Annotated in this window: 90 protein-coding genes and 5 pseudogenes (2 of these 95 running past the window's edge); 47 read left to right on the top strand and 48 right to left on the bottom strand. The window is 72.4% G+C overall.

Features of this window, described 5'->3' with window-relative positions:
• From ACZ4Z3_RS32990 to ACZ4Z3_RS32980, 3 genes are all read right to left on the bottom strand, one after another.
• Positions 1–2,795, bottom strand: the 5' portion of a protein-coding gene (locus ACZ4Z3_RS32990) for a SpoIIE family protein phosphatase (protein ID WP_468504468.1). 34 nt of this gene lie to the left of the window's left edge; 2,795 of the gene's 2,829 nt are visible here — the first part of the coding sequence; its start codon is at positions 2,793–2,795; its stop codon lies beyond the left edge, outside the window.
• Between the two features lie 81 nt (positions 2,796–2,876).
• Complete coding sequence (locus tag ACZ4Z3_RS32985; protein WP_468504467.1) at positions 2,877–3,974, bottom strand: ABC transporter substrate-binding protein; 1,098 nt, start codon at positions 3,972–3,974, stop codon at positions 2,877–2,879.
• A 253-nt stretch (positions 3,975–4,227) separates the two neighbouring features.
• Complete coding sequence (locus ACZ4Z3_RS32980) at positions 4,228–7,143, bottom strand: glycosyl hydrolase family 95 catalytic domain-containing protein (protein ID WP_468504466.1); 2,916 nt, start codon at positions 7,141–7,143, stop codon at positions 4,228–4,230.
• A gap of 168 nt (positions 7,144–7,311) precedes the next feature.
• On the opposite strand from ACZ4Z3_RS32980, the gene ACZ4Z3_RS32975 reads away from it, so the two are divergent.
• Complete coding sequence (locus ACZ4Z3_RS32975; RefSeq protein ID WP_468504465.1) at positions 7,312–7,521, top strand: hypothetical protein; 210 nt, start codon at positions 7,312–7,314, stop codon at positions 7,519–7,521.
• Positions 7,522–7,594: 73 nt separating this feature from the next.
• Here ACZ4Z3_RS32975 and ACZ4Z3_RS32970 read toward each other — a convergent pair whose 3' ends face one another.
• On the bottom strand, positions 7,595–9,082 hold the full coding sequence (locus ACZ4Z3_RS32970) for an APC family permease (protein ID WP_468504464.1): 1,488 nt from the start codon (positions 9,080–9,082) through the stop codon (positions 7,595–7,597).
• Between the two features lie 223 nt (positions 9,083–9,305).
• Between ACZ4Z3_RS32970 and ACZ4Z3_RS32965 the strand changes: the two genes are divergently transcribed.
• The 3 genes from ACZ4Z3_RS32965 to ACZ4Z3_RS32955 all read left to right on the top strand — a co-directional run bounded on the left by ACZ4Z3_RS32965 (position 9,306) and on the right by ACZ4Z3_RS32955 (position 13,195).
• Positions 9,306–9,920, top strand: coding sequence for a TetR/AcrR family transcriptional regulator C-terminal domain-containing protein (locus ACZ4Z3_RS32965; protein WP_468504463.1), 615 nt, complete (start codon positions 9,306–9,308; stop codon positions 9,918–9,920).
• Between the two features lie 89 nt (positions 9,921–10,009).
• Positions 10,010–10,573, top strand: a complete 564-nt coding sequence (locus tag ACZ4Z3_RS32960) for an MBL fold metallo-hydrolase (protein WP_468504462.1) — start codon at positions 10,010–10,012, stop codon at positions 10,571–10,573.
• Between the two features lie 144 nt (positions 10,574–10,717).
• A complete protein-coding gene (locus tag ACZ4Z3_RS32955) occupies positions 10,718–13,195 on the top strand; it encodes a SpoIIE family protein phosphatase (protein ID WP_468504461.1) in 2,478 nt (825 codons plus the stop codon).
• Positions 13,196–13,458: 263 nt separating this feature from the next.
• Here the strand turns inward: ACZ4Z3_RS32955 and ACZ4Z3_RS32950 are convergent, their stop codons facing one another.
• The 3 genes from ACZ4Z3_RS32950 to ACZ4Z3_RS32940 form a co-directional block, all read right to left on the bottom strand.
• Positions 13,459–14,496 (bottom strand): polyprenyl synthetase family protein, encoded by a 1,038-nt coding sequence (locus ACZ4Z3_RS32950; RefSeq protein WP_468504460.1) that lies wholly within the window; start codon positions 14,494–14,496, stop codon positions 13,459–13,461.
• Positions 14,493–15,719 (bottom strand): tetratricopeptide repeat protein, encoded by a 1,227-nt coding sequence (locus ACZ4Z3_RS32945; RefSeq protein WP_468504459.1) that lies wholly within the window; start codon positions 15,717–15,719, stop codon positions 14,493–14,495. The genes ACZ4Z3_RS32950 and ACZ4Z3_RS32945 overlap by 4 nt, the downstream gene beginning before the upstream one ends.
• Before the next feature lie 189 nt (positions 15,720–15,908).
• Positions 15,909–16,196, bottom strand: a complete 288-nt coding sequence (locus tag ACZ4Z3_RS32940; RefSeq protein WP_468504458.1) for a hypothetical protein — start codon at positions 16,194–16,196, stop codon at positions 15,909–15,911.
• 81 nt (positions 16,197–16,277) lie between these two features.
• On the opposite strand from ACZ4Z3_RS32940, the gene ACZ4Z3_RS32935 reads away from it, so the two are divergent.
• The 4 genes from ACZ4Z3_RS32935 (at position 16,278) to ACZ4Z3_RS32920 (ending at position 19,653) form a co-directional block, all read left to right on the top strand.
• Positions 16,278–17,555, top strand: a complete 1,278-nt coding sequence (locus tag ACZ4Z3_RS32935; protein ID WP_468504457.1) for a hypothetical protein — start codon at positions 16,278–16,280, stop codon at positions 17,553–17,555.
• Between the two features lie 260 nt (positions 17,556–17,815).
• The gene (locus ACZ4Z3_RS32930) at positions 17,816–18,223 is read left to right on the top strand and encodes a YciI family protein (RefSeq protein ID WP_468504456.1); all 408 of its coding nucleotides are present in this window, start codon (positions 17,816–17,818) and stop codon (positions 18,221–18,223) included.
• Positions 18,224–18,231: 8 nt separating this feature from the next.
• Positions 18,232–19,377, top strand: a complete 1,146-nt coding sequence (locus ACZ4Z3_RS32925; RefSeq protein WP_468504482.1) for an RNA polymerase sigma factor — start codon at positions 18,232–18,234, stop codon at positions 19,375–19,377.
• 78 nt (positions 19,378–19,455) lie between these two features.
• Complete coding sequence (locus ACZ4Z3_RS32920) at positions 19,456–19,653, top strand: hypothetical protein (protein WP_468504455.1); 198 nt, start codon at positions 19,456–19,458, stop codon at positions 19,651–19,653.
• Positions 19,654–19,712: 59 nt separating this feature from the next.
• Here ACZ4Z3_RS32920 and ACZ4Z3_RS32915 read toward each other — a convergent pair whose 3' ends face one another.
• A complete protein-coding gene (locus tag ACZ4Z3_RS32915; protein ID WP_468504454.1) occupies positions 19,713–20,723 on the bottom strand; it encodes an ATP-dependent DNA ligase in 1,011 nt (336 codons plus the stop codon).
• 83 nt (positions 20,724–20,806) lie between these two features.
• Positions 20,807–21,622, bottom strand: coding sequence for an SAM-dependent methyltransferase (locus ACZ4Z3_RS32910; protein ID WP_468504453.1), 816 nt, complete (start codon positions 21,620–21,622; stop codon positions 20,807–20,809).
• A gap of 165 nt (positions 21,623–21,787) precedes the next feature.
• On the opposite strand from ACZ4Z3_RS32910, the gene ACZ4Z3_RS32905 reads away from it, so the two are divergent.
• Positions 21,788–22,756, top strand: coding sequence for an alpha/beta hydrolase (locus ACZ4Z3_RS32905; protein ID WP_468504452.1), 969 nt, complete (start codon positions 21,788–21,790; stop codon positions 22,754–22,756).
• Positions 22,757–22,834: 78 nt separating this feature from the next.
• Here ACZ4Z3_RS32905 and chvE read toward each other — a convergent pair whose 3' ends face one another.
• The 11 genes from chvE to ACZ4Z3_RS32850 form a co-directional block, all read right to left on the bottom strand.
• Positions 22,835–23,932 carry a multiple monosaccharide ABC transporter substrate-binding protein gene (gene chvE, locus ACZ4Z3_RS32900; protein WP_468504451.1) on the bottom strand — a complete coding sequence of 366 codons (1,098 nt, stop codon included), beginning with the start codon at positions 23,930–23,932 and terminating at the stop codon, positions 22,835–22,837.
• 537 nt (positions 23,933–24,469) lie between these two features.
• Positions 24,470–25,960: an FAD-binding protein gene (locus tag ACZ4Z3_RS32895; protein WP_468504450.1), complete on the bottom strand. Its 1,491-nt coding sequence runs from the start codon at positions 25,958–25,960 to the stop codon at positions 24,470–24,472.
• A 340-nt stretch (positions 25,961–26,300) separates the two neighbouring features.
• Positions 26,301–27,626 (bottom strand): MFS transporter, encoded by a 1,326-nt coding sequence (locus ACZ4Z3_RS32890; RefSeq protein WP_468504449.1) that lies wholly within the window; start codon positions 27,624–27,626, stop codon positions 26,301–26,303.
• Positions 27,623–29,122, bottom strand: coding sequence for a GMC family oxidoreductase N-terminal domain-containing protein (locus tag ACZ4Z3_RS32885; RefSeq protein WP_468504448.1), 1,500 nt, complete (start codon positions 29,120–29,122; stop codon positions 27,623–27,625). Before ACZ4Z3_RS32885 ends, ACZ4Z3_RS32890 begins: the two co-directional genes overlap by 4 nt.
• Positions 29,119–29,499 (bottom strand): hypothetical protein, encoded by a 381-nt coding sequence (locus ACZ4Z3_RS32880; protein WP_468504447.1) that lies wholly within the window; start codon positions 29,497–29,499, stop codon positions 29,119–29,121. Before ACZ4Z3_RS32880 ends, ACZ4Z3_RS32885 begins: the two co-directional genes overlap by 4 nt.
• Positions 29,496–30,929 carry an aspartate aminotransferase family protein gene (locus tag ACZ4Z3_RS32875; RefSeq protein WP_468504446.1) on the bottom strand — a complete coding sequence of 478 codons (1,434 nt, stop codon included), beginning with the start codon at positions 30,927–30,929 and terminating at the stop codon, positions 29,496–29,498. Before ACZ4Z3_RS32875 ends, ACZ4Z3_RS32880 begins: the two co-directional genes overlap by 4 nt.
• Positions 30,922–32,421, bottom strand: a complete 1,500-nt coding sequence (locus ACZ4Z3_RS32870) for an NAD(P)/FAD-dependent oxidoreductase (protein WP_468504445.1) — start codon at positions 32,419–32,421, stop codon at positions 30,922–30,924. Before ACZ4Z3_RS32870 ends, ACZ4Z3_RS32875 begins: the two co-directional genes overlap by 8 nt.
• Positions 32,418–33,512, bottom strand: a complete 1,095-nt coding sequence (locus ACZ4Z3_RS32865; RefSeq protein WP_468504444.1) for a glycosyltransferase family 2 protein — start codon at positions 33,510–33,512, stop codon at positions 32,418–32,420. The genes ACZ4Z3_RS32870 and ACZ4Z3_RS32865 overlap by 4 nt, the downstream gene beginning before the upstream one ends.
• A complete protein-coding gene (locus ACZ4Z3_RS32860; RefSeq protein WP_468504443.1) occupies positions 33,509–34,297 on the bottom strand; it encodes a thioesterase II family protein in 789 nt (262 codons plus the stop codon). The genes ACZ4Z3_RS32865 and ACZ4Z3_RS32860 overlap by 4 nt, the downstream gene beginning before the upstream one ends.
• On the bottom strand, positions 34,294–36,510 hold the full coding sequence (locus tag ACZ4Z3_RS32855; protein WP_468504442.1) for a non-ribosomal peptide synthetase: 2,217 nt from the start codon (positions 36,508–36,510) through the stop codon (positions 34,294–34,296). The genes ACZ4Z3_RS32860 and ACZ4Z3_RS32855 overlap by 4 nt, the downstream gene beginning before the upstream one ends.
• A gap of 122 nt (positions 36,511–36,632) precedes the next feature.
• On the bottom strand, positions 36,633–37,907 hold the full coding sequence (locus ACZ4Z3_RS32850; protein WP_468504441.1) for an MFS transporter: 1,275 nt from the start codon (positions 37,905–37,907) through the stop codon (positions 36,633–36,635).
• Between the two features lie 118 nt (positions 37,908–38,025).
• On the opposite strand from ACZ4Z3_RS32850, the gene ACZ4Z3_RS32845 reads away from it, so the two are divergent.
• Positions 38,026–40,023 carry an alpha/beta hydrolase family protein gene (locus ACZ4Z3_RS32845; protein WP_468504440.1) on the top strand — a complete coding sequence of 666 codons (1,998 nt, stop codon included), beginning with the start codon at positions 38,026–38,028 and terminating at the stop codon, positions 40,021–40,023.
• 128 nt (positions 40,024–40,151) lie between these two features.
• On the opposite strand, the gene ACZ4Z3_RS32840 is transcribed toward ACZ4Z3_RS32845, so the two are convergent.
• A complete protein-coding gene (locus tag ACZ4Z3_RS32840; RefSeq protein WP_468504439.1) occupies positions 40,152–41,315 on the bottom strand; it encodes a glycosyltransferase in 1,164 nt (387 codons plus the stop codon).
• A 116-nt stretch (positions 41,316–41,431) separates the two neighbouring features.
• Here ACZ4Z3_RS32840 and ACZ4Z3_RS32835 point away from each other — a divergent pair, with 116 nt between their 5' ends.
• A complete protein-coding gene (locus ACZ4Z3_RS32835; protein WP_468504438.1) occupies positions 41,432–42,292 on the top strand; it encodes a glycosyltransferase family 2 protein in 861 nt (286 codons plus the stop codon).
• Between the two features lie 62 nt (positions 42,293–42,354).
• Here ACZ4Z3_RS32835 and ACZ4Z3_RS32830 read toward each other — a convergent pair whose 3' ends face one another.
• On the bottom strand, positions 42,355–43,671 hold the full coding sequence (locus tag ACZ4Z3_RS32830) for a sugar efflux transporter (protein WP_468504481.1): 1,317 nt from the start codon (positions 43,669–43,671) through the stop codon (positions 42,355–42,357).
• A 107-nt stretch (positions 43,672–43,778) separates the two neighbouring features.
• On the opposite strand from ACZ4Z3_RS32830, the gene ACZ4Z3_RS32825 reads away from it, so the two are divergent.
• Positions 43,779–44,774 (top strand): UDP-glucuronic acid decarboxylase family protein, encoded by a 996-nt coding sequence (locus tag ACZ4Z3_RS32825; RefSeq protein WP_468504437.1) that lies wholly within the window; start codon positions 43,779–43,781, stop codon positions 44,772–44,774.
• Positions 44,775–44,917: 143 nt separating this feature from the next.
• Here ACZ4Z3_RS32825 and ACZ4Z3_RS32820 read toward each other — a convergent pair whose 3' ends face one another.
• Positions 44,918–45,826: an aminoglycoside phosphotransferase family protein gene (locus ACZ4Z3_RS32820; protein WP_468504436.1), complete on the bottom strand. Its 909-nt coding sequence runs from the start codon at positions 45,824–45,826 to the stop codon at positions 44,918–44,920.
• Positions 45,827–45,973: 147 nt separating this feature from the next.
• Here ACZ4Z3_RS32820 and ACZ4Z3_RS32815 point away from each other — a divergent pair, with 147 nt between their 5' ends.
• The 3 genes from ACZ4Z3_RS32815 (at position 45,974) to ACZ4Z3_RS32805 (ending at position 48,975) form a co-directional block, all read left to right on the top strand.
• Entirely contained in the window at positions 45,974–46,717 is a 744-nt protein-coding gene (locus ACZ4Z3_RS32815) for a class I SAM-dependent DNA methyltransferase (protein WP_468504435.1), read from the top strand.
• Positions 46,714–47,451, top strand: a complete 738-nt coding sequence (locus ACZ4Z3_RS32810; protein WP_468504434.1) for an SDR family NAD(P)-dependent oxidoreductase — start codon at positions 46,714–46,716, stop codon at positions 47,449–47,451. Before ACZ4Z3_RS32815 ends, ACZ4Z3_RS32810 begins: the two co-directional genes overlap by 4 nt.
• Before the next feature lie 132 nt (positions 47,452–47,583).
• Positions 47,584–48,975 carry an aminotransferase family protein gene (locus ACZ4Z3_RS32805; protein ID WP_468504433.1) on the top strand — a complete coding sequence of 464 codons (1,392 nt, stop codon included), beginning with the start codon at positions 47,584–47,586 and terminating at the stop codon, positions 48,973–48,975.
• 29 nt (positions 48,976–49,004) lie between these two features.
• Here ACZ4Z3_RS32805 and ACZ4Z3_RS32800 read toward each other — a convergent pair whose 3' ends face one another.
• Complete coding sequence (locus ACZ4Z3_RS32800; protein WP_468504480.1) at positions 49,005–49,895, bottom strand: TauD/TfdA dioxygenase family protein; 891 nt, start codon at positions 49,893–49,895, stop codon at positions 49,005–49,007.
• Positions 49,896–49,969: 74 nt separating this feature from the next.
• The gene (locus ACZ4Z3_RS32795) at positions 49,970–53,110 is read right to left on the bottom strand and encodes a type I polyketide synthase (RefSeq protein ID WP_468504432.1); all 3,141 of its coding nucleotides are present in this window, start codon (positions 53,108–53,110) and stop codon (positions 49,970–49,972) included.
• A 180-nt stretch (positions 53,111–53,290) separates the two neighbouring features.
• Here ACZ4Z3_RS32795 and ACZ4Z3_RS32790 point away from each other — a divergent pair, with 180 nt between their 5' ends.
• The 6 genes from ACZ4Z3_RS32790 to ACZ4Z3_RS32765 all read left to right on the top strand — a co-directional run bounded on the left by ACZ4Z3_RS32790 (position 53,291) and on the right by ACZ4Z3_RS32765 (position 62,224).
• Complete coding sequence (locus tag ACZ4Z3_RS32790; protein WP_468504431.1) at positions 53,291–56,746, top strand: amino acid adenylation domain-containing protein; 3,456 nt, start codon at positions 53,291–53,293, stop codon at positions 56,744–56,746.
• Positions 56,743–57,963: a cytochrome P450 gene (locus ACZ4Z3_RS32785; protein ID WP_468504430.1), complete on the top strand. Its 1,221-nt coding sequence runs from the start codon at positions 56,743–56,745 to the stop codon at positions 57,961–57,963. Before ACZ4Z3_RS32790 ends, ACZ4Z3_RS32785 begins: the two co-directional genes overlap by 4 nt.
• A gap of 60 nt (positions 57,964–58,023) precedes the next feature.
• Entirely contained in the window at positions 58,024–59,304 is a 1,281-nt protein-coding gene (locus tag ACZ4Z3_RS32780) for an ATP-grasp domain-containing protein (protein ID WP_468504429.1), read from the top strand.
• Positions 59,304–59,720 carry a RidA family protein gene (locus ACZ4Z3_RS32775; RefSeq protein ID WP_468504428.1) on the top strand — a complete coding sequence of 139 codons (417 nt, stop codon included), beginning with the start codon at positions 59,304–59,306 and terminating at the stop codon, positions 59,718–59,720. The genes ACZ4Z3_RS32780 and ACZ4Z3_RS32775 overlap by 1 nt, the downstream gene beginning before the upstream one ends.
• A 99-nt stretch (positions 59,721–59,819) precedes the next feature.
• A complete protein-coding gene (locus tag ACZ4Z3_RS32770; protein ID WP_468504427.1) occupies positions 59,820–60,848 on the top strand; it encodes an alpha/beta hydrolase in 1,029 nt (342 codons plus the stop codon).
• Entirely contained in the window at positions 60,845–62,224 is a 1,380-nt protein-coding gene (locus ACZ4Z3_RS32765) for an ATP-grasp domain-containing protein (RefSeq protein WP_468504426.1), read from the top strand. The genes ACZ4Z3_RS32770 and ACZ4Z3_RS32765 overlap by 4 nt, the downstream gene beginning before the upstream one ends.
• A gap of 193 nt (positions 62,225–62,417) precedes the next feature.
• Here the strand turns inward: ACZ4Z3_RS32765 and ACZ4Z3_RS32760 are convergent, their stop codons facing one another.
• Positions 62,418–63,653, bottom strand: coding sequence for a helix-turn-helix domain-containing protein (locus ACZ4Z3_RS32760; protein ID WP_468504425.1), 1,236 nt, complete (start codon positions 63,651–63,653; stop codon positions 62,418–62,420).
• Positions 63,654–63,959: 306 nt separating this feature from the next.
• Here ACZ4Z3_RS32760 and ACZ4Z3_RS32755 point away from each other — a divergent pair, with 306 nt between their 5' ends.
• From ACZ4Z3_RS32755 to ACZ4Z3_RS32745, 3 genes are all read left to right on the top strand, one after another.
• Positions 63,960–64,172, top strand: a complete 213-nt coding sequence (locus ACZ4Z3_RS32755) for a hypothetical protein (protein ID WP_468504424.1) — start codon at positions 63,960–63,962, stop codon at positions 64,170–64,172.
• A gap of 917 nt (positions 64,173–65,089) precedes the next feature.
• Positions 65,090–65,899, top strand: a complete 810-nt coding sequence (locus ACZ4Z3_RS32750; protein ID WP_468504423.1) for a phytanoyl-CoA dioxygenase family protein — start codon at positions 65,090–65,092, stop codon at positions 65,897–65,899.
• A 31-nt stretch (positions 65,900–65,930) separates the two neighbouring features.
• Positions 65,931–67,031, top strand: coding sequence for a polysaccharide deacetylase family protein (locus ACZ4Z3_RS32745; RefSeq protein WP_468504422.1), 1,101 nt, complete (start codon positions 65,931–65,933; stop codon positions 67,029–67,031).
• A gap of 103 nt (positions 67,032–67,134) precedes the next feature.
• On the opposite strand, the gene ACZ4Z3_RS32740 is transcribed toward ACZ4Z3_RS32745, so the two are convergent.
• Entirely contained in the window at positions 67,135–68,421 is a 1,287-nt protein-coding gene (locus ACZ4Z3_RS32740) for an MFS transporter (RefSeq protein WP_468504421.1), read from the bottom strand.
• Positions 68,422–68,511: 90 nt separating this feature from the next.
• Between ACZ4Z3_RS32740 and ACZ4Z3_RS32735 the strand changes: the two genes are divergently transcribed.
• Entirely contained in the window at positions 68,512–69,705 is a 1,194-nt protein-coding gene (locus ACZ4Z3_RS32735; RefSeq protein WP_468504420.1) for a glycosyltransferase, read from the top strand.
• Between the two features lie 115 nt (positions 69,706–69,820).
• Positions 69,821–71,074 carry a D-arabinono-1,4-lactone oxidase gene (locus tag ACZ4Z3_RS32730; protein ID WP_468504419.1) on the top strand — a complete coding sequence of 418 codons (1,254 nt, stop codon included), beginning with the start codon at positions 69,821–69,823 and terminating at the stop codon, positions 71,072–71,074.
• Between the two features lie 94 nt (positions 71,075–71,168).
• Here the strand turns inward: ACZ4Z3_RS32730 and ACZ4Z3_RS32725 are convergent.
• Positions 71,169–72,159: pseudogene (locus ACZ4Z3_RS32725) on the bottom strand (aldo/keto reductase).
• 138 nt (positions 72,160–72,297) lie between these two features.
• Between ACZ4Z3_RS32725 and ACZ4Z3_RS32720 the strand changes: the two are divergent.
• The 4 genes and pseudogenes from ACZ4Z3_RS32720 to ACZ4Z3_RS32705 all read left to right on the top strand — a co-directional run bounded on the left by ACZ4Z3_RS32720 (position 72,298) and on the right by ACZ4Z3_RS32705 (position 76,523).
• On the top strand, positions 72,298–73,089 hold the full coding sequence (locus ACZ4Z3_RS32720) for an SDR family NAD(P)-dependent oxidoreductase (RefSeq protein WP_468504418.1): 792 nt from the start codon (positions 72,298–72,300) through the stop codon (positions 73,087–73,089).
• Between the two features lies 1 nt (position 73,090).
• A pseudogene (locus tag ACZ4Z3_RS32715) lies at positions 73,091–73,316 on the top strand (hypothetical protein); the annotation flags it as partial.
• 482 nt (positions 73,317–73,798) lie between these two features.
• Positions 73,799–74,350: pseudogene (gene tpg / locus ACZ4Z3_RS32710) on the top strand (telomere-protecting terminal protein Tpg).
• A gap of 124 nt (positions 74,351–74,474) precedes the next feature.
• Entirely contained in the window at positions 74,475–76,523 is a 2,049-nt protein-coding gene (locus ACZ4Z3_RS32705) for a calcium-binding protein (RefSeq protein WP_468504417.1), read from the top strand.
• Positions 76,524–76,627: 104 nt separating this feature from the next.
• On the opposite strand, the gene ACZ4Z3_RS32700 is transcribed toward ACZ4Z3_RS32705, so the two are convergent.
• The gene (locus tag ACZ4Z3_RS32700; protein ID WP_055516534.1) at positions 76,628–76,828 is read right to left on the bottom strand and encodes a type II toxin-antitoxin system VapB family antitoxin; all 201 of its coding nucleotides are present in this window, start codon (positions 76,826–76,828) and stop codon (positions 76,628–76,630) included.
• Between the two features lie 197 nt (positions 76,829–77,025).
• Between ACZ4Z3_RS32700 and ACZ4Z3_RS32695 the strand changes: the two genes are divergently transcribed.
• Positions 77,026–77,313 (top strand): hypothetical protein, encoded by a 288-nt coding sequence (locus ACZ4Z3_RS32695; RefSeq protein WP_468504416.1) that lies wholly within the window; start codon positions 77,026–77,028, stop codon positions 77,311–77,313.
• A 69-nt stretch (positions 77,314–77,382) separates the two neighbouring features.
• On the opposite strand, the gene ACZ4Z3_RS32690 is transcribed toward ACZ4Z3_RS32695, so the two are convergent.
• Positions 77,383–78,699, bottom strand: coding sequence for a ferredoxin reductase family protein (locus tag ACZ4Z3_RS32690; protein ID WP_468504415.1), 1,317 nt, complete (start codon positions 78,697–78,699; stop codon positions 77,383–77,385).
• A 304-nt stretch (positions 78,700–79,003) separates the two neighbouring features.
• Between ACZ4Z3_RS32690 and ACZ4Z3_RS32685 the strand changes: the two genes are divergently transcribed.
• Entirely contained in the window at positions 79,004–80,023 is a 1,020-nt protein-coding gene (locus ACZ4Z3_RS32685; RefSeq protein ID WP_468504414.1) for a LacI family DNA-binding transcriptional regulator, read from the top strand.
• A gap of 36 nt (positions 80,024–80,059) precedes the next feature.
• On the opposite strand, the gene ACZ4Z3_RS32680 is transcribed toward ACZ4Z3_RS32685, so the two are convergent.
• A complete protein-coding gene (locus tag ACZ4Z3_RS32680) occupies positions 80,060–80,449 on the bottom strand; it encodes a YybH family protein (protein ID WP_468504413.1) in 390 nt (129 codons plus the stop codon).
• A 63-nt stretch (positions 80,450–80,512) separates the two neighbouring features.
• Between ACZ4Z3_RS32680 and ACZ4Z3_RS32675 the strand changes: the two genes are divergently transcribed.
• Entirely contained in the window at positions 80,513–81,619 is a 1,107-nt protein-coding gene (locus ACZ4Z3_RS32675; protein ID WP_468504412.1) for a helix-turn-helix transcriptional regulator, read from the top strand.
• 27 nt (positions 81,620–81,646) lie between these two features.
• On the opposite strand, the gene ACZ4Z3_RS32670 is transcribed toward ACZ4Z3_RS32675, so the two are convergent.
• From ACZ4Z3_RS32670 to ACZ4Z3_RS32635, 8 genes are all read right to left on the bottom strand, one after another.
• Positions 81,647–82,144: a hypothetical protein gene (locus ACZ4Z3_RS32670; protein WP_468504411.1), complete on the bottom strand. Its 498-nt coding sequence runs from the start codon at positions 82,142–82,144 to the stop codon at positions 81,647–81,649.
• Entirely contained in the window at positions 82,141–82,725 is a 585-nt protein-coding gene (locus tag ACZ4Z3_RS32665; RefSeq protein ID WP_468504410.1) for a DUF5825 family protein, read from the bottom strand. Before ACZ4Z3_RS32665 ends, ACZ4Z3_RS32670 begins: the two co-directional genes overlap by 4 nt.
• Positions 82,726–82,919: 194 nt before the next feature.
• Entirely contained in the window at positions 82,920–84,881 is a 1,962-nt protein-coding gene (locus ACZ4Z3_RS32660) for a RiPP maturation radical SAM C-methyltransferase (protein WP_468504409.1), read from the bottom strand.
• Positions 84,882–84,969: 88 nt separating this feature from the next.
• Entirely contained in the window at positions 84,970–85,092 is a 123-nt protein-coding gene (locus ACZ4Z3_RS32655; RefSeq protein ID WP_257234620.1) for a hypothetical protein, read from the bottom strand.
• Between the two features lie 53 nt (positions 85,093–85,145).
• A complete protein-coding gene (locus tag ACZ4Z3_RS32650) occupies positions 85,146–86,975 on the bottom strand; it encodes a S9 family peptidase (RefSeq protein WP_468504408.1) in 1,830 nt (609 codons plus the stop codon).
• The gene (locus ACZ4Z3_RS32645; protein ID WP_468504407.1) at positions 86,972–88,375 is read right to left on the bottom strand and encodes an MFS transporter; all 1,404 of its coding nucleotides are present in this window, start codon (positions 88,373–88,375) and stop codon (positions 86,972–86,974) included. The genes ACZ4Z3_RS32650 and ACZ4Z3_RS32645 overlap by 4 nt, the downstream gene beginning before the upstream one ends.
• 893 nt (positions 88,376–89,268) lie before the next feature.
• Positions 89,269–90,477, bottom strand: coding sequence for a phospholipase D-like domain-containing protein (locus ACZ4Z3_RS32640; RefSeq protein ID WP_468504406.1), 1,209 nt, complete (start codon positions 90,475–90,477; stop codon positions 89,269–89,271).
• A gap of 212 nt (positions 90,478–90,689) precedes the next feature.
• On the bottom strand, positions 90,690–91,166 hold the full coding sequence (locus ACZ4Z3_RS32635; RefSeq protein ID WP_468504405.1) for a winged helix-turn-helix transcriptional regulator: 477 nt from the start codon (positions 91,164–91,166) through the stop codon (positions 90,690–90,692).
• A 106-nt stretch (positions 91,167–91,272) separates the two neighbouring features.
• Here ACZ4Z3_RS32635 and ACZ4Z3_RS32630 point away from each other — a divergent pair, with 106 nt between their 5' ends.
• The gene (locus tag ACZ4Z3_RS32630) at positions 91,273–91,776 is read left to right on the top strand and encodes a PaaI family thioesterase (protein WP_468504404.1); all 504 of its coding nucleotides are present in this window, start codon (positions 91,273–91,275) and stop codon (positions 91,774–91,776) included.
• Positions 91,777–91,850: 74 nt separating this feature from the next.
• Here the strand turns inward: ACZ4Z3_RS32630 and ACZ4Z3_RS32625 are convergent, their stop codons facing one another.
• Positions 91,851–92,429 (bottom strand): DUF6328 family protein, encoded by a 579-nt coding sequence (locus ACZ4Z3_RS32625; protein ID WP_468504403.1) that lies wholly within the window; start codon positions 92,427–92,429, stop codon positions 91,851–91,853.
• A gap of 220 nt (positions 92,430–92,649) precedes the next feature.
• On the opposite strand from ACZ4Z3_RS32625, the gene ACZ4Z3_RS32620 reads away from it, so the two are divergent.
• From ACZ4Z3_RS32620 to gap, 5 genes and pseudogenes are all read left to right on the top strand, one after another.
• A complete protein-coding gene (locus ACZ4Z3_RS32620; protein ID WP_468504402.1) occupies positions 92,650–92,970 on the top strand; it encodes a hypothetical protein in 321 nt (106 codons plus the stop codon).
• Between the two features lie 51 nt (positions 92,971–93,021).
• Positions 93,022–93,297 (top strand): annotated as a pseudogene (locus ACZ4Z3_RS32615) (hypothetical protein); the annotation flags it as partial.
• Entirely contained in the window at positions 93,294–95,177 is a 1,884-nt protein-coding gene (locus ACZ4Z3_RS32610) for a serine/threonine-protein kinase (protein WP_468504401.1), read from the top strand. The pseudogene ACZ4Z3_RS32615 and the gene ACZ4Z3_RS32610, both read left to right, overlap by 4 nt.
• A 105-nt stretch (positions 95,178–95,282) precedes the next feature.
• A complete protein-coding gene (locus ACZ4Z3_RS32605) occupies positions 95,283–96,239 on the top strand; it encodes a GlxA family transcriptional regulator (protein ID WP_468504400.1) in 957 nt (318 codons plus the stop codon).
• Positions 96,240–96,486: 247 nt separating this feature from the next.
• Complete coding sequence (gene gap / locus ACZ4Z3_RS32600) at positions 96,487–97,485, top strand: type I glyceraldehyde-3-phosphate dehydrogenase (RefSeq protein ID WP_468504399.1); 999 nt, start codon at positions 96,487–96,489, stop codon at positions 97,483–97,485.
• 101 nt (positions 97,486–97,586) lie between these two features.
• Here the strand turns inward: gap and ACZ4Z3_RS32595 are convergent, their stop codons facing one another.
• Positions 97,587–98,279, bottom strand: a complete 693-nt coding sequence (locus ACZ4Z3_RS32595) for a GAF and ANTAR domain-containing protein (protein WP_468504398.1) — start codon at positions 98,277–98,279, stop codon at positions 97,587–97,589.
• Positions 98,280–98,581: 302 nt separating this feature from the next.
• On the opposite strand from ACZ4Z3_RS32595, the gene ACZ4Z3_RS32590 reads away from it, so the two are divergent.
• Entirely contained in the window at positions 98,582–100,648 is a 2,067-nt protein-coding gene (locus ACZ4Z3_RS32590; RefSeq protein ID WP_468504397.1) for an alpha-L-fucosidase, read from the top strand.
• 1 nt (position 100,649) lies between these two features.
• On the opposite strand, the gene ACZ4Z3_RS32585 is transcribed toward ACZ4Z3_RS32590, so the two are convergent.
• Both ACZ4Z3_RS32585 and ACZ4Z3_RS32580 read right to left on the bottom strand, forming a co-directional pair.
• A complete protein-coding gene (locus tag ACZ4Z3_RS32585; RefSeq protein WP_468504396.1) occupies positions 100,650–101,663 on the bottom strand; it encodes an ArsR/SmtB family transcription factor in 1,014 nt (337 codons plus the stop codon).
• A 215-nt stretch (positions 101,664–101,878) separates the two neighbouring features.
• The gene (locus ACZ4Z3_RS32580) at positions 101,879–102,040 is read right to left on the bottom strand and encodes a hypothetical protein (protein WP_468504395.1); all 162 of its coding nucleotides are present in this window, start codon (positions 102,038–102,040) and stop codon (positions 101,879–101,881) included.
• 276 nt (positions 102,041–102,316) lie between these two features.
• Here ACZ4Z3_RS32580 and ACZ4Z3_RS32575 point away from each other — a divergent pair, with 276 nt between their 5' ends.
• Positions 102,317–102,697: a hypothetical protein gene (locus ACZ4Z3_RS32575; protein WP_468504394.1), complete on the top strand. Its 381-nt coding sequence runs from the start codon at positions 102,317–102,319 to the stop codon at positions 102,695–102,697.
• A gap of 79 nt (positions 102,698–102,776) precedes the next feature.
• On the opposite strand, the gene ACZ4Z3_RS32570 is transcribed toward ACZ4Z3_RS32575, so the two are convergent.
• Together ACZ4Z3_RS32570 and ACZ4Z3_RS32565 are read right to left on the bottom strand one after the other, a co-directional pair.
• Positions 102,777–104,174 (bottom strand): M1 family metallopeptidase, encoded by a 1,398-nt coding sequence (locus tag ACZ4Z3_RS32570; RefSeq protein ID WP_468504393.1) that lies wholly within the window; start codon positions 104,172–104,174, stop codon positions 102,777–102,779.
• 95 nt (positions 104,175–104,269) lie between these two features.
• The gene (locus ACZ4Z3_RS32565; RefSeq protein ID WP_468504392.1) at positions 104,270–105,379 is read right to left on the bottom strand and encodes a protein kinase family protein; all 1,110 of its coding nucleotides are present in this window, start codon (positions 105,377–105,379) and stop codon (positions 104,270–104,272) included.
• Between the two features lie 115 nt (positions 105,380–105,494).
• On the opposite strand from ACZ4Z3_RS32565, the gene ACZ4Z3_RS32560 reads away from it, so the two are divergent.
• Together ACZ4Z3_RS32560 and ACZ4Z3_RS32555 are read left to right on the top strand one after the other, a co-directional pair.
• The gene (locus tag ACZ4Z3_RS32560) at positions 105,495–106,259 is read left to right on the top strand and encodes an alpha/beta fold hydrolase (RefSeq protein ID WP_468504391.1); all 765 of its coding nucleotides are present in this window, start codon (positions 105,495–105,497) and stop codon (positions 106,257–106,259) included.
• Between the two features lie 295 nt (positions 106,260–106,554).
• Complete coding sequence (locus ACZ4Z3_RS32555) at positions 106,555–107,520, top strand: YihY/virulence factor BrkB family protein (RefSeq protein ID WP_468504479.1); 966 nt, start codon at positions 106,555–106,557, stop codon at positions 107,518–107,520.
• 105 nt (positions 107,521–107,625) lie between these two features.
• Here the strand turns inward: ACZ4Z3_RS32555 and ACZ4Z3_RS32550 are convergent, their stop codons facing one another.
• A complete protein-coding gene (locus tag ACZ4Z3_RS32550; RefSeq protein WP_468504390.1) occupies positions 107,626–108,165 on the bottom strand; it encodes a hypothetical protein in 540 nt (179 codons plus the stop codon).
• A gap of 287 nt (positions 108,166–108,452) precedes the next feature.
• Here ACZ4Z3_RS32550 and ACZ4Z3_RS32545 point away from each other — a divergent pair.
• Positions 108,453–108,671: pseudogene (locus tag ACZ4Z3_RS32545) on the top strand (helix-turn-helix domain-containing protein); the annotation flags it as partial.
• A 186-nt stretch (positions 108,672–108,857) separates the two neighbouring features.
• Here the strand turns inward: ACZ4Z3_RS32545 and ACZ4Z3_RS32540 are convergent.
• Positions 108,858–109,382 (bottom strand): DinB family protein, encoded by a 525-nt coding sequence (locus ACZ4Z3_RS32540; protein ID WP_468504389.1) that lies wholly within the window; start codon positions 109,380–109,382, stop codon positions 108,858–108,860.
• 450 nt (positions 109,383–109,832) lie between these two features.
• Between ACZ4Z3_RS32540 and ACZ4Z3_RS32535 the strand changes: the two genes are divergently transcribed.
• Positions 109,833–111,191: a glycoside hydrolase family 43 protein gene (locus ACZ4Z3_RS32535; RefSeq protein ID WP_468504388.1), complete on the top strand. Its 1,359-nt coding sequence runs from the start codon at positions 109,833–109,835 to the stop codon at positions 111,189–111,191.
• A 90-nt stretch (positions 111,192–111,281) separates the two neighbouring features.
• Here the strand turns inward: ACZ4Z3_RS32535 and ACZ4Z3_RS32530 are convergent, their stop codons facing one another.
• Positions 111,282–112,235 (bottom strand): LysR family transcriptional regulator, encoded by a 954-nt coding sequence (locus ACZ4Z3_RS32530; protein WP_099969408.1) that lies wholly within the window; start codon positions 112,233–112,235, stop codon positions 111,282–111,284.
• A gap of 169 nt (positions 112,236–112,404) precedes the next feature.
• On the opposite strand from ACZ4Z3_RS32530, the gene ACZ4Z3_RS32525 reads away from it, so the two are divergent.
• Together ACZ4Z3_RS32525 and ACZ4Z3_RS32520 are read left to right on the top strand one after the other, a co-directional pair.
• Positions 112,405–113,526, top strand: coding sequence for a PrpF domain-containing protein (locus ACZ4Z3_RS32525; RefSeq protein WP_468504387.1), 1,122 nt, complete (start codon positions 112,405–112,407; stop codon positions 113,524–113,526).
• Positions 113,527–113,627: 101 nt separating this feature from the next.
• Positions 113,628–114,725, top strand: partial view of an SLC13 family permease gene (locus ACZ4Z3_RS32520; RefSeq protein WP_468504386.1) — the 5' portion only. Its footprint extends 156 nt past the window's final position; only the first 1,098 of its 1,254 coding nucleotides appear in the window; the start codon lies at positions 113,628–113,630; the stop codon falls past the right edge of the window.

Below are 114,725 nucleotides of genomic sequence, written 5' to 3'. Positions count from 1 at the left end.
AGGGTCTCGGTCAGGTCGTCGTCGGGTTCGGGCAGGCTGCCGTGGAGCGACTGCTCCGTCCAGATCACCTTCCCCCGGGCCAGGTAGCGGGTGCCCCACCCCTGCGTGAACTGGGCCACGAGGAACAGTCCCCGCCCTCCCTCGTCGGTGTCGGCGGCCCGGCGCAGAAGCGGAGAGGTGCTGCTGCCGTCGGTGACCTCGCAGATGAGGCTGTCGCCGTCGCGCAGGACCCGCAGCCGCCTCGGGTCGCTGCCGTAGCGGATGGCGTTGGTGACCAGCTCGCTGATCACCAGTTCGGTGGAGAACGCGAACTCCTCCAGCCCCCACTCCTCCAGCCGGCGGGCGACCTGGGCCCGGATCCCGGCGACGGCGGCGGGATCCGCGGGGATGTCCCAGTCGGCGACCTGGGACGGGTCGAGCAGCCGGGACCGGGCGACGAGCAGGGCGATGTCGTCGCTCGGGCGCACCGGCAGCAGGGCGTCGAGCACCGCCCGGCAGGTCTCCTCCGGTGTCCGCCCCGGCCCCGCCAGCGCGTCGTGCAGCAGCGCGAGACCGGTGTCGATGTCCCGGCCGCGGTCCTCGATCAGCCCATCCGTGTACAGGACCAGCCGCGAGCCCTCGGGCAGGGTGTACTCGGCCTTCTCGAAGGGTTGGCCGCCTCCGAGGCCCAGCGGCGGTGAGACCGGCACCGGCATCCGCTCGACCGTGCCGTCGGGGTGCACCAGGGCCGGTTCCGGATGCCCGGACCGGGCCAGGGAGCACCGCCCGGCGACCGGGTCGTAGATGGCGTACAGGCAGGTCGCGCCCGTGATTCCCTCGCCGTCGCGGCTCTCCTCGCCGTCGACCCGGGTGACCAGCTCGTCGAGGCGTCTGATCAGTTCGTCCGCGGCCAGGTCGAGGGAGGAGAACGTGCGCACGGCGGTGCGCAGTCGGCCCATGGTGGCCGCGGCGTGCAGACCGTGGCCGACCACGTCGCCCACCACCAGCGCCACCCGCGCCCCGGGCAGGGGGATGACGTCGAACCAGTCGCCGCCGACACCGGCGCGGGCGGGCAGATAGCGGTGGGCGACCTCGACGGCGGAATGCTCGGGCAGGGAACGCGGCAGGAGGCTGCGCTGGAGGGCCACGGCCAGGGCGTGCTCGCGCGTGTAGCGGCGCGCGTTGTCGATGGCGACCGCGGCCCGGGCGGCCAGTTCCTCGGCGAAGGCCAGGTCCTCCTCGTCGAAGGCGTCCTGTTCCGCGCGCCAGAAGTTGACCGTGCCCAGCACGACACCGCGGGCCTGGAGCGGCACGGTGATCAAGGAGTGGAGTCCGGAGTCCAGGATGCGCCGGGCCCGCTCGGGATCCTGGACGCGCCAGTCGTGGGAGGCGGTCAGGTCGGCGTCGAGGACGGGACGGCCCTGTCGGGCGCTGACGGCCACCGGGTTCTCGGGGGCGAAGCGGATGAGGTCCCCCACGGGGAAGAGGGGCCAGGACGACCCCTTGGCGCTGTGCAGGGCCGTGCGGCGCAGCTCGGGACTCGGTCCGACCGGCTCCTCACCCTCCAGCACCGGATCCTGGAGGTCGACCGTGGCCACGTCGGCGAAGCCGGGGACCGCCACCTCGGCCAGCTCCTCGGTGGTGCGCACCACGTCCAGCGTGGTCCCGATCCGCACGCCCGCCTCGTACAGCATCCGCAGCCGCTCCCTGGCCACGGCCGCCCGGCCCGCCAGGGCCTGGAGTTCGGTGGTGTCCCGCAGGGTGGCCACATGGCCCCGTACGCCGCCTTCCGGGTCGACGGGCCGGATGTTGACCGCCAGCAGATGGTCGCCGGCCAGGTGGACCTCGTCGGTGACCGCCCGGCCGGAGGCCAGCAGAGCGGCGGTACCCGCCTCCAGGCCCACCGCGGTGATCTGGCGTTGCTCCGCGTCCGCGGGCAGGTCCAGCAGGCGCCGTGCCTCGTCGTTGGCGAGGATCAGCCGCCCGTCACCGTCGATGATCAGCACTCCCTCCCGCACCGCGTGCAGCACCGCGTCGTGGTGCTCGTACATCCGGGTCATCTCGGCCGGTCCCAGTCCGCGGGTCTGCCGGCGCAGCCGCCGCGACACCAGGGCGCTGCCGCCGGTGACGAGCGCGAGCGCACCGCCGACGGACCCGAGCAGGATCGGCATCTGGCGTTGGACGACGGAGTTGACGTTCTTGACCGTGACCCCGACCGAGACCAGACCGACGATCTTCCGTCCTCCCGTGTCGAAGACGGGGACCGTGGACTCCACGGCGAGCCCGAGGCTGCCCTCGATGTCCTGGGTGAAGGGCCGACCGGCAGCCGCCTCCTTGCGCAGGGCGAAGACGTGCTCCCCGATCAGACTCGGGTCGGGGTGTGTCCAGCGGTAGCCGCGCGGATCGATCGCGACGACGAAGTCGACACCGGTCAGCTCACGGGTCTCCTCCGCCCGCGGCTGCAGTACGGCGGTGGGGTCGGCGGATTTCATGGCCTCGACCGTTCCCGGGGCCCGCGCGAAGGCCTGGGCGACGCCCAGCGACACTCTGCGGGCCTCCTCCGTGCTCGACGTGCGGGCCTGGAGGACGAGCGCCACGCCCGCCGCGGCCGCGAACAGGATCACCAGCACCAGCTGCCACAGGAACACCTGACCCGCGACGCTGCGCGCGCTCAGCACGGAACGCGCACGGGGCCCGGACGGCGTGGCGGGCGACCTGCGTGACCGGTCCGGGTCCTCGGGCGGGGGCGGGGCAGCCGCCGTACGGGAACGACGACCGCCGGGCCGGTCGGTCGACCGGTCGAAGATGCTGGTCATGTCCACGGGATGTCCTTCCCGGTGCCCGGCGGGAGCCGGCGGTGCCGAGAGACGGTGCCGATCCGTCCCAGAGCCGTGTCCTCAGGACCGCACCCACTCCTGCCAGCGCTTGATCACGGCTTCCTTGTTCTCGACCCACCAGCCGATGTCCAGGTCGAAACCGGTGTAGAGGTGCTCCGGGGAGCTGGCCAGATCCGCGGCGGCCCTGGGCAGGTACTTGTACGCGGTCGGCACCACCGGGCCCATGGGGTAGAGCTCGGCGACGGCGGCCTGCACCTCGGGGCGCAGGGCGAAGTCGATGAGCCGGTGGGCGGCGTCCGGGTGCCGGGCGCCGTGGGGGATGCCGTAGCCGTTGCTCTGCCGGCGGGCGCCGCTCCACTGATAGGCGAGCGGGGCACCGCGCTCGATGAGGTGGTTCGGGCGGCCGTGCCAGACCGTGGTGGCGGCGACCCGTCGGCGTTCCAGGAGCAGCCCCGGTGTGGCGCCGTCGTCCCAGAACCGGTGGACGGCGCCCTTGATCGCGTCCAGGGCCGCGAAGGCGCGGTCGACGTCGAGGGGGTAGAGCCTGTCGGCCGCCACACCGTCGGCGAGGAGGGCGAACTCCAACTCGGGCGGGCCCCCCTCCGGGCTCTGCAGGGCCCGGCCGCCGGGAAACATCCTGGTGTCCCAGAAGTCGGCCCAGGTCTCCGGCGCGATCCCGCCGAAGGCGTCGGTGCGGTATGCCATGACGCTGGCCCAGTAGTTCTTGCCGACGCCGTGGGAGGTGAGCAGGGACTGGGCTATGCCGGCGTTCCGGGTGTGCTCCAGCCGGTCGTAGTCGAGTTCCTGGGTGGCGTCGTCCTTCTCGAAGAGGGCCAGCGCGCTCATGTCGATGTCGATGAGGTCGAAGCGGGGGCCCTCCCGGATCTGGGAGAGGAGCTCCGCGTAGGTCGGGATGTGGACCACGTCGACGCGGATGCCGGTCTCCTTGCCGAACGGCTCGTACACCGCCTTGCGGTGCGCCTCACCGTAGGCGCCGCCGATGTCGCGGACGACGACCGTCCTGCTGTTCCCGGCTCCGCGGGAGTTCCGGGCGGCGGGGGGCCCGCACGCGGTGGACGTCACGGCGGCGGCGCCCGCCGTGACGGCGCCGACGCCCCGGAGGAACGTTCTTCGGTCGACTCCGACGTCCTTCACCATGTGCCTCCTGCGAAGCCGGGTGCGGTGCCCGCGGGACGGGACTGTTGGCGGGACGCCGCCGACGTTCGCGGCTGGGAACGCGAGCCGGATCATGAGTCGGCCGGGGCGACGTGGGCCCGGTCACGTCATGGTACGGCCATCGACCTCACAGCCCTATGGCCGGGCATCGCCCGCGCGACGCCGCGGTGGCCCGGCCCTGCTCGTCACCGGGGCCGCCGCACCACCCCTCGACGCCGTGACGGCCCGCGGGGGGTCACACCGCGACGAGCCGCCACTCCTGGCCGGTGCCGGTGCCGACGGGCTGCTGGACGACGCGGGCGCCCGCCTGCGCCGAGTCGCCGTCGACGCTCACGCACCAGCCACCCCGGACGTTGACCAGCCGGTGGTGGCCGTCGCCCGCGTCGACCAGCTTCCAGTGCTGGTTGTCGCTGCCGGCGTCGCGGTACTGGATCAGCTGGGCGCCGGGGCCCGAGCCGCCGGGGCTGTCCAGCAGCCGGCCGCTGTGGCGGGCGGCCAGGCGGAAGGAGCCGTCGGCCTCGGGCAGCAGTCGCCACTGCTGGTTGACGGCACCGGACCAGCCCCACTGGATGATCCCGGCGCCGTCGGCGGTGCTCGCGCCGGGTACGTCGAGGACGTGGCCGCTGTGCCGGTTGACCAACCGGAAGAAGCCGCTGAGCAGGGAGACGGAGATCTCGGTGCGCCGGCCGGCGGCCAGCGACACCTTTCTGGCGTGGGTGCCGAGGGCGGACGGCGTGACGGTCGCCGTGGTCGACACGGAGGTCATGCCGCGCCGGCTGATCAGGGTCACCTCCTGGTCGACGGCCGAGGTCACGGACAGGGTGGCGGTCCGCGCGTCCAGGTCCCACGCGAAGCTGTGGACGCGGATGCGGCCACGGGCCCTGACCCCGCTGATCGTGCCCTTCGGCAGCTGGTCGGGAAGGGCGGGCAGGATCTCCAGCACTCCGGGGCGGTGGTACAGCAGGGCCTCGGCCAGCACACCGGGGATGGCGTTGGCCGCGTCCGCGTTGTAGATGTCCAGGTTGGGATTGTGGGACGTCATCAACGACTTGAAGATCATGTTGTTGCCGAGGATCTTCCGCAGGTTGCCGTAGACCTGTCCGCCGTCCTTCAGCCGGGCCCCGGCGAGGGCCCGGTGGAGGCTGCCGTGGGCGGAGACGTTCTGGTCGCCGCGCAGTGCGAGGGCCCGCTTCGCCGTGCGGACGAGGCCGGGCTCCTCCTCGGGGTTGATCTCGTGCAGGGGCCAGGCGCCGTACAGGTGCTGGACGTGCCGGTGGTTGTAGCGGTCGGTGTGGCCCGGCCAGGACCATTCGGCCAGCGCCCCGTCGCCGTTGACACGGTAGTGCGGGAGCTTCTTCAGCAGCGCCGTCCAGCGGGCGACGCCCTGGCCGCTGCCCTGTTCGACGCCGAGGGCGTCGGCGGCGTCGATCGCGGCCAGCAGCGCGTGCCTGCCCGCCATGATGTCGCCGGTTGCGTTCACCGAGAAGCACACGCCGGTGTTGCCGGGGGAGTTCTCCATGGAGAAGGACGGCACGAAGACCGCCTTGCCGTTCGTGTCGGTGCGGGTGAGGAAGTCCTCGTAGAAGAGGGCCAGCTCCATCAGGGCGGGCCCGAGCCGGTCCCGCAGGAACGCCTCGTCGCCGGTGACCTCGTAGTACTCCAGCAGCGGGTACAGCAGCCAGTCGGCGCCGCCCGTCCAGGTGTGGCCGGGGAAGTCGCCGCCGTCGAAGTGGAGCATGTGGCCGTACTCGCCGTCCGTGCGGGAGGGGGCGAGGAAGCCGCGGGCTCCGTACAGGTTCTTGGCGTTGGTCCGCCAGTCGTCGAGCTGTCCGAGGATCAGGTCGAAGTAGCCCTGCATGGGCTCGGTGAGGTCGAGGATGTTGCCGCCCGCGACCTGGAGGTTGACGTTGGCGTCGGTGGTGAAGTCGTCCGCCCAGGCCGCGCCCCAGGATCCTGCCCAGATCCCTGTGAGGCGGGGCGGGAGGATGCCGCTGGAGCTGAGGAAGAAGTAGCGGCCCGAGTCGTACAGACGCTCAAGGAGCGCCGTGTCGATGACGTTGCGGTCGGCGTTCTGGCGGGCGAGGAGTTCGCTGACGGAGAGCCGGCGGTCGGCGTCCGGGACGTTCAGATCGAGGCGGGAGCGGTCGTAGAGAGGGGTGTGCAGGGCCGTGTGCCGTGCGCGCAGCGCCGCGTAGTCCGTGCCGAGCGCGGCCAGCCGGGTGTGCAGCGGCTCGGAGTCCCAGCCGGTGGACGACTCGTAGCGGCCCAGCTTTGTCAGGAGCAGCACCCTGGTCGCCTTGGCTACCACGATCGTGGCACCGGTGGCGGTGACCGTGGCGCCGGTGCCCGAGGCGACGACACGGGTGACGCCCTCGTAGCCGAAGGCGCCCTGGCCCGCGGGGTAGGTGCCGCGCAGATTCAGATAGCCGGAGCCCTCGGCGACGGTGGCGCGCGTGGTGAAGCCCAGGCCGGTGGGGAGCCCGTCGAGCGCGGTGTGCACGCTCAGGGTCGTGTCGACGGTACGACCGGAGGCGGGGAGCAGCTCATGGACGATCACATTGTCGGCGCGGGAGACGAACGCCCGTCGCGTCCAGGTGCCGTACTGGTCGGTCCAGCTCGAACTCACCTCGCCGGTACGGAAGTCGGTGACCCGCCCGTAGTCGCGGACCGTCGCCGTGCCCGGCGTGGCGATGCGCAGCTCGTAGGCCGGGTGGTACGACTGCGTCCAGCGCAGGGACCAGCCTGCGGCGAAGTCCCGGTTGGCGCCCGTGTAGTCGCCCGCGAGCGCCTTGTCGCGTGCGCCTTCCAGACGGCCGGACAGCACGGGCGGCTTCACGTCACGGGTGCCGTTCGGCAGCACCAGCCGGTGATGGTTGAGGACCACCTTCTCCAGGGTGGGCGCGCCGTACAGCACGGCCCCGTGCTCGCCGTTGCCGGTGAGGAAGCCGTCGGTCCAGGCGGAGGCGGGGGTCGTGTCGTGGATGCCCCGCTCGGGAAGCGTGATCTGCGGGGGGACGGCCGCCGCCGCCCCGCCGGAGAGCGCACCGCCGGGCAGGGCGGTGGCCCCCGCCGTCAGGGCGGTGGTGGCGAGGAACGATCTGCGGTCGAAGGGGCGGCCCGACCCGGTCAGGCCATGACGATCTCTGGACATGGGATGGATTTATAGGGCCGTCCCCGGGAAGTGTCCATACCTTACACGAAGGCCCGGGCGACTCTGGCGGGGTCATGGGATGAATTGGCGAGCTTTGACGGCATGCGCGGCGCTAGAAGGACGCCGGCAGACCGTCGAGGGCGGCCCGTCGGTGGTCCGGTGTGGTGGGTGCCGAACTCGGGTCCGGCCAGCGGTTCCTGGCCGGCCGTGCGGCACGAGCAGCGCGTTGACTGGGAGTCCGGCCAGCGCCGCGAGCAGCGCGTCGGCGCTCCGCCCGTCACCGACGGCGCGGTGCCCCGAAGCTGGCCGGCCGCCCTGGCCCCGGCCGGGCCGCGGGTCGTGCACCTGGCCCGGTTCGCGACCCTCCTCGCGGGCTGACCCCCGCCGACGGTCCCGCGGCGGTGGTCCGACCTCCCGCGGCGGGGCCCGCCCCTGCCCCGGAGGGCAGGGGTCACACGGATTCGACGTCGGTGGTGGCGAGTTTCGCGTAGACCTCCGGCCGCCTGCGGCGGATCCGCGTCGCGAGGACCACCCCGCTCGCGAACACGGCCGGGGTGAGCGCCACGAGCGTCCAGTTGACGGCCGGCGACGCCCCGGTGAAGAGGTTGAGGCGGGTGCAGACCAGCCCCGTGATGACGGCCAGCAGCAGCGCGGCGGTCGCGGGCGCGGCGGCCGTCCGCAGCCGTCCCGCCCCGGCGGCGCCCGGGTTGCGGCGGAAGAAGACGACCACCGAGCAGGCCGCCAGGGTCTGCAGCGCGAGGATGCCGACCACTCCGGGGGTGTTCACCCACAGCAGGAACTCGTTGTACGGGTGCACGCCGATCGCCGCGAACACGGCGGTGACCAGGGCCGCCAGCGCGGTCTGCGCCACACCGGAGACCCACGGCGAACCGTGCCGGGGGTGGATCCGGCCCAGTCGGGCGGGGGCGGCGCCCTCCACGGACAGGGCGTAGCCGTAGCGGGTGATGGCGTTGTGGAAGGCGAGCAGGGAGGCCAGGAGGCTGCTGACGATCAGGACGCGCTGGAGGTCGGTGGCCCAGCCGCCGACGTACTGGGTCATCGCGGTGAAGAACATCTCCGCCGGGTTCCGCGCCGCCGTCGCCACGGCCTGGTCGTCGCCGAAGGCCTGGACGACGACCCAGACGACGAAGGTGTAGAAGAGGCCGAGGAAGCCGACGGCGAGGTAGGTGGCGCGGGGCACGGTGCGGTCGGCGTCGCGGGCCTCCTCGCGGTAGAGGGCGGTGGCCTCGAACCCGATGAAGGCGGCGATGGCGAGGCCGAGCGGCGCGCTCATCTGCGACGTGAAGACGTTGGAGGGGGCGAACGACGCGAGGCTCAGGCCGTCCGCGCCGCCCTGGAACAGGATCGCGCCGGCCAGCAGCACCAGGATGGCGGTCTCCGCGATCAGCAGCGCGGCGAGGACCTTGGCGCCGACGTGGATGGAACGGAAGCCGAGGAACCACACCACGGCGATCGCCGCGAAGGCGTGGACGGGCCAGGGCAGGTCGACGCCCAGGAGGTCGTTCGCGGTGCCGGCGGCGAAGAAGCCGAACGCCCCGTACGTGCCGATCTGCAGCGCGTTGTACGAGAACACCGCGAGGAGCGCCGCTCCCAGCCCGGCGGGACGGCCGAGGCCCCGGGCGACGTACGAGTAGAAGGCGCCCGCGTTGCGGATGTGGGGCGTCATCGCGGTGAAGCCGACCGCGAACAGGCACAGCACGACACCCACCGTCAGATAGGCGACCGGGGCGCCGATGCCGCCGAACATGATGGCGAGCGGGGCGATGCCCGCCATGACGGTGAGCGGGGCGGCGGCCGCCACGACGAAGAAGACGATGTCGCTGACGCCGAGCGTGGCCCGCTGCAGGTGCCCGGTCGGGTCCGCCCCGGAACCCGCCGGGGGTGGTGGGGGAGCGGTGGAGGTGTGGGGCTCGGTCATGGAGGTCTCCGCGTGCTGCGTGAGGTCGACGGCGTCGGTCGCTGTCCTGGCGGCCGGAGATCGGAGCGCCCGACGGAACTGAAACCGATTCGGTTTCGGTAATGTAGGGGGCACCCGGAGGCTCGGGAAGGGTTTTACTGAAAGTCATTCGGTAAAGTTCCGATGCCGGGTGTGAGGCGGCCGTTCCGCCCGCACCGGCGGGGAGACGCACGAAGGAGCCCATGTGCCCAGGCCGCGCACGCCTCTGCTGGACCGCCGACGTATCGGGGCCGCGGCGCTGAGACTCGCCGACGACCAGGGGACCCTCACCATCCCCGCCCTGGCCAGGGAGCTCGGCGTGGCTCCCTCGGCGCTCTACCACCACGTGTCCGGCCGGGACGAGATCATCTCGCTCATGCGGGAGGAACTGGCCCTGGAGACCAGCCCCGACGCCTGGGACCCGGCCCAGCCCTGGGAGCAGGCCCTGGAGGACTGGGCCCGCTCCTACCGTGCGGCCTTCGCCGGGCACGCCGGGGCGGTGCCGCTGATCGCCACCGCCCCGCTGGGCGAGCCCTTCCTGTACGCGATGTACGAGAAGGTCGCGGAACTCCTGCTGACCGCCGGCTTCGGCGCGCACCAGGTCATGCCCCTGATCAACGCGATGGAGAGCTTCGTCCTCGGCTCGGCCCTCGACCTGGTGGCCCCGCCGGTGCAGGTCGCCGACGTACCGCGGGAGACCGCCCCGCACCTCGCCGCCGCACTCGACGACGTCCCCCACGACCACCGCCGCGCCGAACTCGCCTTCGACCTCGGTCTCCGCGCCCTCCTCACCGGTTTCCGGGCGCTCCTGCCCACGTGACCCGGAGGCACGGACCCGTACAGCACGACCTGTCCAGCCCTCTTTTCTCACCTTCCACCCCTTCCTCTGCCTCACCGTAGGAGTGCGTCGTGACCGCCTCGTTCCACGTCCTGACCACCGGCTACGCGGACGACCGCGTCGCGGGAACCGTCACCCTGCTCGTCGACGGCGCGACCGTCGCGATCGTCGACCCCGGCATGGTCGCCGACCGCCGGCTCATCCTGGACCCGCTCACGGAGCACGGACTCGCCCCCGAGGACGTCACCGACGTGGTCTTCAGCCACCACCACCCGGACCACACGCTGAACGCCGCCCTGTTCCCCGCGGCCCGCTTCCACGACCACATGGCCATCTACCAGGACGACATCTGGGAGGACCGGGACGCCGACGGCTACCAACTCTCACCGTCGATCACCCTGATGACCACGCCCGGCCACACCGCCGAGGACGTCAGCACCCTGGTGACCGCGGAGGAGGGCCTGGTGGTCCTCACCCATCTGTGGTGGACCGCCGAGGGACCGGCCGACGACCCCTTCGCCCCCGACCGCGACCAGCTGCGCGCGGCCAGGGAGAAGGTCCTCGCCCTCGGCCCGGCCCTCATAGTCCCCGGCCACGGCGCGCCCTTCGTGCCGTCGGAGACGACGCCCCTCTGAGGGGGCTCGGGCGGAGGGCGACCGCAGCCGGCCGGGCCCTCGGTTGAGCGGGGCTCGCCGCGGCGGGATGCTGGAGGCAGCGCCCTCGGTGGGTGCGCAGCGCCGTGCTGGAAAACGGCAGGAACGACGTCGGGGTGTACGCCCATGGACAACGAGCCCGACACGACCGCAGGAGCAGAGGGGACAACCGCGCCCGACGACTTCGCGGTCGTCCTCGACGCCCGCGGAGTCGTCCTGGTGTGGAGTGCCGGGGCCGGGCGGCTGCTCGGGTACGAGCCCGAGGACGTGGTGGGCCGACCGGCCGGCCATCTGCGTGCCGCGAGGCTGCCCATCGCGCTGCGACGTCACCTGGCCGCCGGTGAGCCCTGGGTGAGTGACCTGGCCCTGCGGAGACGGGACGGCGACCGGGTCACCGTGCGGCTCAGGGGCACGCCCCTGCTGGACGCGCGCGGCGGGATCCACTGGGTGGTCGGTCCGGCGGCGGTGACCTACTCCGCCGGGCCGACGGACACGGGCCCCGCCGAACTGTGGGACCTCACGCTCGCGCAGCTTCCCCTGCCCGTCGCCATCTACGACAGCGAGGCCCGGTTCGTCACCTGCAACCAGGTCATGAGCCAGGCCATGGGACTGAACCCGGACGAGATGCGGGGGCAGACGCTGTGGGAGATCTACCCCACCCCACCCCTGGACGAGATCGACCGGCTCCAGCACCAGGTCGTACGCACCGGCGAGATGATCTTCCGCGAGGAGCAGCCCTTCCGCGCCTCCGGTGAGGTCCGCGACCACGCGTGGTCACTGTTCCTGTCCCCGCTGAAGGACAGGGCGGGCGCCGTGCTCGGACTGTCGGCCCTGGTCATCGACATCACCGAGCAGTACTGGGCCCGCCGGCGCCTGGCCGTGCTGAACGACGCCAGCGTGCGCATCGGCAGCACCCTCGACGTGACCCGGACCGCCGAGGAACTGGCCGAGGTGGCGGTGACGGGGTTCGCCGACTTCGCCACCGTCGATCTCCTGGAGTCGGTCGTCCAGGGCCACGAGCCACAGCCCGTGCCCCCGGACACGCCGGTCGTCTGCCGCCGCACCGCACAGCGGTCGGTGCTCCGTGGCTGCCCGGAATCCGTGGTCGCGACCGGCGACACCGACATCCACCCGCCGGGCTCCCCACCGGCCCAGGCACTGATCACCGGCCGCGGCAGCCACCACAGCGCGGGCGACCCGCTGCTGCGTGCGTGGACGGCGGCCGTGCCGGGCCGCGAGGAGAACATACGGCGATTCAAGATCCACTCGGTGTTGATGGTGCCGCTCCGGGCCCGGGGCGTCACCCTGGGAGTGATGCAGCTGATGCGCCACCGCACCGAGGACGCCTTCGGCCAGGACGATCTGGTGCTCGCCGAGGAGATCGCCGCCAGAGCGGCCGTGAGCATCGACAACGCCCGCCGCTACACCCGTGAGCGCCGGACCGCGCTCGCCCTCCAGCGGAGTCTGCTGCCGGAGCGGCTGCCCTCGGTGGAGGCCGTGGACCTCGCCTACCGCTATCTGCCGGCCGGCCCGGGGGACGAGATCGGCGGGGACTGGTTCGACGTGATCTCCCTGTCCGGGGGACGGGTGGCGCTGGTGGTGGGCGACGTGGTGGGCCACGGTGTGCACGCCTCGGCCACGATGGGGCGGCTGCGCTCCGCGGTACGGACCCTCGCCGACGCCGACTTCACACCCGACGAACTGCTCACCCGGCTGGACGACCTGGTTATCCGCCTCGACCGGGAGGAGGGCCCGGACGCGCGGAGCGTGGCGGAGGGCGCCTCGGGCGAGGTCGGGGCCACCTGCCTCTACGCCGTCTACGACCCCGTCGCCGGGGTGTGCGACCTGGCGCGGGCCGGGCACCCGCCCCCTGTTCTGCTGCGCCCCGACGGCACGGTGGACATCCTGGACCTGCCCCCCGGGCCACCGCTCGGGCTGGGCGGACTGCCCTTCGAGGCCGCCCGCGTCGACATGAGCGAGGGCAGCATGCTCGCCCTGTACACCGACGGCCTCGTCGAGGCTCCCGGTCGCGATGTCGACGTCGGACTCGACCTGCTCACCGAGGCGCTGCGCTGCCCCGCCGGCGACCTGGAGGGAACCTGCGACGAGGTGCTGCGCAAGGTGCAGCCCGACCCCCCGGCCGACGACATCGTCCTGCTCCTGGCCCGGACCGCCACGCTCGGCGCCGACCGGGTCCGCACCTGGGAGCTGCCCATGGACCCCGCGGCCGTCGCGGGGGCACGCCGGGAGACCGGCGAGCAACTCGACGCCTGGGGACTGGCCGAGCTCGACTTCTCCACCGAACTGATCGTCAGCGAGCTGGTCACCAACGCGATGCGCTACGGCAACGCCCCCATCCGGCTGCGGCTCATCCGCGCCGACGCCCTCGTCTGCGAGGTCTCCGACGGCGGCAGCGCCGCCCCGCACCTGCGCCGTGCCCGCGTCTTCGACGAGGGCGGACGCGGACTGCTGCTCGTCGCCCAGATCGCCGAGCGCTGGGGCAGCCGCCAGACGTCCGCCGGCAAGACGATCTGGGCCGAGCAGCCCCTCCCGGACGAGAGCCCCGACAGCCCACCCGCCGCGGGAGCCCAGGGCGCCCCGTGAGACGGGGCCGCCGCCCGGCGGCTCGCAGCGCCAGGATTTGCCAGTTCTGTGGGGACCCGCCGGTAGAGGGCCGTTGGTTGCGCCCGTCGCCCTGGGCCAAGCCGCCCGGACCCCGCACGACCTTGCCGCCGCACGTTCGGCCGGCGTTCAGCCGGCGGGGACCACGCGCTCCTGGGGGTGGATGGCGCACGGCTTTTCCGAGCCGGACGGGAGGGCCTCAGGTGTCCTGGCGACCGGTGGGAGCGGCCCCGGGCGACCCCTGGCTAGAGGTCGCGGCCCACGAGGAACGCGGACAGGGCCCGCAGTTCGTCCGCGGCCATGCCCTCGAGCGAGACGTCGGCCAGCGCGGTCTCGGCCGCCGCGATGTGGGCGCGTGCCTCGTCCAGCGCCGCCGCCCGGCCGCCCGCGGCATCGACGAGTACGGCCGCCTCGCGGGGGTCCCCTCCCGAGGTCAGCAGAGCGGCCAGACGTCGCGCCTCGGGAGACGGGGAGTCGAGCGCGGCCAGCACCGGGAAGGTCTTCTTGCGCTCCCGGAGATCGTTGTGCACGGGTTTGCCGGTGACCTCGGGGTCGCCCCAGATGCCCAGGACGTCGTCGACGATCTGGAAGGCGAGCCCGAGACGGCGGCCGGCCAGATCGAGCGCGGCGACCGCGGACGGCGAACCGCCGCCGAGCAGCGCGCCGAGCGCGGCCGCGCAGCCCAGCAGCGCGCCCGTCTTGTGCTCGGCCATCGCCAGATACTGCGCCGACCGCACCCTTTCCGGCCCCGTCCAGGGCCGTTCGGCGAACAGCAGGTCGTCCGCCTGGCCGCGCACCAGGTCGCCCAGCGCCGCCGAGAGCATCCGCAACGCGGACGGACCCGCCTCGGTCGCGGCGAGCGTCTCGACGGCCAGCGCGAACAGGGCGTCACCCGCGAGGACCGCGGGCCCGGTGCCGTACGCCTTCCAGACCGTGGGGCGTCCTCGCCGCGCCTGGTCGCCGTCCATGATGTCGTCGTGGAGCAGCGAGAAGACGTGCGTCAGTTCCACCGCGACCGCCGCGGGGACACCGGCCCGGCCGGGGGCGCCCACGGCCTCGGCCCCGAGCACGGCCAGTGCCTGCCGCACCCCTTTGCCTCCGGACGCGGCGGTGGGGGCGCCGCCCACCTCGCACCAGCCGAAGGAGTACCCGGCCATCTCTCCCACCCAGGGATGCGTCCGCCCGATCGCCTCCCGCAGCGCGGGCCGCACCGTCTCACGGCAACGTCGCAGGACGAGGGGGACGTCGACCGGCGCCCGCAGCGCCGAGGAGACCGGCGTCACCGCCCGGCCTCCACCCGGACACCACGCGCGCCCCGGCCCCGGCCGACAGGATCAGCCGCGACCGAACCGCCGGCTGCCCGCAGCGCCGGGCCGCCAGTGCGCGCCCGGCCGTCGGCTTCCGCCCGGACCCCGAAGCGGTTCCCCTCCTGCGCCCCGCCGTCGGAGTCTCCCTGCTGCCGTACACCGGAACCCCTCTGCGGCCGTACCCCGAGTTCGGTGTGGGCCCGTTCCACCATCTCTCTGGCGTGCCGCAGCCCGATCCGTTCCAACTCCCTCGCGAGGTCGGCGAGCTCGGCGGCCGTCTCGGTGTGGTCGCGGCCCAGCCGGGCGAGGGACTTGGCCAGTCCCAGCCGGGACAGCGCCTCCCCGCGCGGCTCGCTCATCTCGCGGAACTCCGCCAGCGCCCGCTCGTACGTGTCGCGCGCCTCGGCGTAACGCCCCGCCCGGTAGAGGACGTTGCCCCGCATCTTGTGGTTGTAGGCCAGCGCGCTGGAGAGCCGCATCGCCCGGCAGGTGGTCTCCGCCTCCGACAGCAGCGAGAGCGCCCGCTCGACGTCGCCGTCCCGCGCCGAGACGATGTCGGCCAGCCCGCGCAGCGCCCACGCGTGGCCGCGCCGGTCGTCGGCGCCCCCGGCTATCTGCGCCGCCTCCTCGAACAGCGCGTACGCGGTGTCGTACTCACCGCGCTGGCGGTGGATCTGCGCGATGCCCTCCAGCGCCCACACCGTGTGCCGGGCCTCGCCGCGCCGCCGGGCCTCGGCCAGCAACTGCTCGTGCAGCCGGGCGACGGCCTCGTAGTCGCCCTGGATCCGGCCCGTCTCGGCCAGCCCCGCGAGGGAGTAGCCGCGTACGACGATGTCCCCGCCCCGTTCGCCCATCTCGGCCGCGAGCCCGAGCAGCCGCCGGGCCAGCGGGAACGAGCCCCGCTGACGGGCCAGAGTGCCGCCGCTCCACAGCGCCCAGGCCATCGCCCCCTGGTCTCCCACCGCTCTGGCCGCCCGGTAACTCGCCTTCCACGCGCGATCGGCCTCCCCGATCTGCCCCAGCCGCCGGTGCGCCTCGGCCACCGCGAGCCCGGAGCGCGCCGCCTCGCCGTGCTCCCCGGCACGCTCGGCCTCTAACAACTGCCGTGTGCCGGCGGCCAGTACCTCGGTGAGGGAGGAATTCACGGAGAGGGTGGTGAGGGCGCCCTGGTATTCCGGGGCGAACGCCTTGCCGTACATGGTTGCCTTTCGTTCCGAATGCACGCGATGCAGGCCGTCTCTGCGTATACACACCATCTCTACATCTCGTGTATACATGGCGTGTATAGAGCGGCTGAAACAAGCCCTGGCCCGAGGGCCAGGGCCTCATCTGCTGCTGATCAAGACGTCAGGTACGTCAAGGAGGTTGCCCGTGAGGCGCAGATCACCTCACAAGGCGGCCGCTGCCTCGGCGTCGGCCTGGTCGGCGGCCGCGGCCTTGGCGATGCCGAGGAAGCGTCGGATCGTCTCGACCGGCATGTCGAGCCCCTCCGAGGCGGACTGCTCCGTGCCGAACATCTGCACCGCCTCGGCGACGGCCAGGGCCAGCTCGACCTCCGCCTTGCGTACCTTGGCCTCGGCCTTGTCGACGGTGTCGACCACCGCCAGCTGGCGGCGCTGCTTCTCCTGAAGCCTCTGCTTGCGGGAAGGGGTCTTCTCGGGGTGCTGCACAGTCATGACCAAGATCATAATCGGTCGCGCCCACGCCCACCGCCTCCCCAACTCGGTTGGCCCGCACGGGAGAACTATGGTTTCCCGGTGACTGTTGTCGAGACGGTGGCTCGCGTACGAGTCGGCAGTGGCTCCTCCGTGGTGAGGCTGTTCTGCCATCCGCGACTTCCCCTGATCGCCGGACTGGACGCGGAGCGTCCGGCGGTCCGCGTCTGGGACCGCGGGGCGGGGCGGCTGCGAGAACTCGGTTGTTTCGGCGCCGAGTCGCGTGAGTACGGCGATGCCGCGGAATGGGAGAAGAGGCAACGGATCCCCGCGGTGGACTGGCATCCGCATCGGCCGCTGCTCGTGGTGGCGGGGGAGACCGGGGTGAGGCGGTGGACCCCCGACGGTGTCCGCGCCCTGGAAAACGCGCCGTCCGGCGCCCGTTACCGCCACATCGTGTTCAGCCCGGACGGCGGCGCGCTGTGGGCAACGCCGTCGTGGGACGGGAAGGAGAGCGCCTGGGACAGCTCGGACATCATCGAACTCACCTCGGGATCCGTGAGCACCGGGCCCCGGTGGGACACGGGGGTCGCCGAGCATCCGGCAGGCGGACTCGTGGTCACCCTCCACAGCGACCAAGGCGCGACGTTCGGACTCTTCGCGCGCGTCGACGACACGTCGTCGCCCTCGACGATGCGCGTACTGCGGCGGGCGCTCGTGCTGGACGTCGACGGCTACGAGACGCCGGTCTTCAGCGCGGACGGACGGCACCTCGCGATCAGGGGCAACGCGTACGGCAACTCGCTGGAGGTGTTCCAGTTCCCCTCGCTCCGCAGCGTTCTGGCGACCCCACTCGGCGATCCCACCCCGGGCTACCCGTATCCGCGGGAGTGGCTCGACCAGATGCGCGCCTGGTCGCGGCACAACCTCGCCTTCGCCGCCGCACCCGGCACGCTCTGGGTCGGCACGCCCACGGGGACACTCGTGGAACTGGACGTCGAGACCGGGCACACGGTCGAGCACGACGTGGCGACCGGCTCCCGGGTGACCGCCCTGAGCGCCACCGCGACAGGGGAACTCGTCGTCGCGACGGACGACGGTGACGTCCTGCTCCTTTCCCTGGGCGCCGGTGCCGCTGCCGCCACCGCGTGCAGTCGTGGCGCGGACGGCGAGCCGTCGGGAGCCGCGGTCGCCGAGTTCCTCGACTCCACCTCAGAGGTCCCCGACGACGGAGACCTGGAGGACCACCTCGTCCGCACCGACGGTCGCCGCATCTGGGACGCGGACGATGTGGCGAACGCGACGAGGGCGGACGAGACGCATCCGACCTGGCTCCAACTGCAGGCGGCCTTCAACGCCCTGCGCGAGCAGGACACATGATCGAAGACATCGTCCACTGACCCACCGGCCGAGCCCACCACCCCGCCGCCTGCCCGGCACCAGGCGGCGGGGCGGTGGCGACCTCCACGTCGGCCGCACCACCACTCCTCGCCCAGGCGACCCCTTTCTCCGAGGTGAGCACAGAGGACCGGCAGGCCGCCGAAAAAAATCTCTCCAGGCATGTCGAGAACCCGTGACCGGCTCCGTCCCCGTGGTGAAGGCGACCACAATGGGTCGCACGAGCATCGAGGAGAGAGACGATGGCCAAGTACCTGTTGCTCAAGCACTACCGCGGTGCCCCGGCAGCGGTGAACGACGTCCCGATGGACCGGTGGACGCCCGAGGAGATCTCGGCGCACATGCAGTACATGCACGACTTCGCCGCCCGGCTGGAGAAGACCGGAGAGTTCGTCGACGGTCAGGCGCTCGCTCCCGAGGGCACCTGGGTCCGGTACGACGGCGAGGGGCGCCCGCCGGTCACCGACGGCCCGTTCGCCGAGACCAAGGACCTCATCGCCGGCTGGATGGTGATCGACGTCGACAGCCACGAGCGGGCCGTGGAACTCGCCGGGGAACTGTCGGCCGCCCCCGGAGCGGGTGGGAAGCCGATCCACGAGTGGCTGGAGCTCCGCCCGTTCCTGACCGCGCCGCCCACCATCACGGAGTGACCACCCCGATGGACGAGGCCCTGCTCCGCGACCTCACACCCGGAGTCCTCGCCGTCCTCGTCCGCCGCGGAGCCGACTTCGCGGCGGCCGAGGACGCCGTCCAGGACGCGCTGGTCGAAGCGCTGCGCGTCTGGCCGACCGACCCTCCACGCGACTCCAAGGGCTGGCTGGTCACGGTCGCCTGGCGCAAGTTCCTCGACGCGACGCGCGCCGACACCGCCCGCCGCCGGCGTGAGGACCTCGCCGACGACGAGCCGGCCCCCGGGCCGGCGCCCGCCGCCGACGACACGCTCCAGCTCTACTTCCTGTGCGCCCACCCCTCGCTCACCCCGTCGTCGGCGGTCGCGCTCACCCTGCGCGCCGTCGGCGGGCTGACCACCCGGCAGATCGCCCGCGCCTACCTGGTTCCCGAGGCGACCATGGCCCAGCGCATCAGCCGGGCCAAGCGGACCGTCTCCGGGGTGCGGTTCGACCAGCCGGGCGACGTCGCCACCGTGCTGCGCGTCCTCTACCTGGTCTTCAACGAGGGCTACTCGGGCGACGTCGACCTGGCGGCCGAGGCCATCCGGCTCACCCGGCAGCTCGCCGCCCGCATCGACCACCCCGAGGTGGCGGGACTGCTCGCGCTCATGCTGCTCCACCACGCCCGGCGCGCCGCCCGCACCGCACCCGACGGCAGCCTGGTGCCGCTCGCCGCACAGGACCGGAGCCGGTGGGACACGAAGCTGATCGCCGAGGGCGTCGAGATCCTCCAGGCGGCACTCGCCCGGGACCGGCTCGGCGAGTTCCAGGCGCAGGCCGCCGTCGCCGCGCTGCACGCCGACGCGCCCACCGCCGAGGAGACGGACTGGGTGCAGATCGTCGAGTGGTACGACGAACTCGTACGGCTGACCGACAGCCCCGTCGTCCGGCTCAACCGCGCCGTCGCCGTGGGCGAGGCCGACGGGCCACGCGCCGGGCTGGCGGCCCTCGCGACCCTGGACGACTCCCTGCCCCGCCACACCGCGGTGGCCGCGCACCTCCACGAACGCGACGGCGACCTGACGACGGCGGCGCGCCTGTACGCCGAGGCGGCCCGCAAGGCACCCAACACCGCCGAACGCGACCACCTGACCCGCCAGGCGGCCCGGCTCAACACGCAGGCGCGTCGCTGACGACGGCTGGGGGGGCCGAGGGGGGCCGACGGGGCTGCTCGACCTGCCCCGACGAGGCGCCGGACATACATTCGAGTCATGGAGGAGATGCCGCGACGCATCGACCCCTCCACGGACCGGGCGACCGCCGCGCTCCTGCTCGGATGTCCACCGGAACAGGTCGGGTCCTGCCCGCGCTGCCAGGGGCTCACCCAGCGCTACGGCCCTAGGGCACGAGTGCTGTGCGCGGCCTGCCGAGCGGCGGACCCCGCGGCCGCCGGAAAGCAGGGCGGCTGACCGATACGCGCCGCCCTGTCAACGCGTCCCGTCGACGCGTCCCCCGTCACAGTTCACCTTCAGCCCGACCCCGACCCCTCGTCGAACTCCGTCACCTCGTCGGGTGTCATGTCCTCCCGGAGGCGGGCGAAGCGGGCCGGGTGGCGCCAGGCTCCGTGGACCTGGGCGGTGTCCACGTCCATCTCGGCCACCAGGTCCGGCTCGACGAGGACGACCTCCAGGGGTGTGCGCGAGCCCCAGGACGTCGTGAAGTGGGTCCCCTCCCAGGGGTGGCCCGGCCGGGCCGGGGACAGCCGGGCGGCGATGTCCCGGACCGCGTCGGGGTGCAGCAGGGTGCTGCGGGCGACCAGCCGGAGGACGCCCTCGCGGTCGTAGCGGCCGAGCAGGAGGGACTGCGGCATGCGCAGGGTGCCCGTGACGGCGCCGACGACGCCCTCCGCGGTGTCCCGGCGCCGGATCTTGTACCAGCCGCGCGTCCCCGGCAGATATCGCTGCTGCCGGCCCTTGACCACGAGCCCTTCCACGCCGGGCACCCGCGTCCAGGAGGCCAGCCACTCCCGCGCCGTGGCCAGGTCGTGCGTCTCCGGGCAGAGGGTCCATGGCGCCGTGAGTCCGTGACCGGTGAACAGGTCCTCCAGCGTCGCGCGCCGCTCGGCGTACGGCCGGCGCAGGAGTTCCACGCCGTCGGCCTGGAGCACGTCGAAGGCGATGAAGTGGGCGGGCAGCGCCTCGGCCAGCCGGGCGGCCGTGCGTCCGCCGGCCGAGGCCCGGCGTTGCAGCGACGCGAAGGACAGCTCCTCGCCCGCCCAGACCACCACCTCCCCGTCGAGGACCCAGCCGTCCGGCAGCGCCTCCGCGGCGGCGGCCAGGTCGGGGAAGCGGGCCTGGATCATGCTGCCCCGCCGGGACTGGATCAGCACGGGTCCGGACGCCGGCCAGGGCGTGAAGACCAGCGTCCGGTATCCGTCGAACTTGGGCTGCACGACGAGCCCGCCGGGCAGCGCCGCGGGCGGTGGCATCCGTTCCCGGGCCTTCGCCAGCATCGGCTCCACCGGCGGTCGCAGCACCATACGTCAGGTCTACGACCAGCCCGCCCGGCCCGCGACCCGAACGTGCCCCCACGCCCGTCGCGTCAGCACATCGCGCCTCGGCGTCAGGGCTTGCGGGCCAGCCCTCCGTGCTCGCCGATGACCTCGGGAGCCGCGTCGTCCGGCCCCGGACGCCACTGCGGGACCGACACCACGCCGGGGTCGATGAGCTCCAGGCCGTCGAAGTAGGCGGTGATCTGCTCGGGGGTCCGCAGGTTGTACGGCACTGCGCCGCTGTTGTTGTAGGCCTCCTGGGCCTGCTCGAAGACGGGGTCGATGCCGAGGGAGCCGTCGTTGACGGAGAGGTAGCTGCCCGACGGCAGGGCCGCCATCAGCCGGGTGACGATGGAACGGGCCTGGTCGTGGTCGGCGACATGACCCAGGATGTTGCTGAGGATGAGGGCGGTGGGCCGGCCGAAGTCCAGCGTCTCGGCGGCGGCCGCGAGGATGCGGTCCGGCTCCAGCACATTGGCGTCGACGTACGCGGTCGCCCCCTCCGGCGTGGAGTAGAGCAGCGCGCGGGCGTGCGCCAGGACCAGCGGGTCGTTGTCCACGTACACGATCCGCGACTCCGGCGCGATCCGCTGGGCGACCTCGTGGGTGTTGTTCGCGGTCGGCAGCCCCGTACCGACGTCGAGGAACTGACGGATCCCCGCCTCCGTCACCAGATACGTGATGTTGCGTCGCAGGAACGCCCGGCTGCTGCGCGCGATGGTGACGATGCCGGGGAACACCTTGGTGTAGGCGTCGCCCGCCTCCTCGTCGACCGGGTAGTTGTCCTTGCCGCCCAGCCAGTAGTTCCAGATACGGGCCGAGTGCGGCACCGACGTGTCGATCCTCTGGTGCGCCGCCGGTCCGGGCGTGCTCGCGTGTTCGGTCATGAGTGGCGTCCGTCTTTCCACCGAAGCATTTGACGTTTCAACAGACAACCTACGCCCCGACACCCCCGCGCCGCACACCAGTTGACGAACCAGGTGGGGAAACAGTTCCCGGCGGACGCACATCCGCGGCGGTCGGCCCGTCGGTCGCTGTGCTTCGATGGGGCGATGGGCGATCAGAACGGCGAGGGCGAGGAGGCGCGTTACCGTGCCTTGGACGCGAGGGTGACACGGCTGTACGGCGAGGGCCGGCTGGACGAGGCGCTGACGGCGGTGACGGACGCGGCTCCTGGACTGCCCCGGCGGCGCGCGGACCTCGCACATCTGACCGCCTGTCTGCTGGCGCTCACCGAGCGCCCCGAGGACGCGCTCGCCGAGCTGCGCGCCGCGCTCGACGACGGCGCCTGGTGGAGTCCGGCGATCCTCGTCGAGGACGACGACCTGGCCGCCGTACGGCACCTGCCGGGCTTCGACGCCCTGCTGAAGGAGTCCACCGCCCGGCACGCCGACGCGAACGCCGTTCCGTTCCCGCCCCTCGTACGGCGGCCGGAGCGCTCCACGCGCGGGGTGCTGGTCGCCCTCCACGGGGCCGACCAGGACGCGGCGCTCGCCGCGCGCCAGTGGGCGGCGGCGGTGGACGCCGGGTTCGTGCTCGTCGCCGTCGACTCCTCGCAGCGGTCGACCCCGCTCTACCGCAGCTGGCCGGACGCCGGTGTCGCCGTACGGGACGTCACCGCCGCCCTCGCCGAGGTGGACGAGGCCCGCTGTTCGCTGCCGCTGCTGGCGGCGGGCTTCTCGGCGGGCGCCCGCGCGGCCGTGCTGTGGGCCCTCTCGGACGTGCCCCCCCGCCCCCGTGGATTCCTCGCGGTGAGCCCGGCGCTCACCCCGGCCCACCTCGACGGGGAACGGCTCACGAGGGCCGCGCGGGGGGCCCTGAGCGGCCGGATACTGGTGGGGGAGCGCGACGACGACATCGCCCCCGAGGTCTTCGACGCCCACGCGCTGCTCACCGGCGTGGGCGCCGACGTGATCCTGGAGTCCGTCCCCGGCCTCGGCCACGACTTCCCCGAGGACTTCCCCCAGCGCCTCCCCGCCCTTCTGGAGGAGCTGCTCTCACCCCGCCCGGCGCGGCCCTGAGGCAGGACCGCGCCGGGCGCGTACGGGCGTGTTGCACGGGCGCGAGTGGGCCTCGCCTGGCCCGCGGCCCTCGTGCCGCTACTTGAGTTCCGCCGCCGTGTAGTAGCCGCCGGCCACCAGCACGTCCTTGTAATTGCTCTTGTCGACGCTCGTCGGCTGGAGCAGATACGCGGGCACGGGCTTGGCACCGTTGTTGTAGGCCCGCCTGCTGTTCAGGTTCGGCGTCTTGCCGTTGAGGACGTCGTCGACCATGTCGGCGGCCATCTCGGCGAGCAGCCGGAGGTCCTTGTAGACGGTCTGCGACTGCTCGCCCGCGATGATCGACTTCACCGAGGCCAGTTCGGCGTCCTGACCGGTGATGACGGGCAGGGGCTTGGCGGCGGATCCGTAGCCGTGCGCCTTGAGCGAGTTCAGGACACCGATGGAGATGCCGTCGTACGGCGACAGGACCGCGTCGACCGTGGCGCTGCGGTACGCCTTGGTGAGCACGCTGTTCATGCGCTTCTGCGCGGTCGGCCCGTCCCAGCGCAGCGTGGTGATCTGGTCCATGTCGGTCTCGCCGGACCGGACGACCAACTGCTTGGTGTCGAGGTACGGCTTCAGCAGGTGCATCGCGCCTTCGTAGAAGTACCGGGTGTTGTTGTCGTCCGGTGAACCGGCGAACAGCTCGATGTTGAACGGCCCCTTGCCGTCCTCCAGTCCGAGCTCGTCGATGATGTAGCGGGCCTGGAGCCGGCCGACCTGCTCGTTGTCGAAGGACACGTAGTAGTCGACGTTCTTCGTGTCGAGGATCAGCCGGTCGTAGGAGATCACCGGGATCTCCGCGTCGGCGGCCTTCTTGAGCACGCTGTCCATCGACTTGTTGTCGATCGCCGCGATGATCAGCGCGTCGACACCCTGCTCGATCAGCTTCTCGATCTGGGCGACCTGCCGCTTCGGGTCGTCGTCGCCGTAGACCAGTGTGGTCTTGTACCCCTTGCCTGCGAGGTCGTCCACGACGCTCTTGCCGTCGGTGAGCCAGCGTTCGGAGGCCCGGGTCGGCATCGCGACGCCGATGGTGCCGCCCTCGGAACCGTCCGCCGAAGCTCCCCCGTCGTCCTGGCCGCACGCGGACAGGGTCAGGGCGAGCGAGACGGCTCCGGCGATCGTGGAGAGGGCGGCTCTTCGGGTGTGCATGTGATCGTTCCTTGTTCTTCTCGTCGTTGAGAGCAGGACGGCTTGTCAGCTGTCGATGCGGCACTGCCTGGGGAGGGCAGAGCGAGACCGAGCCGGCCGCGCGGTGGGGGACAGGCTTCGGCAAGCGTGATCGAGGCGCGGGCCACCCGGCATCCGGGGTCCGCCGGCTCCCGTGCTCCCTGTGCCGATGCGCACCGGTACGTACGTCGGGCTGCGCCACGGCGTTCCGGCCACGTGGGGCTGATTCCGTTGATGCGCAGGGCACTTGCCTTTCAAACCGTTCGATATGTCGTCACACGATCGAATGTTTGCGTGACCATAGGGAGACGGTGCGCATGATGTCAACGGGGTGAACAGGAACGGTTACGCAAAGGTGAAGGGCGAGGGACTCCGGTGACGGGATGTGACTGGAGTTCCCTGGTGGGGCAAGGTGGCGCCAGAGGAGCGGACACGGGGCTCCGACGAGGGGATCCCCGTGTCCTGAAGTCGCTCATCGCGGGGCGGTCCGTACCGCGACCACGCGCCGCGACCTGAAGGTCAGAAGATGCCCGGGCCGGGGGTGAGGATGCCCTTGGGGTCGTAGCGGTTCTTCCACGCCACGAGTGGCGGCCACATCGAGCCGTAGTGGGCCTGCCAGTCGGCCTGGGTGAACGGGCACGCGCCGTGCGGGTAGCGGGTGCCGCCGACGGCCGCCGCCCGCTGGTAGAGCCGGTAGTTGCGGTCCGTCATGCGCGACGCGAAGTCGGGGTCGGGGCCGGATCCGGCCGAGTCGGTCAGCACGCTGACCAGCCACACCCAGGGGCCGCCCGAGTCACCGGGCAGCCGCAGCAGCGGTCGTCCGTAGGTCGAGCGCAGCATCGGGAAGATCAGGCCGAACCCCGTCGGGCCCAGGTCCTCCGGCGTCAGCGACGGAAACACCGAGGAGACGAAGTCCTCGACGGCGTCGTCCGGCAGAAACAGATCCAGCCACGGCTTGACCTTCGCGTCCCAGCCCAGGTTCGCCGCGAACGAGTCGTACATGCGGGTGACCAGGAGGATGTAGTCGAGGAAGCCGTAGTCCTCGAAGGCGGCGCCCGCCGCGGCGGGGCTGAGGCCGCGCAGCAGGTGCGACGCGTCGGGCACGTCACCGGCGTCGTGGAAGACGGTGGCCCACAGCGTCAGCGGCTGCGCCGTGCCCGGCTGCGGAATGCTGCCGAGGGAGTCGAACTCCCCGCGGTTCGCCAGGATCCTGACGTCCCGGAAGAACGCGGCGACGTCCGTGTACCCGATCCGGTACGTACGGGCCGACTGCTTGGCGGGCACCAGGTCCACGGTCGCCCGCGTGATCACACCGCACTGGCCGAGTCCCCCGAGCGCCGCCTCGAACAGGTCGGTGTTCTGGGTGCCGGAGCACTGCAGCAGCCGCCCGTCGCCCGTGACCACCTCGAGCTTGCGGGCGTGGTCTACCTGGGCACCCGCCCGGTACGACGACATCATCCCGATGCCGCCCATCGAGAGGGTCCCGGCCACGGTGGTCCCGAGGTAGCTGGTGATCGACGCCGGTCTGAGGCCCCGTCGGAACGCCGCCTCGACGAGGTCCTTCCACAGCACACCCGCGTCGACGTCGGCGCTGTCGGTGCCGATCGAGTGGATCGTGTGCAGCGACTCCATCTCGATGACCAGCCCGCCGCTGACGAGCGTCTGGCCGTACATCGCGTGGTGCGCGCCGGCCGGCGCGGTCTTGATGCCGTGGGCCGAGCAGTAGGCGAGCATCTTCCGGATGTCCTTCACCGAGCCCGGTCTGAGTACCGCGCAGGGTGTTCTCGTGAAGATGTTGCCCTGGTCGCGGGAGTTCGCCGCGAGGTCGTCCGGAGCGAACGTGAGAGTGCCGTCGAGGGGCGGGACCGCGGCGAACGAGGCACTGTCGGCGGCCTCGGCCACCCACTGGCGTCCGACCACGTCGAAACCGGCCACGAGGGCTACGGTCCCGGCCCCCAGCCGGGACAGGAACCGTCGTCTGTCGAGCTGACCTTGTTCTGTACGTGACATACCAGCCTCCCTGGTGTTGGCGCGCGGATCCTCGGCACACCCCGGTGGGTGCCGTAGCGCAATCTGCGGGTGACTTCAGCCGTTCACGGGTGGCAGTGGTGCGGTCCGGACCTCGGCGCGGCGAGGTGACGGAGTCTCCCGACCCGTGCCCTGGTCGGGTCGGCGCTTCTCACTCATGGCGGTCTTCCCCCTGAACTGTCCCCGGGCACATCATGGCCAAAGACAGCCTGTCGCGCGAGAGTTGAATCGTGGTCAGAGACCGTTTTGCGGTCATTGGCGCACTGATTCGTGAAGAGATCGCGGGGGGATGCGGGGAGCGGGTGTCGATGTCGTTGCGATGTCACCTCCCGCCGGGTGAGGCCGCCCCGTCCTGCCCCCTCGGTCGCGTGGTCCTGTCGATCCACATCGACGACGCCAGGCACAGCAGCGCGATCACGCACAGCACGAGGGGCACGGAGCGGGCTCCCGCCCACTGGATCATCGCGCCGAGGGCGGGGCCCGCGGCGACGCCGCCGAGCATGGAGGCGGCGATCACATGGGCACTGGCGCTGCGTGCCATGGGGACGGTGCGGGTGAGCCAGGGCAGGCCGGTGGGGAAGACGGGGGCGATGAACAGGCCCACGCCCGCGTACATGTACGGGGCCAGGGCGGGCACCGTCGCCGCCGCCAGACAGACCGCCATGCCCGCGCAACTGATGTTGATGATGACGTGTTCCGGCCAGCGCAGCGTGAGGGGGACCACCAGGAACCGGCCGACCGTCATCATCAGCCAGAAGACGGAGGTGGCCGACGCGGCGAAGGCCGAGCCGTAGCCGACCGACTCCAGATGCGTGGGTTCCCAGCCACCCACCCCGGCCTCGACGCCCACGTGCAGGACGTACAGGACGACGAAGGCCAGCAGCAGGAACCAGACACGGGCCCGTGCCGGGGCGGCAGGCCGTGCGTCCGCCGTTCCGCCCGCCGCCCCGTCCGGCGCCACGACCGGCGCCGGGCTCCTGTCCCGTACGCCGCGCAGCAACAGCAGCAGCGCCGCCGACACCAGCCCGCAGCCCGCGAACACGACCGGGTAGCGGTCCGCGCCCAGCAGACCGATCAGGGCGGGGCCCGCCACCGCGCCGATCCCGAAGAACGCGTTGAGGACGTTGAGCATGGCGGTGCTGCGGGAGCCGAAGCCCACGGCGAACAGCTGGTTGAGTCCGTAGTCGATGCCGCCGAAACCGAGGCCCGCGAGGAACGCGGCGGCCAGCGCCAGGGGCCAGGCGGGGGCGAGGGCGAACCCGAGGGATCCCGCCGCCATCAGCGCGTACGAGACACCCAGGAGGAGACGGTTGCCGACCCGGTCGTGGACCCGGTTGAAGGCGAGCACGCCGCCCACCCCGCCGATGAAGTGGGCGGTCAGCCCGACCCCGGCCGCGGCCGGCGACAGCCCGAACTCCTCGCGCAGCGCGGGGATCGCGGGCCCGTAGAACGACTGCAGCGCGCCGATCAGGGCGAACCCCACACAGGACGCCACCAGGGCGGGCACACTGAACAGCCGCACCTGCCCGGCACCCGCTCCGGCCCGACCTCCACCCTTGTCGGCCTCCACCTCCCCGCAGCCCCCGCTTCCGGTCGCCGGACCCTCGCGCGGGGGCTCGACCGCGCCCGTCGTCCGCTGCTCCGTCATGTGCCCGTCTTCCCTTCCTGCTCGTTGAAGCGGGCGACGATCTCGTGGGCGAACGCCATGATCGTTCCCTGGGGGCTGATGCCGGTGACGCCCGGCAGGACACTCGCGTCGCAGACCCGCAGCCCGTCGAACCCGTACGGCCGGCCGTACGCGTCGCACACCCCGCCCCGGTCGGCGCCGCCCATCCGCGCCGAGGCCATGCCGTGCACCGACACCAACTCCCAGTCGCCCGGCGCCACCCGTCGGCAGAACTCCTCGACCTCGGACATCCCGGTGAGGGACGGCGCCGAGGACACCGGCGGCGTCACCTCCACGGCGCCCGCCGCGAACAGCAGCCGAGCACCGAGTCGGAACGCCTCGCGCAGCGCGCTGTGGTCGACGGCCGTCATGCCGTGCCGCAGCAGCACCCCACCGCCCGGCAGGGCCCGCACGCTCGCGGTGCCGTGCAGCCGCACCTGGGTGGTGTAGACGCCCAGACGGTCGAAGTCGGCGAGGAAACGCTCGACGTCGCCGGGGGAGCGGCCCGCCAGCGCGGCGGCGAGCGCCCCGCGCGACACGTTCGACGGCATCATCAGCACGCCCCGGTCGCCGAACTCCTTCAGCTGCGCGGTGAAGATGGTGCCGCGCTCCGCCGCCACCTCCTCACGGAAGCGCGCCACCGTACGCAGATTGACGTGCAGCGCCAACTCCCGCCCCGCCATCCGGCGTTGCACCCGGCTGCGCTGGAGCAGCGCGGGCGAGCCGAGCGGGCCCGCCGCGAGGAACACCGCCCGCGTCCGGTACACGGTGCGGGTGCCGTCCGGGCCGGCCGCGAGCACCCCGGTGACCGTGCGCCCGTCGTGCAGGACCTGTAGCACCCGGGTGTCCGGGCGGATCCGGGCGCCCAGGGACTCGGCCCGCGGCAGGTAGGTCACCGCCATGCTCTGCTTGGCACCGGACGTGCAGCCGGTGGTGCAACGGTTGCGGTGCGCGCAGCCCCGCACCGCGCGGTGGGCGTGCTGCCACCGCCAGCCGAGGAGGTCGGCCCCCGCCGTCAGCAGACGGGAGTCACGGTTGTCCTCCTCGCCGCCGTGCCCCTGCACGACGGTGCCGAGACGGCTGTGGACCGTCTTGAGGTGCGGGGCGAGGTCGGCCGCCCGGTAGCCGTCGAGGCCCGCGACCGCCGCCCAGCGGGCGAGCAGTTCGGGCGGCGGCTCCCACAGCAGGCCCCCGTTGACCAGGGTCGTCCCGCCGACGGCACGCCCCTCGCCGTACGCGATGGTCGGCGACCCGAAGACCGGGGTCAGCCCGCCGTTGCGGTACAGGGTGCGCATGTTCTCGGCGGGGCTAGCCCCCGCGAGCCGCGCGGTGTCGGCACGCGGCCCCTCCTCCAGGACCGTCACCTCCCGCCCCGCCGCCGCGAGTTCGAGCGCGGCCACGCTGCCGCCCGCGCCGGACCCGATCACGATCACGTCCGCGTCGACGGTGCGGTGCCGCCTGCCCGGAATCGCCCTCATGGCCGTCCCCCTTCTCCGGCTTCCCCCGTACGGCCGTCGAGGGCGCCCAGCAGTGCCAGCGCGGTGCTCGACCTGACCACCTCGGAGAAGCCGGGCAGCGCGGACAGGGCGCGCATGCCCCGGCGGCCCTCCTCGCCCGTCGCGCCGCGCAGCGACCGCCCGCCGGACGCGAGCCGGTACGCCAGCGGCAGCAGCCGCAGGGCCGCCGCGTACCCGGCGCGCTGGGCCGGTGGCAGGGCACGCAGCGTGCCGAGGACATGGGCCTCCGCCGCGGCCCGCGCGGCGGGTTCACGCAGAGCGGGGTACTGCCGCCACCAGTACGAGCGCAGTCCGCTGGAGCGCAGCGCGGACCGCAGCAGCCGGGGCCCGCGGCTCATCGAGGCCCCCTTCCCGCGGTCGCCTTCTCCGTGACGAAGTCCGCGAGCAGCCGGGGCACGCCCTGCCCGAGCACGGTGTCCAGGGCGTCCAGGAAGATCCGCGCCTCCTCCTCGCCCGCCACCAGCGGCGGCGACACGATCAGCGCGATGCTCCGGTTGGAGCCGAAGAAGGTGAGGATGCCGTGGTCCCGGTAGAGCGCGGCGATCACCGCACCCGTGAGCAGCTTCGCGAACGCCTGTGGGTCCTTGGCGAGTCGTCCTGGGATCCTCTCGCGCACGGCCGCCGGCAGCCGGGGGCCCTGGCGCAGGTACAGGCCGTGCAGCGCGCCCTGGCCCGCCGTGCCCGCGACCATGTTCGGATGCCGGGCGGCGAGATCGGCGAGACCCGTGCCGAGGACCTCGCCGAGCTTGCGGGCGCGCCCCGGGAAGTCCTCCTCGACGGCGACCGACACCGCCTCCAGCGCCGTGGCCGTCTCCTCGCCGAAACCGTAGTACGTGGTGCTGTGCAGCGTGGCGTCGCGCAGATTGTCGTACGCCTTGCGGAAGACGGGCTCACGCGCGACGTACCCGGAGATCGACGACTTGCCGCCGCCGAACGACTTCGACGTCGTCACCACGTCGGGCACCAGACCGGGGTGGTGCATGAAGTGGAACAGCTCACCCGTCTTGCCCCACCCCGTGTACACCTCGTCGAAGACGAGCACGATGTCCCGCTCGCTGCACAACCGCCGCACCTCGTACAGGAAGTCGGCCGAGCACGCGCGCAGACTGGACGCGCTGAACGGCTCCAGCACGACCGCGTAGACGTCGCTGCGGCCCCGCCCGTCGGTGTGCCGCTCCAGCGCCAGCCGGAACGACTCGAGGTCCCCGTACGCGAACGCGTCCGTGCCCGGCAGCCGCGGATACGCGAAGTGGATCTCCGGGGACGCGGTGATGCTGCCCGCGCCCAGCAGCTTGCCGTGGAAGGCGATGTCCGTGTGCAGGACGGTGCCGCGCCGGCCCTCGTGGTACTTGTACGCCAGCTTCAGGGCGCCCTCGACTGCTTCGCCGCCCGAGTTCGGGAAGTACGAGATGTTCAGATCGCCCGGCAGCAGCGCGGCGAGGTTGTGGCTGAGCGCGGCCACGTACGGGGACAGGTAGTTCTTGTGGACCTCCATGCGCCGCGCCTCGCGGAAGCGGTCGCGGGCGCCGAGGATCCGGGGGTGGTTGTGGCCGTGGTTGAGGACGCCGACACCGCCGGTGAAGTCCAGGATCCGGCGTCCGTCGCGCAACCGGATCCAGGCTCCCTGGGCGCTGTCGACGAGGTCACGGCCGAAGCCGAAGGTGCCGATGAGGGAGACCTGGCTGCGGCTGACGTACTTGCCGTACAGGTCGTGGACCTGGTCGATGCCGAGGCGTTCGGCCTGGTCGAGGGTGAGCAGCTCAGGCACGGGACGCCTCCACGGCCGGTGTCGCCGCCCGGCTGGTGCGCAGCCGGTCGGCGATCAGCCGTCCCGCCCTGCGGCCCTCGCGCACCGCGTAGTTGGTGCCCCGGTCCTCCGGGAAGACCTGCGCCATGCTCGCCAGGTACAGCCCGCCCAGCCGGGTCTCCAGCGGAGGCATCGCGCGGGTGTAGTCCGGGGTGACCACCGGCTGGGCGTACTCGGCGCGCCAGACGTGGTGGGCTTCGACCCACGAGCGGTCGAAGCCGGGGAACATCTTCCGCAGGTGCGGCAGGCTGTACTCGAAGACCTCCTCGTCGCTCATCCGGTACAACTCGGCGTCGGCCGGCAGGTACTTGGACAGGTAGACGACATGGCGGCCGCCGTAGTGCGCGGGGTCGTCCATGTTGGTGTGCTCGATCACGCCGACGTACGGGAACGACGGGTCGTTGACGTTCAGCCAGTACGTGTCGGACAGCCTGCGGTTGTTCTCCAGGACCAGGCAGACGTTCGCCAGGTAGCGGATGCCGCGCAACTGCCGCACCAGTGCCGGGAGCGCGGGGTGTCCCGCCGGTCCCTCGGCGCCTTCGGGTTCCAGGAGGTCCGCCGCGAGCGCGGGCGCGGTGGTGACCAGTACGTGCCGGGCGGGCAGCACGTCGCCGCCGCTCGTGCGCACGCCCGTCACGCCGGTGTCGTCCGTGAGCACCGACTGGACGGCGGTGCCGGTGCGGATCTCCACGCCCAGCTCGGCGAGGCGCTTGTGCAGCGCGGTCACCAGGGTCTCGCTGCCGCCCCGCAGGTAGTACAGGACCTCGCTGCCCGACTTGGTGCGGCTGCCACCGCGCAGATGCAGCTTGGTCCACATCCAGGTCGCGCCGACCTGGTCGGCGTACGCGCCGAACTTCCCCTCCAGCAGGGGCCGCCACACCACCTCGTACACCCTGCGCCCGCCGAGTGAGATCAGCCAATCCTTGGCGGTGAGGTGCTCCAGGGACCGCCAGTCGTCGACCCGGCCGGCGCGCAGCGCCATGACGCCGAGCCGCAGCCGGTCCAGGAGCGGCAGCGGCGCGAAACGCAGCAGGTCCAGGGGGCGGGAGAGCCGGTAGATGGAGTTGGCGTAGTACATGCCGGTGCGGGTGAGGTGCGGTCGGACCGCGTCCGCGATGCCCAGCCGGTCGCACAGGCCGAGGATCTCCTCGTCCGAGTCGAACCAGTGGTGGTAGAAGCGCTCGATGCGCTTGCCGCCGCCGACGTCGAAACTGCCGGCCAGACCGCCCAGTTCAGAGTCCTGCTCCAGGACCGTCACCCGGTGGCCGCGCTCGGCGAGCTCCAGCGCGGCGGACAGACCGGTGAAGCCGCCGCCGACGACCACGGCGTCCCGCACACCGTCACGTGTCACCTCGACCGGGGTGCCGTCGCCGGTCATCTCGAACCTGGCGCCGCCGGTCACCTCGTCCCGGACCTCGGTGTCCCGGCCGTTCTGCCTGTCGTGCGTGTTCATGAGCGCTCCTCGACGTGCGTGGACGAAGCTGTCAGGGCCCGGCTGCGGCCCGAGTCGATGCGTTCCATGACGAGATAGGGCGGACGTCCCTGGACCTGCCGGAACACGCCGAGCAGGTACTCGCCCAGCACCCCGCAGGCCAGCGACTGCATCCCGAACGCCCCCAGCTGCGCGGCCTGCCGGGCACTGCGCCGGACCACGCCGACACCGCCGGCCCCCAGCAGGGACGCGACACCGATGTACGTGGGGATGCGCAGCGGCAGGGCCGCCGCACCCGAGAGGACACCGGTGCGGGAGAGCGCCAGCATCTTGCGCAGCGTGTACTTGGTGGTGCCGGCGGCCCTCGGGTCGCGTTCGTAGCTGAGGGTCGTCTCGGGGAAGCCGGTCCAGCTGATCTGGCCGCGCAGGAACAGCTCCTTGTCCCCGAGCGACGTCACGAAGTCGACGACCTTGCGGTCCAGGAGCCGGAAGTCGCCCGTGTCGAGCGCGACGGGCTGGTCGGAGATCCGGGACAGCAGCCGGTAGTACAGATAGGCGGTGGCCTTCTTGCGGCGGGTCTCGCCGTGCCGGGTGGCCCGGCGCGCGGACACCACCGCCCAGCCCTTGAACCATTCCTCCGCCATGCTCGGGATGAGCTCGGGCGGGTCCTGGAGGTCCGCGTCCATCAGGACGACGGCGTCTCCCGCGGCCTCGGCGAGACCGGCCAGACACGCGGCCTGGTGTCCGAAGTTACGGCTGAAGCGGACCCCGCGGACCTGTGAGGACGAACCCGGCGGGGTGTCGGCGATGAGTTTCTGGATGAGCGCCCAGGTCGCGTCGGCGCTGCCGTCGTCGACGTACACGATCTCGTGGGGCAGGTCGCGCAGGGCGCGGGTCAGGCGTTGATGAGTGCGTCTGAGCACCTGTTCCTCGTTGTAGCAGGGCAGGACGACGCTGATGAGATACGAGCGCGGCGGTGCGCTGCTCGTCCGGTGCGTGGCGATGGGAACCCTCCTTGCGGTGGAGCACGGAGCAGGTCGGCATGCGCTGTACGTGAGAGGGGGCGGACGGGGGTCGGGGCAGGGGCCGGGCGAGGTGCGGGCGGTGCTCACAGGCTCTGGAGCAGTGCGAACGGCGGTTGTGGCACGAGGTAGAAGTGGTCGCCCTCCACGAGGTGTTCGCGGTGGCCGCCGACAGTCAGCTCGCTCCAGGGGCGGCGGTCGGCGTCGTCGTCGGCGTCCCCGACGATCGTCGTGACCGGGCAGCGCAGCGGCGGATCGTCGGGGTGCGGGGTATAGGCGTGGAACATCCGGCCGTCGTCGCGCACGTACGGCACGACGAGCTGCTGGAACTCCGGGTCCGACGCGAGGTCCGGGTCGGTGCCGCCGAGTTCGAGCAGCCGGGCGACCACGGCGGCGTCGTCCTCGTCCTCGTCCCCGGCGCTCGCCTCGGGGCCCGGGTAGGGCGCGTCGCGGGAGCCGGACGCCACCAGGTGCGCCGGCTGGACGCCGCGCCGCTCCAGGCAGCGGGCCGTCTCCAGGGCGACGGCCGCGCCCATGCTGTGCCCGAACAGCACGAGGGGCCGGTCGGCCAGCGGTTCCACCGCGTCCGCGATGGCATGGGCGAGGACCCGCAGATCCAGGGCCGACGGCTCCCCGATGCGCTCGGCCCGCCCCGGATAGCGCACGGAGTGCACCTCGACGCCGGCCAGGCGCGTCCCCCAGTCCCGGAAGAACGCGGCCGACCCCCCGGCGTGCGGGAAGCAGATCAGCCGCCGGGCGGGGTCCGGGAGCGGGACGGGGCAGTGCAGCCACAGGGCCCCGGCGGCGCGCGGCGGGCCCGGGGCGGGACGGTCGGCGGGAAGGACGGTGGGGCGGGCGGTGGGGGTGGGGGTCACTTCGTCGGCTCCTCTTGGGCGCGGTGGCGGCGGGCACGCAGGGCTCGGGCGCGGCGGGCCGCGGAGCGCCGGGCGTCGGCCTCCGCGTCGCCGGTGTCGGCCCCGCCGTCCCGGATCAGGGCGACCTGCGCGGAGACCGTGGTGTGGCGGAAGAGGGCGACGATCGGGGGGCGCGTGCCGGTGTGCCGCTCCAGGGCGTCCTGGAGCTGGAACATCGCCAGCGAATGACCGCCCAGGTCGAAGAAGTTGACGTCACCGGGCACGTCCGTGACCTTCAGGACCTCCGCCCAGGCCGCCGCTACCCCGGCCGACGGATCACCGCCGGCGGGCGCACGCGGGGGCGTACCGCCGTCGGGCGCCTCCACCGCCGGGGCCTCGGCGGCGCGGTGCGGCTCCTCGGCGTGTGCGCGCAGCCGCGCCCGGTCGGCCTTGCCGTTGACGGTGCGGGGGAAGGAGTCGAGCACCTCGATGCGGGCGGGCACCATCGGCGCGGGCAGCGAACGGGCCACCTGCTCCCGCAGGCTCAGTGCGTCGGGCAGGGCGGGCGCGAGCACGAACCCGGTGAGGGCGGTGCCCCGGGTGTCGGGCACGACGACCGCCTCGCGCACTCCGGGCAGCTCGCACAACGCCGCTTCCACCGCGCCCAGTTCGATGCGATGGCCGCGGATCTTGACCTGGTGGTCACGGCGACCCAGGAAGTCGAGGGTGCCCTCCTCGGTCCACCGGACGAGATCGCCCGTGCGGTACATGCGTGCGCCGGGCACCCCCGCGAAGGGGTCGTCGAGGAAAGCCTTCGCCGTGGCCTCGGGACGCCCGAAGTAGCCGTGAGCCACCCCGGCGCCCCCGATGAACAACTCGCCCTCGGTGCCGCGCGGTACGGGCCGCAGCTCCTCGTCGAGAACGTACAGCCGTACGCCGGGTGCGGGGCGCCCGATGGTCACCGGCCCCGGCGCTCCGTACCGGCGGTAGCTCGCCCAGACCGTCGCCTCGGTGGGCCCGTACTCGTTGACCAGCGCCACCGAGCGGGCGTGCACCGCGAAGTGACGTCGCATCAGGTCGGCGGGGAGCGGCTCGCCCGCCGTGGTCACCGTCTCCAGGGACCGCAGCCGTTCCATGCCCGCCCGCTCGGCGGCGTCGAGCAGGACGGCGTACAGGGAGGGCACGCACAGCAGGCTGGTCACGCCGTACCGTTCGACGAGGTCCATCAGCCGCTCGGGATCCCGGACCTCGTCGGGCGCGGCCACCACCAGGTGCCCGCCGGCGGTGAGGGTGCCCCACAGCCCGGCGACGGACGAGTCGAACGCGAGCGGTGAGACGAGCAGGAAGACCGGCCGGCCCGGATAGACCATGCGCCGCGCCAGCGTCGACGCCGCCAACTGCCGGTGCCCGACCTCGACTCCCTTCGGTTCGCCGGTGCTGCCGGAGGTGTAGATGAGGTAGGCGGGGTCGTCGGCGGTGACGCCGGTGACGCCGGTGATGCCGGTGATGCCGGTGATGCCCGTGGCGTCCGGTCGGCCCGTGGCGCCGACGGCAGCGGCAGTTTGTCCGGCCTCGCCCCCCGCCGTCGTTCCGTCGGCGGCGGGGGCCCGCCCGGCGGCGCCTCGCGTCGGCGTATCCGAAGGGGGCGCGGCCCCGATGGCCGGCTCCTCGTCGCCGTCCTCGGCGTCCTCGCCCGCCCCGGCGGTGCGCGCGGTGTCGCGCTCCCCGGTGGGCGCGGCCGTGTCCTCGACCCGGATCAGCGGCAGGCCGAGCCCGGTGAGCCGGCCGGCCGCGGACCCGGTGACCACGGCCGCGCCGACCCGGGCGTCGGTGAGGACGCCGGCGATGCGCCGGTCGGGGTGGGCCAGGTCCACGGGAACGTACGCCGCCTCGGCCTTGAGGACACCCAGGACGGCGGCCACCATCGCGGTGGACGGCTCCACCAGGACGGCGACCCGGCTGCCCCGGCCCGCGCCCGACTCGGTGAGCCGGGTGGCGATGCGCCGGGCCCAGGCGTCGAGGGCCCGGTAGTCGATCGTGCCGTCACGGCCGCTGACCGCGGGGGCGGTGGGGGTGATCCGGGCGAAGCCCGCCACCAGTTCGTGCACCGGGGTCCGTCCGTCGCGCGGCAGGGGGGTGCCGGTGCCCAGCGCTCTCGTCTCGTCGGGTCGGGACGCGGAGGCTGTGGGCGCCGGCCGGTCGGCGAGCACGTCGGTCTGGAGCGAGGTCGTCATCGGAACTCCTCTGCTGAGCGTCGTATCCGGTGTGGGGGGAGAGGCGGGGGGCGTGCGGCACGGGGTGGGGGCGGGCGGCCGCACGGGTGGGGACGGTGGGGACCGGCCGTGACCGGCGTCGGTCAACGGCATGCCGGGGCTCGCGGCGCGGTGCGCCGGGACAGGAACAGGAGCACGCAGGTGACGGCCAACGTGACGGCGCCGAGGGACTGCCAGTAGAGCCAGCCGCGGCCCTGGTCGTGGAGCGCGACGAACAGGGCGCCGCCCGACAGCGCGCCGAGGGCCTCGCCGAAGGACCAGCACACCTGGCGCAGGTTGAACGCCTCCAGGGTGGAGCCGATGGGCAGTCCGGCGTACGCCGTGCTCACCATGGGCCCGAACGCCATCTCGGCCACCGAGAACACGAGGACCGCGAGGATCGCGCCCACCGCTGGTTCGAGTCCCGAACCGAGCGTCAGCATCGACCCGGCGAAGAGCAGGTTGGCGCCGCCGAGCACCGCGAAGGGGGTCGTCCCGCCGCGCATCAGCCGGCTGATCACCGCGGTGACACCGGCCTGGAGGAGCACGATCCAGAAGGCGGGGCCGGCGAGGAGGAAGGACCGCAGCGCGGCCGAGTCGAACCGCTCGGCCACGTAGAAGGCGAACGCCGAGTAGAACTGCGCGTACACGAAGGTGCCGAGGACACTGACCACCACCGTGCGCCGGATCGCGGGCGTGGTGACGACCTGCCGCAGCACCTTCCGGCCCACCGGCCACCGGCCGGACGTCTCCGGTGGCCTGACACCGCGCGGCAGGCCGGGCAGCATGACGACCGCGGCCGCCGCGTAGCACAGCGCGACCACGCCCATCAGCTCGTGCGGTTCCGACGGTGAGTAGAGGGCGTTCGCGAGGAACGGGCCGAGCGCCGCGGCGCCGTTCACCGCGATCTGCAGCAGGGAGAAGACCCGGTTGCGGCCGATGTCGTCGCGGACGACCTCGGCGATGAGCACCCGCGAGTACAGGAAGTGCGCGCTCACCCCGAACCCGGCCATGACGAGCAGCCCGCACAGGGCCCAGTCCGCCCCCGCGAAGGGCAGCAGGCCGAACGCGAGGGCCGACAGCAGGACGGACCCGACCATGCCCGGCGCGTACGCGATCCTCCGCAGCCGCCGGGCCACGAGCGTGGCGGACAGGCCCGCCGACGCGGTGTAGCAGAACAGGCCGATCCCGACGATCGCGGTGCCGGAGCCGGGTGACCGGGCCGCGAGCAGCGGTCCGAGGACCGGGATGACGCTGTACAGGCCGAGGCTGCCCACGAGCGTCTCCGCCGCGAGTGCCGCCCGCAGTCGTCCCGTCGGGACGGCCCTCCCGTCCTCCGGGGCCTCCTCCAGCACCTCGTCCAGTGCGCTGCCAGTCATGGGGCTCCCTTCCGAGTGCGCTGCGGTCCAGAGGTGTGGCACCGCGAGGCAACATGTTGCCAAGCTTGGCACACTAAAGGCAATCTTGGGAAGAAGGATCAGCGCACAGGAGGCTTGAATGGCACTTCCGCGTACCGCCGCCCACGGGACCTGGGCCTCGCCGATCGGAGCGGCCGAGGCGGCAGCCGCCGAAGCGCGCGTCGAGTGGGTCGGCTTCGTCGGCGACCAGGTGTGGTGGACCGAGACACGGCCCTGGGAGAGCGGGCGTTCCGCGCTCGTCGCCCGGACACCCGACGGTGACGTCCATGACGTCCTCGGGCCCGCGTGGAGCGTGCGGTCCCGGGTCATCGAGTACGGCGGCCGCCCCTGGCTCGCCCTCGGCACGGACCCCTCCGACGGGTTCGTCCTCACGCACGGGGAGGACCAGCGGGTGTACCGGGCGGCGCCGGGGACCGAGCCGGTGCCGCTCAGCCCGAGGCCCGACATCCCCGCCGGGGCGTGCTACGCGGACTTCGCCCGCGTCGGCGAGGAGATCTGGTGTCTGCGGGAGACTCTGGCCGACGAGGCGGGCACCAGCGTGCACCGGGACATGGTGGCGCTGCCTCTGGACGGCGCCGCCGCGAAGGACCCGGAGGCGGTGCGGATCCTCGCCGCGAGCCACCACTTCATGACCGGCCCCAAGGTGTCACCGGACGGCCTGCGCGTCGCGTGGATCGGCTGGGACCACCCGGACATGCCGTGGGACACCACGGACGTGATGTGCGCTCCCGTACGGCCCGACGGCACCCTGGGACCGGCCCGTCGGGTCGCGGGCGGGCCGGGCGTCTCCGCCGGCCAGGTGGAGTGGGCCCCGGACCGGCCGGACGTGCTGTACGTCCTCAGCGATCCGGACGGCTGGTGGAACATCCACGAGATCGGCCCCGAGGGCGGCACCCGCAACCTGTGCCCCCGCGCGGAGGAGTTCGGCGAACCCCTGTGGCGGATCGGCGCGCGCTGGTTCCTGCCGGCGGACGACGGACGGCTGTTCGTGGTGCACGGCACGGGCGACCGCCGGCTCGCCGTCCTGGAACGCGACGGCACCCTGCGCGACGTGCCCGCGCCCCACACCGAGTGGGCGGCCCTCGCCACCGACGGCCGCCGCGTCGCGGGCACCGCCGCGGGACCACGCCTGCGTTCCTCGGTGGTCCTCGTGGACTTCGACACCCCCACCGGCGAGCCCCGCCTCGACGTCCTGCGCGGCGCCGCGACCCACGGGGACGCGTACACGGACTGGCTGCCGCACGGCCGCCACGAGGTGTTCCGCAACGCGGACGGCGAGGACGTCCACGCGTTCGTGTACCTCCCGCACAACCCCCGTTTCACCGCCCCCGAGGGCGAGTTGCCGCCGTTCCTGGTACAGGCGCACGGCGGGCCCACCACCCGCAGCCGGCTGGTGGTCAACCATGAGATCGCGTACTTCACCAGCCGTGGCATCGGCGTCGTCGACGTGCAGTACGGCGGTTCGACCGGCTTCGGCAGGCCGTACCGGGAGCGGCTGCGCGGGAAGTGGGGCGTGGTCGACGTGGCGGACTGCGCCGCCGCGGCCAGGGGGTTGATCGCCCGGGGGCTCGCCGACCCCGCGCGGATCGGCGTCCGGGGCGGGAGCGCGGGCGGCTGGACGGCGGCGGCGTCCCTCGCGGCCGAGCCCGACCTGTACCGCGTGGCGGGTATCTACTACCCGCTGCTCGACCCGGAGGAGTGGCGCGACCGGGGCACGCACGACTTCGAGTCCCGCTACCTCGACAGCCTCATCGGCCCGTGGCCCGAGGCCGCCGATCGCTACGCCGAGGTGTCACCGCTGCGCCGCGCCGGCCGCGTACGGGCTCCGTTCGTCGTGCTCCAGGGCCTCGACGACACGGTCTGCCCACCGCGCCAGACCGAGCGCTTCCTCGCCCGGCTGCGCGACGGCGACGTCCCCCACGCCTACCTGGCCTTCGCGGACGAACGCCACGGGTTCCGCAAGGCCGAGACCGTGACGGCCTGCCTGCACGCCGAACTCTCCGCCTACGGCCAGGTGTTCGGCTTCGAACCGCAGGGAGTGCCACGACTAAAGCTGTCCGCCCGGCCCGTGGGGTGAGGGCGTTCGGCACCCGCTCCGCCCCGGGTGCCGCACCACGACGAATCGGCCGGTGTCCACGAGGGACACCGGCCGACGGGCCGACAGGCCGACTGTGAGCTGGGGGTACGGCCGACTGCGGGCGGGCGTCAGGGCGCCTCGGGGGCCACCACGTGCCGGGCGACCCGCTTCGCCTCGCGCAGCACCGCCTCCCGGTACCGCTCGCTCAGACCCAGCACGGCCGGCAGCACCCGGCACTCCTCGACGCCTCCGCCGGGGAAGGGCAGCGCGAGGCCAACCAGCGGCAGCATGCTCACCGGACTCCCGGCGTCGAACAGCGCGCGCACCTCCGGGTCGGTGATCCGGCGCAGCCCGTCGACCGGGGCACCGACGACGAGGGTGTCCTTGCCGTCGACGGTGCCGCGCGCCACGCCGAGTGTCTCGTCCGGGCCGTGCGCGGCGGCCGCCACCTCGCGGCGGACCTCCTCGTACGACCGGTTGGCGCCCCACATGTCGAAGGCCCGGTACAGCTCCACGTCCAGAGCGGGCCACTTGGCGAGGAAGTGGTCCATGTTGACGTCGAACTCACGGAAGTTGGACGACACGTCGCGGGCGTGCGGCAGATGCAGCCCGTACACGTCCTCGCCGCGCACGATCGGCACGCCCGCCGCGTGCACCCGGTACCCCCACTCCTGGTCCTCGCCGCCCCAGCCCCGGAAGTCCTCGTCGAAGAACAGGCCGTGGCGCCGGATCGTCCCGGCGGGCACGACGATGAACGCGCCCCACACCAGGGTCCACGGCAGGACGAACGGATCGAACCGCCACCGCTTGTCCAGCCGGGCACCGGGCGACGCCTCCAGGTCCGCCAGCAGCGTCCGGTACTCCCGGTGCTCGCGGAGGTCGGACGTCTCGGCGGGACGGTCCGACCGGCCGTCGAGACCCACGATCTGCCCCACCACACAGACGTCCTGCCCGTCCGCGTAGTACCGGTCGTAGAGGGATTCGAGGCAGCGCGGGGGCAGCGCCAGATCCGCGTCGAGGAACACCACGACCTCCCCGGACACCTGGCGCAGCGCCAGGTTCCGTGAGCGGCAGAGGTTCCACTCCTCGTCGACCAGCACGGAGACGATGGTCAGCCGGTCCGCGTACTCCCGGCAGGCCGCGAGGTATTCCGGCGAGTACTCCAGGGCGCCGACGACGACCTCGAACTCGGAGCCCGGCAGCGTCTGTTCGGCGAGCGCGGCGAGCGCGATCCGGAAATTGCGCAGTCGCTGCTTGTACGGGATCACGACGCTGATCTTGGGACCGCCCATCGCACGCCTCCTTGGACCACGGTAAGTTGGCAATATATTGCCAGACTCTTGCCTGAATTGGCAATGCTTGGTTGGATCGGAGCGACCGGCATCAGGCGAAGCGAAGGGAGAACCGTATGCGCAAGGACACGATCGGGGTCGTGACGGTGACGCGGGGGCGTCCGCGGCTGCTCCGGCGGGCCATGGCCTCCGTCCACGCACAGGACTTCGACGGCCTCATCGAGCATGTCGTCGTCATCGACGATCGGGACCCCGAGACGGTGGCGGCGGCCACCGCGGCCCCGACCCGCCCCGGACTGCGGGTGACCGTTCACGAGGAGCCGCGCCCGCCGGCCGAGCGGAACGAACCGCCGGGTGACAAGCGGCGGGTCTATCCGCGCCTGTCCCGTCTGTTCAACACGGGGGCGCGGATCTCCTCGGCGGACTGGATCGCGTTCCTGGACGACGACAACGAGTACGAGCCCCACCATCTGCGCAGCCTGCTGGAGTGCGCCCGGGAGCACGGCGCGCAGGTCGCCCACTCCGGCCGGACGATGTGGTACGCCGACGGCGCTCCGTACCTGGAGGAGGCGTGGCACACCGTCGACGACCCGGTGGAGGCGGCGCGCATCCATCAGGTGATGTGCGACAAGGGTGTCCGTGTCCCCGGCACCAACCTCCTGCTGGACCGCGCCGATCCGCGGCGCCCCGGGGACGCCTTCCGCACCAGCAGTGTGATCCGGGCGGAGGACCCGGTGGCGCTGGTGGACCAGAGCGTGTGGCTGGTGCGCCGGGAACTGCTCCTGCGGCTGCCGATCCCGGAGACGTTCACCGAGGCCGAGCACCTGGCCAACACCGCGCCCGACGACAAGCTGCTGCGCACGCTCCAGGACAACGGCGTCCCGATCGTGTCGACCGGGCAGCCCACCGTCCGCTACTACCTCGGCGGCGTCTCCAACCGCATCACCCGCGGCCGGCGGCCCGTGGCGGCGGAGTAGACCGCCCTCGGTCCCGGCGCACGACGGAGCCGCGCGACACCGGACCCACCGGGCCGCGCGGCTCAAGCGTGTACGGGGCTGTCGGGGGCGGCGTCGTCGGGGGTGCCGTCGGGGGCGGGGTCGTCGGGCCGGACGGGCTCGGGGCCCCTGCCGACCAGCAGCAGCACCGTCGCGAGGCCCGCGAGGAGCGCGCACGCCCAGAACACCCGGCCGTAGCCGACCCAGCCGATGACCGCACCGGCGGTGGCGCCGCCCAGCATCACCCCGATCTGGAACGCGCCGGTGAACAGTGAGGACGCCGCCCCCACGCGGTCGGGCATGGACTCCTGGAGGATGGTCACGGGGATGCTCAGCACCACCGCCATGAAGAAGGCGTTGAGCGCCTGGAGCGCAAGCAGCGCGACCCGGGACTCGGCCATCGGCAGCACCGCGAAGAACACGGTCGCGCACCCGGCCGCGCACGTCACCAGCCGCCACTTGCCGATGCGCTCGGCCCGGGCGCCCAGATACATCATCACGGGGATCTCGATCGCGGAGGCCAGTCCGAGCAGCAGGCCCGTGAATCCGGCGTCGTACGCGAGGTGCTTCGTCACGAACAGCGCGATGTCGATCTGGTAGACGCTGTTGACCGTCAGCAGCAGCATCGTGGCGACGAGCAGGATCCACGAGGACCGCCCGACGCCGGAGAACGCCCTGCCCCTCGCCGCCCCCGGGGCGGCGGGCGCGGGCGGCGGATGGTTCGGCAGCAGCCACAGGCACAGGCCGGCCGCGAGGACGTACATGCCCGTGACCACCAGGTACAGGACGCCGAAGCCCTGGGTGTCGATCAGCAGGAACCCGATCGGGGGGCCGACGACCCAGGCCAGCGAGGTGAGGGCCCGCAGCAGGGAGTTGAAGAACGTGGCGTCCAGCGCCCGGGTCTCGGCGAACTCGCGTGTGTAGGCCAGCAGTTGGGGGAAGCAGGCGCTGCCGAGCGCGAAGAAGACCGCGCCGAAGAGGAACAGCAGGGAGTAGTCGCGGACGACGACGTAGGCGAAGGTGCCCACGGCGGACAGCAGGGTGCAGACGGTGAGCAGCAGACGCCGGTTGCCGATCCGGTCGGACAGGGCGCCGAACACCAGGCCGGAGAGGACCCCGAGGATCCCCCTGCCCAGGAAGAACAGCCCGATCAGCAAAGGTCCGACGCCGATCTCGTCGGACAGGAAGAGGCTGCCCGAGGTGCTCATCATGGCGCCGGACACCCCGATCAGCGCCGTGTTCGCGACCAGACCGGTGAGGGCGCCGTCCCTGGCCAGTCCCGTCGCCCCGCCGTACAGCGCGCGGGCGCGGCCTCGGACGGCCTCCGTGAAGGGCCGTGCGCCGTGTTCGTCGGGAGACATGCTCACCGGTGGCTCCTCCGTCCGGCAAAACTCGGGCACTTGATATTGCCAACCCTGTACACAGTAGGCAACAGTGGTGGCAAGTATTTGACAACGCGAGGAGGGTCATGCGAGTCCTCATCACCGGCGGTGCCGGCTTCCTCGGATCCCACCTGTGCGACGCGCTGCTGAGACGGGGCGACGCCGTCGTCTGCGTCGACGACCTGTCCATGGGGCGCCTGGACAACCTCCGGCAGGCGCGACGGAACGCGGCCTTCCGATTCATCCAGTGCGACGTCACCCGGGGGCTCGACGTCCCGGGTCACGTCGACGCCGTGGCCCATCTCGCCAGCCCGGCCTCCCCGCCGGACTATCTGCGGCGCCCGTTGCAGACCCTGGCGGCCGGCAGCCGCGGCACGGAGCACGCGCTCGCGCTCGCTCGACGGCACGGCGCGCGCTTCCTGCTCGCCTCCACCAGCGAGGTCTACGGCAGCCCGGAGGTGCACCCGCAGACCGAGGACTACTGGGGGCACGTCAACCCGGTCGGGCCGCGCAGTGTGTACGACGAGAGCAAACGGTTCGCGGAAGCCCTCACCACCGCTCACCGCACGGCGCTCGGCGTGGACACCGGGATCGTGCGGATCTTCAACACGTACGGCCCGCGCATGCGGGAGGACGACGGCAGGGTCGTCAGCAACTTCATCACCCAGGCGCTCGGCGGCGACGCGATCACCGTCTACGGCAGCGGCGAGCAGACCCGCAGCTTCTGCTACGTCGACGACCTGGTCCGCGGCCTCGTCGCCATGCTCGACTCCGACGAGCCGGGGCCGGTCAACCTGGGCAATCCGGCCGAGTTCACCGTCACCGAACTCGTCGGACTCGTACGGCGGATGACGGGGGTCGAGGCGCCGGTCCACTACCGGGAGCTGCCGCAGGACGACCCGCCGCGCCGCCGTCCCGCCATCGATCGGGCCGTGCGCACCCTCGGCTGGCGTCCCGTCGTCGACCTGGCGGAGGGGCTGCGGCACACGATCGACTGGTTCGCCGCGAACGCCGGCGGTCCCGCCGCCGAGCGCCTCACGGGGGTCGGCGGACAGTCCGCCAGCCTCCCGGTCGCCGGCTGACCACCGCCGGGCGTGCCCGGCAGGGGCGCCGCCGCGGTGCTCGGTGACGACCTGCGCGATGTCGTCACCGAGCACCTCGACGGGCCGGACCGGACCGGGGGTGGGGCGCATCCGGCTGGCGCTACTGAACCCGGCCGGCACTGCTAGGCGAAGTCGTCGTGATCGGCGAGGACCTGGTCGATGACCCGCCGGTGGACGGCGGCCAGTTCCGGGTCGGTGTCGATGGTCTCGGACAGCATGAGCAGCGACTTCCACAGGGCCCAGCCCCGGGCCCGTGCCCACATGCCCTCGTCCTGGGCGACCGCACTCCGGAACGCCTCGCGGCTCTCGCCGGAGAACATCGTCCACGCGATCACCAGATCGCAGGCCGGGTCGCCGACTCCCGAGGTGCCGAAGTCGATGACGGCCGCCAACTTGCCGTCCCTGACCAGCAGATTGCCGCTCGCGACGTCCCCGTGGAACCACACGGGCGACCCACGGAACTCGGCGGCGAGCGCGGCCCGCCAGACCTCGGCGGCCCGTTCGGTGTCGACGCGGCCTTCGAGGGCGGCCAGACAGCGGCGGGTCTCCTCGTCGTAGTGCGTCGGCGGGGCGCCCCGGTACCAGCTGTGCTGCCCGGCGACCGGGCCACCGGTGGTGTCGCAGCGCTGGAGGGCGAGGAGGAAGTCGGCGAGAGCGACGGCGAACTGCGCCATGTCGTCGATGCGTTCGGGGGCGGACGTCTCGCCGTCCAGCCAGCCGCGCACCGACCAGGGGAAGGGGTACCCCTCGCCGGGGACGCCCTTGCCCAGCACGGCCGGGATCGCCACGGGCAGCGCGGGCGCCAGACGCGGCAGCCACGCGCTCTCCTTGTCGACCGCGGGGACGTACCCGGCGGCGGTGGGCAGCCGGACCGACATGTCGTCACCGAGGCGGTAGGTGCGGTTGTCCCAGCCGTCAACCTCCACCGGAACCACGGGTAAGTCGGCCCACTGCGGGAACTGACCGGCGATCAGCCTGGTGACCAGCGCGGCGTCGATGCCTGCGCGACCATCGGGGGGTGTCGAAGCCATGGGGCGATGATCGCTCGTATGGGCACGCCCGCGCAACGGATTTGACACTTCCGTTCTGTGATCGCTCCCTCGGGATGGCAACGCATTGCCTTTGAGTTGCCAGGCGGGGCAAGATGGTAACGAGTTCACCGACTGAAGGGGTTTCTCATGGCCACCGATCGGAAGTTCGGCGATCCCGCGCTCTTCGGCGAGGTCTGGGCCGACGACTACGACGACAGGACCAGCCTCGACCCCACGCCCGCCGTCGACTTCCTCGCCCCCCTCGCCAAGGGCGGGCCCGCCCTCGAACTCGCCGTCGGCACCGGCCGGGTGGCCCTGCCGCTGGCCGCCCGCGGCGTCCGCGTCGAGGGTGTCGAGGGGTCCGCGAAGATGGCCGCGCGCCTGCGGGAGAAACCCGGCGGCGACGACATCCCGGTGACCGTCGGCGACATGGCCGACGTCCCGGTCACCGGCCCCTTCACCCTCGTCTATCTCGTCTACAACACCCTGTTCAACCTGCTGGAGGCCGAGCGCCAGCAGGACTGCTTCCGCAATGTCGCCTGCGTCCTCGACGAGGACGGCGCCTTCGTGGTGGAGACCTATGTCCCCGACCCGTCGTTCTTCGACCGGGGCCAGCGCGTCCAGGCCCTCTCGGTGACGGAGGACTCCGCCACCATCGAGGTGTACCGCTTCGACCTGGCCGCCCAGCGCTTCCACAGCCAGAAGATCACCTTCGGCGCGGACGGCGTCCGACTGCGCCCCCACGCCGAGCGCTACTGCTGGCCCGCCGAACTCGACGTGATGGCGGCCCGCGCCGGCCTCCGCCTCGACCGGCGGGTCGCCGACTGGTCCGGCCGCCCCTTCGGCCCTGACAGCACCGGCCACGTCTCGGTGTACCGGCCCGAGCGATGACCCCGGACGCGATCGTCCTCGTCACCGGCGCCAACCGCGGCATCGGACGGGAGGCCGCCCGGCAACTCGCCCTGCGCGGCGCCCGGGTCCTCCTCGGCAGCCGCGACATCCGGCAGGGCGAGAACACCGCCCGCGCGCTCGACCGCGAAGGCGTCCACGTCACACCCGTGGGGCTCGACGTGACGGACGCCCGCAGCGTCACCGAACTCGCCGACCGGCTGGAGAAGGAGCACGGCAGGCTCGACGTCCTGGTCAACAACGCCGGTCACTTCCGCGGAGCCACCGCCGTCGACACCGACGCCCGGGTCGTCCGCGACATCCTCGACGTCAACGTCGTCGGTGCCGTCGCCGTGCTCCACGCCCTGCTGCCGCTGCTGCGCCGCTCCCCGGCGCCCCGCGTCGTCAACGTCTCCAGCACCACGGCCTCGTTCGGCCTCACCACCTCCGGCGCGGACCTGCCCGGCGACGCCTCGACGCGCCTCGCGTACACCGCTTCGAAGGCGGCCCTCAACATGCTGACGGTCCAGTACGACCTCGCCTTCCGCCAGGACCCGGAGCTGAGGCACATCAAGATCAACTCGGTGTCGCCGGGCTGGACGGCCACCGCCATGAACGACTTCCGCGCACCCCGCACCGTCGAGGAGGGCGCCCGCGCCCTCGTCGCGCTCGCCACCCTCCCCGACGACGGTCCGAGCGGCGGCTTCTTCGACGAACACGGCCCCCTGGCCTGGTGACCCCACCGGTCGGTCCCTCCGTCCGTTCCTCCGCCGTTCCGTTCCTCCGTTCCTCCGTTCCTCCGCGACACCGCACGGCAGCTCCCACACCGACGCAGTCAAGGACCCGACACGCCCGAGAAGAGAGCGCCCATGAACGCACCCTGGACCACCGCAGAACCCCGCCGCGCCGAGACGCCCGCCGCTCCCACCGACCGGCCCCCGGTATCCGCGCCGGGCGCCCGCTCCACGGCCCCCGACGTCGACCGTGAGGCCGTGCGGGAGCGGGACCGGCGGCACGTCTGGCACACATGGACGCCTCTGGCCGCCGACCGCTCCGCCCTGACCGTCTCGCACGGCTCGGGCCACCAGGTGTGGGACATCGACGGCCGCGCCTATGTCGACGCCTCCGCGCTCAACTCCACCTGCGGCTACGCCCACCCCGACGTCCTGCGGGCCATCGTCGACCAGGCGTCCCGGCTCCACCACTTCGACCTCTCGGTCGCCGGCCACCGGCCCGCCGGCCTGCTCGCCGAACGCCTCGCCGGACACCTCCCGGCCGACATGACCAAGACGCTCTTCGTCAACAGCGGTTCCGAGGGCTTCGACGCCGCCCTGATGATGGCCGTGTCCTACTGGGCCCACCTGGGCCGCCCCCGCTCCCGGGTGGTCACCTTCGCCCGCTCCTACCACGGTGCCACGCTCCTCAGCCGCAGCCTGTCCACGCTGCCACGCAACCGTCACCCGCTGGCCGAGCCGCTCCCCGTGACCAGGGTCGAACTGCCCCTAGAAGCACCGAAATTGCGCCACGCGGACGCCCGGCCCGCCCTGCTCGCCGCCTTCGAGCAGGCCATCGGGCACGACCCCGACGACCTCCCGGCCGCCGTCGTCGTCGAACCGTTCCTCAACGTCGGCGGCGCCGTCATGCTGCCGCCCGGTTTCCTGCGGGAGCTGCGCGCACTGTGCGACGCCACCGGCACCCTGCTGGTCCTCGACGAGGTCTTCACCGCGTACGGCCGCTGCGGCGCCATGTTCGCCACGCTCCGCGAGGGCGTCACCCCGGACATCCTCGTCAGCAGCAAGGGCCTCAGCGGCGGCTATGTGCCGATCGCGGCGGTCACCGTACGGCAGCGCGTCCACGACACCTTCGACCGGGACCCGGTCATCGGCGGGCTCCGCTACGGCCACACCACCTCCGGCCACGCGGTGGCCTGCGCGGCGGCGCTCGCCACCCTGGACGTCCTGGAGCGGCGGCGGCTGCCCGAGCGGGCGGAGCGGCTCGGCACAGACCTGCTCCGCCGGCTGGCACCGCTGGCCGACGCGCCGGGCGTGGTCGACGTCCGCGGACTCGGCCTGATCCTGGTCGTCGAGACCGCCGCACCCGAGCTGGCGACCGACGTCCTGACCCGGGCCCGCGAGAACGGGCTGCTGCTGCGTCAGGTCGGCGCGGCCGTCATGGCCGTACCGCCCCTGGTCATCGACGACGAGGGCGCCACGGCCGTCGTCGACGGTCTCTACGAGGCGGTGTCGGCCGCGGCCGGCTGACACCGCCCCCTCATCACCCGGCGACGGCGTCAGGAGACGCCGTCGCTGTATGCCGTGGTGTCGCCGCTCAGCACCGTGCTCGGCCGTCCGTCGACACCCACCGGGACGGAGCCGGTCACGGTGCACCGCTCCGCGCGCCGGTCCATGTCGCCATAGTCGAAGACGGCGTAGTGCTGCGTGGCCCGGTTGTCCCAGATCGCCAGGTCTCCCTCGCTCCACCGCCAGCGGACGGTGTGCTCCGGCGTGGTGACGTGCTCCTGGAGGACACGCAGTACGTCCCGCGAGGCCTGCGGGGAGAGGCCGACCGCCCGGCGCGCGAAGCCGCCCAGCAGCAGGGCGCGTTCGCCGGTCTCCGGGTGGACGTGGACCGCCGGGTGCTCGGTCTCGAAGAGGGTGGAGACGTACTCGCGGCGCGCGGCCACCGTGGCGTCCGTGTAGTCGGAGTCGTTGCTGTGCACGACCCGCAGCCGGTCGGCGAGCGCCCTCAGCGGCTCGGGCAGCGACTCGTACGCGGTCACGGTGTCGGCCCACATGGTGTCGCCGCCGAAGGGCGGGGCGATCTTGTTGTGCAGGAAGGCCAGCGCGGGCGGCCGGTCGACGAACGTGAGGTCCGTGTGCCAGTGGTTGGCGCGGGTGCCCTGCCGGGAGTCGATCTCCCTGACCTCGGGCCGGTCCTCCGGCGCCCGGTAGATGGGATGACCGAGCGTCAGGTCGCCGAAGGCGCGGGCGAAGGCCGCCTGGCTCGCGTAGTCCAGCCGCTGGTTCCTCAGGAAGACGACCTTGTGGCGGAGCAGGGCCCGGCGCAGTTCCGCGACGGTGGCCGCGTCCAGCGGCGCGGCCGCGTCCACGCCGCCTATCTCGGCACCGATGTGCCCGGCCAGCGGAGTGACGGTCGGACGGGCCGGTCGCACGGGGGTCATGGTCACGATGTGTGCCTTTCTGTCGGGCGGGGCGGGGCGGTCAGGGAGGTCGGGGCGGGACGGGGTGGGGTGGGTCACCGGGCCGCGGGTGTTGCCCCGGCGGTGAGGGTGTGCAGGAGGGCGGTCTGCGCGCCCAGGGATCGGGCGGTCATCAGGTCGCGGACGGGGACCGGGACGCCCAGCTCCCGGCTCGCCCTCCGCGCGAGGCGGGTGGCCAGGAGCGAGTCCCCACCCAGGTCGAAGAAGTCGGACTCCTCACCGAGGTCGCCGTGCCCGAGCAGCTCCACCCAGAGACGGGTCAGCACGGCGGCCGGGTCCTCGACGGGTGCGGGTGCGGTCGGTTTCTCGGCCACCGAAGGCGCCGGCGTCGTCACCGGCCCTGGCGACGACACCGGCACCGGCGTGGGCGTCGGCACCGGCTGCCTGACGGACCGCGACGCGTCCGTCGTCGGCGCGGCCTCCGGGGCGACCCAGCGCGGGCCCGCGAAGGGGTAGGCCGGCAGATGCACCCGGCGACCACCCGGCCGGCACAGCGCACGGCGGGGGAGGGGCTGGCCCCGGGTCCACAGGGTGCCCAGAGCCGTGAGCACCTCCTCATCGGGGCGGGCCGTACGGGACGGGGAGAGCGGGACGGACGGCAGGCCCGCCGTCTCCGCGAGAGCGGACAGCACCCGGCCGGGGCCCACCTCCACCACCAGCGCGTCGGGGAAGCGCTCGGCGATCGACACCATCGCGTCACCGAACCGCACGGTGCGCCGGGCCTGGTCGACGAACAGCTCGGGCCGGACGTCCGTGTCCGGCGGGATCAGACGCCCGGTGACATTGGTGGCGAAGGGCACGACCGGCCGGCGCACGGTGACGGCGGCAAGTGCCTCGGCCAGCCGGGGGAGGGCGGGCTCGACGAGCGCGGTGTGGAAGGCGCGCCGCGTGGCGAGACGGCGTACGAGGACACGGCCGGCGAGGCGTGCCTCGAACTGAGCCACAGCCTCGGTGGGGCCGGCCACCACACAGCCGTCCGCGGAGTTCACGGCGGCCAGCTCCAGTCCCAGCCCGGAGACGGCGAGGAGCTCGCGCGCCCGGGCCTCCTCGCAGCAGAGCGCGAGCATGGCACCCTCCGGGCACTCCTGCATGGCGCGGCCGCGGACGGTCACCAGCCGTGCCGCGTCGGCGAGTTCGAAGACCCCGCCGACGCAGGCGGCCGTGATCTCGCCGAGGCTGTGCCCGGCCAGCGCCGCGGGGGAGACACCGAGCGTGGTGAGCGCGGTGGCCGCCGCGTACTCGAAGGCGAACAGGACGGGCTGGGCCAGCTCCGTCTCCGCCAGTTCGGCGGCGGGGAACTCCGTGTCGAACAGCGCGCGGCGCATGCGTTCGCCGAGCGCCGGCTCGAACGCCGCGAGGCACTCGTCCAGCGCGGCGGGGAAGTACGGCAGCGCCTCGGCGACGGGCACCGCCATGCCGGGGTACTGGGTGCCCTGCCCCGGGAAGGCGAGGACGACGGGCGCGGGCCCCGAAGCCGGGCGGCTGCCGCGGACCACGCCCGTGCCCCGCGTCAGCCGCTGCGCCACCTCGGCACAGGTCCTGCCGGTCACCGCGAGCCGCTCCGGCAACTCCGCCCGCCCGGTGGCGAGTGTGGCCGCCACGTCCCCGAGGGGCATGTCCTCCTCGGCCAGCCGCGCGCCGAGCCGCGCGGCCGAGCGGCTCAGGGCATCGGCGTCGGCGGCGGTCACCAGCACCAGGCGCACACTCTCCTCGGGCTCCTCCCGTACGCCGGACCCGTCCCGTACGCCGGACCCGTCTGGTACGCCGGACCCGTCCCGTACGCCGGTCTCCCCACGGTCGTCGACCTCCGCCCGTACGCCGGTCTCCTCCCGGCCTTCGCTCTCCTCCCGGACGGATGCCGGAGGCGGCTGTTCGACGACCACATGGACGTTGGTGCCGCCGATCCCGAAGGAGCTGACCCCGGCCCGGCGTGGCTCGGGCCCGGTCCACGGCGCGCACTCGGTGGGCACGTACAGGGGGGAACCGTCCGTCTCCAGCAGCGGGTTGAGCCGGCTGAACCCTGCCACCGGCGGGACGACGCCCTTCTTCACCACCAGCAGCGCCTTGATCAGGGCGGCCACCCCGGCCGCGTTGTCGAGATGGCCGACGTTGGCCTTCAACGCGCCCACCGCGACGGTGCCCGGGCCCGCACCCGCCCCGCCGAGGGCCGCCGAGGCCGCCGACCACTCGATGGGATCGCCGACGCGGGTGCCGGTGCCGTGCGTCTCCAGGTAGCCGATCGTGTCGCCGTCGACGTCCGCCGCCGACAGCGCGGCCCGGATGACCTCCTCCTGGCCGCCGACGGACGGGGCGTAGTAACCCGCCTTCGCCGCACCGTCGTTGTTGATGGCGGTGCCGAGCACCACACCGTACGGGTCGGAGCCGTCCTCCAGCGCGTCGGCGAGCCGCCGCAGGACGACGCACGCCGCTCCGGACCCGGCCACGACGCCGTCGGCCTGCTCGTCGAACGGACGGCACCACCCGGACGCCGAGTGGATCCCGCCCGGCACGGCGAGGTAGCCCGCCTGCGGATAGGGGACCCCGGCCGCGACGACGAGCGCCTGGTCGCAGTCGCCGTTCAGCAGCGACTGCACGGCCATGTGCAGTGCCGCCAGGGACGAGGAGCAGGCCGTCTGCACGGCCACGGCGGGCCCCGTCAGCCCGAGTTTGTACGAGACGAGGCTCGCCATGAAGTCCGGCTCGGTGCCGTGGATCGCGTCCTCCAGGGTCAGCGGATCCAACTCCCCGCTCGCCACCATGGCACGCAGATAGCCGCTGCCGCTGGCGGAGGCGAAGACCGCGGTCCTCGGCGCACCTCCCTCCCGGGCCGCGTCCCTGGCGAGGGGGGCGACTCCGGCGTCCTCCAGGGCGGCCCAGGCGACCTCCAGCATCAGCCGGTGCTGCGGGTCCATCATCTCGGCCTCGCGCGGACTCACCCCGAACAGCGCGTGGTCGAAGCGGTCGGCCTCGGGGAGATGACCGTGGACGGGAACGTAGTCGGGGTCGTCCAGCACCTCCTTCGGCACGCCCGCCGCGAGGAGGTCGGACTTCTCGTAGCGCGTGGTCAGCACACGGCCTTCGGTCAGGGCCGTCCACCACGCGTCGAGGTCGGCCGCGCCGGGGAACCGCGCGGAGACGCCGGTGACGGCGATGTCCAGGGAACGGTCACGAGTCATCAGAACCACCTTCGGCTTCGGGGCACCCCGACAGGTTGCCAGCAAGGACAAGCCCGTGGCAATATCTTGTCAATCCTGGCAATCGCTTGACCTCGTGTCCGTGAGCAGCGCCCCCGGCCCCACGTCCGCACGCGGGGAACGTGCGAGTGCCGCGGGAGCAGTCGAGGGGAGTGGGACCGCTTGCAACCGAACGCCGAGTGGAGCGCGGGGCGCCCGAGCGTCGCGCCCGACGAGGGCCTGCACGAGACGTTCGCCCGCCTCGCCCGGGTCCGCCCGGACGCGCCGGCCCTCATCGAGGGCGAACACGTCGTCACCTACGCGGAGTTGGACCGCGTCGCCGACACCTGGGCCGCGCGCCTCGCCGCGGCCGGGGCGGGTCCCGGCGATCTGATCCCCGTCCTGCTGCCGCGCGGCGGACACCTCGTCGCCGCCCTGCTCGCCGTCCTCAAGACGGGAGCGGCCTACGCGCTGCTCGACCCCGCCTGGCCCGAACAGCGCCTCGCCGACATCCGCGCCCAACTGGACCCACCCCTGGCTGTCGCAGCCCGTGACACACAACTCCGCTCAGACGAACCGGTGTTGCCCCTCTGGACACCGCCGCCCTGGCCGTCGTGCGCCGAGGCCGCGCCCCCGGGCTTCCGGCCCGTGTCCGGCCATGGGGCCGACCCGGCGTGCGTCTTCTTCACCTCGGGCACCACCGGCCGCCCCAAGGGCGTGCTGACCCCGCACCGGGCCACGGCACGGCTCTTCCCGCCGGACGGCTTCGCCGCGTTCACCGCCGACACGGTGATGCCCCTGGCCGCGGCCGTCTCCTGGGACGCGTTCTCCCTGGAGCTGTGGTCGGTGCTCCTGAACGGCGGCACCTCACTCATCACCGAGGAGCCCTACCTGACGCCCACCGCGCTGCGCTCCGGTGTGACCCGCCACGGGACGAACACGGTGTGGCTCACCAGCAGCCTCTTCAACATGATCGTGGACGAGGACCCGGACGCCTTCGAGGGCCTGCGCCAGGTGCTCATCGGCGGTGAACGGCTCTCCGCCTCCCACGTCCACCGCTTCCTGCGCCGGCACCCGGACATCGCCCTGATCAACGGGTACGGACCCGTCGAGTCCACCGTCTTCACCACCACCCACCGCGTCACGGAGACCGACTGCGACCTGCCGGGAGGCATCCCCCTCGGCCGGCCCGTCCCCGGAACCCGGGTGTACGTCCTGGACCCGGACGGCACCCGGCCGTGCGCCGTGGGGGAGACCGGCGAACTGTGCGTCGCGGGCGACGGACTGGCACTGCGTTACCTCGGCGCCCCCTCCCTGACGGACGAGAAGTTCCGCACGCTGCCCCTGGGCCCGGACGGCGAGGGCGTACGGGTGTACCGCACGGGCGACCTCGTGGAGTGGGACGGACAGGGGCTGCTGCACTACCGGGGCCGGGCCGACCGCCAGGTCAAGATCCGGGGCCATCGCGTCGAGCCCGCCGAGGTCGAACGCCAGGTGGAGCAACTGCTGCCCTCCGTACGCTCCTGCCGAGTCCTGGCCCGCCCCGACGGCTCAGGCGCGAGCCTGGAGCTGATCGCGTTCTGTACGCCGACCCGACCGGGCGACCCCCTGACGGACGGCCTCCCCGCACTCCACGCCGCACTCGTCCCGTACCAGCGCCCCGTCGCCCTCGTCAGTGTCGACGGCTTCCCGACCACCGACCGGGGCAAGCTCGACGAACGCGCCCTCCTCGCCCTGGCGGAGACCGCCGCCCCCACCCCGTCCTCCACCGACGAGCAGACGGCCCCCTGCACCAACAAGCAGACGGCACCCTCCGTCGACAAGCCGATGAAGCAACCTGTCGACAACGAGGTGACGGACCCCTATGTCGACGCGGTGGCCGAGACCTTCGCCGCTGTCCTCGGCCGCGACTCCGTACCGCTCGACGTGCCCTTCACCGACCTCGGCGGTGCCTCCCTCGGCGCGGGCCGGGTCTGCGCCCGGCTGGCCGGCCGGTTCGGGCGCCCCGTACCGGTGGCGCAGTTCTACCGCCGTACCACCGTCACAGCCCTCGCGGACTGGCTGCGGGCCACGGCGGACGCCCAGGGCACCGAGCCCGCCGACGTCCCGCACGCCGCGGTCGGCACGACGCCGCTCACCCCCATGCAGATCGTCTATCTGACCCGCCAACTCGTCGCCCCCGCCGACCTCACCTCGCACTGCCTGCTCACCTGGGCCATCGAGGGCGAACCGGACCGGGAGGCACTGCGGGCGGCCGTCGCCGACGTCCACCGACGGCACGAGGCGCTGCGCGCCGCCTACGTCGCCGACCCCAGGCCATCGGCAGTCCTCGTCGACATCCCGCCCCCCGACCTGGAAGCGCTGCCCGACGAACCCACCGTCGACGCTGCCGTCCGCTCACTGCGCGCCGAACTCACCGACGCACTCGACCTGCCCGGCGGAGAGGTCTGGCGCACCGCGCTGGTCCGCGTCGCGGACAAGGGCACGGACAAGGGCGGGGACAAGGGGACGGGCACGGGCGGGGACAAGGGGACGGGCACGGGCACGGGCACCACGGTGTTCGGCGTCGTGGTGCACCACATCGCCTTCGACGGCTGGTCGGAGTCGGTACTGGCCCGCGACCTCGGCACCGCCTACGCCGCGGCCCGCCGGTCCACCCCGGACATCGCACCCCGGACGCCGGCACCGCCCTCCCTGCGCGACCAGTACATCGAGCGCAGCCTGCACCGCACCCTGACCGACACCGACGCGGGTGCCGGGACCGCCGCTCATCGCGACCGCCTCGTCGCCGAGTTGACCGGCGTACCGGAGCTGCGCTGGTCGTCCGGGCCGCTCGAACAGACCTCCGCCGGTCCGGTGCCGCAGCCCCTCGACGCGGGGTCCGGCCCGGCCCGGGTGGAGGCATGGGTGGGTCCCGCCGTGCTCAGCGCGGTCGACCGGCTGGCCGCCGACTGCGGCGTCACCCGGTTCGTCGCGCTGCTCGCGCTGTGGGCGGGCAGTGTCGCGGAGGTGACCGGGCAGCGGGACTTCGCGGTCGGTGTCCCCGTCGCGCAGCGCGACGGGGCGGGGCTGGAGGACGTCGTGGGGTGCCACATCACCACGCTGTGCCTGCGGTTGCGCGGCACAGCCTTGGACGGCACCGCCCTCGACGGCACCGCCCTGCACCGCCCCGCCCGCGACGGCGACCCGGCGGCGGCCATTCGCGCGACCGGCGCCGTCACCGCCGGGGCCCTCGCCGCGCAGGATGTGCCCTTCGGCGACGTCCTCACCCTCGTCGACCCGCCCCGTACCGGCCGCCCACCCCTCTACCAGGTGCTCTTCGCCCTCCAGGACAACCCGGCCCCGGACCTCGAACTGCCCGGCCTGCGCACCACGTTCCTGCGGCAGCCCTACCTGGAGCTGCCTCTCGAACTCCACACCGAGTGCTGGCCGGACGGCGACGGCGGGCTGCGCGTGGAGACCGCGTTCCGCCCGGACGCCGTACCCCCCGCCGTGGCCCATGCCATCGCCGAGCGCTTCTCGGAGCGACTGGACCGGTTGGAGCGACCGGAGCCCCCCGAACCCGCCCACAACCCGTCGGAGCCCAGCCACCCACGTCCGGCCCCGGGCCGGCCCACCCCCCGAAGGTCACCGTCATGACGGCAACCGTCGCCCCGCCCTTCCCCTGCCTCGACCGCATCACCGACCCCGAACTCCACGCCGACGGCGACCCGCACGCGCTGTGGCGGTGGATGCGGGAGTACTCCCCGGTGCACCGGCACGAGGCGGGTGAGCTGCCCGCCTTCTGGTCGCTGACGAAGTACGAGGACATCCGTGCCGTCTACCGCGACCCGGCCGCCTTCAGCTCGGCCCGAGGCGTCCTGCTGCGTCCCGCCCGCCTCGGCGACGACCCCGGTGGCGGGCTCACCCTCGCCCTGTCGGACCCGCCGCGCCACAAGGAACTGCGCTCCCTCATGGCGGACTGGTTCAGCACCCGGGCGGTGCGCGGCCTGGAGGAGACCGTCCGCGCCACCGCGCGCAAGGTCGTCGCCCAGGGACTCGAACAGGGCACCGTCGACTTCGTCGACCTGGCCGGGCGGCTGTCCCTCTCCGTCATCTCCGGTGTCATCGGCATCCCCGAGGAGGACCACGCCGACATCCACCGCTGGACCGACGAGGCCTTCGCGGCCCACACCTCACTCGCGGCGCACCCCCGACTCATGGAGTACCTCATGGAGTTGGTGTACGCGAGGATGGCCGAGCCGACCGACGACCTGGTGAGTTCCCTGGTCAACGGAACCGTGCACGGCGAGCTGCTGTCCGAGCACGAGATCCTCCTGAACTGCGAGAACCTCATCGGGGCCACGGAGAACGGGCGGCTCGCCCTCATCGGCGGCATGCTCGCCTTCCTCCAGCACCCCGACCAGTGGCGGCGATTGCGCCAGGACCGCGCTCTGCTGCCGGGCGCCGTGGAGGAGATCGTGCGCTGGACCTCCAGCGCCACGCACAGCATGCGCACCGCCACCCGCCCGGTCACCGTGCGCGGGCAGCGCATCGACGCGGGCGACCGGGTCGTGCTGTGGCTGCCCTCCGCCAACCGCGACGAGGACGTCTTCGACGAGCCGTACCGCTTCGACATCGCCCGCCGCCCCAACCGTCATATCGCGCTGGCCTCCGGCGAGCACTTCTGCATCGGCAGCACCCTCGCCCGCGCCGAGATGCGGGTCCTGTTCACCGAACTGCTCGACTCCACCGACGCGATCGAGCAGGCCGGCCCCGTGACCCGCGTGCGGTCGAACGCCGTCAACGGCCCGGCCGCCCTGCCCGTACACCTCACCCCGACGAGCCGCACCACCGCCGGCCCCGGCCCGCGCTGAGCGCGCTCCACGACGAACTCCGGGAACCACCGGGACACACCGCGAAACACCAGGAGACACATGCGACACGGTGACATGGAGACCGGTCCCACGACACGGGGGCGCCGGACCCTGCTGATCGGCTGGCGGCCCGACGCCATCAAGGCCCTGCGACGCCTCGGCGCCGAGGTGACCTGTGTCCTCGCCACGAGCGACGACACCGACGCACGGGCCCTGCTGCTCGACGACGCGCACACGGTGCCCGTACGGGACCCGTCGAGCACCGAGGAGACCCTGGCCGCCCTCGAACGCTTCGACCTGTCCGTCCATGACTTCGACGTCGTGTGCAGCCAGTTCGAGTTCACCCTGGTCAACGCCGCCGTCGTGGGCGGCCGTCGCAGCGGGACGACGCCGCAGGACGCCCTGGCACTGCGCGACAAGGACCTGCAGAAACGCCGGATCCGCGCGGCGGGCATCCCCGTCGCGGACTCCCGCCCCGTGGTCCACGCCCGCGAACTGGCCGGCTTCCCCCACCCGCGCGGTGTGCTCAAGCCCCTCGCGAACTCTGCCACCCGCGGTGTCCATGCCTGGCACGACCCCGACGAACGCCGCGCTCTGGCGGAGCGGTTGGCGGAGTCGGGCGCTCTCGGGCCATGGCTCGCCGAGGAGTGGGTCGACGGCGCGGAACTGCACGTCGACGGTGTGGTCCGCGGCGGCCAGGTGGTGTTCACCTCGGTCGGCCGGTACGCGCAGAACGTGCTGGCCATCAGGGACGGGGGCATCGTGGCCTCCGTCATGGAGCACCCCGCGCACCGGGCCGACCTCTACGAGCGGGCGCACGCCGTGGCCGAGCAGGCCATGAAGGCGCTCGGGCACCACGACGGCGTGTTCCACATGGAGGTCTTCGAACAGGGCGACCGCCTCGTCTTCGGCGAGTGCGGGGGCCGTGTCCCCGGCGGCACCTTCGACGAGATGATCCGCCTCCAGCACGGGGTGGACCTCCACGAGGAGTGGGCGAGGGCCGTCCTCGGCCTGGCGCCGACGGTGACCCCCGAACCGGCCGACCAGTGGTACGGCGACGTCTTCCTGGCCGCCGACGCGGGCACCCTGCGGTCCTTCCCCGGCGCGGCGGAGGTGGCCGCACGCGAGGGCGTCCACCATGTCGCGCTCACCGCACGGCCCGGCGACACGCTGATCAGCGGCAGGGAGGCGTCCTGCGCGTTCGTCGGCACCGCCGTCGTCGCCGGCCGGGACCCGGAGGAGACGGGGCGGCGACTGCGGGACCTCGCGCACTGGTTCGCGGCGCACACCGAGGTGACACCCGGGCAGGGAGAACCGCCCACGACACAGGGAGCGTTCTGATGACGACCCGCGCACTCACGCACATCTCCGCCCCGGCGGGCGTCGCCCCCAGCGACGGCTACACCCACGTGGTGACCGGGCCCGGCCGACTCGCCGCCGTCGCCGGCCAGATGCCGTTCGACGAGAAGGGGGAGTTCGTCGGCACGGGCGACCCGGCCGCGCAGACCCGGCAGATCTTCCGCAACATGCGCGGCTGCCTGGCCGCGGCCGGCCTCACCTTCGACGACGTCATCAAACTCACCTACTACGTCACGGACATCGCCCATGTGCCGGCCGTCCTGGCGGTGCGCGACGAGTTCATCGACACGGAGCGGCCTCCGGCGAGCACGGTGGTCCAGGTCGTGGCCCTCTACCGCCCCGATCTGCTCCTCGAGGTCGACGCGTTGGCCCTGGTCCCCGAGGACTCCGTCCCCTGACCGGGCAGCCCCCCGTACGCCCCTGTATCCCACCGCCGATCTGGCGCCCACTCGGGCGCCGCACTCGTCCTCCGGTTCCCCGCGTACTCCTGGAGCACCATGACCACCATCTCGACACAGCCCCCCGGCCCTCTCGCCGGGCACTCGGAACCACCGCCCGTCGACCGGGAGTTGGCGGCTCCGCTCGCCACGGTCCTCGACGCCCTGCCGATGCCTCTGACGGCCGACCTCGTCGCGGACCGGCGCCGCAGGTCGGCCACGGGCCGACTGACCGACGAGGAGATCCGCCGCGACGGTCGGTTCACCCTCGAGGAGCGCACCGTCCCCGGACCGCCCGGCGCCCCGGACGTGCCCCTGCTGATCTGCCGCCCCACGGCCACGACCGGTCCGTGCCCGGCGATCTACCACACCCACGGCGGCGGCATGGTCGCCGGCAGCCACCGCAGCACGGAGCTGGCCGGCGAACTCGACCGCGCCCAGGAACTCGGCCTGGCCGTGGTCGCGGTCGACTACCGGCTCGCCCCCGAACACCCCGACCCCGCTCCGGTCGAGGACTGCTACGCCGGCCTCACCTGGCTGGCGTCCCACGCCGCCGACCACGGCATCGACCCGGAGCGGATCGTGGTGAGCGGCAACAGCGCGGGCGGTGCCCTCGCCGCAGGGCTCGCCCTCCTCGCCCGCGACCGCCGAGGGCCGCGCCTGCGGGGGCAGTTGCTCCAGTTCCCCATGCTGGACGACCGGTGCGCGACCTTCTCCCACGCCCAGATGGAACACGTGGGCCTCTGGGACGGCGCCTCCAACCGGGTCGGCTGGACGGCACTGCTCGGCGAGCGACGCGGCACACCGGACGTGTCCTGCTACGCGGCCCCGGCCCGGGCGGCGGACCTGTCCGGACTGCCGCCCGCGTTCATCGAGGTCGGCTCGGTGGAGGCCCTGCGCGACGAGGGCATCGCCTACGCGTCACGCCTCTGGCGAACGGGGGGCCGGGCCGAACTGCACGTGTGGTCCGGAGCGTTCCACAGCTTCGACGAATGGGTGCCCCAGGCCGAGATCTCCCGCGCCGCACACCGCGCACGGGTCTCATGGCTGCGCCGCACGCTGGAAAAGGAGAACCAGGACCCCTCATGAGCCGCACCACCACGGCCCCCGCGACGGCGGACGGCACAACGACCGACCAGCGGACGGCCCCCGCCGTCCCCCACCCGACGCCGCCCCCGACCCTGCTGCTGGTCGGCGGCGCCAATCCGCTCCCCTCCAGCATCGACATCGTCACGCGCGCCATCGAGGAGGCACACAGCCGCGGCATCCGGGTCCACCTCGTCCACCGGGCGGCGGCACTCGCCCGGACCGCCGAGGTGAACGACCTGGCCGACGCCGTGTCCGCCGTCGAACCGGACGACCCGGAGGCGTGCGAGCGCTGGGTACGGGACCGGGTGGCCGCGGGCGAGCGGTTCGACCTGGTGCTCGGTCTGCGCGACGAGGTGCAGGAATCGGTGGCCCGGTGCGCGGCGTACGTCGGCGCTCCGGGCAACGGGGTCGAGGCGGTGCGGCGTATCCGCAACAAGGACGCCTGCCGTGGCGCGCTGGCCGCCGCCGGGTTCCGCCAGCCGGCGGTCCGGCTGTGCGGGTCGCTGGCGGAGGCGTCGGCGTTCCTGCGGGAGGCACGGGGCCCGTGGGTGGTGAAGCCCCGGGACGGCATGGCCAGCATCGGCGTACGCAAGGTGCGGGATGTGACCGAGCTGCCGCCGGCGATCGCGGAACTCCCCGACCCGGAGGTGTTCCTGGTGGAGGAGTTCGTAGAGGGCCCGGAGTACAGCGTGGAGGGGGTGATCCTGTCCACCGGCCCGAAGGTCCTCGCGGTGACGGCGAAGGAGACCCTCCCGCCGCCGTACTTCGTGGAGATCGGCCATGTCCTTCCGGCCGAGCTCCCGGAGTCCACGCGTGCGGCGATCCACCGTGAGGTGACGGCGGCGCTGACCGCGCTGGACCTGCGCTCCGGCGTGTTCCATGTCGAGCTGTGGCTCACGGAAGCGGGTGTCGTCCTGGGGGAGGTCCACGTACGCCCCGGCGGCGACTGGCTGCACCGGCTGCTCACCCACGCCGTCCCCGGCCTGGAACTCTTCGGCCTCCTCTACGACGACCACCTGGGCCGTCCCGAACGGGCCGCGTCCTTGGAACCCACTCGGGGGGCGGCGGTCCGTTTCCTGGCACCCCCTCCGGGCCGTCTCGCCGACGTGGACGGATGGGAGACGGTCGAGACCCACCCGTCCGTCCTGGCCGCGGGGCTCACCACGGCTCCCGGTGACACGATCCGCCCGGTACGCCAGTCGGGCGACCGCGCCGGCTTCATCGTGGTGGGCGAACGGACGCCGGACCGCGCGCAGGCCGTCGCGACGACCCTCGCGGAGTCCCTCCACTTCCGCACGACCGACCCGCATCAGCCCGCCCCGGAGGGCCGCCCCCACACCCCTCCTCGGGCACCCGCCCTGCCCACCGCCCACTGACGCTCTGGAATTCCACCTCCACTCACCCCATCGACCGCAACGGCCCGCCGGACCATCCGGCGGGCCGCGAAGGCGTGCACACCCACGACATGACAAACCCGGCCTCCCCGCGCCGAGACGAGTGGCGCCGGAGAGGCCGGGGTGCGGCAAGCCGGGGAAGCGGAGGTACGCCGGTGGGGCGCGAAGTCGCGGGTCAGGAGCCCGCGTTGTTGCGCGCCCTGCTGGCGTCCTCCAGGGATTCGGCGAGGATGCGCCAGATCTCGGCGGCCAGGTCGATGTTGGACTGCTGGCGGGCCTGCTCGCCCAGCTCCTTGAGCCGGTGGATGCCCTCCGCCTCGCGGCCCTCCAGAAGCATCAGGCGGGCGTCGAGGATGTGGAGCCGGACCTGGTCCCGATAGGTGAGGCGCAGTTCGTCGCTGTGCAGCTGGTCGTGCAGGGCGCGGGCGTCCGCGTAGCGGCCCTCCTCGAAGGCCAGATGCGTCTGCAGGGTGAGGAGTTCCTGGCGCAGCACCGGTGTGCCGACCAGGGCGAGGGCGCTGGCCGCCTCGTCGAGGCAGGCGCGGCCGCGTTCGGTCCGCGGGGGTGTGCTCTGCAGGTGCAGGGAGGCGGCGGCCAGCCGCAGGCGCGCCCACAGCGTCAGATCGACGCTGCTGTCCAGTTCCTTCATGGCACGTTCGAGGTAGTTCCGCGCGACCTCGTGGTCGCCCTGGCGGAACCGTACGGTGGCGGCCGACCACAGTGCCTCGGCGGCCAGCGGATCGGACCGTCCCTCGACGAGCTGGACCAGTTCGTCGACGTGGGCCCGGGCGTCGGGCAGCCGTCCGGCCTCCGCTTCCACGGAGACCAGCGTGAGCAGTGCGCCTCCGGTGTCGGTGACGGACAGTCCGGCGCCCTTGGCGAGCTGGTAGGCGTTGACGGCGATGCCGAGCGCGCGCGTCACCTCACCGGTCGAGCGCAGCGAACGGGCGAGCTGGGAGCCGGCCCTGCACTGCAGTTCGGGCAGGGCGAGTTCGTCGGCGACCCGGGCGAGCTTCTCCAGGCAGGCCTGCTCCTCGTCCCGTCGGCCGCGGCGCTGCCAGTAGCGGGAGATCAGCCACAGTGCCTGCCAGCGCAGGAACGGGGCCTCCTCACGGACCTGGCCGAGCACGGCGATGAGGTTCTCGATGCCCTCGTCGCCGTCCGTGGACGTGGCGATCGACAGGGCCTGCGCGAGGGAACCTCCGCTCGGCGGGGTGTCGAAGGCGGAGCGATCGACTCCCAGGACCTGGGCGAGGTAGGTCACCACCCGCTCTGTGGGCTGTCGCGCGCCTGACTCCAGACGGGACAGATAACCGGTGGAGATCTCCTCGCCTGCGAGGGCGGCCTGTGACAGACCGCGCTCCACTCTCAACTCTTTGAGTCGTCGGCCGAAAGTCGGCTGTTCCAGCATATAGGTCTCACTATCACTTAGCGTGCGGTGACAGGTATGCGGCTCCACCTCCCCCGCGACTCTCGGCGAGCAGCCAAAGTACTGATCTACCTGGGAGTCTAGTGCCAACCGGACCGACTCAGCAAGCAACTTGCCCACCTCCTTGCCAAGGCATCCGGAAGGCTCCCTTCGGTTCGTGGCACTCTTTTGTCAATCTCAGGCAACTTGTTGCCAAGCGTTGGACGGGCCGGTTAGGTTGGGGATCGCTTCGAGTTCCACGGAACCTCGAAGTCCGCACTCACCTGTGCTTTCGCTAGAGGAGCTGTTATGCACAAGCGTTTCCGCACCGTGTCCGTCGCCGCCCTCTCCGTGATCACTCTGGGGGCTCTGTCCTCCGTCTCGCAAGGAGACATCGACTGGCCCACGCAGGCGAGCGCTGTCACCCATGCCGCCGGTGGTGACGGCGGTATTGACTGGCCCGCGAAGGAGAGCGCTTTCTCCTCTGCCTCTGCTGGCAACGAGGACATTGACTGGCCGTAACCACGGCCGGATCACGCCCGCACCATCGCGCCCACGCAGGGTGAGCACTCAGGGAGCCCGCAGTCCCTCGGAGTCGGGACGCCGGCATGACAACGATGCCGAGATGGGGGCCGAGCGAGCCCTACGCCCAGGCCTCGCTCCGCGTCGACCGCGCGACCTGGAACTCCCCTTCACGGCCCGGCCGGGGCGCCTGATGTCATATGTCAGGCAAACTTGTGCCAGCCGACCCGTTCCCGTCCGGTCGGCCGCGGTTCCCTCTGCCGCCCGAAGACCGGCGGGACAGCGTCAAGCGGACACGTTCCGGCCCTACTCATCACGCCGGCGCGTCCGGCGCACCCCTCGGTCAGGCATCTGAGCGGCCGTCAGCCGTCGTCCTGCCGTCCCGCGCCGTACCGCTTCCCTGAACACCGACGTACGCGCCGCGGATGCCGGCGTCTCCGCTGTGCCACGCACCCGCCGAGTCCGTCCTTCGCCCAAGTCCCCATCGCCGCCGACCCCTTGGAGGCGGGACTCCGCCGGGGAGCGACGGGCCGTGCTGACTGCGTCCACGTGATCGCGCCTCACGCACCCGACGACGTAGCCCGCACCCCATGTGCTCGTGCCCCCGGCGGCTTCCACCCCGGGCCCTGGTCCCCGACGGCCGGGCCCCCGGACACGTCGGCGTCCGGTGTCCAGCGGCGACCGCCTCACCGAGGGCGGCGACCGCCTCACCCCGCCTCGGCCGCACGACGCCCGGCTCTCCCCGGAGCGCCCCGCCCCGTCCGCCGGCCCTCACCGGCGGACTCGGCGTGCCCCGGTCCGGAGGCGGCGACCGGGCCCCTCTCCCGGATCACGTGGCAGCACTTCCCACGGCCGGGACCCGAACCAGCCCCCCGCATATCGCCATCCATCAACACCGCGAAACGGAGAGCGCCTTCATGACTCCGCACCTCACCCTCCCCCTCGAACGGACGTCGTCGCTGAGCGACGAGCAGATCGAGTCGTTCGCGCGACTCGGCTATGTGATCCTGCCGGGCTTCCTGCCCGACGGCCTGGCCTCCCGGCTGCGGAACGAGGCCGACCACTGGGTCGACTCGGGGCTGCGGGAGAAGTCGATCGCCTCCTGCGCCGACCCCGTAACCCACGGCCTGCCGCCCGTCATGGAGCTGGAACTCGCGGCGCACGGCGAACTCCTCACCTACGCGCCACTGCTGGACGTGCTCACCCAGTTGATGGGCCCGGACTTCGTCTTCCACCACCTGCACAGCGACCGGCAGAAGCCCGACCTGCCGGGCAAGGCCTGGCACCACGACTACGAGCAGCGGCCGCAGACCGACCGCCGCCACACCATGATCCACACACTGCACTACCTGGACGGCCTCGACAGCGACACCGCCTCCCTGGTCGTGCTGCCGGGCTCGCACCTCGACGTCGCCGAGAAGGACGCCCGCGCCCGCCTGGGCACCGCCGAACTGCCGGGCGAGGTCGTCATCGACCACCTGCCGCCCGGCTCCACCGTCGTCGTGCACTCCGCGCTGTTCCACGCCCGCCGCGCCCTGCCCGGCGGCCAGCGCGGCAAGGACCGCTACTTCGTCGACGCCTCGTACTGCCAGGTGGGCACCGCGTGGCCGCCGGTGAAGCCGTACTGGCGGCACATGCTGCGGCGCGCCCGGGCCCTCGGCCTCGACCGGGGCCGGCCCGAACTGTTCGCGGAGCGCCACTTCACGGAGTACGTCAGCTCCGTGTGAACCCCCGCCGTCACGACCGGAGGAGGAACCCATGCTGTACGCGGGAATCGCCTGGGACGCGGGCGGTTACGAGATCGAGGTGGTGGACGGGTCCGGCGCGGCGGCCGCGCCCCGGGCACGGTTCGGCGCGGACCGGATCAACGACCTGGTCGGGCACTTGCGCGGCCTCGGCCAGGAGCGGCTGGTCACCGTGGTCGAGAGCACCAACGGGATACTCGACGGCCGGCTCATGGCGGCCGGCCTCACGGTGTTCCGGGCCGACCCCCATCTGCTGCCGTCGAGACCGGCGTTCGGGTCGGCCCCGGCCGCCGCGATCGCCCGGGCCGCCGCCGGCGCCCCCTCGGCCCTCGCCCGTCTGGTCCGCACTCGCGGCACCCAGACCGGCCGGGAGCCGGAGCTGGAGGCGTGGATCGCGGGCACGACGTCCGAGGTGGCACGGCTGACCGCCGACGGCCTCCTGGTGAGCCACGGCGGGCGCGACCGCAAGGAGATCGCGCTCACCTTCGACGACGGGCCGCAGCCGGGCAACACCGAACGCGTCCTGGACGTCCTCGAACGCTACGGCGTGCCGGCGACGTTCTTCTGCGTCGGCATGAACGCCCGCGCCCACCCCGACATCCTGACCCGGATGCGGGAGCAGGGACACGGGTTCGGCAACCACACCTGGTCGCACCCGTTCCTGCCCGAGCTGACGCGTTCCCAGCTCACCGAGCAGATCGAACGCACCCAGGAGGCCATCGCCGACGCGTCCGGCGGTCCCGCGCCGACCCTGTTCCGGCCGCCGTACGGGTCGCGCACCCCGGAGGTCCTCGGCTGGCTCGCCGAGTCCGGGCTGACGACCGCCCTGTGGGACGTCGTGCCCGACGACTGGTCGATGCCCGGCGCCGACACCGTCGCCCGCGTCGTCCTCGACCGTGCACGGCCCGGCTCGGTCGTCCTGCTGCACGACGGCGGCGGCGACCGTTCCCAGACGGTCGACGCTCTGCCCGTCATGATCGAGGGTCTGCTGGAACGGGGCTACCGGTTCACCCTCCTGGATGCGATGACGGCACCCACGGAGGACGCGGACGGGCAGGCACCGGCCGCGGCCACGTCGTCGGCCACGTCGTCGGTCACGTCATCGGTCGCGTAACGGGACGCACGGGCCCGGCGGGGCGACCGCGCCGCCGGGCCCCGCACGGAAGGGGCGGTACGGCTCTCGGCCGTACCGCCCCTTCCTGTCCGGTCGTGCGGGGTCACACCTTCCGCAGCCCCGCCGCGAGCGTCACGACCAGCAGGACGAGCAGCCCGGCGAGGGTCGTGCGCAGCCCGAAGGCACCCGCGAACCAGCCGACGAGGACCGGGCCGATCAACAGGCCGCTGTACGTCATGGTGTTGACCTTCGCCAGTGCGTGCGCCGCGCTCCCGGCGTCCAGGTCGTCGCCCCCGTGGCCGACGGAGCTGAAGATGACCGGCACGAGCACGGAGAGCCCGAGCCCGAACAGCGCGAAGCCCGCGACGGCGGTCACGGGGCCCGGCGCGAGCACAACGACCGTGAGACCGACGACGGCGATGGCGCCGCCCCGGTTGACCAGGGCCCGCGCCCCGAACCGTGCGTGCAGGCGGTCGCCGACGAGCCGCCCGCCCGCCTCGCAGGCGCTGTACGCGATATAGGCGAGGGACGCCGTGGCGAGGGTGGCGCCGAGCTTCTCGTGGAGGTAGACGCCGCCCCAGTTGCCGACCACACCGCTGCACACCAGGACGACCGTGCCGGTCAGCCCGAGGAGCAGCAGCCGGGTCGACCACCCGGACAGCACACCGGCGTGGGTCGCCGAACCGGCGTCGGGCTTCTTCGCCTCGCCCGCCGGTGCCTTCCCGACGCGGTCGGTTCGGGCCGGGAGCAGAGACCTGCCCGCCACGAGGGACAGCGCGACCATGGCCGCGCCGACGGCGGCGTAGTGGGCGGTGAGCGTGAGGCCGGCCTTGATGGCGGCGCCGCCGAGCAGGGAGCCCACGGCCGAGCCGATGCTCCACGCCGCGTGGCAGCTGTTCATGATGTGCCGTCCGGTCTCCTTCTCCACGGCGATGGCGTGGGCGTTCATGGAGACGTCGATCAGACCGTCGGCCGCACCGAACACGGCCAGGACGACGACGAACCCGAGGACGGAGCCCGCCGAGGACGGCGGGACGAACGCGACGAGCGAGAGCGGCAGCGCGAGGGCGGCCACCCGGACGACGGGCGCGCTGCCGAACCGGGCGACCAGCGGACCCGTCGCCTGCATGGCCACCAGGCCGGTCAGGATGGGCACGATCAGCAGCAGGCCCAGGGCGCCCTCGGACAGCCCGAATCCCGTTTTCCACACGGGGATCTGCACGAAGTAGCTCGCGAAGACGAACCCCGTCAGGAAGAACGGCGCCATCGACGCCCACCGCAGCCGGCGCACGCCCGGTGCGTCGCGCACCGCCCCGCCCGGCCTGGCCTTCCCCGTGTTCTCCTCGGTCTCCTCGGTCTCCTCGACCGTGCCGTTCTCTGTCTCTGCCATGACTTCCACCTCGTCGAGCGACTCCGAAAGCTTGCTGACTATTCAGGCACAGTGTTGCCAAGTTAGGCAACGTAGGGTCACACTCTGGGTATGGATGACTTGAAGTTCAGTGTCGTGATCCCTTACAAGCAGCGACTGGACAACATCCGCCTCGTCCTGTCGGCGCTGGCCGAACAGACGATGGACCACCGCGACTTCGAGGTCCTCATCGGCGCGATGGAGTACTCACCCGAATTCGTCTCCGTATGCCGGGAGTTCACCGACCGGCTCACCATCGTCTCGACCCTCTCGGCGGACGACTGGAACCTCTGCAAGGCGAGGAACCTGGCGATGCGCCAGGCCCGCGGCCAGGTGACGCTCGTCCTGGACGCCGACATGGTGCTGCCCACCCGCTTCCTCGACAACCTGTACGAACGGCACTACGCGCACGGCCAGAACGTGTGCGTCGTCGGGCAGATGATCGGCTACGACGACGTGGTCGAGACGGACGTCGACCACGTCGAACTCGCCCCCTTCAGCCACTACCGGGAGGTCCTCGCCGAGCTGGAGGCACGGGGCCACGTCGTGATGGACGACCGCTGGAACGCCGACAACACCTCCGCCTTCCACCGTTTCCCCTGGGTGTACGCACGCGGCGGACTCGTCGCCGCCCCCACCGCGACCATCCGGCGCCACGACCTCACCTACGACGAGGGCTTCCAGGGCTGGGGGCCCGAGGACCAGGAGTGGGCGCTGCGGGTGGCCCTGACCGGCACCCCGATCGTCCTCGGCGAGGAGGTGTACGGGCTGCATCTGCCGCATCTGCGCAGCGTCCAGGACAACGGCCGCACCGCGCAGCGCAACAACCGCTACTACCTGGCCAAGTGGCCCCGCCTGGAGCTCGAACTCGCCCTCTCCTTCGGCTGGCAGGAGACCGCCCGCGTCCTGCCCGACGTACGACGCGAACTGGAGGCCGCGGCAGCGGGGTTCGGCCCACGCCACGCCCTGGGAACCGTGCGCGGCACGGCGAACGGCAGGAGCCTCGTGGTCGTCGGCGCGGCGGTCGACCCCACCACGCGGACCGCCGCACCCGACGTCGCCGCCCTGTTCGACACCCACGCCGAGCTGACCGTGCTGCCGCTCGCCGGCTTCGCGCTGCCCCACCCGGACGGCGACGCCGACGAGTGCCACGTCCTCCCTCCGGTGGCACGGCTGAGCCCCCGCTACCGGGACGCCGTCCTGCGCGAGGCCGATCGCGTCGCCGTCAAGGTGTCCTCCCAGACCGACCAGGGCCCGGCCGCGTAGCCGAAACGGAACCAGGCCGGGGGAGAGCCCGCCCCGGCGCTGCCCCCGGCCGCGCGCCGGCTGAGCGACGATCCGCGCGGGGCGGGTGCCACGACGACTGCTGATCGGAGTACTCATGACGCTCGACACGGCCACCAACTGGGCCGGGAACCTCACGTTCGGCGCCGCGCGCTGGCACCGCCCGCGCAGCCTCGACGAACTGCGCCGCACCGTGGCGGACAGCGCCCGCATACGGGCCGTCGGCAGCGGCCACTCCTTCAGCGCCGTCGCCGACACCAGAGGCGACCTGGTCCGCCTGGACGCCCTGCCGCCCACCGTCGACCTCGACCCGGAGGCCTCCACCGTCACCGTCTCCGCGGGTCTGCGCTACGCGGACGTCATCTCCGTCCTGGAGCGCGCCGGTCTCGCCTTCGCCAACCTGGCGTCGCTGCCGCACATCTCCATCGCCGGCAGCGTCGCCACCGGCACCCATGGCTCCGGCGACACCCAGCGCTGCCTCGCCGCGTCGGTCCGCGCGCTGCAACTGGTCGGCCCCGAGGGCGATCTGGTCGAGCTGAGCCGGGACACGGACCCGGACCTCTTCCCGGGCGCGGTGGTGGCGCTCGGCGCACTCGGCGTCGTCACCCGGCTCACCCTCGACATCGAGCCGAGCTACGCGATGGCACAGCGCGTCCGAGTCGCCGTCCCGCTCGACGAGGTGGCCGCCCACTTCGACGCGGTGTCCGGCGCGGCCCACAGCGTCAGCGTCTTCACCGACTGGGGCGGGGACGAGGCCCAGGTCTGGCTCAAGCGCAGGCTGGACCGGCCCGACAGCGGCTGGAGCGGCGGCCGCCCCGCCGACCGGCCGATGAACCCCGTACCCGGGATGCCCCCGGAGTTCAGCACCGAGCAGCTCGACGTGCCGGGCCCGTGGTGCGAACGGCTCCCGCACTTCCGGCCCGAGCTGACCCCGGGCGCCGGGGAGGAACTCCAGTCCGAGTACTACCTGCCGCGCGCCGCCGCCCCCGCCGCGATCGCCGCTCTGCGGGGCCTCGGACAGCGCCTCGCTCCCGCCCTGCACATCGCGGAGGTGCGCACGGTCCGCGCCGACGACCTCTGGCTGAGCCCCGCCCACGGCAGGGACTCCGTCACCTTCCACTTCACCTGGGTCAAGGACCTGGCCCGCGTTCAGCCCCTCATCGCCGAGGTCGAGGACGCCCTGATGCCGCTCGGCGCCCGACCGCACTGGGGCAAGCTGACCGCCCTCACCCCGAGGGAGATCGCCGCGCTCTACGAACAGATCGGCGCCTTCGCCCAGTTGGCCCGCAAGTTCGACCCGTCCGGCACGTTCCGCAACGACTTCACGGACGCACTCCTCGACACGGTCTGAAGTCCCACCGCCCATGACACTGGCCCACGGGATTCTCCCCGTGGGCCACGCGCACGAGCCGGGGCCTTCCTGCCCGCCAGGGCCCCACCCCCTGTCACCAGCGGTCGTGCACCAGGCCCCTGATCCTGCGGTCGTAGAGCTCCTCGACCGCCTTCAGGGTCACCTCCGGCAGCGCGGGCAGCCGCATCGCCTCGGCGTTGGCGCGTGCCTGCTCCGGCGTGCGCGCCCCCGGGATCACAGAGGTCACCCCCGGTTGCTGCACCACCCAGCGCAGCGCGGCCTGCGCCGGAGTCGCCCCCTCCGGCACGAGCGCCGCGAACTCGGCGGCCGCCTCGACCCCCACCTCGTAGTCCACGCCGGAGAACGTCTCACCCACGTCGAACGACTCACCACGCGGTTGTACGTGCGGTGGTCGTCGGCGCCGAACACCGTGTCCCGGCGGTACCTTCCCGACAACAGCCCGGAGGCGAGCGGGACACGGGCGATGATCCCCACACCGGCCTCCCGGGCCGCCGGCAGCACCCGCTCCAGCGGCCTGCGCCGGAACGCGTTGAGGATGATCTGCACCCTGGCCACATGCGGCCGGACGATCGCGGCGAGCGCCTCCTCGCACGTCTCCACGCTCACCCCGTACGCCGCCACGCGCCCCTCCTCGACGAGGGTGTCCAGGGCGTCGTACACCGCCCCCAGGGAGAGGACGGGCGTGGGTGGGCAGTGCAGCTGGACCAGGTCAAGGGTCTCCACGCCCAGGTTGGTTCGTGAACGGTCCGTCCAGGCGCGGAAGTTGTCCAGAGTGAACTCGGCCGGTCCTGCCGGGCGCGCCGCCCCGTCTTCGTCGCGACGAGGATGCCGGCGGCGCGGTCGGGCCCGAGCTGCCCGAGGAAGGAGCCGATGAGCCGTTCGCTGCGCCCGTCCCCGTACACGTCCGCCGTGTCGAGGAAGGTCACCCCCGAGTCCACGGCGGCGTCGAGCACGGCGAGGGCCTCGTCCTCGTCCACCTCGCCCCAGTCGGCGCCCAGTTGCCAGGTGCCGAGCCCCACCACCGAGACGTCGCGACCGATCCTGCGCATCTCTCGCTGTTCCATGAGAACCACCTCGTGAGCCGCTGTCGTGGAAAACTATTGCCACCAGTCTGGCAATTGACTTGCCAATACTTAAGAAGTGGAGTCAACTTATTGCCAGCAGTGTCCGTGATGGGCAACCCTGGACAGGAGGCGGCGTCGATGCACATCGCTGGAGCGACAGTTCTGCTCACCGGCGCGACGGGAGGCATCGGCCGCGCCCTCGCGCACCGGCTCGCCCGGGCGAACGCCACTGTGGTGGTGACCGGACGTCAGGCCGGTCCGCTGGAGACCCTCGCCGCGGAGGTCGGCGCCCGCGCCGTCGTCGCGGACCTCTCCGACCCCGACGACATCACCCGACTCGCCGACCGCTGCCCGGACGTCGACGTCCTCGTCGCCAACGCCGCCCTACCGGCGAGCGGAGACCTCCTCGACTACACGCCGGACCAGATCGAGCGCGCCATCGCCGTCAACCTCAGCGCCCCCGTCCTGCTGTCCCGGCTCCTCGCCCCCGGCATGGTCGCGCGGCGTCGTGGCCACCTCGCCTTCGTCGGCTCCATGTCCGGCAAGGCCGCCACCCCCTACTCGTCCCTCTACACCGCTTCCAAGTTCGGCCTGCGCGGCTTCGCCCACAGCCTGCGCATCGACCTCCACGAGACCGGCGTCGGCGTCTCCGTCGTCCAGCCCGGCTTCGTCCGCGACGCGGGCATGTTCGCCGCCACCGGCGCCGAGGTGCCCAGCGGCGTACGCACCGTCTCCCCGGACGACGTGGCCGAGGGCGTCCTGCGCGCGGTGGAGGACGACCGGGCCGAACTGAACGTCGCCCCTGTCGCACTGCGGCTGCGCTGCGCCCTCGCCGTCCAGTTCCCGGAGGTCGCGGCCCGCTCCCACCGCCGCGCCGGTGACGACCCGGCAGTCCACCAGGTGATCGAGGCCCAGCGCGCCTCCCGCTGATGTGCGCTCCATACGCGATCCAGTTCGGGTCAGTGCGGTCGACGCGCTGCTGGAGCAGGTCGCCCAGGACGTCCTGCCGCCGCCCGCCGAGCGCCGGCGTCCCGTGCACCGCTGCCGGGCCGAGCCAGGAACAGATCGCGACGGCACTGGACACCCGCCGGGAAGCCGCGGGGAACCGGGAGTCCGGCAGGACCGAGCCGCGCCCCCCCTACGCCCCCGCCACCGCACCGGCCGTTACCTCGACGCCTGGTACCAGCGGCTGCGCGACGCGTACGTGACGACGATGGCCGACCTCGGTGTCACCACCGCCATGGGAGGCCGGGAGTCCCCGGAGGCGATGGCCGCCGCACGGGACGTCGACCCGGCGATGGCGCTGCCGGTCAACGCGATCAACTCCACCGCGAAGGGCGGCATCGGCGGACTGCGTCAGCGCGGCCGCGGCCAGGTGCCGTTCGAGTCCGCCGCGAGCGCCGGGCGCTGCACCTTCGAGCCGTGGCCCGCGCTCGCCCGGGAGACCTGGCGCCCCGACATCCGGGCCGCCCCGTCCCCCCTCCACCGGACCTGGTCCGCTCGACCTCCTCCCGTACACCGCCGACGGCAAACCCGTACCCGGCACGTTCCGGCTGGGGAATTGTTCGAGGAGCACGGCGGCGTGATCAACGTCGCCAACCTCATCAAGAACGACACCGCCGACGAAGGGGAGAAGGCCATGCCGGAGTCGGTCGGGGACGGCCTGGACCGTGCCGTGGAGGCGGCCTTCACCCGCCCCGTCCCCAAGTCGGCACAGACCGCATGCGGTATCCGGTCAGACAGCTGAAGGGCACGAAGGCCGTCGCCGAACTGCTCGGGTGTCGCAGCGCACGGTCGAGCGGTACGTCACCGGCAAGCTCAAGCGCCCCCGCAAGGACCTCGCCGACCGGCTGGAGCGCGAGAGGAAGCGCTGGCAGCCGCGGGTGCGGGCCCGCGCCAAGCAGAGGGCGGCCTCCACCGACGGCCTCGTCCTGTCCACCCGCGCCCGCTTCGGCTTCGCCGCCGCGCCGGGCACCTCCGACGACGCCCGGATCCGCGACATCACCCAGGCGCTGCCCCGCACCGGGCGGCCCGTCCGTTCACGGCCCGGGACCAGGGCGCCACCGAGCAGCGGCTCCAGCGCATCACCGCCGACGGCCTGGCCGAGATGTACTTCCGCGCCGGGGACACCCGCGCGCACGGCCTCGACGTGCGGTTCACCGACGTGGAGCGCAGCGACATCGACCTGTGACGGGGGCCCACACCCCACCGGACGCGAGAGCCCCTCACCCGCGGGGATGGATTCCTGCGCCCGGTGAGCGCAACGTCGCCCGTGATGGCCGTAACTGTGTGCGACCGGCGGAAGGCTGTCGCACATGCTGACACCTCAACTGCGTCCGGCGGGGCGGCGACACGGCGAACGCCGGCGCCGGTCCCGGTCGGTGAGGGCCGGGGCCGTCACGGCGACCGTCCTGGCGCTCGTCCTGGCCTTCCCCGGCACCGCGGCCGCGGCACCCGGCGACCTGGATCCCACCTTCAGCGGCGACGGCAAGGTACTCACCGGCTTCGCCGACGACGACCGCGCCCACGACGTGGCCGTACAGGCCGACGGAAAGATCGTCTCCGTCGGCTCGTCCGCCGACTACGCGCTGACGGAGAGCCGCTTCGCGCTGACCCGCCACCACGCCGACGGCACCCCCGACCCCACCTTCGGCGACGACGGCCTCGTGACCACCCCCATCAACAACATGGTCCCGGACCTCCAGTGGAGCGAGGCCCAGGCCGTCGCACTGCAACCCGACGGCAGGATCGTCGTGGTGGGCAGCAGCTGGCGGGGATGGGAGAACTGCTGCTGGTTCACCGTCGCCCGCTACAACACCGACGGCACCCTCGACGCGTCCTTCGGCGGCGGCGACGGCAGGGTCTTCACCGACTTCGGCGGCCCCGACGAGGCCCGCGACGTGGCCGTACAACCCGACGGCCGCATCGTCGTCGCCGGTACCAGCGGCGGCCGGGTCGCGCTGGCCCGCTACAACGCCGACGGCTCCCCGGACACGGCCTTCGGCGGCGGCGACGGCTCCGTGACCACCGACCCGGCACCCAACCCCGACGAGGGCGGCGACGGCAGCGCCCTGGCGCTCCAGCCCGACGGCAAGATCCTCGTCGGCGGCCAGGTCGGCACCACCCGCTTCGACTTCGTCGTCCTGCGCTACACCGCGAGCGGCACCCTGGACACCACCTTCAGCGGCGACGGCATCGAGCGCACCGACTTCGGCGACTACGAGTCCGTCCATGGCCTCGCGGTCCAGCCCGACGGGAAGATCGTCGCCGCCGGCGGGAGCGGCGGCAGGTTCGCCCTGGCCCGCTACCAACCGGGCGGCGCCCTGGACACGGGCTTCGACGGCGACGGCAGGGTGCTCACCGCTGGCGGCGGCGGGGCCTCCGGTCTGGCGCTCCAGCCGGGCGACGGCCGCATCGTCGTCGCCGGAAGCAACGGGCCCGGCGGCGACTTCGCCGTCCTGCGCTACAACCCCGACGGCAGCCAGGACAGCGGCTTCGGCACCGGGGGGGTGGCGACCGCGGACTTCGGCGGCGCCGACGCCGCCCAGGGGCTCGCCCTCCAGCCGGACGGGAAGATCGTCGCCGCCGGCTGGGGCGGCCCGAACAGCGACTTCGCCCTGGCCCGCTTCGAAGGGGGCGGCAGCGCCCCGCCACCCACCGGCGTGGACCTGTCGGTCACCAAGTCCGGCCCGGCCACGGTCAGCATCGGTGACCGGGCCACCTACAGCGTGCGGGTGACCAACACCAGCGCCACGACCTCCGCCACCAACGTGTCCCTGTCCGACACGCTCAGCGGCGTCGCCGTCTCGGTCGTCTCGGCGACCACCGGCCAGGGCACCTGCACCACCACCGCGGGCGGCGCGACCTGTTCCCTCGGTACCCTCGCCCCGGGAGCCGGCGTCACCGTGACGGTCGCCGCCGAACCCCGCGCCACCGGCACCCTCACCGACCGCGCCACGGTCACCGCCACCCAGAGCGACCCCGCGTCCGGCAACAACACGGCGACGGCGACCACCACCGTCAACAACGCCCGCGGCTGCACCCGGATCGGCACCAGCGGCAACGACACCGTCACCGGCACCTCAGGCAACGACGTGATCTGCGCCCTCGGCGGCGACGACACCGTCAACGCGAGCTCGGGCAACGACACCGTCCACGGCGGCCACGGCAACGACCGTCTCGACGGCGGCCTCGGCAACGACACCCTCAACGGCGGCCCCGGCAACGACAACCTGATCGGCAACTACGGCACCGACAACCTCAACACCGTCGACAACGTCACCGGCAACGACACCGCCAACGGCGGACCCAACACGGACACCTGCACCACGGACCCGGGCGACACCCGCCTCAGCTGCCCCTGACCCCACCCACCCTGAGGGCCCCGCACTCCAGGTGCGGGGCCCCACGTGTTCCTTGCGCCCCGTCGGCGCCCATGACCGACCCGGGCGGCGGCCCCCACCCGTGATCAGCCCTGCGGGTCCTGCGGTCTCACCTCGACCTCGCGCAGGTTCTGGTCGGTCCGCTCGACCCGCGCCTCCGTGCGATGACCGCGGGCGATGTAGTCCCGCACGACCAGCTCCACGGCGTCCTGGGGCGATCCCACCCCGGCGAGAACCATCACCTCCACCACCAGTTCGGCATCCAGACTGACGTTGACCTTGGCCATGGATCTCCCCTTCGACGCGTGCTGCCCGGACTTTAACCGCAGCCGGCCCACCGCCACCGCCGATCGGTGATCAGCCGCAGCCCCTTTGGGCCGACTGCCTTGTCCTGAGGTGCAGTTGAGCCGGGCAAGCGCTTGTGACCCTCCCCGGCCCCGATTACCGTGCTGACAGTCGCCAGGACGCGCCCGAGGAGGCAGCCATGAGATCGCGCCTGCAGTGGACCCACGGCCGCGAAGAGCACGTCGCCGTCGCACGCAGGCAGCCGTACCTGGCCGAGATCGTCCTCAAGGTCCTCGTCCTGGTCGGCCTGCTGTACATGCCGGTCCTCGTCTTCCACTGGGGCACCTGGCTTCCGTTCGCCGGGGCCGGCCTCTACCTCCTCTGGGAAATCGGCCGCCTCAGCAGCGCTCTCGGCGAACTCGCCGGCCTCTGGAACGAACAGCACCAGCCGCGCCCGGAACCCGCCCGGAGCGTCGCCCTCAAGTGACACACGACGGAGCGCCGCGGCCCGCCTCCTCGGCGGCCACGGCGCTCCGTTCACCCCTCACCGACCCCGTCAGGCCAGCCCGAACCGTTCGGCGTGCACCTGCCGCGGGGGCACCTTCAGCGCGCGCAGCGAGGCGAGCACCGCCGTGGTCATCGCGGGCGGACCGCACACGTACACATCGCGTTCGGCCACATCGGGAACCAGCGCCCGCAGGTTCTCCGGCTCGAACGGCGGGGCGCCCTCCCCGGTGCGACCGGTGAGCAGGTGCAGCCGCCCGCCGAGGCCATCCACCAGCGTCCGTACCTCGTCACCCAGCACGGCGTCCTCCTCGCTGCGCACCCGGTAGAGGACGACGACGTCCTCGGCCGCCTCCTCCTCCAGCAGGGCGCGCACCGGAGTGATCCCCACCCCGCCCGCGATCAGCAGCGCGCCGGGCCGCGTCCGGTGCAACGCCGTGAACGCCCCGTACGGCCCCTCGACGAACGCGCGGCTCCCGACCGGGACGTGCCGCAGTCCGGCGCTGGCGCTGCCGACCGCCTTGGCGGTCAGCCGCAGCGTACGGCCGTCGGGCGCCGCCGACAGCGAGAACGGGTTGGCCAGCCACCAGTGGTTGTGTCCGGGGAACCGCCAGATGCAGAACTGACCGGCCCGGGCGGGCAGTTTGTCGAGGTGGCGTCCGGTGACGTGCACCGACACCACGGAGTCCGACTCCGGCACCACGGCCGCGACCTCGAACCGGTGATAGGCGTTGCGCCACACCGGCATCACGATCCGCCCCGTCACCAGCGCGCCGAACGCGAACAGCCACAGCGCCCACCAGTAGACCTTCGCGAACGCGGAGGAGCTGAACGTCGTGGTCTCCTGCAGCTGGTGCACGAACGCCAGCCCCAACGCCACGTACAGCAGCAGGTGCAGGCCGTGCCACGTCTCGTACCGCAGCCGCCGCCGCACCTGCCGGGCGGAGACGGCGGCGATCACGACGACGATCGCCGCGGCGAGCATCCCGAGCAGCGAGGCCGGCACCCCGGCCAGCGCGAAGAACGTCTTCGTCATCGACGCGTCGTCGAGCCGCGCGTAGCCGAGCACCACCAGCACGGCGTGCGTGAGGAGGGTCCAGAGCAGGGTAAAGCCGACCCAGCGGTGCCACACCGTCAGCCGGTCCATTCCGATACGCCGGTCGAGCCAGGGCAGCCGGGCCACCAGCAGCAGCTGGAACAGCATCAGCACGGCGGCGTGCAGACCGAAGAACTTGGCGACCGTGAGCGTCCCGTTCTTGCCGGTCCCGGCGGTGAGGAACAAGATCTCGACGATCACCACGTTGACGATGACGAACGTCCACAGCGCCCAGCGCGCCGCTATGACCGGAGGTATGGTGCTCTGCCGCACCCGTGAAATCGTCGCCTCCACCGCTTCCCCTTTTGCTCATGTGAGGTACTCGTGTCCGGCACCCGGCGAAACCGCGGAGCCCCGAGCGTCCTAACCTGCTACAGCCGTGATCCCGGCACAATCCGGAACTTGACGTAATCGAAAGCTTTACGTGGCCGGCGCGCGCCCCCGGATCACCCGGCGGCCGACCCGGCCGCCGTGGCCGGTACGCTGCGTGATTAACGGCTTAACCACAAGCCGTGCAGGGCTGTTGAGGTAAGAGATGACGATCTCGCGGGTCTGGCAGCGTCCCACACTCGGTGCCGTGGCCGAACGGGCAGGGGTGTCCACGGCCACGGTGTCCAACGCCCTGAACGGCACCGGACGACTGTCGGAGGCGACCAGGCAGCGCGTGCTCACCGCGGCACGCGAACTCGGCCACGCCCAGGCCGGCACGGCCCGCGCCGTGGCCCGCGGCAGCACGGGAGTGCTAGGCCTGACCACCACGGCCTACGGCGACCTGCCCGTCTCGTACACCGAGATCCCCTACTACGCGCAGTTGACGCTGAGCGCGATGGCGGCCGCGCACGAGCGCGGCTACCTGCTCATGGTGATGCCGAACTCCCTGTCGCCGTGGATGTGGCTCAACATGCCGATGGACGGCGTCATCCACGTCGAACCCCGCACCGACGACCCGGTGCGTTCCCTGCTGCGGGAGCGCGGCATCCCGATGGTCACCGACGGCCGGCCGCTCCGGCCGCACTGGACCGACGCGTGGGTGGACACCGATCACGACGCGGCCATGAGCCTCCTGCTCGGCCATCTCGCCGAGTCCGGCGCCCGGCGGATCGCGCTCTCCCAGCCGGTCCACGGCGACGGGTACTCGCGGCTGATCGGACGGGCCTACACCTCCTGGTGCGCCGAGCACGACATGCCCGCCCTCGTCGAGGAGTACGCCGTGCTGCCCGACTACTTCACGGCAGAACGGGAAGCGGTCGGCCGACTCCTCGACCGTGATCCCCGCCCGGACGCCGTCATCGGTGTCTACTCCGACTCCGGCCACACCATCCTCGCCGCCGCCCGGCACCGCGGCCTGCGGGTGCCCCGGGACCTGCTGGTGGCCTGCGTCAGCGAGGACCCGGACTACGCGACGACGAACCCGTCGATCACCACGCTCAGCCTGCGCCCGGACCGGGTGGGCGTCGAAGTGGTCGACCTGCTGATCTCCCTCATCAACGCCCGCGGCGGGGTGAACCGCCACCGGATCGTCCAACCGGTCCTCATCCCCCGCCGCTCCACCCGCAAGCCACCGCCGACTCCCCGGCGAAGGGAACGGCCGGAGTGACGCGTTCCCCGCGCGGCACCCTTCGCCGGGACACGGTCAGGAGGTGATCGCGGGCTGGTCGGCCACCCACAGCCAGGTTCCGTCGGACTGACGGCGGGCGATCTCCACGGTGATCTCACCGTTGGTCAGGGTGCAGGCCGTCAGCGCCAGATCGCCGGTGATCAGGGGCGAGTGCTGCCTGCCAGGCTCGAGGACGGGCGCGGCCGCGACGAACCGCTCGTACACCTCCCGGATCTGGGCGTGTCCCGTGGCGAGGCTGCCCGGCGGAAAGGCCAGCACGGCGTCCGGCTCGTACAGCGCCACCAGCCCGTCGACGTCGCCGGCGTTTGCACGCTCGATGAAGTACCTCCCCAGGTCGTTCGGCTCCGTCGCGGCCTCATGGCGCGGCGCGGCTTCTCTGTGTGTCAGGGCTTCTCCGTGTGTCATGCGGAGGAGCCTCTCAACGGATACGTGACACCGTGTGTCATGTATTCCGAGTAGGTTCTCCGTATGCGCGCCGACCGGTTGGTGTCCCTCGTGCTCCTGTTGCGGCAGCACGGCCGGCTGTCCGCGACCGCCCTCGCCCGGGAGTTGGAGGTGTCCCCGCGCACGGTGCTGCGCGACATCGAGGCGTTGTCCGCGGCCGGCGTCCCGGTGTACGCGGAGCGCGGCCGGAACGGCGGCTTCTCACTGCTGCCCGGTTTCCGGACCGAGTTGACGGGGCTGAGCCACGACGAGGCGCTCGCGCTGCTCGTGGCTGGATCACGGCGGGGCGCGCAGGCGTTCGGGCTCGGCGCGGCACTCGCCTCGGCGATGCGCAAGGTCGTGGACGCGCTGCCGGAGAACCAGCGGGCCACGGCCGCCGGCGCGGCTCAGCGCCTGCTCGTCGAACCGGAGACCGATCTGCTGGCGCGCAGGCTCACCGCCGAGGAACTTCCCGACACTGTCGTGGCCGAGATCCGGCGCGCGGTGTTCGCCGGACACCGGCTGCGCATCCGTTACGCGGCCGTGGACCGGGCGCCGAAGTGGCGCACGGTGGACCCGATCGGCCTGGTCACCGTGCGCGGCCAGGGCTATCTGCTGGCCACGCGCTCCGGCGCGGACCGCACCTACCGACTGTCGCGCGTCCTCGCCGCGCGGGAACTCGACCAGCCGGCGCAGCGCCCCGACCGGGTCGACCTGGACCGGATCTGGCAGGAACGCAGCGCCCGGTTCCGCACCGGCGGCGACCAGGTCACGGTGGTGCTGCGGCTGGACCCCGCGCGGCGGGAGGAGTTGGCCGGCACCGCGCTGACCGTCGTCGCCGACGCACCCGACACACCCGACGCACCCGACGAACTCGATGGACCCGGTCGATTCGATGCACCCTATGCACCCGATGCACCCGATGAGGCCGACGAAGTCCACGGGGACGGTCGAGTGCGGCTGCGGGTCACGTTCCAGGACCCGCAGCACGCCGAATGGGCCCTGTGGCGCCTCGGCCCGCGTGCGGAAGCCCTGGCCCCGCAGTGGTTGCGCGACTCACTCCGCGACCGCGCCGCCGCGATCGCCGCCCACTACGGGACACCTCCCGAGGCGCCCCCGGACGGGCGTGGAGAGTCCGGGGCCGCCGGATGATCAGGAGGCGCGGCGCGGGAACGCGGGTCAGATGCCCATGGAGGCCAGCTCGATGGGCGTGCGGTGGTTGGCGGCGGCGGTGACGACGCAGGCGCGGTACGTGCGGCTGGTCCTGACGGCCCGGAAGTAGTCGCGGATGTTCTGCCAGTAGCTGAGGAGGTATCCGACGCCGGGCACGAACCCCGGAGGGCGGGGCACCAGGGCGAACGCCTCGGAGCATCGCAGGATCTCTCCCGTGGCCGCGGACAGGACGTTCGCCACCTCGGTGTTCATGTTCCAGCCGGCCGCCAGCTCCGGCGTCCAGATCGCCCCGGCCACCTCCCGGAGGCGTTCCTGCTCCTCGGGCGTCGGATCGGCCAACGCGCCCGCGACCACGGCGGAGTGCGCGCTCGGCGACGACGGACCGCCGGCCGCGGAGGCGCTCGGCGCCAGCACGGCCGCCGTGACGACCACGGTCACCCACACCGCCGCCGCCCTGGTGCCACGGCGACGAGGCGCCACCACCGACCCCACCACCGCACTCATACGGCCATCGCCTCCTGGAGCCACCGCGAGACCCGGTACGGAAGCCACCACACGAGCTCGTCGACCCGCAGGACGAGGTGCTCGGAGGCGAACTCGTCCAGGATGTCCGCGGGGACGTCCGTGTGGTGCAGACCCCGGTCGAGCCCGCTGACGGCTTCCGCGTAGCGCGGCTCGTCGGCGGTGAACCGCCGCAGATCCCCCCAGCGCCGGTCGCGGATCTGCAAGAAGCCGGGCCCCTGACGCCACACCAGCTTGCAGAGGTAGTGGCGGGTCCGCCACGCGTGCAGCGCGCTGTCGGTGTCGTTGGGCCCGGTGAGTGTGCGGGGCGGCTGCAGATGGGAGAGGACCTTCCACAGGTGGTCCGCCTGGTCCTGCGGGAGGATCAGATCCCAGTCGACCTGAACGGCACGGGCCGTGAGATCGCGGACGAGGCTCAGCCGGTCGACCGCGGCGCGCGCGGCGTCCGGCCCGCGCGCGGACAGGTCCACGGGGGCGTCGAGTTCGACGAGTCGCGCGCCGAGGGACCACAGGTGCGCGGCGTCGTCGGGACCGGCCGCGAGAGGAACTCGGCCCAGGGACATGCCCGGCAGTGAACGGGCCTGCGTGTCGTGGTCCCGCCACGCGTGCACGGTCGGTGTCGGTGTCGGTTTCGACGTCGGTGTCGGTTTCGACGTCGGGGCCGGTGGCGATGTCGGTGTCGGTGCGCTTGCGGGCATGCTCGTTCCTTGTCGGTGTCCGTGGCCGATGGAGGGGAGGGCGGGCAGGAGCGGGGTGGTCAGGGCAGCGCGGGGGCCGGGGCGGCGGCATCCGTGGTCGTGCGTTCCTCGTCGGGTTCGGTGGCCGCCCTGGTGTGCACATGGCGCATGTAGTCGAGGCGCAGCAGGTCCTGGTTGACGGAGGCGGGCGCGATGTGGACGTACTGGCCCGCGTCGGTGAAGGCCACGCCCTTCGCGGTCCACTCCGCCAACAGGTCGTCCACGTCCCGCGCGGTGCGGTCGGCGAACGCCGGGTCGGCGGTGAGCTTGCGGTGCAGGGCCTTGGGGGAGTGCGGCTGGTTCAGGAGACGGAAGGCGGCGACGGCGAACGGGTCGGTCAGCCGCAGGGTCCGCCAGTCGAAGGAGTGTCGCCGGCTGACGAGGACGATCTCGTCGCCCAGGTCGGTGTGGGTGAGCCGGGCGTCCGTGTGGTGCTTCTTCCACGCGCCGATGGCGTCGTTGAGCCGGTTCACGGTGGCCGAGCCGATGCCGCGCTCGGGTGCCTGGAAGACATACGCCAGATCGTGCAGTTCCTCTTCCGGCAGGTCGTAGGTGAACAGGTAGTGCTCCTCCGGGCGCAGACCGGTGAAGCCCAGTTCGGGCCGGTTGAAGTAGGGGCTGAACCGTTCGATCGCGATCCGGGCGGACAGGTCGACCGGCGGGTTGAGATGTTCGAGCGCGGGCAGCTGCCGGATGACCGGCTCGTAGTCCTCCGCGGTCTCGCCCGGGAAGCCGTGCAGGTAGTTCCAGGAGACGGACAGTCCCGTCTCGGCCGCGTCCCGGAGCATTCGCACGTTCTGACAGCCGCTGACGCCCTTGTCCATGAGGTCGAGGACCCGGCTGTTGAGGCTCTCGATGCCGGGCTGGACGTAGATGAGCCCGGCGTCGGCGAGGACCTGGAGCTGCGGGCGGCGCATGTTGGCCTTGATCTCGATGTGCATGCGCAGGTCGTAGCCGCTGTCGATGATCCGGGGCAGCACGGTGGACAGGTACCGCATGTCCAGGATGTTGTCGACGACGTACATGTCGAGGACCCGGTGGCGCTCCGCCAGATCCATGATCTCCTGGTAGAAGGTGTCCGGGCTCTTGCTGCGGAACTGCATGAACGAGCCGTTCAGGCCGCAGAACGTGCAGTGGTGCTTCTCGCCCCACCAGCAGCCCCGGGCCCCTTCGACCACGAGCTTCGGCTCCACCCAGTTGCGGGCGACGGACGCGGCGAGGCGTTCGAAGTAGCCGCTGTAGTCGGGGGGAAGGATCGCCGAGGGAGGCATCGGGCCGGTCGGCATCGGGTTGGCGACGGAGGCCCCGTCGGCGCGGTGGCACAGCCCCGGGATGTCCGTGAGCGCGCTGGAGGGGGCGTCCGGCGCCTGTCGCAAGGCCTGGAGCAGCCGGGGGAACGCCTCCTCGCCCTCGCCGCGCACCACGAAGTCGACGAAGGGGAAGTTGCGGTGGACGGCGGCGCCCTGTTCGGCGTCGCAGTTGGCACCGCCCATGACCGTGACGATGCCGGGGGACAGCCGTTTGATGTGCCGGGCCGCGGCCAGGGCCGCGGTGTTCTGCTGAAAGGTCGACGTGAGGCCCACGACGTCGGGCGCGAGGTCGACCACCCGGCGCGCGATCTCCTCCACGAACTCCGGCACGATCTCGTGCAGTTGCTTGCTCATACGCATCCGTGAGGCGCGCAGCTTGCCGGTCATCACCTCGGTGAACTCGGCCGTCTTCCACGCGGGATCGTCGTAGAGGGCGCTGGAGAACACCCAGTCGCCGCAACCGAGGAAGTACGAGGACAGCGCGAAGTACTCGTAGTCCTCGGCGGAGAACTCGGTGCGCTCGGTGATCCAGTCGGTGAACTCCAGGTTGGCGTGCAGCACCTCGCACGTCGCGCCCGGAACGCGTTCGTCGACACTGCGCTTGAGGATGCCCAGGGCCAGGGACGGCAGGTCGATGGGGGACCAGGGCATGTTGAGCAGGAGGACACGCACAGTCGGCTCCTCGGGGGACGACGGGGCAGGAGAAGGGCCGGTGGCAGACCCGGCCGGCCCCGGGTTCCCGGGGCCGGCCGGGCGAGGATCACTCCTCGTCGCCGCCCTCGTCCGCGTTGCGGAACGGGATGGTGATGGTGATGCCGATGCCCGGCTTGCGGTTCTCCTCGTCGCCCGCGAGCGGGTCGTTGTGGATGATGTCCTTCTGCACGGTTCCTCCTCGGTGTTGTGAAGTGGTGCTGTGCGTCCGGTCCCGCTGGTGGCTCAGCGGGACCGGAGTCCTCCCGTCGGTGCGGGGGGACGTCCGATGGCGCGGTGCGCCGGGTCGGGAAGCCGGTCGCGCAGGAAGCGCAGGGCACGCCGCAGGACGGCGACGTGCGCGGCGCCGTCGTACCCGTCGTGCCCGGTGTCGAGCCACAGGGCGTCGTGGGGGACACCCGCGGCGGCCAGGGCGCCGAGATAGGCGCGGATCTGGCCCGGCGGGCACTTGTCGTCATGGGCGGCGCCCACCACGAGCAGGGGCGCCGAGACCTTCGCCGCGTACGTGATCGGTGAGCTGGCCGCGTACCGTTCCGGGACCTCGTCCGGGCCGCCCCCGAACAGCTTGACGTCCAGGGCGCGCAACGCCGGTGTGGTGGCCCGGTGCGCGGCGACCCAGTCGGCGACCGGTTTGACGGCGACGCCCGCCTGCCACAGCCCGGGACGCGTTCCGAGGGCGAGCAGCACGAGGTACGCGCCCCACGACACCCCCCACAGCGCGCACGCGTCCCCGGCGATCAGGCCGGCGGAGACGAGGTCGGCGCGTACGGCGGTCAGGTCCTCCACCTGGGTGTGGCCGACCCCGGCGGTGAAGTCCCGTCGCCAGTGGGGTCCGTAGCCGGTGGAGCCGCGGTAGTTGACGCGGACCACCGCGTACCCGGAGGCCACCAGCGAGTGCACGGTCGCGTCGTAGGCGTCCCGGTCGTGGTCGGCGGGCCCGCCGTGGACGAGGAACACGGCCGGGGGCGGTGCGTCGCCCTCCGCCTGCGGAAGACTCAGCAGACTGTGCACGCGGCCCGGACCGACGGGAGTCCACCGGTCGGTGTGGCGGCCGGGAACCACGGTCGACGGGCCGGAGGGCGGCAGCAGGAGCGGCGCGGCGTCGGTCGGCGACGACGGGTCCACCGTCCCGGGCGTCCTGCGCAGGACCGGTGGGTGCGCGGTGTCGGTCCACAGACAGTCGACGGCCCCACCGGACCGGGGCGCCGCGTCCAGCAGGCTGCCCACCGGCGTCGGGACGACGGTCCGCCGCCGGGCGTCCAGATCGACCCGGTGCAGCAGCGAGCGGCCGTGCCGGTCCTGCCGCACCAGCAGCGTCCGCGACTCGGGACACCAGCGGGCGGTGATCTCCGTGTCGAAGGTGGACCAGGAGTGGGTGCGCAGTCCGCTCTCCGGCGTCCAGGTGGCGGGGGCGTAGCGGTCGCCGAGGTCCCGCACCAGGAGGAGTTCGGTGTGTCCGGGGCGGGGGGAGAAGCCCTGGCACCACAGCCGGCCGCCCGAACGGCCCGCGCCGGGCAGCTCGGCGACGAGCCGCCCGTCACGGGTGTGGACGGTGACGGCATCGACGTCGTCGGCCGACGACGCCAGCGCGATCAGGGTGCCGTCCGCGCTGATCCCCCCCAGTCGGCAGGCCCGGTGGGTGCGCACCACTTCCCGGGGCACACGGCCCCGGCGGCCCACGAGCACCGCGGTCTCCCGGCCCTGGCGGAACGCCGCCGCTGTCACGCCGTCCGCGGTCACGGCCAGCCCGCGCGGCTGTCCGAGCGGCGCGCCGGGCAGCCCCGGCAGCCGGGGGCCGCCGTCGAAGTGCTGGAACCACCAGCGGCCCCGCCCCGCCGGGTCCTCCTCGAACCACCACACATGGCCGTCGGCGTCGATCGCCCGGTGGAACGTGCCGCCGGGGCTGTCGGTGACCTGCCGGGCCCGCCCCGCGGCGCCGTCCCAGGTGAACACCTCGCAGCGCCCGTCGGCGTCCGCGGTGAACACCATGCGGTGCGGGGCGGTGGGGCACACATCGGGCAGCGCGGTCACGAACACCTGGTAAGGACTGGTCATGCGCCACGCTCCGAAGGCGGGCCGGCCGGGGCGGAAGCCCCGCCCCCGCCCGGGGACACTAGGGAACGCAGCACCGCCGGCGCCATCCGCTGGGTACGGACCGCGAGCAGCGCCAGGACCACGGCGCAGGCCGCGGCGGGCAGGCGCGAACCGCCCCAACTCACCAGGAGGGCGGCGACGGCGGGCGCTCCGGCGGCCGTGACCGCGGTGGCCGCCCCGAACACGGCCCCGGTCCGCGACTGCAACCCGTGCGGTACGGCGAGGACGGCCGCCGTGCCCAGGACCACGGTGATCACGGGCAGCACCAGGCAGATGGCGCCGAAGCACACCCCCCACAGCCATGGCCCCCCGGCCAGGCTCAGGGCGACACACGGGGGCAGCAGCAGCCAGGTGGCCGCCGTCAGCGCCCGCCGAGCACCGAGCCTGCGCACCACACGAGCCGCCAGCAGTGAACCCACCAGACCGGACGCGCCGGACACGGCCAGCACGCCGCCCGTCGCGGCACCACCCGCGTCCGGGCCCAGCACCAGCACCGCCGTGTAGAACAGCAGGGTCAGTCCGCCGCTCGCGACGGACGTCCACCACAGCACCAGCCGCAGCACGGGGGAGCGCATCACCACCGTCAGCCCGGCCCGCAGGGTCCCCGAGTACGCCGACCGCCGCGACCCGCTGTCGTCGGTGGGTGTGCCCGGTACGGCCGTTCCACCGTCGTCCTTCGCCGTCGGTGCCGTCCCGGCGTCCGGCGCGTTCAGCGGCGTACGGATGGCGAGCACTCCGAGTGCCGCCGCCGCGTACGAGACCGCGTCGACCGCGAACGGAAGGGAGCGGCCGACTCCGAACAGGATCCCGCCCAACGCCGGTCCGGCCACCAGCGCGGCCTGGTCGCCCGCCTGCAGGTTCGCCATGGCGCGCGGCATGTCGTCCGGTGGAGCCAGTAGGGCCAGGGCGCCGCGCGAGGCCGTCTCGTACGCCGTCGCGCACAGACGCTCCGTGAACGCCAGGACCAGCAGGACCCACAACGGCGGGTGCCGCAGACACGCCAGGGCCAGCCCGGCCATCGCCACCGCCGCGAGCACCGCCGCCCCGGTCATGATGGGGCGTCGGTGGCCCCGGTCAGCCGGCAGGGCGACCAGCGGGCCCAGCGCCACACCGGCCAGGGCGGCGGCGCTGGCGAACACGCCCACCACTCCGGGCCCGTGCCCGAGATCCAGGAGCAGCAGGGGGAACACCAGCCCCGAGGCCTGACTGCCCAGCCCGTCGACGGCGTTGACACACCAGAACACGGCGAGGTCGCGCCGCCCGCGCGTACGCCCGGCGGCACCGCGAACGGAACCGGGCGCGGCCTCGGGCACCACGTCGGGCACGGCCCTGGGCGCCACGTCCGGCACGGCTTCGGCCATGGAGGGCTCGGCGACCGGTACCGGCGACTCGCCGTCGGCTGGACGGCGTGTGCGGAACGCGTCGATGGTCCTTCACCCCCCTTGCTGCGCCGCGCAGCCCACCCGCCGCATCGCATGCGACATGCGCATGCCAATGCAAGGGGAGATTCGCCGACATCGGTCGTGATGCGTGGAATATGTGCAGGAAGTGCGAAAGCGAGCAGGAGCCTAATCATCCTCGCGGAGCCCGAACAAGGGCCCGGACGCGCTCCGGGGTGTGCTCAAGGGGCTGGAATTAGACGCCTGTTGAGCCGAGGGATGCGGTGCTCTGTGTTCCGCTTGTGTCGCTCCTGCCGCTCGATCGCCCTCGATCGCGCCCGGGTGTGACCGGCTCGACGCGTTGCGGTCGTGCATCGGGAGGGGGTCGGCCCGCCTCGATCCTCGAAGAGTGCGGATCGGGGCCGTTGCGACGCGAAACAGTGGAACCGTCCGCCCGTGCGCGGCGCGCCACGGCGCGCGGCCGGGGCGCGGCCGCCGCCCATGGGATGAGAGTGCTTGCTGTGCCGTTGCCGGGGAGCGCCATATTGGCCGACAACATCTCCTGATCGACCGGTCGGCGGCCCCTTCGGCGCGTGCCGAGTCCCTCCGGGTGCGCGCCCCTCGGCCCCTCGTTCGGCCTCGAAACCCGCTGTGTGGCGCGAAGGGCTGCCGCCCGCCGCTTCGATCCGCGACCGTCGGACCCGTCTCGTCCAGGGATCAAAGGTTGGCGTGTTCATGGCGATACGAGGCGGAGGGCGACGCGGGCCGGTGCGGTGGGAGGACCGGCGAGCAGTGGGCCGCCTCACCGGACTGGACGCTTCAACACCGACGGCCGGCCGGGCTGGTGCGACCTCCCGGAAACCGCTCCGGCGGCTTCACAGGAAGCGGCGGATCGGGGTGACCGCCGCTTCCTTGGCGCGTTGGAGCCACGCTCGGCGTCTCCATCGGGCGAGGTCGATGTCCACACTGTTCTCGAGGTCCGCGTCGTAGTCGCGGTCGAGCGCGGCCGTGAAATCCTCGTCCAGGACGGCGAGCATGACCTCCTCGTCGTGGTCCATGGAGCGCCGGTTGAAGTTGGTGGACCCGATGAGCGCGGCGACCGAGTCCACCGTGATGATCTTGGCGTGCATCATGGTCGGCTGGAACTGGCAGATGCGGACACCGGCCTGGAGCAGCCGGGTGTAGTGGTGCTGGCCGGCGAGCTGACAGGCCCGCTGGTCCGTGTGCGGGCCGGGCAGCAGGATCTCGACACGTACGCCCCGGCGCGCCGTGTCGCAGAGCAGGTCGATGAAGTAGGTGTCGGGGGCGAAGTAGGCGGTGGCCAGCCGGAAGCGTTCCTCGGCGGAGGTGAGCATGACCCGGATGAGGGTCTGCATGTCCTGCCAGCCGATGCTCGCGGAGCCCCGCACGACCTGCACCACGGACGAGCCCACCTGCGGGTGTTCGGTGAAGCGGTCGCGGTCGTCGAAGAGTTCGTCGTGGCACTCGGCCCAGTTCTGCGCGAAGGCGGCGGCGATCCCGTCCACGGCCGGGCCGCGGAGCTGGACGTGGGTGTCCCGCCACTCGGCGGGGGTGCGGGCGTCGCCGCACCATTCCTCCGCTATGCCGACGCCCCCGGTGAACGCCGTGTGCTCGTCGACGACGAGAGCCTTCCGGTGGCAGCGGTGGTTCTGCTTGAACGGCGACAACCACACCGGCTTGCGGAACCAGGCCACCTGCACGCCCGCGTCGGCCATGAGGTCCAGCAGCCGCCCCTCGATCTCCTTGGCGCCGAAACCGTCGAGCAGCAGCCGCACCCGCACACCCGCACGGGCCCGTTCGGCCAGCGCGGCGGCGAAGTCACGGGCGATCTGCCCCCGCCAGTACACGAACGTCATCATGTCGATGGTGTGCCGGGCGGAGCGGATCGCGCCGAGCATCGCGGGGAAGATCTCGTCACCGTTGCGCAACGGCACGAGGTCATTGCCTTCGGTGGCGGCCACGCCGATCAGCCGCTCCAGGCGCCTGCGCAGACGCTGCTTGCGCGCCGCGGCGTCCGGAGCGCCGACGGACGTCGGGGGAGCCGAGATCGGGTCGTAGAGCATGCCACACCTCCTACTGGCCCATGACGCCCAGAACGTCACGGGATACCGGGCGAGCCCGAACAAGCGGATGCCCGGACGACACCGCTTCACGCACCGGGCACCGGGCGGAGATGGGCGGAGACGGCCGGAGACGGGCGGAGACGGGCAGGGCGCCGGTCCGGCGTGGCGAGGTGTATCGCCCCCAGTGCAGTCCTCGTTCAGTCAGTCCTCGTTCAGTCCTCGCTCTTCCTCCGACGGGCTCCCGCTCCCGGTCGAGCCGTGACGTCCCTCGGGGTCAGCTCGGTGCGCTCGGTCGTGCATTCCACCACCACACGGACCGGCGCCCCGCAGTCGGTATGCCGGACGTCGAGCACGGGGCCTCCCGGGGCGGCGGCGTGCGTCTGGCCCCACTGCCACAGCGCGATCAGGACCGGCCACAGATCCCACCCCTTGGGGGTGAGCCGGTACTCGTTGCGTGCACGGCTGCCGGGCTCGCGGTAGGGGACGGTCGTCAGGATGCCGGCTGCCGTCAGCTTCCGGAGCCGGTCGCTCAGCACGGCCTCGGACATCCCCATGTGGCGGCGGAACTCGTCGAACCGGCGTACGCCGTTGACCGCGTCCCGCAGGATCAGCAGGCTCCACTTCTCGCCGACCACGTCGAGCGTGCGCTGTACGGGGCAGTCCTCCGTACTCACCTCAAGCCACTCCATGGGGTCATGGTAGGGACTCTGGCTTCGACATTGACAGTCAGAAGGCGCGACGGCTAACTTCGATCTACGAAGTCAGCTGGGCAGGGTGAAGCGGGAGGCAGGGGCTGTGGGGCGGACGCGTACGTACGAGTGGGAGGACCCCGAGCTGACGGCCGCTGCCGTGGGCCGCGCCTCCGGCCTGGAGTTCCTGCGCGACGTGGAAGCCGGCCGGCTGCCGGCCCCGCCCATCGCGGCCACGCTGGACATGGCGCTCGAAGAGGTGGAGTTCGGCCGGGCGGTGTTCTCGCTGCTTCCGGGCGAGGAGCACTACAACCCGATCGGCAGTGTGCACGGCGGTGTCTTCGCCACCCTGCTCGACTCGGCGGCGGGCTGCGCCGTGCAGTCCACGCTTCCCGCGGGCATGGCGTACACCTCCCTCGACCTGAACGTGAAGTTCCTGCGGCGCATCACGGTGGACACCGGCCGGGTACGCGCCGTCGGCACGGTCCTCAACGGCGGCCGCCAGACCGCGTTGGCCGAGGCGAAGCTGATCGACGACCAGGACCGCCTCCTCGCCCACGCCACCAGCAGCTGCCTGCTGTTCCCGCTCCCGCCGAAGCCGCAGGTCTGAGAGTCCTCAGCCGTAGGTCTGAGATGCCGCCCACCGCGGGCGGCCCACCGCGGGAGGCCCATCGGGGGAGGGGACTACGCGTCGTCGCGGGCACGGGCGCGGGAGCGCCGGGCGGCGCGGCGGCGCAGGCCCAGCGGGAGCACGTACCAGCACAGGCCGAACCACAGCATGACCCCGCCGACGAGCACCTCGGCGAGGACCCCCGGGACCACGAAGCGCAGGATCAGCAGCAGCGTGCAGCCGATGGTCAGCGCCAGCAGGACCATGCCGCACATCATCAGCCGGCCGGCCGTCTCCACCAGGTCGTCCTTCATGCGCTGACCCGACAGGAAACGGTGCATGGAGACGGGCGCTATGAGCGCTCCGGTCGCCGCCGCGCCGAGCACCACGGTGGTGACGTAGATCCCGCGGTCCAGCGTCTCCAACTCCTTGAACGACGCGGTGAAGGCGACGCTGAGCAGAAACCCGAAGAGGATCTGCACGCCGGTCTGGGTGACCCGTGTCTCCTGAAGGATCTCGTTCCAGCGCCGGTTGACTCTCTCGTGCGCCGCTTCCGGCGCCTCGCCACCGGGCGCCGGGTCGCGCTGGTCGCCGGACGCGCGGCGGGCGGTCTCCTGGCCCGGCGGGTCGGCCGGCTGCTCGGTCATGGCCATGGCATCCTCCAACGTCTCGGGGACACCGTCTGCCCGCTCGGGCCTCTTCCATGCTGGTCGGAGAGCGGAGCGGGGCCTCGCACGCGGCGGGCCCGAAGCGAACAGGGGGCCGGTGCAATGGCCGGCCTAGGGCGGACGTGACGCGGCCTCGGGTGGACGCGCCGCCGGAAACCGACGCGGCGGCGGTGAATCGGGGGCCGTCGGGGGTACACGGGCCGGCATGGCATCCGAGAGCGATCACCCCATGCCCGAGCGGGTCGTACGTCAACTGCGCCGCATGCGCGCCTTCTACGCGGTGGCGGCCTCCGGGTGGGCGGCACTGGCCGCCTGGGAGGGATGGGTACAGCCCGGAAGCCGGCCCATGTGGCTGTCCGTCCTCTTCCTCGTCGTCTTCACCGGGCTGCTGACGATGACGAGCCGGTGGTTGCAGGACCGACGCCCGGCCGGCGCGGGTGAGGTCCGCACCATGGCGCCCGCCCGTCACACCGGCGGCGCCCCGTGGTTCAGGACCACGGCCGCAGGTCGGGCGGCGGAACGGTGATGGTCCGGTCGTCGCCGCAGCCGATCTCGCCCCAGTAGCGAACGCGACCGGCTTCGGCAGGACGTCCACGACGGTCTCGGCCCGTCCCTGGCCGGCATGGGCCTCCGCCTCCAGGCCACCGCCGACAGTCCGGACCGCGGTGACACCGCCGCCGCACGCCTCCTGTTGGACGCATACGCGACGAAGTGCCCGGGGCCGTGGGCGAGATCCGGCGCATCGGCGGCGCTCAGCGGTCTCCCTCTCCCCTCCGCCGTTGATCTCCGATTCCTCACGAACCGGGACTCACCGTCCCTGTTGTCGTCGCCTCCGTCTAGGCTCCCCGCATGAGCAGAACGGAGCCCGGCAGACGGGTGATCGACGGCCGCTTCGAACTCGTCGGGCGGCTTGGCGGCGGGGGAATGGGATGGGTCTGGCGGGCCCGCGACCTGGCGCTGCACCGCGAGGTCGCCGTGAAGGAGGTCCGCCCGCCGGACCCCGGCCTCGCCGAGTACGACCCGGAGGGCGCCCGCACCCTGCGTGAACGCGTGCTGAGGGAAGCCCGGGCCCTCGCCCGCGTCCACCACCCGAACGTCGTCACCATCCACCACATCGTCGACGGCGGCGAGGGCACCTACCCGTGGATCGTGATGGAGCTCCTCACCGGCGGCTCGCTCCAGGACCGCCTCGACCGGGGCCGCCTGGAACCGTCCGAGGCGGCCCGCATGGGCCGGGAGGTGCTCGACGCGCTGCGCGCCGCGCACGCGGTCGGCATCGAACACCGGGACGTGAAGCCGGCGAACGTCCTGCTGCGCCCCGACGGACGCCCCGTGCTCACCGACTTCGGGATCGCCGCCGTGCGCGAGGCCACGAGCCTCACCGCCACCGGTTCCGTCATCGGCTCGCCCGACTACATGGCGCCGGAGCGGGTCAGCGGCAAGGAGGGCGGCCCCGCCTCCGACCTGTGGTCGCTCGCGATGATGCTGTACGTGGCTGTCGAGGCCCACCATCCCCTGCGCCGGGACAGCACGCTCGCCACGCTCGCCGCGGTGCTCAGCGAGGACGTCCCGCCGCCCCGTCAGGCCGGCCCGCTGACCGGCGTACTGACCGCCCTGCTCGTCAAGGACCCGCTCGCGCGGCCCGGCGCGGAGGAGGTGGACCGCATGCTCGCCGTCGCGGCGGGACAGGCCTCGCCCCCGGCGGCCGACGTGACACCGGCCGACGCGGCCCCCGCCCACGGCCCGACCCCCGGCTTCGGCCCGCCCCCGTCGTTCGGTCCGCCGCCGCCCGCGGACCCGTCCGCCACGTCGTACCGGCTCGCACCGCCACCCGGAACGGGACCCTCCGGAACGGGCACCTCCGGGACGGGGCCCCTCGGAACGGGGCACTCGGGACCGGTGGGGTTCCCCACCTCCGGGGCGCAGGGAGCGGGGTCGCCGACCGCCGGGGGCGCCTCGCCATGGAGCCCGACGGGCCAGGGCGGCCCCGCCGTTCCCGACCTCGGTGTCATGCCCCAGCCCGCCACCAAGGTGACAGGGGGCGGCAGCCCTCCACGGCGCCGCCCTCTCCTCACCGTCGTGACATCCGTCGCCGCGACGGCACTCACGGGTGTCCTGGTGTGGACGCTGCTGCCCGACTCCGGAAGCGACGTGAAGAAGCCCGGGGCGTCGGCGAACTCCCCCACAGCGGACAAGGAGCCCGGTGCCACGGCGTCGCCGGACGCCGCCAAGGACGACGAGAAGTCCGACGCCGGGGACGACGGCACCTCGAAGAAGACCGGCGACCTCCTGACCGAGGAGGGCCTGCGGACCACCGCCGCCAAGTTCAAGGCGGTCATGGGCGGTTCGAAGGTCACCCGCTACGTCGTCTACCCCGAGTACGCGCTGGCCGAGGCGCCCGTGAAGGGCAAGGAGAAGCTGTACGACAGCTTCAGCTACCGGGGTGGCGACGTCGCCGTCAAGGACGGCCCCGGCGGCACGATCACCAGCGGGGACGGCCCCGCCGACCTGGACGACTTCGCCTGGGACGCCGTACCCGGGCTGTTCCGCAAGGCCGACAAGACCCTCGGCGTCGACGACCCCACGTCCCGCTACCTCGTCATCAATCCGCCCGGCGTCTTCGACGACGAGCCGACCATGAGCGTCTACCTCGCCAACGACTACGGCGGCGGCTACCTCAAGGCGAACACCAAGGGACAGGTCATCTCGACGTACCCGATGGAAGCCGGCTGACCCACCCGAGCCCGCCCGCCCCCGACAGCGGGCGGGCGCGGCCTCCGGCCGCCGGGACGATCACACCTGGATCCACCGGCGGTTCGCCCCACGTAACCTCTTCCCGTGTCAGCCTCCCGCCTGCATCGCGTCGCCGTCCTCGTGCTGGAGGGCGCGAAGCCGCTCGACGTCGGAATCCCCGCGCAGGTCTTCACGACGCGCGCGAGCATGCCGTACGAGGTACGGGTGTGCGGGGCGACACCCGGTCTCGTGACCGGCGGCGACGGCCTCGCGTACCACGTCGACCACGGCCTCGACGCCCTGGCGTGGGCCGACATCGTCTTCGTCCCCGGCTACCGGTTCCCGGACCGTGAGGACCCGCCGCGGGCCGTCGTGGACGCGTTGATCGCCGCCCACGCGAGGGGCGCGCGGCTCGCCGCCATCTCGACCGGCGCCTTCGCGCTCGCCGCCACGGGGCTGCTCGACGGCAGGCGCGCCACGACGCACTGGCACTACACGCGGGCACTCATGGCCCGGCACCCACTCGTCCAGGTCGACGAGAACGTGCTGTTCGTCGACGAGGGCAGCGTGCTCACCTCGGCGGGCGCCGCCTCCGGCATCGACCTGTGCCTGCACATCCTGCGCGGCGACCTCGGAGTGGCCGCGTCCAACCACGCGGCCCGGCGGCTGGTCGCGGCCCCCTACCGCAGCGGCGGCCAGGCCCAGTACGTGCCGCGCAGCGTGCCCGAGCCGCTCGGCGAACGCTTCGCCGCCACCCGCGAATGGGCGCTGCACCGGCTCGGCGACCCCCTCACCCTCGACCTGCTGGCCCGCCAGGCGGGGGTCTCACCACGCACGTTCTCCCGGCGCTTCGTCGAGGAGACCGGCTACACGCCGATGCAGTGGGTGATGCGCGCCCGTATCGACCTGGCCCGCGAACTGCTCGAACGCTCGGAGCGGAGCGTCGAACAGATCGCCGCCGACGTCGGCCTCGGCACCGGCGCCAACCTGCGTCTGCACTTCCAGCGCATCCTCGGTACCACCCCGAGCGAGTACCGGCGCACGTTCACGCGAGGCGAGTGAGCAGCCTGGGGGCGCAGACTCCCGCCTGGGGGCGCGTAGATCCCCTCCAGGGGTGAGCGACCTGCCCGGCGCGTGCCGCCCCCCCCGGCCCAGAGCCCGCCTCCCACCTGGGACGAGCGACCTGCCGGCGGGACACTTCCCGCCGGGAACCCGGCCTGGCGGGATCCTTTTGAACCATGGCGATACCGCCACTGTCAGCGACCCCGCCGGCAGGCGAGCCTGGTGGCGAAGGGAAGGGACCCCACTCATGACTCGCATCGCCATCAACGGATTCGGCCGCATCGGACGCAACGTGCTGCGCGCACTCCTGGAGCGCGACAGCGCCCTCGAGGTCGTCGCCGTGAACGACCTGACCGAGCCCGCCACTCTCGCCCGGCTGCTCGCGTACGACAGCACGGCCGGCCGGCTCGGGCGGCCGGTGACCGTCGACGGCAACGTCCTCGTCGTCGACGGCCGCCGGATCACGGTGCTGGCCGAGCGCGAGCCGGCGCGGCTCCCGTGGGCCGAACTCGGCGTCGACATCGTCCTGGAGGCCACCGGCCGCTTCACCTCGGCGAAGGCCGCCCGCGCCCACCTCGACGCGGGCGCGAAGAAGGTGCTCGTCAGCGCCCCGTCGGACGGCGCGGACGTCACCCTCGCGTTCGGGGTCAACACCGACGCCTACGACCCGGACCTGCACACGATCGTCTCCAACGCTTCCTGCACCACCAACGCGCTCGCCCCGCTGGCCGCGGTCCTCGACCGACTCGCCGGTATCGAGCACGGGTTCATGACGACGGTGCACGCCTACACGCAGGAGCAGAACCTCCAGGACGGTCCGCACCGCGACGCCCGTCGCGCCCGCGCCGCCGGCGTCAACATCGTGCCCACCACGACCGGCGCCGCCAAGGCGATCGGCCTGGTGCTGCCGAACCTCGACGGCAAGCTGTCGGGCGACTCGATCCGCGTACCGGTGCCGGTCGGCTCGATCGTCGAACTCAACACGACCGTCGCCCGCGACGTGACGCGCGACGACGTGCTCGCGGCGTACCGCGCAGCGGCGGAGGGGCCGCTCGCCGGCATCCTCGAGTACTCCGAGGACCCGCTCGTGTCGTCCGACATCACGGGCAACCCCGCGTCCTCGATCTTCGACTCGGCCCTCACCCGCGTCGACGGCCGCCACATCAAGGTGGTCGCCTGGTACGACAACGAGTGGGGCTTCTCGAACCGGGTGATCGACACGCTCGGCCTCCTCGCCGCCCACTGAACGGCTACCGAAACGCTGCCTGACCGACCGCTGCTGACCGACCGCTGACGCCGCCCGGGGTGACACCCCGGGCGGCGTCGGCCGACGTGCTCACGGGCCGGTCACTTCTGGTCGGTGTGCTCTTCGCGCACCCGCTGGGCGACGTCCCGCAGCTTGACGTTGTGGTGCTGGGAGATACGGCGCAGCACGTTGAACGCCTCGTCCTGGCTCAGCCGGTGGCGCTCCATGAGCATGCCCATGGCCTCGCCGATGGCGTGCCGCGTCTCCAGGGCGTGTTCGAGCTGGTCGATGGTCCGGGCGTCGGCCAGGGCGACCGCGGCGTGGGAGGCCAGCAGCCACCCGGCGGTCTCGATGTCCTGGCCGAACGCGCCGGGCCGGCGGGAGTACAGGTTGAGGGCGCCGAAGTCCTCGTCACTGGTGTAGAGCAGCACACCGGTCATGCTGCCGATGCCCAGCTCGCGGGCGTGGGTCGCGAACCGCTCCCAGGCGGGCTCGGGCCGGGTCAGGTCCGCTATCCGGTACAGACGCTCGCCCTCCTTCCGGCGGGCGAGGTCGAAACAGGGCCCCTCGCCCAGCTCGCCCTGAAGGCGGTCGCACTCCTGCACCATGTCCCCATAGGCGGCCAGGGTCACGGCCTGGCCCTTGCGCACGGCGAGGATCCCGGCCGCGTCACAGCCGTCGACCAGTTTCACCGCCGACGCCGCGATCTCGTCCAGCGTCGCCTGGACCGAGTCCTGAGCCAGCAGATTCCGCGCGAGCAGAGCCATCTGCTCCGCGTACTCCCGCCACTCCATACCCACCACCCGCCTCGCCGTCGGTGCCGTCACAGTACCCCCGGCCGCACCGAGCACCGCCGTGCCGCTCGGCTCCCGCCCAGCCGGTTTCTGTCGGCAGTCGCTCCACCTTCGGTGATAGGTCCTACGTATATTCGCACCCCTTGGCTGAGGGAGCGACCCCTCGGCTCATGTTTCCCTGTGAACCAGCATGTATTTCCAGGGGATCGGTTCAATTGTCGTCCGAGCTATAGACGTGACCCTGCCCGGTCTCCTATAAATCCATCCGATGTCTTCGTGCCCCTGACACATGGAGCCGCGCCATGTCCTCCACCCCCCTCAGCAGACGCTCTCTGATGAAGGCCGCCGCCCTTGCCGGAGGAGTGGCGGCCTTCGGGCTGCCGCAGGCCCTGTGGCCCGCCACCGCCGAGGCGTACACCGTCCCCTCGAAGATGGACTGGTGGTACCAGGCCCGGTTCGGGATGTTCATCCACTTCGGGTCCTACTCACAGCTCGGCCAGGGCGAGTGGGTGTTCTCGCAGCGTCGGTGGAGCAAGGCCAACTACCAGACCCAGGTCAGCCAGAAGTTCAATCCGACCCAGTTCAACGCCGCCGCCATCGCCGAACTGGCCAAGAACGCCGGCATGAAGTACCTCGTGATCACCGCCAAGCACCACGAGGGCTACGCGATGTGGAACTCCGACGTGGCCGGCTTCACCGACACCACCGGCACCAAGCTGTACAACCTGCACGACTACAGCGGCTTCCAGACCGACCTGCTCGGGGGCCTCAAGAGGGAGTGCGAGAGCCGCGGGATCAAGTTCTGCCTGTACTACTCGATCCTCGACTGGAACCATCCTTCACAGACCGACCGTCACGAGGGCGGTCTCACCACGATGTCCTCGCAGGCCGCGCGCACCGCCTACATCGCCGACATGAAGGCGCAGCTGCAGGAACTGCTGGACCGCTACGATCCGGCGCTGCTGTGGTTCGACGGCGACTGGTCCGGCGAGCCTTCCAGCCCCACCCTGGAGGACTGGTGGCTGAAATCGGACGGCGTCGGCCTCTACAACTGGCTGATCGCCCGTAAGCCCGGCCTCATCGTCAACGAGCGGGTCAAGCGGGACCTCGGTCTCGGTGACTACGCGGTCGCGGAGTTCGGGGTACCCGCCCAGCCGATGGACCGACAGTGGGAGAAGTGCGCCACCATGAACGGCTCCTGGGGTTACAACGCGGACTTGGAGAACCGTTACAGGCCCTTGAAGGACATCGTCCGGGAACTCGTCACGGTGGTCTCCCGGGACGGCAACTATCTGTTGAACATCGGCCCCACGGGCGAGGGCCTGGTCACCCCCGGAACGGAGTCCGTCCTGAACGGCCTGGCCTCGTGGATGTCGACGTACAGCGACAGCATCTACGGGACCAGCGGCAGCCCGTTCGCCTTCGAACCGGGGTGGGGGAAGGTCACCAAGAAGAGCGGCAAGCTCTTCGCCCATGTCTTCACCTGGCCCACGAACGGCCAGCTGCGGATCCCGGCGCTCGACAACACGATCCGCCGCGTCTATCTGCTGGACAACCCCTCGGTCTCGCTCTCTTACACCGTCGGCGGCGGCACCATCGACGTCACCGTGCCGGCCACCGCGCCGGACGCCAGCGTCTCCGTGGTGTGCGTCGAGGTCCAGGGCTTGCCCATCGGGGTTTCCACGTCGGCGACGGTGTTCCAGAACGTCAACTACCAAGGCACCAGCGCCCTTCTGCCGCTGGGCAGCTACACCTCCGCCGAGCTGTCCGCCGCAGGCCTGGGGCCCGCCCTGGCCTCCTCCATCCTGGTGCCCGACGGCTACCAGGTGACGGGCTACTCCGGCGACAACTTCACCGGCACCGCCTGGACGTTCACCTCGAACACCCCCGACCTCGTGGCGACCGGCAACAACGACGCCATCAGATCGCTCAAGGTGGCGTTCAGGCCCGACAACTACTTCCGCCTGATCAATGTCACCAGCCGCTTGGCGCTGGACAGCGGCGGCGATGTCGCCAGCGGCTCGAACCTGAAGCAGTGGCAGCCGATCAACAACTCCAATCTCCAGTGGCAGGCGATCGAACTCGGCAACGGCTACTACAGGCTCGTCAACCGTGCCAACGGCATGGTGGCCGACGGCTGGGGCTCCACCACCAACGGCGATCCGGCCCGACAGAAGGCCTGGGACGGCAGCGACACGCAGCAGTGGCGGATCACCCCCCGCGGCCAGGGCCAGTACTCGATCGCCAACCGCAGCACGGGACTGGTCCTCGACAGTGGCGGCACGGTCGCCTCAGGTTCCGTGACCAAGCAGTGGACGTGGCTCCGGAACAACAACCTGCTCTGGACGTTCCAGCCGGTCACCACCTGACTCAGGACGCCGTCGCGTGCGGCGGGAGTTCGCCGCGGAGCAGCGCCGTGCCCAGCGGGGTGAGCGTGTGGACGACCTGGGAGCCGGTACGCCGGCTGTGCACGAGGCTCACCTCGCGCAGGGCCGTGATGTGCTCGCTCGCCGAAGGCGCGGAGATACCGAGGCGCTGGGCGACCTCCCCGGTGGTCGCGGTGGTGTCCAGGGCGGCCAGCACACGGGCGCGGGTCCGGCCGAGCAGCGTGGCCAGGGCTTCGGGGCGCCGCTCGCGGGTGGCGGGCGGCGCCCACGCCGGGGGATGGGTGACGGGGTAGGCCAGGACCTGCGGCAGGGAGGGGTCGGCCAGGGCGATCGGTGTCCTCCAGCAGAAATGGGAGGGGATGAGCCGCAGACCGCGCCCACCGAGGTGGAGGTCCCGGTCCTCCGGGTAGCGCACGTGCAGCACGGGCGGCCGCCAGTCCATCAGCGGACGGAAGGAGTCCAGCAGCCCCTCCACGCCACGATCGCGCAGGACGCGTGTCCGCAGCGCCCGGTCGGCCTCCGTGGTCCCGGCCGCCCCGGTCCAGTCCGGCGTGATGATCGTGCGGTGCACCAGACGGAACGCCGTCGCGACCTCCTCCATCCGGTGCGCCTCGCCCTCGGCGAGACGGTGTGCCCAGCGCGGCAGCGGGTGGGTCCGCGCCAGCCGGTCCATCTCCTGCCGCAACTGCGGCTTGGGCGTGGCCCGCAGTGCCTCCAGCGCGGCGTCCATGCCGTCGGCCGACGCGCCGGGGGTCAGGAAGTCGGGCCAGTAGCCCGCCGAGGCGGGGGCCAGGGCGGACAGCATCCGCACCGGCCCCACCAGGTGACTGTCGGCGAGGCGGGCGCGGGCGTCGCGCCGCCAGGGGGCGAAGACCGGCAGTCCGCGCCGTGGCGCCGTCAGCTGGTGCAGACCCAGCAGTGTCTCCCACACAGGGTCTGGCTCCCGCGCCAGATGGACGCGGGCCAGGTCCCTGTCGGTGAAGTGAATGCGCAGCACCTTGTTTCTCCGGTGTGATGGTCGGCGCCGGGACACACGAGAAGTCGGGTGTGTCCTCGAGGAGGTGGGCTGCCCGGCCCCGTGCGAAAGGGAGACCGCGGGCAGCGATGAGACGCCCATAAGGGCGGGCGCGGCGACGGGCCGTCCGTGCGGACCCTCGGGGAGCGGGTGCTCCGCGTGATGTCGTCCGGTGGCGGTCGGCCCGGGCGCGGCCGTCACTCGGGCGGGCGGTCGTTCCCGATTCCGTCCGCCCGGCAGCCCTCGCTCCGGTCCGGCACCCGGTTCACGCCGGAGAGCAGGCGTGTCTTCATCCCGTCGTCCCCCTCGATCAACTGCTGCGACCGCCCCGCGCGCCCGGTGGTCAGCCCGGTCGGCACGGCGGTCCCCCCAGGGTCGTACAGCGGCACCCCGTTTGTCAGGAGACCAGCGGTGAGGAAAATGCGCACGATCGGTGCAGCGGCGCCCCCGGTCGCGGGCGGCGCGGACCTCCGGGTTTCGGTCCTGGCCGAAAGGGAGCGCGCACGGGCTCCGCGGGTCGGCAGGCTTCGGTGCGGGACCGGATCCGAGCGAGAGGGCACACCCGGCAGGGGAACGGGGGCCACCCGGCGGCCGGCCCCGCTGAGACATGCCCTGACAGGGAGAGGAACGTTCGTATGAGGTTTCGTTGGCTTGTCGCCACCGCCGGCCTGGCCGCGGCGATCGGCACGACCGTCGTGTCGCCGTCCGCGTCCGCCGCGTCCGGCTGCTGGCGGCACGAGGACGGCAACCGGTACTGGTGCAACAACGTCTCCGGCGCCCCGGTGTACGGATCGACCGGCAACAGCCGTCTGTACCCCGACCCCAACCAGGTCGTCGGCGCGATGTTCTCCAACCCGAGCTGGTTCTACTGCAAGGTGGACGGTCAGGCGTGGGTGGGCGGGCCGCACCCGACGCGCTGGCTCAGGACCGTCGCCGACAACGGCGCGTACGGCTGGATGAAGGACACCTCCATCTACAGCGAGACGGACCCGGTGCGCGACTGCTACCCCTCGTGACACCAGGCTGCCGCGCCGCAGGGGCCCATCCCGGTCCGGCGCGGCAGCCGGCCACGGCCGCCGCGCCGGACCGGTGGTGTCAGCGGATGCGGTGCTGCTTCCAGAAGGGACCGAGATCCTTGCCGGTGACCGAGCGGGCGGCCTTCTTGAACGCGGCGGTCGTGGAGACCCCGTACCAGTGGTCCCGCGCGTACCCCTTGAGGAGCCGCGCCATGGCCGGGGCGCCGATGGCGCGCTCCAGGTCCGCGAGCGCGCAGGAGCCGGCCGAGTAGACGAGGTGGTACTGATCCCGGTGCTCGGCCCACCGGGCCATCGAGTCGGTGAGCGCGGTGCGGTCGTCCGGCCAGTCGATCTCGGACCAGCACCCGCGGGTGTCCCACCCGTAGAAGCGCGCGTTGGCGTACTGGGCGAAGCTCTCGTCGAGCCAGGGCGCGCTGTACTCGTCGTTGCCGACGATGCCGTACCACCACTGGTGCGCCACCTCGTGGACGACGGCGCTGCCCTCCTTCTCGGTGCCGAGGAGGACGAGGCCGGGGTACTCCATTCCGCCGCCGAACTCCTTGGTCATCACCAGGTCGATCTCGCCGTAGGGATAGCGGCCGAACTCCTCGCTGAACCGGTCGACGGCGCGGGCGCCTTCCTCGCGGGTCAGCCGGACCCCCGCGGCGGGCGTGTTCGGCGCCCAGTACGACTTCACGCGCACGCCACCGGCGGACGTCTCGGTCGCCGTGCGGAACGGGCCGGACGCCCACGCGAAGTCCCGTACCCGGTGGGCGACGCTGTGGGTGACGGTGCGTCCGGGTTCCCCGGCCCTGGTCCAAGTCCGCCCGGTCGCGGGGACCTTGAGGGCCGACGGGTGGTCGAGGCGGACCTGGAAGTCACCGGCCAGGCCGTAGTAGCTCTCACCGATCGGCACATGGGGGTCGAGGTGCCACCCCTTCGCGTCGTGCACGGCGAGTACGGGCAGGGCGTTGCCCAGGAAGCGGAACGCGCCCTCACGGCCGAAGCGGGCGTTGCGCCCCGGCACCGCGAGGGACACGTCGAAGGCGATGCTCGCCCGCTTCCCGCGTGCCAGCGGCTTCGGCAGAGTGATGCGCAGTGCCGTGCAGTTCACGGTGAGCCGGCCCGGAGTGCCGCCGCGCACCTTGGTCACGGCGACAGGTGACGGTCTGCCCGGCTTGCCGCACCCGTCGGCGCCGTTGCCCCACAGCCGCACGTACACCTCACGCAGGGGCCGTTCGGCGGCGTTGCGGAACGACACCCGCTGCCGGCCCTTCCAGTGGGAGCCGTCGGAGTCGCCGCGCAGGGTCACGTCGTAGCGCGGGCGATCGGGGGTCGCCGCCACCGGGCGCCCGGCTTCACCGCCGGGCTCGGCGACGGCTCCGGCCGCCGTGGCGCCCGCCGTCACGGACAGGGCGAGAAGAACAACCAGCAGACGGCGTAAGGCCGTTGAGGGCGATGGTGAGAGAGACGACATGCGAGCCGATCGTGCCACATCGCACGGACGGAACACCCCCGGCCCCCGGAAGCGAGGGGCCACGCTCCGCTTCGGCGGGCTGCTCCGAGAGGGGATCACATGACGGGACACCACCCCGACGCGCCGGCCAGTGCCCGTTCAACCTCAGTCGCAGGGAAGGGAGTTCGCTTGCTCCCGGTCAACAGGCGGTGATGGAAGTCGTCCAGGACGAGTGCGTGCGGAGCATGACGGTCGAGGACCGCGCCGATGTCGGCCGGGACGGCGGCGGGGCGACGGCCCTGGACCCATGCCCGCAGGAAGGCCGCGTGGTCCCTGCCACCCCGTACGTCGTCCGGCAGATGGTGGCGCAGCAGGTGGGCCGGCACGTAGGAGCGGTCGTACACGAGGTGAGCCGCGAGGAACTCACGCTCCTCGGCCGAGAGGTCGAAGTCGCGGCTCGACGCGAGCCCGAAGTCGGCGAAGTACACCTGTCGGCCGTCGGTGAGCAGATTGCGGAAGTGCGCGTCGAAGTGGACCATCCCGTGCGCGCTCATGAACTCCGTCCCCCGCCGCACGGCGTTCTCGACCCAGTGATAGGGCGACTCGCCTCCCGGCCCCGGCAGGGCGGCGCCCCGCATGTCGCCGAGCCACTCGGCGAGCGTCCCGGGCACATGCTCCAGGAAGAGCATCAGACTGAACGTGCACCTTCCGATGGCCTCCAGCCGACGGCGCACGGCCGGCGACCCCTCCCAGTGCGCCACCGCCCCCTCGACCCCGCCGAACTCATCGACGAAGCCGACGGGAGGGCGGTCCGGCAGAACCCGCCAGTGATACAGCAGCGGGAAACCCCCGTACGCGTTCGTCAGGACCCAGCCCGTCGTCATGAGGTGCGCGGCCAGCTCACGCCAGGCGCCGAAACCCGCCGACCCCAGCCCGTACTGGTAGAAGAGGGGAAGCTCGAACACGTTGGCCGTCGACCGCACGTGCTCCGGCAGCAACTCGACGTCCGTCAGCGGGACCAGCTTGACGAAGACACGTCTCCCCTCGACCTCCATCTCCGCCGACCTGCCGCCGATCCCGGACCCGAGACTCGGTGCGGCGGCCACCGCGTCCCGCAGTCGACGGTCGCTGAACAGGGACAGCCGTGTTCCCACGGCCGCGTACGAGGACACGCGCGCGGCGTGTGCCGGGTCGCTCACGTCCACCGGTGACTCCCTCTCCGACATCGAGACCTGCACGGCCGATCATGCCAGGGGGCGTGCGCGCCGCGCCGCCGGGAAGAGAGCCGAGGCACCTCTGGTCAGCCATGACGTGTCAGTGCCGTCTCCTACCATCCGCACCATGCGCGAGTTCTTCATGGTGGGCGGGCGGAAGCTGTCGTATCTCGACTTCGGGGGTCCGGGAGCACCGCTTCTCGCCCTGCACGGGCACTACAACGAAGCCTCGGCGTTCGCGCCGCTGGCCGCGGCACTGACCCCACGGTGGAGAGTGATCGCCCTCGATCAACGCGGGCACGGAGACTCCGACCGTACCCCCACCTACGAGCGGGACGAGTACGTGACCGACCTGGCCGCCTTCCACCGGCAGTTGGCAGCCGGTCCCGTGGCGGTGCTCGGACACTCCCTCGGTGGAGTGAACGCCTACCAGTTCGCGGCCCGCCACCCGGACAAGGTGAGCGCGCTGATCGTCGAGGACATCGGTGCGGTCGTCGACTGCGACTGGTCGTTCACCACGCGCCTTCCCGACGTCATGCCGTCCAGGGAGGCGCTGGTGGCCGCTCTGGGCACGGCGGCCCCCTATCTGGAGTGTTCCTTCCGGCGGACGGAGCGGGGCTGGGGGTTCTCCTTCGACACCGCCGACACCGTGGCCTCCCAGAAGGCCCTCAACGGCGATCACTGGGACGACTGGACCGCGGTGTCGTGCCCCACGCTGCTGATCCGTGGAACGCGCAGCGACGAACTGACGGCCGAGCACGCCGCCGACATGGCCGCCCGCCGCGCCGGCGGAGTCCGTCTCGCCGAGCTGCCCGCCGGTCACGTCGTCCACCACGACGCGCCCGCGCGGTTCGCCGACGAGGTCACCGCCTTTCTCGGCGCGTCCCGCTGACCAGCTGCTGCGCGTCAACTCCACAGCGCTCCCGTGGAACGGCAGCCACACCGACCTCTCCGACGGGGCGGGCGACCAGGGCAGCCGCCGAAACCTCCAGATCAACGGTCTCCGACTCGACAACGCCTGCGGCAGCTGATCGCCTACGTCTTCTACATGGAGCCGGCGAGCGGATCACGCCCCCGCTGACCCGGCACCAGGACCTCGACGCTCCTCCGGTTGTACGGTTTCTACCGGCGGCAAGATCACGTCTTATCGTCCGGCCGTGACAACGAGACAGGAGGAGCCGTTCGCGATGGGGACCGTCGTGCACGTCCCGCAGACCCGGGACATGATCGGGGAGGAGCTGTCCGGGGACGAGGCGCTCACCGCGTTGCGTCACTACGGAGGCCGTCGGCTCCTCCTCGACGCCTTCGCCCGCTTCCGCTATGCCGACGGGTTCACCAACGCCCGCTCGCTCGCCTTCCAAGTGGTCCTCGGCCTGGTGCCGTTCACCATCGCGCTGGTCGGCGTGGCCACGACGGTGCACACCGAGAGCGTGGGGCGGATCATCGAACTCACCCTGGGACGGATCGTCCCGGGCGCCAGCGCGAAGCTCGTCGAGGACGCCCTCGACGCCACGGCCCGCAGCGCCGGCTCCGGGGTGTGGAACGCCGTCGCCATGTGGCTGGGCCTGGCCTTCGCGGTGCTCAACCTCGCCTCGGCGATGGGGCAGGTGGAGCGAGGCGCCAACCGCATCTACGGCATCGAACGGGACCGCCCGTTCCTCTCCAAGTACGGGCGGGCCCTGCTGCTCGCCCTCGCGGCGGGCATGCCGATGGTCCTGGGCTTCCTCGTCCTCGTCGCCGGGGAAGCCGTGGGGAACGCGGTGGTGGAGGCCCTCGGCTGGTCCGAGCACTGGCTCGACCGGTGGCGGCCCCTCGAAGTGCCGCTGGGCGTGGCACTCGCCTGGATCGCGTCGGCGGTGATCTTCCGCTGGGCCCCGCGCAGGGACCAGCCGGGCTACACCTGGCTCGCGTTCGGCTCGGCGGTCCACCTGGTCCTGTGGGTCACAGCCACCTGGCTGCTGGCGCTGTATGTCGCCGAGAGCGGTTCGTTCGGCGCGGTGTACGGACCGCTGACGGCGTTCGTCGCCCTGCTGCTGTGGGCCAATGTGACGGGCGTGGCACTGTTCCTGGGCATCGCGTTCGCAGCGCAACTCGAAGCGGCCCGGGCCGGCATCACCGAGGCCGTGCAACCGGACCCGGGCCCGGGTCCGTGAGCCCCGGGCCCCGACCGCTGCCGTGCGGGAAGACGCCGCGACGACGCCTTCCCGCACGGTGCGCTCACACCTGCGGACCGGTGGGGCGGGGAGTGCGACGGCCGCTCAGTTCCAGGGGTTCGCGGGCTGGTCGTTGATCGTGGCCCAGAAGCGCGTGTTCGCGGGGAGGTACCCGTGGGCCCAGAACGACCAGCCGCCACTCGACTCCAGGTTGCTGCCGTAGCGGCCGTCGTGGAACTCGGCCATGCGCCAACCGGCGCCGTAGTACTGGACGCAGAGGTTGTTGGCGACGGCGAGGCTCGTCAGCGTCTTGCCCTGGACCGGAGGTGTGGCGGCGACGGTGCCACGAGCCCAGCCCGCGTAGAAGTCCGGGGTGATGCCGGCGGGCACGCCACTGCCGGTGACGCGCAGACACAGCACGGGCAGCGTGGCCGTGGCCGGGGTGTCGCCGTAGTACGGGTCGGTCGCGGAGTCCGCCCCCACTCGGACGGTGCCGTTCCCTGCGCCCTGGGCGAGCACGGTCCAGGTCATCCCGGACGGGATGGCGGACGGAGCGGCCGCGGCGGGGGTTGCCGCGGTGGGTAACAGTGCGAGCGAGGCGGCGGCCGAGAGGCCGATGACGCCCTGGCGGAGCAACTTCCTCATGGTACTCCTCGTGGCAGGCTCGACGAATGTGTGTGCTGGTCGGTGGTGCGGGATCCCGGCGCCGGAGCCCGAACCAGCATCCGACACGCACACGAGTCCGTCACGAATCCTTCACATCCATGGCGGCATGCAGTCGCAGATCGGCTCAAACAGCTCCTGTCACCCACGAGTAACGCCAACTGCTTCTCACAGTACGCAAGTTGGCGAACGCACCGCCGCCGAGGAAACGATGACGCGGCCCGGATCCCGGGCTCACCGGACCGGACGCGAGGCCGAGGGCCGCCGCCATGCTCTCGGCGGAGATCCTCCAACTCCCGCACAGGACCCGGCGCGCCGCCGACTACGCCCACCGACTCGGCCACACCGTCACGACTCTCACGCGAGCCTGCGCGACCGCCACCGGGCAGCCGGTGAAGCACGTCCTCGACGGCCGTGTCGCTCTGGAGGCCAGGCGTCTGCTCGCCCCCACCGACGAACCGGTGGCGACCGCCGCCCGCCGCCTCGGCTTCCCCGAACCCACCCACTTCGGCAAGTTCTTCACCCACCTCACCGGCGCGCCCCCGGCGCCCTCCGGCAGGCGCATCAGGGGCGAGCGGGGAACGCGGCCGACGGATCAGGCACTGTCGCGTGCACTGGAGGACCACGGCGATCCGAGCCCGGCCTCGCCGTCCTCGGGGCCGGGCGAGCGCGTCTTACGCCCCGGTGGCTCCGTCGATCCGCTCGCGGATGAGATCGGCATGGCCGTTGTGCCGTGCGTACTCCTCGATCATGTGCACCAGGATCCAGCGCAGGGAGACACTCGGACCGCCGGCGTGCCCCGCTTCCTGATCGGGCAGACGGCCGGAGTCGTCCATCGACGCGTCTGCGATCAGTGCACGGCCTCGGGCGATCTCCGCCTGCCAGGCGTCCGTCGCCTCGTCGAGTCCGCGGTCCGGCTGGAGCGCGAAGCCGTCGACATTGTCCGTCCCGAAGACAGGCGGCACGTCCTGACCTGCGAATATACGCCGGAACCAGTTGCGTTCCACTTCGGCCATGTGCTGTACGAGCCCCAGCAGCGTCATCGACGAGGGTGACGCCGGAAGCCGTAATTGCTCATCCTTGAGGCCCGCACACTTCAGGGCGAGGGTCGCACGGTGAAAGTCCAACCACGCCTCGAGCGTGGTGCGTTCGTCGGCGTGCGGGGGCGGTACAGGGCGTCCGTCAGGTGTCGTATGCATCGCCCCACCCTCACAGCAACGTCCATGTCCCACAGCCGTCTTCGCCGATGACGAACACGCGATTCGCCGGCGCCCGGGAACAGGACACCGCGCAGCGGCCGCTTCGCTGTACCCGCCCGTTCCGGTCAGCGCAGGAAGTTCGGCATCGCCTTCGGCGCCGACGCGTCAGGCTGGCCGGGGCGCGCGGCCTTGGACGTGAACCGGTGGCCGAAACACCGAATCGGCTCCCACCAAGCCGCACTTGGCCACGTCGGACATCGGATGTGTCAGGCGGCAGGGGCGAGATGGCTGATGTAAACGGAACGGAACCCGTCGGAAACATTGACGCGCCCGTGGCGGAAATCTATCTTCTGCACGAGCTGTCGCACAGTGTTCGTAATTCCGAACAAATCGGCATTCCTGTCACGGCGGTGATCGCTCAGGCGGCACAGGCACAGCCCGGAGGAAAAGTTGAGAAGATACAAGAGAACGCTGCTCGCCCTGCTGGGCCCACTGCTGCTGGTCCTGTTGGGCGTCCCCGCCCTCCAGGGCACCGCCGCCGCGGCCGCCCCGCCGGCCGGGCAGGCCACGCGGTACACGATGACCGCGTTCACCAACTCCAGTGAGTCGAACATGTACGTGTACGACTCGCCGGACGCCACCGGCTTCACCCTCCGCAAGGGCCCGGCGTACACCCCGCCGTCCGGGCTGATCCGCGACCCCAGCATCTTCAAGCACACCGACGGCTTCTACTACATCACCTACACCACCAACTGGACCGGGAACACCATCGGTTTCGCCCGCAGCACCGACCGGGTGAACTGGACGTTCCTGTACAACTACACGATCCCGATCAGCGGACTCACCCGCACCTGGGCACCCGAGTGGTTCGTCGACAGCGACGGCAGCGTCAACATCATCGTGTCGCTGACGACGGCGAGCACCGCCACCCAGTTCACCGCCTACAAGATCACGGCGACCAACTCCGCCCTGACCACCTGGTCGGCGCCCACCCAACTGTCCGGCATCGGCCCGAACTACATCGACACCTTCATCGTCAAGATCGGCTCCACCTACCACGCGTTCACCAAGAACGAGACGACGAAGTACATCGAGTACGCCACCTCCTCCAGCCTCACCGGCCCCTACACCTTCCGCAAGACCGGCAACTGGGCGGGCTTCGGTGACTGGGTCGAGGGCCCGGCCCTGGTCCCGCTCGACAACGGCGGCTGGCGCATCTACTACGACGGCTACAGCGCCCACAAGTACTGGTACAGCGACAGCTACGACAACTTCGCCACCTGGACGCCCCCGACCGAGCTGCCCGGCCTCACCGGCTTCGCCCGTCACCTCACCGTGCTGAAGGAAACCGTCCCCGGCGGTGTGACCCTGCCGACGAACACCACCCGGTCCCTGCAATCCGTCAACTATCCCGGCCGCTACGCCGTCGTCCGCTCCGACAGCCTCGGCTACATCGACCCGGTGACCGCGTCCAGCACCACCGCCGTCAAGCAGAGCGCCACCCTCACCGTCGTGCCCGGCCTCGCCGACGCCAACTGCTACTCCTTCCGCGACTCCGCCGGCCGCTACATGCGCCACTGGGACTTCCGCATCCGCTTCGACACCAGCAACAACACGGCCGTCTTCAACAAGGACGCCACCTACTGCGCCCGTCCGGGCAGCGTCGCCGGCTCCGTCCGCCTGGAGTCGTACAACTACCCCGGCCGCTACCTCCGTCACTACAACTACGAACTCCGGGTGGAGACCTACCAGGACACCGACACATTCCGAGCCGACAGCTCCTTCACCGCAGTGAACCCCTGGGCCTGACCCTGACCTGCCCATTCCTTGCCGTGCCGCCGCGGAGCCCCTCTCCGCGGCGGCACGGCCTTTCCACGGCCCGTGGACTGCTCCTCATCCTCAGCCGGGTCGAACCGCCCCGAGCTGGGCCCGGTGCAGTCCGGGAGCGGTGAACCGCTGCGCCACCGTGCGCAGGACGCGGGCCATCGCCTGGGCGGGCGGGGTGGCGGGGCGGGCCGCGGCGCGCGCGAGGAGGATGCGGCGAGTGGGCGCGGGCACGTCGGAGGCGAAGGGCAGCAGGCGTACGTCGCTGCGGCGGCTGGTGAGGGCCAGACGCGGGGCGAGCGCGATCCCGAGTCCGGCGGCGACCATGGCCTGCGCCTCCTGGTAGTCGTGCGAGGCGTAGGCGATGCGTGGCTCGAACCCCGCCTGACGGCAGCTGCGGCGCAGGACGTCGGCGACCGGGTGGTTGTCGGCGCGGATGATCCACTCCTGGTCCGCGAGATCCCCGAGCCGCACGGAGGGATGCGTACGCAGGGGCGAGTCGGCGGGGACCACCAGCACCGTGGGGTCGTCCAGCAGGTGGGTGAGGGAGAGCGCCGGATCGTCGACCCGGTTCCACTCGTAGTCCCAGAGCAGCCCCTGCTCCACCTCCCCGGTGTGGAGCATCTCCCGCAGTTCCGCAAGAACACCCGCGCGCACCTCGATCCGGATTCCGGTGTGGCGGCGGCGGAAGCGGGTGAGCGCGAGCGGCAGCAGGGACGCGCTCGCCGTGGGGAAGGACCCGAGCCGCAACGTGCCCTGATCGAGGGCGGTGAAGGAGTCCAAGTCGGCCTGAGCGGCGCGCAGTTCGCGACGGATCGCCTGGCCCCGCTCGACCAGCGCGGCACCCGCCGGGGTGGGGCGGATCCCCCGTGGCAGCCGCTCGACCAGGGGCTGCCCGGCCTCCTGCTCCAGCAGGGACATCTGCTGCGAGGCGGCGGACGTGGTCATGCCCAGCGCCTCCGCCGCCGCGGTGAGCGAACCGCGCTCGGCGGCCTCGGTGAGCAGCAGCAGCCGACGTACGTTCAACATGCCTGTGACTTTAGCTGAGCTAAACCCATGTGAAGCGAACTGCGATTGTTCCGAAGTCACGCCTCTGCGAAGGTCTCCGCAGTCGCCGAGCGGTTTACCGGCCCGCAATGCGCCGGTAACCACCGCTCGGCCCTCACCTCCCCTCGTTCAGCAAGAAAGAGCCTCAGACGTGCACACTCCCGCGACCCTGGTGCGAGGCGGCACCAGCAAGTGCTGGCTGTTCAACCAGGTCGACGTCCCCGCCGACCGTGGCCGACTGGAGAAGCTGCTGGTCTCCGCGTACGGCGCCACCGACCCCGTGGAACTGGACGGCGTGGGCGGGGCGACCCCCACCACCTCGAAAGCGGCGGTGGTCAGCGCCTCCTGTGAACCCGGCGTGGACGTGGACTACCTCTTCGCCCAGGTGGGCATCGGCACCGGCTCGGTCGAGTGGACGAGCAACTGCGGCAACTGCGCCACAGGCGTCGCCCTCTACGCGGTCACGAAGGGCATGGTGGCGATCACCGGCGATCGGACCCGCGTGGTGATGCGCAACACCAACACGGGCGCGGTCCTCGAAGGGCTCGTCGACACCACCGGCGGCGTCGTCCACCACTTCGGCCGCCAGACCGTACCCGGCACCCGGGCCGGCGGGGTCGCCGTCGGCCTCACCTTCCTCGAACCGGCGGGCGGCACCACCGGTTTACTGCTCCCCACCGGACAGGCCGCGCAGAGCCTGCGGATCGCCGACGCCGAGCCGGTACGGGTGACCATGGTGGACGCCGGGGCGCCCGTCGTCCTCGTCGACGCCCTCGACGCCGGTCGCACCGGAGCCGAGTCCCTGGACCGGATGGACACCGACGTGCCCTGGCTGCGCTCCGTGCGTCATGCCGCCGCTCCGCTGATGGGGCTGCTCGAACCGGGCAGCGAACCGGGCGACGCGGTGCCCAAGGTGGGCCTGGTCGGGCCGCCCGTTCCGTACACCACCACCCTCGGTGAACCGGTCGCGGCCGAGGACTACGACGTCTCGGTGCGCATGCTCAGCATGAACGCCCCGCACCCCGCGATCGGCCTGACCTCCGCCGTCGCCCTCGCGGCGGCCGGGCTCGTCACCGGCTCCGTGGTCTGCCGGACCACGGGCGGCCCGACCGACGAATGGCTGCGCCTGGGCACTCCCGCCGGCATCGTCGCGGTCCGCTGCACCGACGTACAAGACGGCCTGCCCCGGCGGGTCACCGTGCAACGCGCGGCACGGCTGCTCGCCGACGCCCGCATCTACGTCCCGGACACAGGCACCACGCAAGCCGCCTGAAACGGGATGAACATCACCTCGGCCTGCCGGTACCCAGCCGTCCGCGCCGGGGCAACCTCGCGCCCTCGGGGCGCGTCCCTCCCCATCGCACAAGGACAAAGATGTCTGCTGAAGTGATCTCCATAGGCGCGCTCCTGGTGATGTTCGTGGTCGGCACGGTGCTGCCGATCAATCTGGGCATCCTCGCCTTCGTCGCCACCTTCGCGGTCGGCACCGCCTCGCTCGGCCTCACCGAGGACGAGATCTTCGAGGGGTTCCCGGCGAAGCTCTTCGTCACCATCGTCGGCGTCACCTACCTCTTCTCCGTCGCCCGCCGCAACGGCACCATCGACTGGCTCGTCGCGGCCGGCGTACGGCTGGTGCGCGGCAAGGTCGCGCTCATCCCCTGGGTGCTGTTCCTGGTGGCGGCCCTGCTGACGGCGTTCGGCACCTTCACGCCGGCGGCGGTCGCGATCCTCGCGCCGATCGGCATGAACTTCGCCTACCGCTACAAGCTCAACCCGCTGGTCGTCGGCATGATGGTGATCAGCGGCGGGCACGCGGGCGCGTTCTCCCCGCTCGCCGTCTCCGGCGCCCTCGTCCTCGGCCTGGTCGACAAGACCGACCTGCATGTCTCCGCGGTGACGCTGTTCAGCGCCAGCTTCCTCATCAACCTCGTGCTCTCGGCGCTCACTTACGCCCTGCTGGCCAAGCGCCCCGCGCCGCTGGCCGAGGGAGCCGACGACGCGGCCGCCGACGAGGACCTCGCGGTGTCCGGAAGGCCCGACTGGCGCCAGTGGCTCACCCTCGCCTGCCTGGTCGCCCTCGTCGTCGGCGCCCTCGGCTTCCACCTGGAGATCGGCTTCCTGGCCCTGGGGGCCGGTGCGCTGCTGGCCCTGGTGGACATGAAGCGGCAGGAGAAGGCCGTGGACGGCGTCAGCTGGTCCACGCTGCTGCTGGTCGCGGGCATGATGACCTACATCGCCATGCTGGAGAAGGCCGGCGTCATCGAGAGCATCTCCGAGCACGCGGCGGGCCTGGGCGCACCGCTCGTCGTCGCCCTCCTGCTGTGCTTCACCGTCGCCGTCACGTCCGCCTTCGCCTCCTCCACCGCGATCCTGACCGCGATCATCCCCATCGCCGTCCCGCTGCTGCTCTCCAGCCATCTCAACGCCGCCGGACTGATCGCCGCCCTCGCCATCTCCACGACGATCGTCGAC

Source organism: Streptomyces sp. NPDC030296, assembly GCF_055572815.1.
Note: the sequence above shows the minus strand (reverse complement) of the source record. Positions and strands in the feature narration are given on the sequence as shown.

Coding starts and splice junctions, on each gene's coding strand:
- ACZ4Z3_RS32985 (WP_468504467.1), bottom strand. CDS start 3,974: ATGGTGAAGGACGTCGGAGTCGACCGAAGAACGTTCCTCCGGGGCGTC.
- ACZ4Z3_RS32980 (WP_468504466.1), bottom strand. CDS start 7,143: ATGTCCAGAGATCGTCATGGCCTGACCGGGTCGGGCCGCCCCTTCGAC.
- ACZ4Z3_RS32970 (WP_468504464.1), bottom strand. CDS start 9,082: ATGACCGAGCCCCACACCTCCACCGCTCCCCCACCACCCCCGGCGGGT.
- ACZ4Z3_RS32955 (WP_468504461.1), top strand. CDS start 10,718: ATGGACAACGAGCCCGACACGACCGCAGGAGCAGAGGGGACAACCGCG.
- ACZ4Z3_RS32945 (WP_468504459.1), bottom strand. CDS start 15,719: ATGTACGGCAAGGCGTTCGCCCCGGAATACCAGGGCGCCCTCACCACC.
- ACZ4Z3_RS32940 (WP_468504458.1), bottom strand. CDS start 16,196: ATGACTGTGCAGCACCCCGAGAAGACCCCTTCCCGCAAGCAGAGGCTT.
- ACZ4Z3_RS32930 (WP_468504456.1), top strand. CDS start 17,816: ATGGCCAAGTACCTGTTGCTCAAGCACTACCGCGGTGCCCCGGCAGCG.
- ACZ4Z3_RS32925 (WP_468504482.1), top strand. CDS start 18,232: ATGGACGAGGCCCTGCTCCGCGACCTCACACCCGGAGTCCTCGCCGTC.
- ACZ4Z3_RS32920 (WP_468504455.1), top strand. CDS start 19,456: ATGGAGGAGATGCCGCGACGCATCGACCCCTCCACGGACCGGGCGACC.
- ACZ4Z3_RS32915 (WP_468504454.1), bottom strand. CDS start 20,723: ATGGTGCTGCGACCGCCGGTGGAGCCGATGCTGGCGAAGGCCCGGGAA.
- ACZ4Z3_RS32910 (WP_468504453.1), bottom strand. CDS start 21,622: ATGACCGAACACGCGAGCACGCCCGGACCGGCGGCGCACCAGAGGATC.
- ACZ4Z3_RS32905 (WP_468504452.1), top strand. CDS start 21,788: ATGGGCGATCAGAACGGCGAGGGCGAGGAGGCGCGTTACCGTGCCTTG.
- chvE (WP_468504451.1), bottom strand. CDS start 23,932: ATGCACACCCGAAGAGCCGCCCTCTCCACGATCGCCGGAGCCGTCTCG.
- ACZ4Z3_RS32895 (WP_468504450.1), bottom strand. CDS start 25,960: ATGTCACGTACAGAACAAGGTCAGCTCGACAGACGACGGTTCCTGTCC.
- ACZ4Z3_RS32890 (WP_468504449.1), bottom strand. CDS start 27,626: ATGACGGAGCAGCGGACGACGGGCGCGGTCGAGCCCCCGCGCGAGGGT.
- ACZ4Z3_RS32885 (WP_468504448.1), bottom strand. CDS start 29,122: ATGAGGGCGATTCCGGGCAGGCGGCACCGCACCGTCGACGCGGACGTG.
- ACZ4Z3_RS32880 (WP_468504447.1), bottom strand. CDS start 29,499: ATGAGCCGCGGGCCCCGGCTGCTGCGGTCCGCGCTGCGCTCCAGCGGA.
- ACZ4Z3_RS32870 (WP_468504445.1), bottom strand. CDS start 32,421: ATGAACACGCACGACAGGCAGAACGGCCGGGACACCGAGGTCCGGGAC.
- ACZ4Z3_RS32855 (WP_468504442.1), bottom strand. CDS start 36,510: ATGACGACCTCGCTCCAGACCGACGTGCTCGCCGACCGGCCGGCGCCC.
- ACZ4Z3_RS32850 (WP_468504441.1), bottom strand. CDS start 37,907: ATGACTGGCAGCGCACTGGACGAGGTGCTGGAGGAGGCCCCGGAGGAC.
- ACZ4Z3_RS32845 (WP_468504440.1), top strand. CDS start 38,026: ATGGCACTTCCGCGTACCGCCGCCCACGGGACCTGGGCCTCGCCGATC.
- ACZ4Z3_RS32840 (WP_468504439.1), bottom strand. CDS start 41,315: ATGGGCGGTCCCAAGATCAGCGTCGTGATCCCGTACAAGCAGCGACTG.
- ACZ4Z3_RS32835 (WP_468504438.1), top strand. CDS start 41,432: ATGCGCAAGGACACGATCGGGGTCGTGACGGTGACGCGGGGGCGTCCG.
- ACZ4Z3_RS32830 (WP_468504481.1), bottom strand. CDS start 43,671: ATGTCTCCCGACGAACACGGCGCACGGCCCTTCACGGAGGCCGTCCGA.
- ACZ4Z3_RS32825 (WP_468504437.1), top strand. CDS start 43,779: ATGCGAGTCCTCATCACCGGCGGTGCCGGCTTCCTCGGATCCCACCTG.
- ACZ4Z3_RS32820 (WP_468504436.1), bottom strand. CDS start 45,826: ATGGCTTCGACACCCCCCGATGGTCGCGCAGGCATCGACGCCGCGCTG.
- ACZ4Z3_RS32815 (WP_468504435.1), top strand. CDS start 45,974: ATGGCCACCGATCGGAAGTTCGGCGATCCCGCGCTCTTCGGCGAGGTC.
- ACZ4Z3_RS32810 (WP_468504434.1), top strand. CDS start 46,714: ATGACCCCGGACGCGATCGTCCTCGTCACCGGCGCCAACCGCGGCATC.
- ACZ4Z3_RS32805 (WP_468504433.1), top strand. CDS start 47,584: ATGAACGCACCCTGGACCACCGCAGAACCCCGCCGCGCCGAGACGCCC.
- ACZ4Z3_RS32800 (WP_468504480.1), bottom strand. CDS start 49,895: ATGACCCCCGTGCGACCGGCCCGTCCGACCGTCACTCCGCTGGCCGGG.
- ACZ4Z3_RS32795 (WP_468504432.1), bottom strand. CDS start 53,110: ATGACTCGTGACCGTTCCCTGGACATCGCCGTCACCGGCGTCTCCGCG.
- ACZ4Z3_RS32785 (WP_468504430.1), top strand. CDS start 56,743: ATGACGGCAACCGTCGCCCCGCCCTTCCCCTGCCTCGACCGCATCACC.
- ACZ4Z3_RS32780 (WP_468504429.1), top strand. CDS start 58,024: ATGCGACACGGTGACATGGAGACCGGTCCCACGACACGGGGGCGCCGG.
- ACZ4Z3_RS32775 (WP_468504428.1), top strand. CDS start 59,304: ATGACGACCCGCGCACTCACGCACATCTCCGCCCCGGCGGGCGTCGCC.
- ACZ4Z3_RS32770 (WP_468504427.1), top strand. CDS start 59,820: ATGACCACCATCTCGACACAGCCCCCCGGCCCTCTCGCCGGGCACTCG.
- ACZ4Z3_RS32765 (WP_468504426.1), top strand. CDS start 60,845: ATGAGCCGCACCACCACGGCCCCCGCGACGGCGGACGGCACAACGACC.
- ACZ4Z3_RS32760 (WP_468504425.1), bottom strand. CDS start 63,653: ATGCTGGAACAGCCGACTTTCGGCCGACGACTCAAAGAGTTGAGAGTG.
- ACZ4Z3_RS32755 (WP_468504424.1), top strand. CDS start 63,960: ATGCACAAGCGTTTCCGCACCGTGTCCGTCGCCGCCCTCTCCGTGATC.
- ACZ4Z3_RS32750 (WP_468504423.1), top strand. CDS start 65,090: ATGACTCCGCACCTCACCCTCCCCCTCGAACGGACGTCGTCGCTGAGC.
- ACZ4Z3_RS32745 (WP_468504422.1), top strand. CDS start 65,931: ATGCTGTACGCGGGAATCGCCTGGGACGCGGGCGGTTACGAGATCGAG.
- ACZ4Z3_RS32740 (WP_468504421.1), bottom strand. CDS start 68,421: ATGGCAGAGACAGAGAACGGCACGGTCGAGGAGACCGAGGAGACCGAG.
- ACZ4Z3_RS32735 (WP_468504420.1), top strand. CDS start 68,512: ATGGATGACTTGAAGTTCAGTGTCGTGATCCCTTACAAGCAGCGACTG.
- ACZ4Z3_RS32730 (WP_468504419.1), top strand. CDS start 69,821: ATGACGCTCGACACGGCCACCAACTGGGCCGGGAACCTCACGTTCGGC.
- ACZ4Z3_RS32720 (WP_468504418.1), top strand. CDS start 72,298: ATGCACATCGCTGGAGCGACAGTTCTGCTCACCGGCGCGACGGGAGGC.
- ACZ4Z3_RS32705 (WP_468504417.1), top strand. CDS start 74,475: ATGCTGACACCTCAACTGCGTCCGGCGGGGCGGCGACACGGCGAACGC.
- ACZ4Z3_RS32700 (WP_055516534.1), bottom strand. CDS start 76,828: ATGGCCAAGGTCAACGTCAGTCTGGATGCCGAACTGGTGGTGGAGGTG.
- ACZ4Z3_RS32695 (WP_468504416.1), top strand. CDS start 77,026: ATGAGATCGCGCCTGCAGTGGACCCACGGCCGCGAAGAGCACGTCGCC.
- ACZ4Z3_RS32680 (WP_468504413.1), bottom strand. CDS start 80,449: ATGACACACGGAGAAGCCCTGACACACAGAGAAGCCGCGCCGCGCCAT.
- ACZ4Z3_RS32675 (WP_468504412.1), top strand. CDS start 80,513: ATGCGCGCCGACCGGTTGGTGTCCCTCGTGCTCCTGTTGCGGCAGCAC.
- ACZ4Z3_RS32670 (WP_468504411.1), bottom strand. CDS start 82,144: ATGAGTGCGGTGGTGGGGTCGGTGGTGGCGCCTCGTCGCCGTGGCACC.
- ACZ4Z3_RS32665 (WP_468504410.1), bottom strand. CDS start 82,725: ATGTCCCTGGGCCGAGTTCCTCTCGCGGCCGGTCCCGACGACGCCGCG.
- ACZ4Z3_RS32650 (WP_468504408.1), bottom strand. CDS start 86,975: ATGACCAGTCCTTACCAGGTGTTCGTGACCGCGCTGCCCGATGTGTGC.
- ACZ4Z3_RS32645 (WP_468504407.1), bottom strand. CDS start 88,375: ATGGCCGAAGCCGTGCCGGACGTGGCGCCCAGGGCCGTGCCCGACGTG.
- ACZ4Z3_RS32640 (WP_468504406.1), bottom strand. CDS start 90,477: ATGCTCTACGACCCGATCTCGGCTCCCCCGACGTCCGTCGGCGCTCCG.
- ACZ4Z3_RS32635 (WP_468504405.1), bottom strand. CDS start 91,166: ATGGAGTGGCTTGAGGTGAGTACGGAGGACTGCCCCGTACAGCGCACG.
- ACZ4Z3_RS32625 (WP_468504403.1), bottom strand. CDS start 92,429: ATGGCCATGACCGAGCAGCCGGCCGACCCGCCGGGCCAGGAGACCGCC.
- ACZ4Z3_RS32620 (WP_468504402.1), top strand. CDS start 92,650: ATGGCATCCGAGAGCGATCACCCCATGCCCGAGCGGGTCGTACGTCAA.
- ACZ4Z3_RS32610 (WP_468504401.1), top strand. CDS start 93,294: ATGAGCAGAACGGAGCCCGGCAGACGGGTGATCGACGGCCGCTTCGAA.
- gap (WP_468504399.1), top strand. CDS start 96,487: ATGACTCGCATCGCCATCAACGGATTCGGCCGCATCGGACGCAACGTG.
- ACZ4Z3_RS32595 (WP_468504398.1), bottom strand. CDS start 98,279: ATGGAGTGGCGGGAGTACGCGGAGCAGATGGCTCTGCTCGCGCGGAAT.
- ACZ4Z3_RS32590 (WP_468504397.1), top strand. CDS start 98,582: ATGTCCTCCACCCCCCTCAGCAGACGCTCTCTGATGAAGGCCGCCGCC.
- ACZ4Z3_RS32575 (WP_468504394.1), top strand. CDS start 102,317: ATGAGGTTTCGTTGGCTTGTCGCCACCGCCGGCCTGGCCGCGGCGATC.
- ACZ4Z3_RS32570 (WP_468504393.1), bottom strand. CDS start 104,174: ATGTCGTCTCTCTCACCATCGCCCTCAACGGCCTTACGCCGTCTGCTG.
- ACZ4Z3_RS32565 (WP_468504392.1), bottom strand. CDS start 105,379: ATGTCGGAGAGGGAGTCACCGGTGGACGTGAGCGACCCGGCACACGCC.
- ACZ4Z3_RS32560 (WP_468504391.1), top strand. CDS start 105,495: ATGCGCGAGTTCTTCATGGTGGGCGGGCGGAAGCTGTCGTATCTCGAC.
- ACZ4Z3_RS32555 (WP_468504479.1), top strand. CDS start 106,555: ATGGGGACCGTCGTGCACGTCCCGCAGACCCGGGACATGATCGGGGAG.
- ACZ4Z3_RS32550 (WP_468504390.1), bottom strand. CDS start 108,165: ATGAGGAAGTTGCTCCGCCAGGGCGTCATCGGCCTCTCGGCCGCCGCC.
- ACZ4Z3_RS32540 (WP_468504389.1), bottom strand. CDS start 109,382: ATGCATACGACACCTGACGGACGCCCTGTACCGCCCCCGCACGCCGAC.
- ACZ4Z3_RS32530 (WP_099969408.1), bottom strand. CDS start 112,235: ATGTTGAACGTACGTCGGCTGCTGCTGCTCACCGAGGCCGCCGAGCGC.